Genomic DNA, 115,343 nt, shown 5'->3' on the forward strand with positions numbered 1-115,343 from the left:
CCGCATCCATGCGGCTTTCAAGAATCCGGGAACAGCTGAGAAAATATCTTAGGAAGGAGGGCTATGACATATGACGGGAAAAGATTTATATGAGGCTATCCATCAATGTGACGACGAATACATTGAAAAAACGGCAGAAAAGATAGAAAAAAATCTGGAGAAAAAGGATCTTTCTCCGAACGGATGGATCCCCCGCCTGTGGAGACACAGCGCCGCCTTCCGGACAGCGGCCGCTGTCCTGCTGTGTATTGTGATATTGGGAATGAGTGTATCGGTCCTGGCAACGGCGTCGGATGCCTTCCGGGAGTGGCTGTTTGATATGTTTTCCGGCCATGAGGTGACGGAGCTAAATATCGGCGGCGCAGGTGGTGCGGAAGAAGGCAGTGGCGAAACCAGTCAGCCGGATATCCCGGCGGATGAGAACCAGATGCTTACACTGGAGGAAGGAATGCAGATTTATGGCGTGAATGAAAGCTTTGTCTGCAAGGTGCATTATGAGAATGACGGGGAAGATGAAATCGTCGATAAAGTCTACGCCATTCAGGGTAATGGGCTGCGGGAACTGCCGGTATATTCATTCCGGGGAGAGTATGACGGCGTGCCTTACTCTTTTGAGTATGCTGTTATCGGAAACGAAGTGCTGGGATTTAATGGAACGGGGGATTTTTGCGGACTGTTTCATTACAAAAATGGAGATATCGTTTATGCGGATTTGCAGCATGTGGGAGAAGACACCATTGTGCAAAAAGAGTGCCTGGTGGAGATCAATCTTCGGACAGAGGAAGTGACAAAAATCTCCAACGATAAAATGATATGCAACTTCCTCATGTCACCGGATGGAAAGATCATTCTGTGCAATCACCGCTCTGCTGAATATTGGTCTGTGTTTGATATAGCGGCCCGGACGGAGAAAAGGATAGACAGCCTGCTGTGGTATCTTCATACAGATGAGATCAAGTTTCTGGATACCTACACAGTGCTGGCATATGGCGATTCCATTGAAACAAAATTGCCGGACGGTTCTTTCTGGATGGATTCGCAGACCTATAAGATCGATCTTCATACCGGAGAGATTCTGGAGAAATATCCGGGTGCCTCAGACCTTGATCTGGAATGGGATTATAAGACAGAAGGTAATACGCTGCGGTTTGATAATATTGTCACCGGAGAATCTTTTACCATAGATGGCGTCGATAAAAATGTGGGTATACTGAGCGGTACAGGCAGCTATTTTTTGTTCGGCTACGATGAAGATGACGGAGACCAGCCGGGAACGGCATATTGCCTTGTGAATCTGGATCAGCAGACTTTCATGAAAATACATATACCAAAAGAATTATATTTTGATGTAGAAATGTATCTGACAGTCAGTGAGAAGAAACTGCTGCTCACTAACGGCAAGGAAGCTTACATCGTAGATGTGAGCGAACTGGGGTGAGGTAAACGAGTTGCAAGTAAATGAAAAGATAAGTAAAATTCCAATAAAATCCAAATAAAATTCTGTGATTAGCCAAATCTACCCCTTGCATTGCCGGGCATCATTTACTATAGTAGGATATGTGTGAGAACATAACAGGAAAAATAAAAGGGGTGTACATATGAGAATATTAGTGGTAAATGATGACGGTATTCAGGCGCCGGGGATCTGGAAGCTGGCGGAGCTGGCCAGACAGTTTGGAGAGGTGACGGTGGCAGCGCCGAAGAGCCAGTGCAGCGGCATGTCCCATCGGATCACGGTAGATCTGGGTATGGAGATTGCGAAGGTAGATTTTCCGGTGGAAGATGTGGAAGCTTACAGTATTGACGGTACACCGGCGGACTGCGTGAAGCTTGCCATTGGAAATGTACTGAAAGAGAAGCCGGATGTGGTATTTTCCGGTATCAATAAAGGATATAATATCGGCTATGAGATTCTGTATTCGGGGACTGTGGGAGCCGCCATGGAGGCGCTGGTGCACGGTGTGCCGGCCATCGCCTACTCCCAGGATGATACTGCGGACTACGCCGTGGTGGAAAAATATTTCGGGGAGCTGACGGAGATTCTCCTGAAACAGAAGATCGGAGAGGGGCAGATCTGGAATGTGAATTTTCCTAACTGCGCGGCGGAAGAAGTGAAGGGAACTCTTTACGACCGGATTCCGGCGAAGCTGGAGTTCTACCATGACCGCTTTGAACTGGAAAAGATGGATGAGAATATCTATATGGCAAATTCCATTCACAAAAAGAAAAAGAGTGCGCCGGAGGGTACCGATGCGGAGGCGCTGCTTGGCAATTACATTTCTGTGAGTAAACTGAATAGTATTGTCTGAGGAAATGTAAAGCCGCGTGTGACGGATATGTATTTGGTTTCTGTTTCCTGACGGATACCGTGCGTTCCTGTTTCCTGTATTCTTTTGCGGTAATATATTACACAAAAAGGATGGATTATTCCCTTTCCTGTGATTTTGTAAATATGTTATGCTATAGGCAAGAAAGTTCTGTCTGTCCGGATGGCGGGACAGCGGATGGCTGGAGAACAGTATGGACAGAATACGGGAGGAGAATTGCGATGAATTTTAAGGAATTATATCAGCCGGTACACACGATTATCGGTGAAGGCTGTATTAACGAGATACCGAGGCATGTGGATCATTTTGGCGGAAAGAAGGCACTGATCGTGACTGATGAAGGTCTGGTGCAGATTGGAACGGTCAAGATGGTGACTGATGTGCTGGACAAGGCAGGAAGGCCTTATGCCATTTTTTCCGATGTAAAACCAAATCCGACGGTATCCATTGTCAATCAGGCGAAGGCGGCTTATGACAGGGAGAATTGTGATTATATCATCGGAATCGGCGGCGGCTCGCCTATCGACGTGGCGAAAGCGGTCAGCATTCTTGCCACCAACGGCGGAAAGATCGAAGATTATAACGGACTGGAGTTGTCGGAGAAAAAGGGACAGCCGCTGATTGCAGTCAATACCACGGCGGGTACCGGTTCGGAGGTGACCAGAGCTTTTGTGGTGACCGACGAGGTGAGAAAGAGTAAGATGCTCATGGTGGACAGCAATTCCCTGGCATACCTGGCTGTCAATGACCCGACTATGATGGTGGGGATGCCTCCGGCGCTGACGGCGGCCACCGGTATGGATGCTCTGACCCACGCCATTGAAGCTTATGTGGCGAACTCACGCTGCCCGTTTACCGATGGTATTGCTCTGGAAGCCATCCGGCTGATCGGCCAATATCTGGAGAGAGCGGTGAAGGACGGAACAGATATGGAAGCCCGTACCAACATGTGCTGGGCACAGTACATGGGTGGCCTGGCATTTTCCAACGCCGGTCTTGGCATGGTACATGCCATGGCGCACCAGCTGGGCGGATTTTATGATACGCTTCACGGTGTGGCCAATGCGATCCTGCTTCCGTATGTGATGAAGTATAATCTGCCATCCTGTCCGGAGCGCTATGCGGATGTGGCACAGACATTTGGATTTGATGTGAGCAAACTGACGAAGACGCAGGCAGCTTATGCGGCTATTCTCTATATCGAAGAATTGGAGAAAACCATCGGGATTCCGAAGCTGTCTGATACGGCGTTTAAACCGGCAGACGTAGAGGAATTATCGAAAAATGCCATGAAAGATACTGGCATGCCGGAGAATCCACGGAAGGCAACGGTGGAGGATGTGGAGAAAGTATTCCTCAACGCATATTTTGCGTGAGAGCTGTATACCACAAAACAGGAGGAATGAAATATTCCCGTTAAAAGAAGCGGCTGTCGGGAAAACGGCAGTGCGAATAATATAAATAATATAATTGAAGATCGAAAAAGGCATCTGTACTGGAGAGAGGAAGCTTTCAGGGGCCGGAAGGGCCGGGAAAAGAGTTTCTTTGTGACAATCTATGGACGGATGCCTTTTTATTATTTCACAGGGAACTATGTTTTGCAGAAAAGTACGTTTTTGTTATTTCGTAAAGGACAGTATTTTTGTGAAATCATAAGTGTTCTGCGGTAATCTCCCGTGGGGTATGCATAAAATGTGCGGAAATATAAACAACTAGTAATATAAAAATATAAAGCAGGTATGGAAGATAGGATGTGAGGAGGAAGCAGCATGTGTACAGCCATTACTTTTACAGCAAAAGATTTTTATTTCGGACGGACACTGGATGATACGATTTCCCGGGGCGAGGAAGTCATCATCACACCGAGAAATTATCCTTTTGTGTTCCGACATATGGAGACTATGCACAACCATTATGCTGTCATCGGCATGGCCTGTGCGGGAGAGTCACTTTCGGTTCGTCGGGCGTATCCCCTTTACTATGACGCGGTCAATGAGAAGGGGCTTGCCATGGCAGGGCTTAATTTTGTGGGAAATGCGTATTATCCGAAATTTGTGAGAGCGGTATCCGGGAGAGACCATGTGGCGCAGTTTGAGATGATCCCGTGGATTCTGGGACAGTGCGCCAGCGTAGAAGAAGCGAAGAAACGACTGGAGCGGTTGACGGTGACTGACGACGCCTTTGCTGAGAATCTGCCTCCGGCGCCGCTCCACTGGCTGCTGGCAGACAGGGAGAAGGCGGTGGTCGTGGAAGCGGTGAAGGAGGGTCTGCAAATCTATGATAATCCCACGGGAGTCCTTACCAATAATCCGCCTTTTTTGGAGCAGATGTTCCGTCTCAATGATTACATGCATATCTCCGCCAGGGAGCCGGAGAATCTGTTTTGTGACGGGCTGCCGCTCAAAAGTTACAGCCGGGGCATGGGCGCCCTGGGACTTCCGGGGGATCTGTCTTCCGGCTCCCGGTTTGTCCGGGCAGTGTTTACAAGAATGCATGCCGTACCCGGGGACAGCGAGGAGGACAATGTCGGCCAGTTTTTTCATATTCTGGGGACTGTGGGGCAGACAAAGGGCTGCTGTCAGGTGGGAGAACAGGAGTATGAGATGACCATTTACACGTCCTGCTGTAATACCCGAATGGGAATCTATTATTACACCACATACGGCAATCATCAGATTACAGCGGTGGATATGCACCGGGAGGATCTGGACGGCATTCGTCTGATACGGTATCCGCTGGTCAGCGAAGAGTGTATACACAGGCAGAATTAAAGGATGATCCACACCTGGAAAATGGTAGCTGCATGGAAGAGTAGTCAGCGGGAGTGTGTTCAAAGTATTTTCAAAAAAAGAAGATATAATCTGAAAATAAGACGAGAAAGGGAGGAATGGAGCATGCGGCTTCTGGTTGTGGAGGATGAAAAATCGCTGTCCAGGGCTCTGGCCGCCATACTGGCAAAGAATGGGTATTCGGTGGATACGGTTTATGACGGTGTGGAGGCGCTGGAGTATTTAAAAGGCGGAAATTATGACGGGATGATACTGGACGTGATGATGCCCCGGATGGACGGTTTCGAAGTATTAAAAAAAGTTCGGGAGGGCGGCAGCGCCATCCCCATTCTCATGCTGACGGCAAGAGGAGAGGTGGATGACAAAGTGGCCGGACTGGACGGCGGCGCCAACGATTATCTGACTAAACCCTTTGCCATGAGAGAATTGCTGGCGAGAATCCGCGCCATGACCAGAGACAGCACGGCGGGACAAGACTCCGTCCTGCGAGTGGGAAATGTACAGCTGAACCGGGCGACCAACGAACTGTCCTCGCCAACGGGTAGTTTTCATCTGACCAATAAAGAATTCCAGATGATGGAATATCTCATGAGCCATCCGACCCATTTGATCTCTACAGAACGTTTCATGGAGAAAATCTGGGGATACGACAGCAAGGCGGAGATCAACGTGGTGTGGGTGTACATTTCTTATTTGAGGAAAAAACTGTCGGCCCTTGACGCCGACGTGCAGATCAAGGCGGCGAGAAACGCCGGCTATTCCCTGGAGGTTCTCTCATGATCCGGCGGCTGCGGGTGACCTTTATCGTGGTATCTCTCGCTTCCATGGCGGCAGTGCTGCTGGTGATCCTTGGCGTGGTCAACTGGATGAATTACCGACAGGTGGTGAATGATGCAGACCGGGTCCTGGATATCCTGGCGGAAAATAACGGTACATTTCCGGAGCGGGGAGATCCCGGTGAATCTGTGGGACGGAAAAGGCGGATGGCGCCGCCCGGCATGTCCCCGGAGACGCCCTATGAGAGTCGGTATTTTACCGTATGTTTTGGGGAAGACGGAACGGTTCTGCGGACGGATATGGGAAGGATAGCCGCCGTGGACGAGACGGAAGCGGAAGAGTATGCCCGGAGGATCCGGCAGATGGATGCGGCCAGGGGCTTTCTGAATCAATACCGTTATGTGAAGCAGGATACGGATGACGGGCAGCTGATCATTTTCCTGGACTGCGGCCGGAGTCTTGCCCATGTCCGGAGCTTTCTGGGGGTCAGTGCGGCGGTGGCGGTGACAGGGATGGCAGCGGTATTGCTGCTGCTGGTCCTTCTGTCTAAAAAGGCGGTAAAGCCCTATGTGGAAAGTTATGAGAAACAGAAGCGGTTTATCACCGACGCCGGCCATGAGATCAGGACGCCGCTGACTATCATTGACGCCGACGCGGAGCTGATCGCTCTGGAAACCGGGGAAAATGAATGGGTGGAGGATATCAAAAAACAGATTTTCCGTCTGAGAGATCTGACGGAAGACCTGATTTTTCTGTCCAAGATGGAAGAAAACAACAGGAAGGCCGAGAGAATGGAATTTCCCATCTCCGAGGTGGCGGCAGAGACCGCCCAATCCTTTCAGGCGCTGGCGAAGCTCCAGGGCAAAACCTTTGAGAGCAGTATTGAACCGCTGTTATCCTACACCGGAGAGATGAAATCCATCCAGCGGCTGTTTTCTATTTTGCTGGACAATGCCCTGAAATACTCGCCGGAAGGAGGAAAGATTACCTTCCGTCTGGAGAAGCGGGGAAGGAATCTGTGGGTGACGGTCTCCAACACGGCGGAGCCCATGAGCAAAGAACAGATTTCCCATCTTTTTGACCGTTTTTACCGGGTGGATGCCTCCAGGAATTCCGGAACCGGCGGCCATGGCATCGGTCTGTCCATCGCCAGGGCCATTGTAAACGCTCACAAGGGGAAAATTTCTGCCCTCTCGCCCGACGGAAAATCTCTGACTATCCAGGTGATTTTGTAAATATTTCGAAGCTTTTGCTGAATCTCTACGGAGTTTCTGTGGCAGGGTCACAAAAATTTCACAGAAGCAAAGGACTTTTTTAAAGTAAAATTTAACTGGCATTTCTATACTAAATGTACGGACGCTTTCATTGCAGTATGAACGTGTCCGTACATTCATGTGTTAACGGATTTCCTGTTTGGATGGAGACCATTATACAGGTAAAACAGTAGGATCAGAAAGGATGAAATGCCATGGACCTGGTGAAAGATTTTGTACAGAGGATAGTAGGATTTCTGCAGGACAAAATGAGCCGCCTGCGGAAGATGAAGAGAAAGAATAAATGGAAGCTGGCAGGGATTGTTCTGGCGGTGGCGCTGGTGGTCGTTGTGGTGGGACGGCTGGCAGCGGGACGAAGAGGATCCCGCAGTGCGTCGGCGGAGACGACAGTGCAGTCAGCCACGGCTGAGACGGGAAGCATCAGCACAACCGTGGAGGGAACCGGAACTTTGCAGCAGGGAACGGCAGAAAATGTAACGGTACCGGTGGGTATAAAAATTGAAGAAGTTCTGGTGGAAGCCGGCGATGCGGTGACGGCAGGGCAGCAGCTTGCCACGGTGAATACAGCCTCCGTGGCAGCGCAGCTTCTGGAGGTGGAGGAAAACCTTGATGATGTAAAAGATGAGATCGCAGATTTATCTGATGACGCCGACGAGGAAGGAACCACCGAATATCTGGAAGCTCTGGTGTTAAAGGGACAGAGAAAGGAGCTGCGGCAGGCGAAAAAAGCGCTGAAAGCGCTGTTGGATACAGGCGCCATTGAGGCGGACAGCGACGGGATCATCGGAGAAGTCTATGTATCGGAGAATACAGAGGTATCCAGTTCTTCCGGCAGCTCGGGCACATCTTCCGCTTCCGGCACGTCCGGTATATCCACAGTGACGGCGGCTAACACGGCCGTGACGGCGGCCAATACGGTCATGACAGCCAATGCGGCAAATGTGCAGGCGGCCAGTGCGGCGGCAATGACGCTGTCTTCTGCGGGAACCATAAAGGCGACATTTCTTTCCAGCAGCGGAACCGCCAAGAGTAACAGTGACACGGAAACCACGATCATCCCATCCTGCAATCTGTCGGTGACGGCGCCGGTGACAGGGGCTGTTCCGCAAAACAGTATTACAACAACCGATAAATATACGGGACAGATTTCCTGGAGTTGTAACGAATCTGTATTTCAGGCGGGAACCGCCTATACGGCAACCATTGTGTTGACGGCAAAGTCCGGATATAGTTTCTCATCGGATACAACAAAGGTCAGTATACCAGCTGCTTCCTCTTTCAAGCAGGAAGTGAGCGGCGACGGGAAAACAATGACAATCTCCGCGGTCTTTGCAGCCACGGCGGCAGATGCCACGGGCAGCAGTACCCAGTCCGGTTCCAGTACGGAAACGACCGCCGGTACAGGGAATTCTTCCGGTGCCACCGGCAGCAGCTCCGGCGGAACGACCGCTTCTTCCGGAAACAGCGGTTCCTCTGATACCGGGGGAACCTCCGGAAGTGACAGCAGTTCTGCAGAAAGTACTACGGAAAGTAAAAATTCCGGAGCCAGCGGCAGTACGGACGCGTCCAACAGTACAAACGGTACGGGAGCTGCGGGAGGAAACGGCGCCGGCGGGCAGAGCGGCAGTGGATTTTCCAGAAGCTCCGCGGGCGGATCGGCAGGAAGCGGCAGCGCCGCGGCAGGAACCAGCACAGCTTCCGTCAGCGCTGACTCCACCGGCAGCAGTTCCTCATCCGGGGATGAATACAGTCTTTATGAGGCAGCTGCATTTTCCATTGTCAATGAGGATGAGGCGGTGGTATCCATCCAGGTGGATGAGCTGGATATTTTGTCCGTGAAAGAGGGGCAGACAGCGGCCATTACCATGGATGCCGTGGAAGACCAGGAATTTGAAGGAACGATCACCAAGGTATCCGCAACAGCTTCCGGCGACAGCAGCAGTGCCAAATACCCGGTGGAGATCACGCTGGAAAAGACCGATGATATGCTTTACGGTATGAGCGCTTCCGCCACCATTCAGGTGGACGAGGCGGAAAATGCCGTGCTGATTCCGGTCAACGCTCTGCAGGAAGAGGGAAACAGTACGTTTGTGTATACAGAAAATGACGGGGACGGCAATCTTTCCGGAAAGGTGGAGGTCACTACGGGACTTTCCGACGGCAGTCAGGTGGAGATCACCAGCGGACTGGAGGAAGGCGATACGGTTTACTATCTGCGGACAGGAACGGATTCCGGCGGCAGTGAAGGCACATTTCCATCCATGGGCGGCGGAAAAAACGGTGAGATGCCGTCCGGTGGACGGGGCGGTTCTGAAGGCGGCGGACGGGAAGCCGGCGGCGGTTCCGGCGGGCCGGGAGGCAATCCTGGCGGCTTTGCGCAGTAACGGGAGGTGTGCAGATGATTGTATTTGAAGATGTGTCGAAAATTTATCATATCGGTGATGCGGAAGTACACGCCCTCGACCACGCCAGCATCAATATCGAAGATGGGGAGTTTGTCAGCATTGTGGGACCTTCCGGCAGCGGCAAATCTACCATGATGAATATCATCGGCTGTCTGGATGTGGCGGACAGCGGCCGATATTTGCTGGATGGTATGCCCATCGAAGATTATTCAGAGTCGGAGCTGGCAAAAATCCGAAGCAAAAAAATCGGTTTCATTTTTCAGAATTTTAATCTCATCGGCAATCTGACAGCGGAAGAAAATGTGGAGCTGCCTATGATTTATCAGAAGGTACCCAGAGAAGAGCGGAAAAAAAGAGTGGAAGAAGCCCTGGAAAGGGTGCAGCTTGGTGCCAGGAAAAAACATAAACCCAACGAACTTTCCGGCGGACAGCAGCAGCGGGTGGCCATCGCCCGGGCCATTGCCTCCCGCCCGTCGCTGTTTCTGGCCGATGAGCCGACGGGAAATCTGGACTCCGCCACAGGAAAAGAAATCATGAAGCTCTTTCATGAGCTTCATGAACAGGGAAACACCATTGTCCTCATTACCCACGACGAATCGGTGGCAGAGCAGGCAAGCCGGAGCATCCACATTCTGGACGGAAAAGTATTGGATGATGCCGGCACATTTGCAGGAAGAAAGAAGGTGCGCTTATGATGCAGCAATCGGTAAAAATGGCCTGGAAGTCCATTTCTTCCAACAAAATGCGCTCCTTTCTGACTATGCTCGGCATCATCATCGGTGTGCTGGCCCTTGTGGTGCTTGTATCTCTGGTCAGCGGGGCGACCAGTTCTGTCAACGATCAGATTTCCAGCATGGGCGCCAATCTGATTCAGGTGTCCGTCATGGACGATAAAGATAAGCCTGTCAAACTGTCAGACCTGGAAGATCTGGCGGAAGAAGAGGAGATCAGGGAAACAGCTCCGGTGGCGCAGATCAACAGTACCGCTTCCACTACTTACGCTGAGGAGACGGCGGTAGTTTACGGCACTACCGGAGCTTACTCAGATATCATGCAGCAGGAATTGTATTCCGGCCGGTTCTTAAAAAACACCGATGTGGATAACCACACCAATGTGGCGGTCATCAACGCGGGGCTGGCCACGGAAGTGCTGGGGAGAATGGATGTGGTGGGAGAAACCATCAAGCTGGATGGCGTTTCCTACATGGTGGTCGGCGTGCTTCAGGCCGATGACAGCGATACGTCTACCACCCAGACTTACGAAGCGTATATTCCTTATACCTCACTGGTCCGCCTGACGGACAGTGTTTCCATGGAAATCACTTCTTTTTACGTGTCGGCTGTCAGTGAGGAGAGTCTGGACCCGGCGGAGGAAGTGGTGACGGAAATGCTCATGGAGCGGTTTGATCAGGACGAAGACGCATTTACGGTTATCAACCAGTCCACCATCATGGAAGCCATGGAGAGCGTCAACTCGATTTTAAGCCTGCTTCTGGGCGGTATTGCCGGCATCTCCCTGCTGGTGGGAGGTATCGGCATCATGAATATCATGCTGGTGTCGGTGACGGAACGGACCAGAGAAATCGGTATCCGGAAAGCCATCGGGGCCGGCCGGGGCGTGATCATGCTGCAATTTCTCATCGAGGCGCTGATGATCAGTCTCATGGGATGCGCCATCGGTATTTTGTTATCCTGGATAACGCTGCAGGTGATTTCAGTGATCGGCAAAGACAGCATGACTTTTGCCCTCTCGCCGGGGGTAGTCTGGATCGCCGTGGCGTTTTCCATCCTGATCGGCGTGGTGTTCGGCATCTACCCGGCCAATAAGGCAGCGAAGAAAAAGCCCATCGACGCGCTGCGGTATAATGGGTGACCTGGCGGTAAAATTCATGTGACTTGTAAAGTCTTAAACGGCAGATTCATACAAATTCATGTATGTCTGCCGTTTTTTGTGTTAAAATAACAAAATATCAAAACAACAAAACCAGGTATACGGTGACAGATTGCGTATGGCGGAAAGATATATTTGTCGGTTCTATACCGCGGTAAGCCGTATATTGGAGAAAGGACAGGAAAATGCAGGCGGACCGGGAGGCGGCGGAACATTTGGTGCAAAATATTCTGGATATGGGAGAAATGCTGTTATCTTCCGGGGCGGAAGTAAAACGGGTGGAAGATACCTTGAGCCGTATGGGCGCAGCCTGCGGTGCGGAAAAGGTAAATATTTTTGTGATCACTGCCAGCATCATGGCGACCATGGAGTTTTCCGGAGGGGTGCGGGTGACCCAGATTCGCCGGATTTCCCGCTCGCCCAAATATGATTTTCGCAGACTGGAGGCACTGAACCGCCTCAGCCGGGAGTGCTGTACCGGCGGCCTTTTGAGGAAAAGTCTGCACAAAGGTGGTGCAGGAGGAACCGTTCTGGAGAAAAAGCTTCGCGTATGGAAGCAGGGAGAAAATATCCGGGAGCGGTATCTGGGAAGCCTGTTGGTCACCGGCAGTTTTGCCGTTTATTTTGGCGGTAATCTCTCAGACGGACTGGCAGCGGCGGCATTTGCTCCGCTGATCTGTTTTCTGCAGAACCGCTTTGAGCCGTTCTGTCCCAATAAAGTGACTTTCTACAGTATCTGCTCCTTTGTCGCAGGAATCCTGATCTGCGTTTTCTCCCGGTGGACAGGGATGTTCCGGTATGACAGGGTGATCATGGGAGATATGATGCTCCTGCTTCCGGGCCTTGCTCTGATGAATTCTGTCCGGGATGTGCTGGCGGGCAACACTATCTCCGGTATTATGCGGCTGACGGAAAGTCTCATCTGGACCGGCGCGCTGGTGGTAGGTTTCATGGGTGCGATCTGGGTGGTCATATGATAAGAGGTGACAAACAAAATGGAAATAGAAAGTATGGAACTGGCAGCGGCATTTTTCGGTCCTCTGGGTCTGGGAATCCTCTTCCATCTGCGCAGGGGACTGTTATTTCCGGCGGCCCTGGGAGGATTGCTGAACCGGCTCATATTTCTGCTGGTGTCGGAGAACGTGGGCGGAAAAATGTTTCCCTGTCTGGTGTGTTCCATGGTGACTGCGGTTTATGCGGAATGTCTGGCGAGAATATTAAAAGTTCCGGCGACCATCCTGCTGCTGCCGGCCATTGCCACGGCGGCGCCGGGCAGACTGCTGTTTTTTACCATGAGCAGTCTCGTATGGGGATACAGGGCGCAGGCGTGGGAGTATGGAATCACCACCGTACAGTATGCCCTGGCAGTAGCCATGGGAATCAGCCTGGTCTGGGCGTTTTTTATGATTGCAGGAAAAATGAGGGAGGAGTTATGGTTGAAAAAGAAATAAGGCACTTCAGCCTGGAGCAGATCTGCCGCTCCGGGCAGTGCTTTCGCATGGAGAATATAGAAGAACATGAAAGTACAGATAGCTGTGAGAATACAGGGGAACATGGGAATGCAGGTGGACATGTATACAGGATTCTGGCAGGAGATAAATATCTGAAAGTCTGGCAGAACGGCAGTCTCTGTCGTTTTTATTGCAGCGAAGAAGCGTTTGAACAGTTCTGGAAAGACTATTTTGATCTGGAAAATGACTACGGCGCCTACATAGAGAAGGCCAATCCCAATGACGCCTATTTAAACCGTGCCATCGCCTTTGGCTCCGGAATGCGGATTCTCAGACAGGATCTCTGGGAGATGATCGTTTCATTTCTGATCTCCCAGCAGAATAACATCGTGCGGATCCGCCGCTGCATCTCGAATATCTGCGGGAAATACGGAGAGAAAAGAGAGGCGGAAGATGGTGTGATTTATTACACTTTCCCACAGCCGGAGGCGCTTGCCGGCCTTCCGGAAGATGCGCTGAAAGAATGTAATCTTGGTTATCGGAGTAAATATGTGGTGCGGGCGGCTCGCAGCGTGGTGACCGGAGAGTTTGATCTGGAGGCAGTCGGCAGCATGTCCTACCGGAAAGCAAAAGAAGAACTGCTGAAACTCTTTGGAGTGGGAGAAAAGGTGGCGGACTGTATCTGCCTGTTCGGTCTTCACCATCTGCAGGCGTTTCCCATGGACACACACATCAAGCAGGCCATGGCGGAGCATTATAAAAGGGGATTTCCCAATCGGAGATACCGGGGATTCCAGGGTGTGATGCAGCAGTACATTTTCTATTACGAGCTGTGCGGGAAGAAGGAATACATATGAAAGAAATCGGCAGAAAAATATGCATAGTGGAAGACGACAGGGAGATCGTAAAGAATCTGGAAATCCTTCTGACAGAGGAAGGATTCGACGTCCGGGCGGCCGGAAGCAGGAAGGAAGCGCTGCGCCTTTTAAGGGAAGAACATTTTGATCTGATCTTGCTGGATCTGATGCTTCCCGACGGCAGCGGGTATTCCCTCTGCGGCGCCATACGAAAAGAACAGGAGATTCCCATCATCATGCTCACAGCCATGGATGACGAAGCCAGTGTGGTGACAGGATTTGATCTGGGAGCGGATGATTATGTGACAAAGCCTTTTCGGCCCATGGAGCTTTTGTCCCGCATCCGAAATGTACTGCGCCGCAGCGAAAGAAAGCAGACTGTCTGTACTGCTGCGAATCTCTCGTTAGATATGCAGCGGGCCTGTGTGGAAAAAAACGGAAAGGAAATCTTTCTTTCTGCTCTGGAGTACCGGCTGCTGCTGATTTTTTTTCAGCATCAGGGGGACATTCTCAGCCGCAGCCGATTGCTGGAAGAAATCTGGGACATTGCCGGAGATTTTGTCAATGACAATACTCTGACCGTCTATATCAAACGGCTCCGGGAAAAGATTGAGGACGATCCGGCACATCCGGTCATCATTAAAACGGTGCGCGGCCTTGGATACCGGATGGAACCATAAAAATGTTTGGAAGGGGAGAAAATTTCATGTGGCTGTGGAGAAATCCGGAAATAAAAAAACATAGTGCTGTCTGGGGGATTCTGACTGCAGCAGCTGTTGTCGGTGCTGTATGTTTTTGCGGACGGGCAGCGGCCGTCTATGTATTTGCAGTCTGTGCCGCAGCGGGACTTTTGTTCTGGAAATGGACAGAAAAACGATATGAGGACCTTTCGGAACTGTCCGCGCAGCTCAATCAGCTGCTTCACAGCCCGCATCCCCTGCGGTTTGTACCAGATGAGGAGGGAGAACTGGCGCTTTTATCCAGCGAAATCCAAAAGCTCACTCTGCGGCTGGTGGAACAGACGGAGGAACTGAAAAGAGAGAAGAAATATCTGAAGGATTCTCTGGCCGATGTGTCTCATCAGATTCGCACGCCTTTGACATCCATCCGGATGATCGTGCCGCGGCTTAGCCGGCCGGATCTTCCCGATGCCCAAAGAATGGAGTATGCCAGGGAAATCAGTCGGCTTTTAAATCGTATGGAATGGCAGGTGTCTGTCCTTTTGAAAATCGCCCGGCTGGAATCCGGCACAGTACAGATGGAAAGAAAGAGGGTAAACGTCCGGCAGGCAGCGGAGAAGGCGTGGGAGCCGCTGGCGATTCCGGCAGAACTAAAAAGTATTGCCATAAAAATAGATGCAGAAGGAAATCCCTGTTTTCAGGGTGATCTGGCCTGGACCGTGGAAGCCCTTGGAAATATATTGAAAAACTGTGTGGAACATCTGTCGGCGGGCGGACGGATAGAAATAACTGCCGGTCAGAATCCCATCTATACGGAACTTTGCATCGCTGACAACGGGCCGGGAATTCCGCAGAAGGAGCTGCCTCATCTGTTTGAGCGCTTTTACCGGGGCGCCGGAGCGGAGGCCGTCTCTGGAGAGGATTTGTCTGGCGCCGATACGGGATCGGAAGCACGGGTGGATGAACATGCCGGTATCGGTCTGGCCCTGGCGCAGATGATCATCCGCGAGCAAAATGGCATCATTCAGGCAGAAAATCGCCGGGAAGGCGGCACGGAGTTTCAGATCCGATTTTATCAGAAAGCAAAGTGACAGATTTGTCACCGGGAAGTCACGGAGCTGTCACCGGAGAGATGGTATGCTGTCAGAAGACGGGATGACCAATGGAACGAAGGAGGCAGGATATGGAAATCTTGAGAGTGGAACATGTTTCGAGAATCTATGGAAAAGGGGAGACCGAGGTCCGGGCTTTGGATGACGTATCTTTTACAGTGGAAAAAGGAGAGATGACGGCGGTAGTGGGCCGGTCGGGCTCAGGAAAATCCACGCTGCTGCATCTGATCGGCGGAGTGGACCGTCCGGACGGCGGAAAAATTTTTGTGGAAGGGCAGGAAGTGTATCACCGTTCCCAGAAAGAAATGGCCATCTTTCGACGGAGAAAGGTGGGGCTTATCTATCAGTTTTATAATCTTATACCGGTGTTGAATGTGGTGGAAAATATCACGCTTCCTCTGCGGCTGGACGGACAGAAGATCAATCAGGATTATCTGGAACGTCTTCTTGATATTCTGGGACTTTCCGACCGGAAGAAGCATCTGCCAAAGCAGCTTTCCGGCGGACAGCAGCAGCGGGTTTCCATCGGACGGGCCCTCATTCATGCGCCAGCGCTGTTATTGGCCGATGAGCCCACGGGGAATCTTGACAAAAAGAACAGTCAGGAAATCATGGAACTTTTGAAATATACCAACCGGGAGTGGAAACAGACCACTCTCATTGTCACCCATGATGAGAGTATCGCCCTGCAGGCGGACAGGATCATCCGGCTGGAAGACGGACATATCGTATCCGATGAAAAGAACCGGTGAGAGGAGGAGAAAAGATGTGGAAAGCTTTTTCTGTCCGGTATATCCGGGAAAATCGTGTAGCGAGCGCTCTTCTGGCAGGAGCCGCTTTTTTGTCATCCCTGCTGTTGTCTCTGCTGTACAGCATTGCCTACAACCTGTGGGCGGACGATTTGAAACAGCAGCAGGCGGCGGCGGAAGCGGCAGCAAGTCCGCCGGGCGCGCTTATGATACTGTATGCGATGGTGCTGTTCCTGGTCTGCGCGGCGCTGATTGCGCTGTTGCATAACGCCTTTGCCGTTTCCATGGGAAGCCGGATGCATCAGCTGGGGATTTTAAAAAGTGTGGGCGCCACCCCGGGTCAGATCCGGAGTTTTCTCTTGCAGGAAGTCCTGGTGCTGTGCGTGTTTCCTGTTCTGGCGGGAACCGGGACAGGCGTCGGACTCTGTGCGGTGTTTGTCCGGCGAATCATCGCCATGGGCAGGGAAATGGAGCTGAATATACAGTATGATGTCGCTTTCGAATATCATATATTGGTTTTTCTGATTTCTCTGGGGACAGCTTTTCTCACGGTGTTGTTTTCCGCCTGGATTCCGGCACGAAAACTGGGACGGATGTCCCCTATGGAAGCTATTTTTTATGAAGAGGAGCCGGAAATAAAAAAGATCCGTGCGTTCCGTCTCACATCGAAATGTTTTGGTGTGTACGGGGAGCTGGCAGGGAAATCATTGTTTTCCAGGAGAAAATCCATGAGAACGGCGGGGGCTGCATTATTTCTTTCCTTTCTGGGTTTCTTTCTCTATTTAAGCGGAGAAACCATCTCCGGGCTCAGCACGCAGCACACCTATTTTTCCCGTTTTCGTGATACCTGGGATTATATGCTCAACGTGAACAGATCGTCGGGAGAGGATGTGAACAGGTCATCGGGAGAAGATGAAAATGCAGGTACAGAAGATACGATGCTGACCGAACTGCGGGCGCTGCCGGGCATGGAATCCTGCATCGCCTACGGTCTTGTGGATACGACGGTATCCGTACCGGAGCAGATGCTCAGCGATCCATTGCGGGAAGCCGGCCCGGAAACTCTGCTTGGCGACGCACGGCAGGAGGAAATCTCCGGACAGACAGCCTGGCAGCTGAAGGCACTTTTTTATATTCTGGATGACCGGAGTTTTCAGGAATATTGTGAGTCTCGGGACATTTCTTCCGATACAGGAACGGTGCTGGTAAATCTTCTCTGGGATGACCGGAACAGCAGTTACATGGACCGCGCCTATCTTCCATTTCTCCGGGAAAAAGCCGGGACACTGCTGATCAAAGAAATCCCTCTGCGGTATGATGCCTTTGCGGATACCATCCCTGATATCCGCGAGGAACTGGAACAGAAAGCGTTAAATCTCGTGATGTCCGAGACGGCATTTTCCCGTATCGGAAGCCTGTTTTCAGTCAATGAAACGCATTATGATATGCGGACGGAGAAAAGCTTATCCGGAGAGGAAAGCGACGCGATGGAAGCTTCCATTGAAAATGTGGTATCCGAAAATATAGGATCAGGCATGACAGGAAGCAGTTATACGCTGGAAAATCGCCTGGAAGATGAGCGGGCGGATGCGTCAGCCAGAAAAGGACTGCGTATCGTTATGGGGGTGCTGGCAGGTATCCTCGCCTGCGTGGGTATTGCGGGTATCCTGTCCTCCACTCTGGGGCAGATGTATCAGCGGAAAAAAGAATTTGCCCGGTACTTATCGGTGGGCGTTTCTCTGGATGCGATGAAGAAAATGCTGTTTCTGGAGGCGCTGTTCATTGTGGGAAGGCCGTTTCTGCTGGCCCTGATCATCGATATACCAGTGACAGTTCTGCTTCTTAACGCCGCGCCGGTGACGGCCGGAGAATTCCTGGGGCATCTGCCCTGGGTGCCGATGCTGCTTCTTCTTGCCGTGACGGCAGCCATTGTGGCAGTTTTTTATGCGGCGGCGGCCGGAAAAATCTGCAGGCAGAACATTGTGGAAATTTTAAAAGACGATGCGCTGGTATAAAGGAAACAGAAATTTTTTCTGGAACATTTCCTGAAAATCCTTTATAATATGTCTGACAACAGCAGATTGCTGCCGGATTTGTCCGACAGCATAGAACAGACAAAATAGTACCGACATCCGCCCGTATGAGGGAAAGATGTGGTGCGCAGGGAGGATTGACAATGAGTGATTTAATTCAGGAAATGATTTCAAGAAGAAGTGTGCGTAAATATAAACCGGACATGGTTCCGAAGGAGACGATTGATAAGATTATCGAGGCCGGACTTTATGCTCCGAGCGGCATGGGACGGCAGCCGGTGATCATTCTGGCTATCACCAATAAGGAAGTCAGAGACCGCTTCTCGAAGCTTAACGCGGGCATCATGGGAGCGGACGGAACAGATCCGTTTTACGGTGCGCCGGTAGTGCTGGTAGTCCTGGCCGATAAAAAGGTACCGACTTATCTGTATGACGGCAGCCTTGTCATGGCCAATCTGATGCTGGCTGCCCATGATCTGGGAATCGGCAGCTGCTGGATCCACAGAGCCAAAGAGGAATTTGAGCAGAAGGAAGGAAAAGAACTCCTGAAAAGCCTTGGCATCGAAGGAGATTATGAAGGAATCGGTCACTGCATTTTGGGATATGCCGATGAACCTGCCAAAGAGGCTGCGCCTAGAAAAGAAAACCGTGTCTATTATGTAGAGTAGTAGGGAAGGTTCCTCTTCTTGCAGAATACATTTTCTGTGAGAAGAGGATTTTTTCATTTCATAGGAAATTGCATTCCTATGAAATAAAAAACGCTCCGCAAGGATCGCACTGCGGCGGATAGGAAGATGCCGCTTTCGCGACCCGCCGCAGGCGGAGAATCCTGCTTTGCAGGATTCTTTCTTATGCTGCAGTGCTTTCATCGGATACAATACGGGAAATAGACAGTTTGTGAGGATATCATATTGCTGAAATAATTGCAGTGTAAGATAAACGATATCAAAACAGACTTGCAGTTAAATTCGCTATGGCATATTTCCTGTGAATCCGGTATAATGGGGCTGTATTCGGTTATTTTTCAGAAAAAAGGAGTTTAAGGAGGATAAAATGAAAAACAACAAGGATAAATTCAAAGTATATTCCAATGACAGCATGCCAAAGAAGAATCAGCAGGAAGAAGAAATGTCTGTGGAACTGGAAGTGCCGCACGAAGATCTGGTCACAGGACTGTTTGTCACCAGCCCGTATTTTATGGAGATGATGACAGCCCAGGATTTCTTCTATTATCCGGTGGATGTGGAAGCAGAAGAGTCTCTCATGGCTCCGATGCTCAGCCCGGAAGTCCTTCGTGATTTCTTCAGCAACACGGAAATGTTCCGGAAAAGAGAGGGCGTTCCGGCAGCTCTGTTCCTTCATATCCCGGTGGAAGATGAGGAAGAAGAGCAGGAACTGGTATCTATTTTTGACGGCGTCATTCAGACAGAGTTTACGAAGTTCTTCCACACAGTGGTAGCGGTCATGAACCCGGAATCCGCACTGGATGAAACCTTCGAAGATGTATTTGAAAGTCTCATGGATGAGATGGCAGAAAATGGTTATCTGGATAATGTGATCAATAATATTGCTGATTACCTCAGTGATCCGGAAGTAATGGAAGCTGTACTTTTTCCGGAGGAAGATGACGACGACGAGGAATAAAGGGGGCAGATATCTATGAGCCGGGGACTGAACCGGGATGAGATCAAGCTCATTGCTATGGGGACTATGCTGCTCAACCATGTGGCAACGGTGTTTATGGAGCCGGGAACCTTTTTCTATGAGCTGTTTCTGGATATCGGGTATTTTACGGCCATCACCATGTGCTATTTTCTGGTGGAAGGCTGGCATTATACGCATTCCAGAAAGCAATATGCGCTCCGTCTGTTTGTGTTCGCGCTGCTTTCCCAGATTCCATTCAGTCTTGCCTTTGCGGAAGGCGGAAAGCTGCAGAATTCTAACCTGAACATGATGTTCACGTTGTTTTTCTGTTTTCTGATCATCTGCGCTTTGAAGCAGATTCCTAACCCGATGCTTGGAAAATGCATCGCCCTCTTTCTGACCTTCGGCACTATTTTCTGTGACTGGGCAGTGTTTGCCGCGGTGTTTACATGGCTCTTTGTCTGGGCGGAAGGCTCAGAAGAGAAAAAACGTTCCGCCTATCTCTGGGCGGTGGGAATCTTCGGTGTCTTCACTCTGCTCTCGGGCATTGGCCGTTTCACACCGGTCGGACTTCTTTTTTATGCGCTGGGAGCGACAGCGGGAGTGGCTCTTTCGGCTTACTGCATTCTGTATTGGTATAATGGAAAACGGATGAAAAAAGGGAAAAAGTTCCTGCAGTGGTTTTTCTATCTGTTTTATCCGGTACATTTGTTAATTCTGGGACTGCTGCGTTTTGCTTTACAGTAACGCGCACGAAGAAGCCTGGCGACAAAAAATATGGAGAAAAATACGACGAGGAGGAAGACAATGAAAAAACGTGTTACAGCTGTACTGCTGGCTCTTCTCATGGTCTGCGGCATGCTGGCTCCGGTGAAAACGGAAGCCGCAGCCTCAGCAGATGATTACAGGGCGGTATGGTTTTCTTATTATGATTATGAAAGTTATTTAAAATCTGCGGGCAGCAACAATGCCTCCGCTTTCACAAGCTTTTTCCGTAAAGTGGTGAGCAAATGCAAGACCCGGGGAATGAACAGAATCATCGTTCAGGTACGCCCGACCGGCGATGCCATCTATGATTCCGATATTTTCCCGACTTCCGCATACATTTCCGGCAAACAGGGCAGGGATGTTTCTTACGATCCGCTTTCCATCATGGTGGAAGAAGCCCACAGACAGGGACTTGCCATTGAAGCATGGGTCAATCCGTACCGGGTATCTTTTAACACAAGCTACTCCCAGCTTTCCAAAGACAATCCGGCAAGAAAGTGGCATGAATCCGGCAACGCTTCCGAACGGAGAAATGTATTGTCCTACAACGGACAACTGTATTACAATCCGTCCAAACCGGAGGTCCGTCAGCTGATCATCGATGGCGTGGAAGAAATTGTGCGTAACTACGATGTGGATGGCATACATATGGATGATTACTTTTATCCGAGCTTTTCATCCAGCAATTACAATAAAACCTTTGATGCCCAGGAATACAATGCCTCCGCTGAGAAGAAGAACGGTATGTCCATCAAAAAATACAGACGTAAACAGGTCAACAAACTGGTGAAAGGCATCAAGAGCGCCATTGACGCCATTGATTCAGATGTGGTATTCGGTGTCAGTCCTGCCGGCAACATCGACAGCCTGAACAGCAAATATTCCTATTACGTCAACATTAAAAAATGGACAAATTCTACAAAATTTGTCGATTACATCGCTCCGCAGATCTACTGGGGCTTCTCTCACAAGACTGCGAAGTTTGATAAAATGGTCGACCGCTGGTCTTCTATGGTGGACCAGAGCAAAGTGAAGCTCTACATCGGAATTCCGGCCTACAAAATGGCTCAGCCGTCCAACGGCACCACAAAAGCCGAGAAAAAAGAGTTGAAAGGCAAAACCCTTCTGCGGAAAATGGCCAAATACGTCAACAAAAAGAACGCAAACGGCATTATTGTCTTCGACTATGCTGACCTGGACAAGGCAGCCTGCAAGAAATTGGCTAAATATTTAAAGAAAACATATTAAAAAGCAGAATATTTAATTAATTTTCAGAGTTTAAAAATTGGTGTTTTGAATTTTAATTCAAAACACCAATTTTTATGTAAAAAATGAGATAAACATAAAAAACAAAATTTAATAAAGAAAAAACATCATTACCTTCCGCTTTTTCTGTTAATTTTTACTTTTTTTTTACGAAATCACGGTAGAATCCTTTACTCTGCATTTCTAAAATAAAGATAACATGCATGTGAAGAAAATCTACAAAAATAAAACAGAAAGGGCGAAAGGTAATTTCAGTTATGAGAAAGAATCAATTTAGAGCGTTTGCAGGGATCGCGACATTATCTTTATGTCTTGGCCTTGGAGCAGCGGTAATGCCAGCGAATGTGAAGGCAGCGGCAATTGAGATGACAGATAAAGGGGTTAGTCAGGTTACTTTGGCTCCAGGTGCTAATGAGACAGAATTAAATTTTTCTTGGTACAGTACAGGAACGGATGATGCCAGAGTACGTTTTGGTACAACTGCAAATCTGACAGATGAAAATATAGTTGTCGGCGGTTATACGGAGTATGGAAAAAATGCAGATGCTGACGTATTCTATGCCGGTAAAGGTGAAGATATTGAAAACACTAAAAATGACACTATTAACAGCGATTATTATTCCAATAAAGTGACTGTAACAGGCTTAAAAGAAGATACCACATATTATTATCAGGTGATGAAAGACGGAGAATGGTCAGATATATATACTTATCAGACAAAATCTTTTTCTGATTTTTCTTTCCTGTATGTAGGAGACCCTCAGATTGGTGCCAGCAGTGATGCTCAAAGTGATGCCACAAGTTGGAATAATGTTCTGAATCAGGCAACTTCCCAGCATGATGTTAGTTTCATGGTTTCCGCTGGTGACCAGATTAACAATACGAATGGTGATAGTGAAGGAGAATATTGTGGATATTTAGGTGCTACAGCACTTCGTTCTCTGCCGGTAGCTACCACGATTGGAAATCATGATTCTAAGAATCCGAATTATTCTTATCACTTTAATTATCCGAATAGTCAGTTTGGTGCACCGAGAGGTTATAATCAGGGAGTAACAGCTGCTGGAACAGATTATTATTATTCTTACGGTAATGTACTGTTTATCGTGCTGGATACAAATAATTATAATTGCGCAACTCATGAAAATGTGATTAGAAAAGCGATTAAATCTAATCCGGATGCTAAATGGCGTGTGGTAACATTCCATCAGGATATTTATGGAGCAGCTAAAGATCACTCTGATTCTGATGGTATGATTCTTCGTACACAATTGACTCCTCTTATGGATAAATACAATATTGATGTTGTTCTTCAGGGACATGACCATACATATTCCAGAACGTATCAGTTAACGGGAGATGGAGAAGAACACGTTAAATATAGTAGCGATGGTACTCTTGAGGGTACTGTAGCAGCAGATGAAGATAATACTACATATCAGAAAGAAAATGGCAGCGCTTATGAAATAAAAAGCGATGTAGTTGGAGGAACAGTTGAAAATCCGGAAGGAACAGTTTACTTTGAGGCAAACTCTGCAACTGGTTCCAAATATTATGAACTTTTCAATCCTGTACAGGATTACATTGCAGAAAAGAGTCAGCAGTATCATCCAACTTATTCCGTGGTCAGCGTAACTGATGATACTTTCTCTGTAACAACTTATGATGCAGATACTAATAAACAGTTAGTTGGTTCTTCTACTTACACAATCAAGAAGACTGAGAAACAGGAAGAACTTCCACCGGCAGATGATGAGCAGAATATTACAAATGTTACAAATAATAACTATAATATTACTGTAAATAAGAATGAAGACAAAACAGAACAGACAGCAACATCAGCAGCTACACTTAAGAAAGTAAAAGGTGTTAAGGTGACAAAGAAAGCTGGAAATAAAGTTTCTGTAAAATGGAATACTGTAAAAGGTGCCGATGGATACCAGATTCAGTACACTTACAAGAAAGGCTTTAAGAAAGCAGTGAAAACTGTCAACGTCAACAAAGCATCCAAATCTTCTAAAGTACTCAAGAAGATGAAAATAGGTAAGAAAGTTTACGTAAAGGTACGTGCTTTCCAGAATGCAAATGGACAGAAAGTCTATGGTAACTTCAGTAAAGTGAAGAAGCTTACCGTTCGCTAGGAAAGATTTCCTGTAACATGAAAGTAGCCGGGATGTCCAGGAAGGATATCCCGGTTATCTGTTTAAAAATAAAAAAATGTGATGAAAGAATGTATGTATTGTTTGAAATTATAGAAAGTGAAATAACGTAATGAATAAGATAAAATTAAACTGGAAAAAAATCACGGCAGTAATTGTGATGGTGGTTATTTATATTGCTGTGTTAATTGCTTGCAATAATATAGATAAAACAGAAATGGTTTCGACAGATGGACGAACCTTTGAAAAAGCAGTTGTAACGGAAATCACAAAAGACAATTTGCTGGAAGATGGTTCGCGTGCCGGGGAACAGGAAGTTATTTTAAGGATTAACAGTGGAGAATTAAAAGGACAGGAGGTGGAGGCCACCAGCCCGGATGGTATGCTTTTTGGAGCCACCTGTGAAGTGGGGATGAAAGTCATTGCCATTGTCAGTATTTCAGATGGTAACAATCTGGTTACCGTATATAGTCAGGACAGAAGCATGGCAATTTATGGATTCGTGGCATTTTTTGTTTTATGTGTCTGTCTTGTGGGCGGATGGAAAGGATTCAAGTCGATTCTTAGTCTTGCCTTTACCGGAGTAACAATTCTGTTTATTTTATTCCCATTAATGTACCGGGGATATTCTCCGATCCTCATGTCGGTCATCATATGTACCATTGCTACGATATTCTCTATGGCAATGATAGGAGGGCTGTCAACCAAGACAGTGGCTGCAACTATTGGTACGGTCATTGGTGTAGTTGCTTCGGCAGTGGCCGCCATGGTCTTTGGACATTTTGCAGGTATAGGCGGTTATAATGTATCTGATGTTGAAAACCTTATCTATGTTCAACAGATTACTTCAATTAAAGTAGGAGAACTCTTATTTGCAGGTATTATTATTTCTGCCCTGGGTGCGGTCACAGACGTGGGTGTCTCTGTTGCTTCCACTGTACAGGAAATTCACAATACTGATCCACATCTGGGAAAGAGAAAACTTTTTATGTCAGGTATCCATGTGGGAAGAGATATGATGGGAACCATGGTAGATACTTTGATTCTCGCTTATGTGGGAACTGCTCTTTCCACGTTGGTGACTAATTATGCTTATGATTTAAGTTATAACCAGCTTATCAATTCCAATAACATTGGCATCGAGATCATGCAGAGTCTTGCCGGCAGCTTAGGTATTGTCCTCGCTGTTCCGATCACAGCCTTTGTGGCTGTAGAGCTGATTTACCGGAAGCCGAAGACGGAAAAAGCAGTGGCTGACCATTCGGCGCAGGAAGAAAAAGGACCGGAAGGAATCCCGGTATCAGAACATTAAAATAAATAATCCTTCAATAATTTCACATCACAAAAGCTCCCGGAAGCGGTTATGCCGTATGTCAGACAGAATGACAGGAAAATAATATTATTTCTGGTTATTCTGAGAAACAGTGCATTAACATTGCTCCCGGGAGTTTTGTTGCTATGATTTAACCATTGGATAAAAAGGGCGTATTTTGATTATTTATTCAGCAGTTTCCTGAGTTCGCCTTCTTCCATAGGAATCCGCTTTGCTGCATCGGCTATATTTAATATCCCATCTCTAATCAATTCCAGATAGGTTTCAGTCCTTCCTTCGGTACGTCCTTCTGCCAGTCCAGAACGATGTCCTTCCGCCAGTCCCGAATTATGCCCTTCTGCCAGTCCGGACTTTCTGCCCAGAATCCATCCCTGCTGTTTGCCCTCGTTAAGAATCGTCTTCGCCTCATATTCCAATATTTTACCGCCCATAATGTCTAAAACCTCCTTTTTTACAGTGCCATAGTTGGCGCATAAGTTTTCAGCCACTTTTCTGCCCAGGTCAAGAATGGTTCGGTAGATGTATTCGGTAATCGTGCCTTTCCGTGCCATTTGTTCCAGCCGAAAACGTATGTCGGCACAGATGTTTTTTAGATGTTCTCGTTTTTTGGCGTCCCGCTCCATTTCCGGAAATGTATGTTCATAGCAGAAGAGATGGAAAGGAAAGAATGAGGATATCCTCTACTTTCTCGCTGTCTTCCAGGGCAATCTGTGAATCGTATTCAAAAAAGCGCCGGTCCATGGTGGAATCGCTGGTGCTTTGACATTCCAGGTGGTATCGGATGAGATGAATGCCGGATACCGTGAAACTGCTGTCGGTGATCCGTCTGTCACTTTCACCGTTCTGCCGTTCCAGGAAATGCTCGTTGGAGCCAAAGTGGATGGCTTCCTGACCGGAATACCTTTCTCCGAAGATTTCATTGAGGAGCGGATGTATCAGAGACCGGCAGTCATTGAGTATTGTTCGAAAAACATCATCATAAGGTGAGCCTCTTGCAGCCATTATATGCCTCCTTACTGTCAAACGGGTCTCTCCAGGCAGCAAGAAACAAAAAGTTATTTATTTATCGGTCCGTTTCATTTAACAGTTCCTGCAGTTTATTTTCATCCATAGGAATCCGTTTTGCTGCATCAGTAATATTCAATAGTCCGTCTCTGACCAGTTCCAGATAGGTTTCAGTCCTTCCGGACTCTCTGCCAAGAACCCAGCCCTGCTGTTTCCCTTCGTTGAGAATCGTCTTTGCCTCATATTCTAATATTTTACCGCCCATGATATCCAGCACCTCCTTTTTCAGAGTATCATAGTTTGCGCATAAATTCTCAGCTACTTTTCTGCTCAGATCAAGAATGGTCTGGCAGATGTATTCGGTTATTGTGCCTCTCCATGCCATCCGTTCCAGCCGAAAACGTATGTCGGCACAGATGTTTTTTAGATGTTCTCGTTTTTTGGCGTCCCGCTCCATTTCCAGAAATGCATGTTCATAGCAGAAGAGATGGAAAGGAAGAAGGAGCAGAAGATTTTTGTCAAAAAGTTCTTCTAAAGTATAGTCAATGATGTAGATAATCGGTATCTCCCAAGTGACAGTTTTTTCGGGATGAACAATCTTTAACCGGATCTGCAGCTGCCGTGGTGCCGAGGCAGTCTTTCTTAAAAAGAGAACTGCTGATTTTGGAAAGGAAAGAGTGAGGATATCCTCTACTTTCTCGCTGTCTTCCAAGGCAATCTGTGAATCGTATTCAAAAAAGCGCCGGTCCATGGTGGAATCCACGGTACTCTGACACTCCAGATGGTATCGGATGAGAAGGATGCCGGATACTGTGAAGCTGCTGTCGGTGATCCGTTTGTCGCTTTCGCCGTTCTGCCGTTCCAGAAAATGCTCGTTGGAACCAAAGTGGATGGGTTCCTGGCCGGAATATCTTTCTCCGAAGATTTCATTGAGAAGAGGGTGGATCAGAGACCGGCAGTCATTGAGTATTGTCCGAAAAACATCATCATAAGGTGAGCCTCTTGCAGCCATTATATGCCTCCTTATTGCTGAGCAGGTCTCTCCAGGCAGCAAGAAACAAAAGTATACGCTTCCTTATTGCTGAGCGGGTTTCTTTCCGGACAGCAGGAAACAAAATGATAAGTCCTTTTATTGTTAAGCAGCTCTCTCCGGACTGCGGGAAAATAGTAATTTAAGATGCTTTTATTATAGCACTCTTCCGGGAAAAAACAATATAAAAAATATAAAAATAATTTTAATAATATGATCCAGTTCTTTCACCTTTTTGTTGTTCTGAACAGGAAAATGTATTAAAATGATTTTATCAATCTGCCAGTGTGCGGAAGATAAAACGTAAAGAAAGGATTCTGTTATTTATGGAAACAAATGCAAAAAGAGATTCTCAGGAAGCTCCTTATACCCTGGAGGTCTGTGCGGACTGCACGGAGTCGGCTCTGGAGGCGGCAGAAAATGGGGCGACAAGGCTGGAGCTGTGCGCCAATCTGGTCATTGGGGGAACGACACCGAGTCTGGAGCTGTTCCGGGAGATCCGGGCAGAGTCGGACATTGATATCAATGTACTGATCCGTCCGCGGTTTGGAGATTTTCATTATACGGACCATGAACTGGCTATTATGTGCCGGGAAATCGAAACATTTGCCAGAGAAGGAGCCCATGGAATCGTAATTGGCAGCCTGCATTCTGATGGCAGTCTGCATGTGCCGCAGATGAAGGAGATGATTGCAGCGGCTGGAAACTGTCATATTACATTGCATCGGGCCTTTGATGTGTGCCGGGATCCTTTTGAAGTGATGGAGCAGGCAGCCGGACTGGGAGTGGATACAATCCTGACATCGGGCCAGGAAGCCAGCTGTCTGGCAGGCAGAGACATGCTGAAGCAACTGATAGAAAAGGCGCCGGAAGGGATGGATATTCTTATCGGCGCCGGTGTGACGCCGGAAGTGATTCGTCAGATTCTTTCTCAGATGCCGGCAAAACATTTCCATATGTCCGGAAAAAAGGTACTGGACAGTGCGATGACATGGCGGAATCCTAAAGTGAATATGGGACTTCCGGGTATCAGCGAGTTTGAAATTTACCGGACGGATGGCGCGGTGATACGGGAGGCGAAAGAAATCCTGGAAAGTAAATGGAGTTAAATTTTAAGAAAGGAGTATTGGGATGAGTCGATTAAAAGAATTGAGAGCATATGTGGATGCTGAACTGCTTAAGATGGAGAATAAAGAGAAAATGATCAGTGCAGTCGCCCATCTTTATGGGGTATCGCTGGCAGCTGCCATGATTGCAAAGAAACGCGGCGAAGATCCGGAACTGGCTTCTATGGCAGCTATGCTGCATGATATGCATGCCTACAAAACAGGTTCCTATGAAGATCATGCCCATAAAGGGGCAGAGCTTGCCAGGACAATTCTGGGAGAACTGGGACTGACCAGTCAGGAGGAGACAGAGGTGATCTGTTCAGCCATTTATCATCATGATGACAAGCTGGTGGTGGATGGGCCGATGGATGAAGTATTAAAAGACGCCGATGTGATTCACCATTGCATGAATGATCTTTCCAAGGCAGTCAAGGAAAAAGAACAGAAGAGATTCGAAGCTCTCTGTGAAGAATTTGGCTTGACTCCGGAAAGTAATGAAAAGTAAATGTTTCAATCAATCTGAGAGGACTTTGAGAAAATGTTATGGTGGTCATGACAGATTGCTGCGGCACACACAAAGATAAAAGAAAAATCCCCGGCGGTTCAACCGGGGATTCCTTATGTGTAAATTGCTTGTATGCGCGGCATACGCGCAAACATAATTGAATGGATGGGGTTTAATCTACAACCTGAACCTTCATCATGTTGGTGGTTCCGGAACGTCCGATCGGCACACCGGAAGTAATGACAGTGACATCGCCGTCTTTCAGATAACCTTTCTTCTTTGCTGCGGAAATCGCACGGTCAAAGAGAACGAATACTTCCCACTCTTCTTTCAGAAGGATTGGGCGAACGCCCCAGGAAAGATTTAACTGACGACAGACTTTTTCTTCGATGGCACAGCCAATGATATCACAGGCCGGACGATATCTGGAAATCATCCTTGCGGAGAAACCGGATTTGGTAACTGTGATAATAGCCGTTGCATTCAGGTCATAAGCGGTGCTGCAGGTAGCGTGGCAGATAGCGTCGGTCACGCCAGGATTCTCGCTTAAAGTAAGAGCGTTAAAACGTTTCTGATAGTTGATAGCTTTCTCTGCGCGCATGGCAATCTTTGTCATGGTCTTTAAAGCCTCTACAGGGTAGGCGCCGGCTGCAGTCTCACCGGAAAGCATGATAGCGCTGGTACCATCAAAAATTGCATTGGCAACGTCTGTGGTCTCTGCTCTGGTAGGACGAGGATTCTTGATCATGGAATCCAGCATCTGTGTTGCAGTGATAACGATCTTACCTGCGGCACAGACTTTGTGAATGATCATCTTCTGGAGGATCGGTACTTCTTCTTCCGGAATCTCCACACCCATGTCGCCGCGGGCTACCATAACGCCATCGGAAACTTCGATGATCTCATCAATATTTTCGATACCTTCTGCGTTCTCAACTTTTGCGATGATGCGGATGTCTTCGCCGCCGTTCTCTTTTAAGAGTTTACGGATCTGACGGATATCCCCTGCATTTCGTGTGAAAGAAGCAGCGATAAAATCTACATCTTCCTGGATACCAAACAGAATATCGGCTTTGTCTTTGTCGCTTAAGTATGGCATGGAAATCTTCACGCCTGGCAGGTTCACACCCTTGCGGTTGGAAATGGTTCCGCCGTTGATGACCTGACAGTGTGCGTCCTCTCCATCAATGGATAAAACTTTAAGTTCAATAAGACCGTCATCGATCAGGATGCTGGAGCCTACGGAAATGTCTTTGATGAAGTCTTCGTAGGTTACGCTTACGATCTCTTCGGTTCCTTCCACATCTCTGGTGGTCAGACAGAATTCCTGTCCTCTTTCCAGATGGATGCTGCCGTTTTTGAAGGTCTTGATACGAATTTCAGGCCCCTTGGTGTCCAGAAGACAAGCAACAGGACGATGATGTTTGGCTCTCAGAGCCTTTACCTTGTCCATACGTTCTTTTTGTTCTTCACAGGAATTGTGAGAAAAGTTAAATCTTGCCACATCCATCCCTTCGATGATCAACTGCTCAAGAACGTCGTCTTTGTCTGTGGCAGGGCCAAGTGTACAAATAATTTTTGTTTTTCTCATCTTGCAGTACTCCTTGTTAAATGGTTAGTTTTTGCTTGCACTTTCATTGTAAAACAATTCATAAAATTGTCAATGAAAAAAGTTGTAAATTTTCAGCAAATTGTAATTTATATGGTATACTGAGAAAAAGTAAGGTAATGAAAACGTAATTTATTTGTTAAAAATGGAGAGAAATCAATATTGAAAAAAAGAATGGAGGAAGACAAATTGAATAAAATAAGAAAAGATCATTTTAACATGAAAGGAAGAAGAACCATTTTTTTTCTGGGAATGTTATGCGTGGGAGCAGGAGTATTTATGGGAAGGATATCGGCACATGCATGGAAGGTCCCGGACGGATATTCGGTGCCGGAAAAGGTCTCGCAGCTGGCGGTGGTCCGCTATAAGGGAGGAAGCAGGGGACGATTTCAGTTTTACATAAAAAATAAACAGGGAATATGGAAGAAAAAATTTGCCTGTACAGCATGGCTGGGACGCCGGGGAATCGGAAAGAAGAGAGAGGGAGATCAGAAAACTCCCACCGGGCTGTATTCCCTGGATCAGGCCTTCGGTATCCTGCGAAGTCCCGGGACAAAGATGCCTTATGTGAAGGTGAACCGCCAGCATTACTGGTGCGGAGATTCCGGCAGCGGATATTATAATCGGCTGATCCGGAAAAATGAGACCGGACACAACTGTGGTGGAGAGCATTTGATTGATTATAAAGGTGTGTATGATTATGCGGTTTCCATTGGATATAATAAAAAAGGGAAACCAGGAAAGGGCAGCGCGATTTTTCTTCATTGCTCCAGAGGCAGAGCAACGGCGGGATGTGTGGCAATTCCCAAAAAGTATATGAAAAAAGTGCTGAAAAAACTGGATCCGGCGTCCAGCCCTCAAATTTTAATCTATGAGTGAAGTCGTACTGTGATATTGACAAACGGTACTGATAATATTAAAATATAGAAACAAAAACTACATTATATAGAATACAAAACAAGAATACGGGCGCAGCCCGGAGAGCAGAATGAGTGGATCATTTTGCGGATAAAATATATTGTAGAGTAAAAGAGGAGAACACTATGGATTATAAAATTATCAGTGACGGATGCTGTGATCTGGGAAAAGATGTGATCGAAAAATATCAGCTGCATGTTATACCGTTTTACATTTCTTTCGATGATGAAACGTATTATAAAGAAATAGAGGAAATTGGAATCCGGGAAGTTTATAAGAGAATGGTGGATAATCCTGATGTGTATCCCAAAACGTCGCTGCCGTCGGTGCAGAATTATATCGATGCGTTTATGCCGTATGTCAAAGAGAATATGCCGGTCATATGTATTTGTTTCACTCCTTCGCTGAGCGGTTCTTACAACAGTGCCTGCAACGCCAGAGACATCGTTTGTGAAGAACATCCGGAGGCGAAGATTACGGTGGTCAATTCAGAGGCGGCAACGGTGTCTCAGGGACTGATGGTTATTGAGGCGGGACGGATGCGCATGGATGGTGTCCCATATGAGACCTGTGTCCGGATTCTGGAGGAGATGAAAAAGACTAACCGTATTTTCTTCACCGTGGGAAGCGTGGATTATCTAAAACACGGAGGAAGAATCGGCAAACTGGCGGGACTAGCCACCAGCGCCCTGTCATTAAAACCTCTTATCACCCTGGTGAATGGAGATATTGAAGCTTCGGGGATTGGGCGGAGCCGGAAAAAGACTGTGTTGAAGACTATCAGTCTGATGAAAGGATATTTTAAAGATAACGGAGAATCCATGGAGGATTACAGTTTCGCTGTCGGATACGGATATGACATGGAAGAAGGCAGGGAATTTTATGACAAAGTATGTCAGGATGTCCGGTCCGCCGTCAATGGAAAGGATGTCAGCTTTATTCAGATTGGCGCCACCATCGCCGTTCACACCGGACCGCATGCCATCGGTATTGGAATTATAAAACAATATGAACACTATCTATAATATAGAAGATTTGGATTGTCCATTTTCTCATAGCGCTGCGCTGCAGGAGTTACAAGATTTCTGTGGCGCAGTTTTTCTTTACGGAAAATACCACGAAGCCTCTGGGATATAACAAGTTTTTACGAAAAACTGTACTGTTCGGCAGGCCGATTTACGAAAAAACCGGTCACTTTGAGAAAAAATGTACAATGCTTCCCGGAGGGGATTCTTGTCACTCCAATCATCCTGTGATATGATTAGCCTAAAAAACAGAAAAAGGATTGAAATATTATGTGGATAGCAAATAATTGGAAAGAATACGAAGTCATTGATTGCAGTGCAGGAGAAAAACTGGAACGCTGGGGAAAATATATCTTGCTGCGTCCCGATCCGCAGGTTATTTGGGATACAGAGAAACAAGACAGACGCTGGCGTCATCTCAACGCCCATTATCACAGAAGTAAAAAGGGCGGCGGTCAGTGGGAGTTTTTTGATCTGCCGGAACAGTGGGATCTTCATTATAAAAATCTTACCTTCCATCTGAAACCGTTTAGTTTCAAACATACAGGACTGTTTCCGGAGCAGGCGGTAAACTGGGACTGGTTTTCGGAAAAAATCCGCCGGGCAGGACGGCCGGTGAAAGTGTTAAATCTCTTTGCCTATACAGGCGGAGCGACTCTGGCGGCGGCGGCAGCCGGCGCTGCGGTCACCCACGTGGATGCATCCAAAGGAATGGTTACCTGGGCGAAAGAAAATGCGGCGGCCAGCGGTTTATCAGAGGCGCCGGTCCGCTGGCTGGTGGATGACTGCGTGAAGTTCGTGGAACGGGAGATCCGCCGGGGCAATCACTATGATGGTATCATTATGGATCCACCGTCCTATGGCAGGGGGCCAAAGGGGGAAGTGTGGAAGATAGAAGAAAAAATATATCCTCTGGTTCGTCTTTGTGAGAAACTTCTGTCGGAAGATCCGCTCTTTTTCCTGATCAACTCTTATACCACCGGCCTGCAGCCGGCAGTGCTGTCCTATATGCTTGGCAGTGCTGTGGCCAAAAAGCACGGCGGTGTGGTGGAAGCGGAAGAGATCGGTCTGCCGGTCAGCGCCAGCGGACTGGTACTCCCGTGCGGCGCCTCCGGAAGATGGGAGAGCAGATAGAGAAACAACGCAGATGCAGCGTGAAAAGGTGATTTCATGAAAAAAGGCAAAAGAACGGCATTTTATGGGATGTTTCTGGCTCTGGCTCTGGTAGCGGGTTATGTGGAACAGCTGCTGCCCATTAACCTGGGAGTGCCGGGGGTTAAGCTGGGACTCGCCAATATTGTGACCATGGTGCTTCTTTATACCGTGGGAATCCGTGCAGCGGCAGGCATCACTGCCATTCGGATTCTGCTGGCAGGAATTTTGTTCGGCACAGGATTTTCCATTGTATACAGTGCGGCAGGAGCGGTACTGAGCATTCTGGTCATGACGGCTTTAAAAAGTACAAAACAGTTTTCCTGCATCAGCGTCAGCGTGGCAGGCGGCGTTTTTCACAACGTGGGACAGATTCTGGTGGCGATTCTGATTCTGGAGACCGGCGCGCTGGTCTATTACCTTCCGGTTCTGATTTTGTCCGGTCTGATCGCCGGGATTGTCATTGGAATCCTGAGCGGCCTGCTCATGAGGCGGCTGGCACCGGTGATCCGGGCGTCGGATTTGTAAAGGTGGCAACAGTTTTTCGATTAAACAGACAATGACGCAAGGGCACATACGGATTCGCCCGGCTCGGCCCTCAGTCGGACTGACCAGGGGTATTCATTGTAAAATGATTATATCAGTCCTCCCTCACAGCTCGCGGTCGAAAGCCGTATGTGTCCAAAACGTCATCTGCCTGTTGAAAAGCCTATGTGCCACCTTAAAAAAATCCTGTGCTACGCTGACAAAACAGCAGGTTATGGCTACAGATGAATCAGTGGATACCAAAATTTACGGTCGCGTCTGTCGGGCATGAACCAGCAGAGCAAGCTGCACAGGCAGCGCTTCTGTCGGTTTGAATCAGGTATTTTTATTATCATCGATAGACCACAGTCAAAAACTGCCACAATCTGTTGTTTCGCCAGGGTAGCCAGGATTCTTTGTAAATCTCTATACACGCAGACTGCATTGGGAGAAGACGAGGTATTGATATGGTTTGACGACGACTGTGAGCGCAGGCGTCTGATTTATATTGACGAAATGCAGCCAAGTACCAGTCTGCCGAAGTGGAGGAGGAGAACTTTTATCAATGCCTTGTCTTCGGTAAAGCAGCCTTCTGTGGGCTGCAAAGAGATTTACAAATCCCAATTTATAAAGAAAGGAATTGTTTTATGAGAATCATACAACATGGCGAACCAAACATTTTCCATAAGAGTCGCCGCGTGCGGCGCGCCGTGCTGCGGGGAAGAGGAATCCGGATAACAGCGCTGGCGCTGGCGGCAGTTTTAGTTCTGTCCTTATCCGGCTGCGCGATGAGAGGCGGCAGTGACGGGAATTCGCCGGATGGACAGGAAAAGACGGAAGCAGAGACATTTACTGCCACAAATTTTGTGATGGACACAGTGCTGCAGGAGACGATTTATGGCAGCGAGGATGTCACAAAGGAGATTGCTGACCGGTTGTCGGAGATTGAAATCGGACAGCTTTCCTGGAGAGAGGAAAACAGTGAGGTAGCTCAGATCAATACTCGATGCGGGGAGGGAGAGAGTGTTGTCATGAGCGATGATTTTTATCACTGGACAGAAGTCTCTCTGGATTTGGCGAAAAAAAGCGGAGGGGCCTTTGATCCCACCATCGGTAATCTGACCCGGCTTTGGAACATAGAGGGAGAGAATCCATCGGTGCCGGCGCAGGCGGATATCGATGAGGCGTTAAAACATGTTGGATATGGATATATTAATATAGAAGAAACAGATAAGACTATTTCCATGGCGCAGGGATGTACGCTGGATCTTGGGGCCGTGGGAAAGGGGATTGCCTGTGATGTGACGAGAGATTATCTGGAGGGACAGGATGGGGTTTCCGGAGCGGTCGTTGCCGTGGGAGGCAGCATCCTCGCCTATGGCAGTAAACCGGATGGAAGCGACTGGAAGGTGGCCATTCAGGATCCGGAGAAAGAGGAAGGCGAGTACATGGGAGTTCTGAGTCTCCCGGGAACAGTCTGCGTTTCCACCTCCGGCGATTATGAGAAGTATTTTATCCAGGACGGAAAGCGGTATCATCACATTCTTGATCCGGCTACGGGATATCCGTCAGAGAGCGGTCTTTCCTCTGTCACGGTGATCTGCCCGGATGAGGGAGAGTGGAAAGACGATGCCGGTCTGCTGTCCGACGGCCTGTGTACCGCCTGTTTTGTGCTGGGCAGGGAAAAAGGCATGAAGCTTCTGGAGCAGTACGGCATGGAAGGCGTTTTTATTGACAAGGATAAAAATGTGAGCGTAACTGACGGCATCGCCGACAGCTTTGAGATTCTCAACGAAGAGTATCAGATACAGTGACCTTGCGACGCCTCTTTTCCCCCCTTTCTGTCGCATGGCTAAACGAGAAGATGAAAAAGTTCAGCCATGACATCTCGGAAACGCGCTGCCAGGGCAGCTTACCCGGTGCTGGCGCACCTGTTTCCTCGATTATGGCAGAACGCCATATGCCTGCCAGTGAAAAAAAGTTTGTGCAAATAAATTTGCGACGCATCTTTTTTCACATGCCAGACGCATGGCTGAACTTTTTTTAAAAAACGCTTGATTTCCTGTAAAATATGTGTATAATAGAACATGTTGTGTGACATGATAGCGATGAAGCGTGAGGTTGCTGCGCATGGCGCAGGTTTTCCGTGGAGCGAATGTCAAGTCAAGATACTGGCGACAAGTCACTGTACAATAGATACAATCTACAGATGCGTAGAGACGCAGTGTGGTATCAAGTATGATACACACGGAGGAGTGTACAGTCACCGCTTGTCGTACTGAATGAAAAGTGCGAAAAGGAGGCGACTTTTTTTATGGCAAGTCAAATTATGAGAATCACGTTAAAAGCGTACGATCATCAATTAATCGATGCATCTGCAAAAAGCATTATCGAAACTGTCAAGAAAACAGGATCCAAGGTGAGCGGACCGGTTCCGATGCCGACTAAGAAAGAGGTAGTTACCATTCTTAGAGCCGTTCACAAATACAAAGATTCCAGAGAACAGTTCGAGCAGAGAACTCACAAGAGATTGATTGATATCATCACACCTACGCAGAAAACGGTTGATGCTTTATCAAGACTTGAGATGCCAGCAGGTGTCTACATCGACATCAAGATGAAAAACAAATAATTTATGTCCTATGGCTAGTATGATTGCCCCGGGTTGATATTGGGTAATCCGCTGTAGACTAGTATGATTGCGGCAGCTGCTGCAATCCGCTGTAGAAATTAGGAGGAAGACAGAATGAAAAAGGCTATTTTAGCAACAAAAATCGGCATGACTCAGATCTTCGCAGAAGATGGAGAATTAATTCCGGTTACAGTGTTACAGGCTGGACCATGTGTGGTAACACAGGTTAAAACAGTTGAGAACGACGGTTACAGCGCTGTACAGGTTGGTTTCCAGGATATGAGAGAAAAATTATCCACCAAACCAATGAAAGGTCACTTTGAAAAAGCAGGCACATCCGTAAAGAGATTTGTAAGAGAGTTTAAACTGGATGACGCAGAGAACTATACACTGGGTCAGGAGATCACAGTCGACGTATTCGAGGCTGGCGACAAAGTAGATGCAACTGCTATTTCAAAAGGTAAAGGTTTTCAGGGTGCTATCAAGAAACACGGACAGCATACCGGTCCTAAGACTCATGGTTCCAAATACCATCGTCACGCAGGTTCCAACGGTATGGCATCTGATCCGTCCAAGGTTATGAAAGGCAAAAAGATGCCTGGTCAGATGGGACACGTAAAAGTTACTGTTCAGAATCTTGAAGTAGTTAAAATAGATGCAGAGAATAATGTTATTTTGGTAAAGGGTTCTGTTCCTGGACCGAAGAAAGCTTTAGTAACATTAAAAACATCAGTAAAAGCCTAGGCGCTTAAGGAAGGAGGAACTTACAAATGGCATCAGTATCTGTTTATAATATGGAAGGTGCTCAGGTTGGTACAATCGAGTTAAGCGATTCTATCTTTGCAGTGCCGGTTAATGAACATTTAATTCATCAGGCTGTTGTAGCACAGCTTGCTAATAAACGTCAGGGTACACAGAGCGCAAAAACACGTTCCGAAGTACGCGGCGGCGGAAGAAAACCATGGAGACAGAAAGGAACAGGTCACGCAAGACAGGGTTCCATTCGTGCACCACAGTGGACTGGCGGCGGAATGGTATTCGCACCGAAGCCAAGAGATTATTCCGTAAAAATGAACAAAAAAGAGAAACAGCTCGCTATGAAGTCTGTTTTATCTGAGAAAGTAAATGAGAATAAATTCATCGTTTTAGAAGAGCTCACATTACCGGAGATCAAGACAAAACGAATCAAAGCAGTTTTAGATAATCTGAAAGTTGAGAAGGCTTTAATCGTGACAAAAGAGAAAGACGATGTTGTGGTTAAGTCCGCTAACAACTTACCAACAGTAAAAACTGCAGCTCTTAATAACATCAATGTATACGATATCCTGAAATACGATACAATTGTTGTTACCAAAGAAGCAGTTGCAACGATTGAGGAGGTATACGCATAATGGCAGATTTAAAATATTATGACGTCATTTTAAAACCAGTCGTTACAGAAAAAAGTATGACTGCTATGGCAGAGAAAAAATATACATTCTATGTAAATCCGGACGCTAACAAGAGCCAGATCAAAGAGGCTGTTGAGAAAATGTTCGAAGGCGCAAAGGTTGCTAAGGTCAACACCATGAACCTGGACGGAAAGAAAAAACGCCGCGGTATGGTTTACGGAAAGACTGCAAAAAGAAAGAAAGCAATCGTTCAGCTTACTGAGGACAGCGCAGATATTCAGATTTTTGAAGGTCTGTAAAAACGACGAGACATTATACGCAATAGAAGCGTGAGACTAAATATTCGGAAACGAAAGGAGAGACAGTAATGGGAATCAAAACATATAACCCATATACACCTTCCAGAAGACATATGACCGGTTCTGATTTCTCTGAGATCACAAAGACTACTCCGGAGAAATCCCTGACTTATTCCTTAAAGAAAAACTCCGGTCGTAACAATCAGGGTAAGATTACAGTAAGACATCGCGGAGGCGGAGTCAGAAGAAAATACAGAATGATCGATTTCAAGAGAAACAAAGACGGTATTCCGGCTAAGGTTGTTGCTATCGAATACGATCCGAACAGAACAGCTAATATCGCACTGATCTGCTACGCAGACGGCGTAAAATCCTATATTATCGCACCTTATAAACTGGAAGTCGGCACAACCATCATGAATGGTCCTGACGCAGAAATCCACATCGGAAACTGCCTGCCATTAGCAAACATCCCGGTTGGTACTGAGGTACACAACGTAGAGCTTCATCCGGGAAGAGGCGCTCAGATGGTTCGTTCCGCCGGTAACTCCGCACAGCTTATGGCGAAGGAAGGCAAATATGCCACATTAAGACTTCCATCCGGTGAAATGAGAATGGTATCCTTAAACTGCCGTGCAACCATCGGACAGGTTGGAAACATTGATCATGACCTGATCAACATTGGTAAGGCAGGACGTAAGCGTCACATGGGTATCCGTCCTACAGTTCGTGGTTCCGTTATGAACCCTAATGACCATCCACACGGTGGTGGTGAAGGTAAAGCAGGTATCGGACGTCCAGGTCCATGTACTCCATGGGGTAAACCGGCTCTCGGCCTGAAGACCAGAAAGAAAAACAAACAGTCCAATAAGATGATTGTAAGAACAAGAGACGGAAAGAACGTTAAATAAATAAGGAGGTAACACATGGCTCGTTCACTGAAAAAAGGACCATTTGCTGATAAAAGTTTATTAAAAAAAGTAGATGAGATGAATAAGTCCGGCGACAAGAGTGTAATTAAAACATGGTCCCGCCGTTCTACGATTTTCCCGACATTTGTAGGTCATACATTTGCCGTACATGACGGAAGAAGACATGTGCCTGTATATGTAACAGAGGATATGGTTGGACATAAATTAGGAGAATTTGTTTCCACCAGAACTTACAGAGGACATGGTAAAGACGAGAAGAAGAGTAAAGTTAGATAGTTGACAGCCTGAAAGGAGGGTTCATCCATGGCAAAAGGACATAGATCCCAGATTAAGAGAGAAAGAAATGCAAATAAAGATACAAGACCATCTGCAAAGCTTTCTTATGCAAGATGTTCTGTGACAAAAGCATGTTTCGTACTGGATGCCATCAGAGGCAAAGACGTGGAAACAGCTTTGGGTATTTTAGAATATAATCCAAGATACGCATCTGAAATCATTGGCAAGTTATTAAAATCTGCCATTGCCAACGCAGAGAACAATAACGGAATGAACAAAGAGAACCTTTACATCGCAGAGTGTTATGCGAACAAAGGACCGACAATGAAGAGAATCAGAGCCAGAGCACAGGGCAGAGCGTACAGAATCGAGAAGAGACAGTGCCACATCACCATCGTTCTGGATGAAAGATAAGGAGGTTTACAGATGGGACAGAAGGTTAATCCTCATGGTTTAAGAGTCGGAATCATCAAGGATTGGGATTCAAGATGGTATGCAGAGAAAGATTTCGCAGACAATCTTGTTGAAGACGATAAAATCAGAAAATATATTAAAAAGAGATTATACAGCGCTGGAATTTCCAGAACGGAAATTGAGAGAGCGTCTGATCGCTTAAAACTCATCATTCACACCGCTAAACCGGGTATCGTAATCGGCCGCGGCGGTTCCGCAATCGAGGAATTAAAGAAAGAGCTTCAGAAACTCACATCCAAAAAGCTCATGATCGAGATCAAAGAGGTTAAGAGATACGATGTGGATAAAGATGCTCAGCTGGTTGCAGAAAACATCGCACAGCAGCTGGAAAACCGTATTTCCTTCCGTCGTGCAATGAAATCCTGCATGCAGAGAACAATGAGAAACGGCGCTTTAGGTATTAAAGCATCCTGTTCCGGACGTCTGGGCGGTGCTGATATGGCGCGTACAGAGTTCTACAGCGAGGGAACAATTCCTCTGCAGACACTGAGAGCTGATATTGATTATGGTTTTGCCGAAGCTGATACCACTTACGGAAAAGTAGGTGTAAAGGTTTGGATTTACCATGGTGAAGTACTTCCTACAAAGGAAACTAAGGAAGGGAGCGATAAATAATGTTAATGCCAAAAAGAGTGAAACGCCGTAAACAGTTCCGTGGTTCCATGACTGGAAAGGCTACAAGAGGAAATAAAATTACTTACGGTGAATTTGGTCTGGTCGCACAGGAGCCTGCATGGATCAAATCCAACCAGATTGAAGCAGCCCGTATTGCCATGACTCGTTACATGAAGCGTGGCGGTAAAGTATGGATCAAAATCTTCCCGGATAAACCGGTTACAGCGAAACCTGCTGAAACCCGTATGGGTTCCGGTAAAGGTTCACTGGAATATTGGGTAGCAGTAGTTAAACCAGGTCGTGTAATGTTTGAAGTTGCTGGAGTACCTGAAGAGACAGCGAGAGAAGCTTTACGTCTTGCAATGCACAAATTGCCTGTAAAATGTAAAATCGTTTCTCGTGCAGATTTAGAAGGCGGTGATAACAGTGAAAACAACTAAGTATGTAGAAGATTTAAGAACAAAATCCATCGCAGAACTTAATGAGGAATTAGTAGCTGCTAAAAAGGAATTATTTAATTTAAGATTCCAGAACGCAACAAATCAGTTAGATAACACCAGCAGAATCAAAGAAGTCAGAAGAAACATTGCCAGAATCCAGGGAATCATCGCTGAAAAGAATGCTGAGTAATCGGGAAGGAGGAATTTGTTGTGGAAAGAAACCTGAGAAAGACTCGTGTAGGTCTCGTAACAAGCGACAAGATGGATAAGACAATCGTTGTCAGCGTTACTGATAATGTAAAACATCCTTTATACGGTAAGATCGTAAAAAGAACCTATAAATTAAAAGCACATGACGAAGAGAATCAGTGCAGAATCGGTGACAGAGTAAGAGTAATGGAGACAAGACCTTTATCCAAGGATAAGAGATGGAGACTTGTCGAGATTGTTGAAAGAGCTAAATAGTTAGCACGGAAGGAGGAAACAGCATGATTCAGCAGGAATCAAGACTCAGAGTTGCTGACAATACAGGAGCAAAAGAACTTCTTTGTATCCGTGTTATGGGCGGCTCAACAAGAAGATATGCTAATATCGGTGATATCATCGTTGCCACGGTTAAAGACGCAACACCAGGCGGTGTTGTAAAGAAAGGTGACGTAGTGAAAGCCGTTGTTGTTCGTACGAAAAAAGGTGCTCGCCGTAAAGACGGTTCCTATATCAAGTTTGACGAAAATGCTGCAGTAATTATCAGAGATGATATGAACCCAAGAGGAACCCGTATTTTTGGACCGGTTGCCAGAGAGCTTCGTGAAAAGAAATTTATGAAGATCGTTTCCTTAGCACCGGAAGTATTATAAGGAGGTATTTTCGTGGCTCAGAAGATTAAAAAAGACGATATGGTAAGAGTGATTGCCGGTAAAGATATCGACAAAGAAGGAAAGGTCATCGCAGTTGACAGAAAAAACCACAGAGTCATCGTGGAAGGTGTCAACATGCTTACAAAACATACAAAACCAAGTATGCAGAATCAGGCTGGCGGAATCATTCATCAGGAAGGACCGATTGATGTGTCCAACGTAATGCTTCTTCATAAAGGTCAGCCGACAAGAGTTGGTTTCAAATTTGTTGACGGTAAAAAAGTTCGTTTCGCAAAATCCACCGGCGAAGTTATTGACTAATTTAAGAGAGGAGGCTGACAAAGTTGAGTAGACTGAAAGAAATGTATGACAGCGAGATCAAAGCTGCCATGATGAAAAAGTTTGGCTATAAAAATGAAATGCAGATTCCAAAGCTCGTAAAAATTGTTGTCAATATGGGTGTTGGTGATGCGAAAGATAATCATAAATTACTGGATGCGGCTGTAAATGATATGCAGATCATCACAGGTCAGAAAGCCGTTATCTGTAAAGCAAAGAAATCAGTTGCGAACTTCAAGTTAAGAGAAGGAATGCCGATTGGCTGTAAAGTAACATTAAGAGGCGATAGAATGTATGATTTTGTTGACCGTCTTGTTAATCTTGCTTTACCACGTGTACGTGACTTCAGAGGTGTTAATCCTAACGCTTTCGACGGAAGAGGTAATTACGCACTGGGAATTAAGGAACAGCTTATCTTCCCTGAAATCGAGTACGATAAGGTAGAAAAAGTCAGAGGTATGGATGTAATCTTCGTTACAACCGCTCACACTGATGAAGAAGCCCGCGAATTACTTACTTTATTCGGAATGCCGTACGCAAAATAGTTAGGAGGATTTCTAATGGCTAAAAAAGCAATGAAAATTAAACAGCAGCGTAAACAGAAATTTTCTACAAGAGAATATTCCCGCTGTAGAATCTGTGGCCGTCCACATGCTTATTTAAGAAAATACGGAATCTGCAGAATCTGCTTCCGTGAATTAGCATACAAAGGTCAGATACCTGGAGTTAAGAAAGCAAGCTGGTAAAACAAGCGAATCAGGAAGGAGGCAAAACCAACATGACAATGAGTGATCCTATTGCAGATATGCTTACAAGAATCCGTAATGCGAACACTGCAAAACACGATACAGTAGATGTACCTGCATCTAAAATGAAACTTGCCATCGCAGATATCCTTTTAAAAGAAGGATACATCAAAAGCTACGATGTAATCGAAGATGGAATTTTTAAGACAATCCGTATCACATTAAAATACGGTGCAGATAAAAATGAAAAGATTATTTCCGGTCTGAAGAGAATTTCCAAACCGGGACTTCGAGTATACGCTGACGTTGAGAACCTTCCACGGGTACTTAACGGTTTAGGTGTGGCTATCATTTCCACAAACAAAGGCGTTCTCACAGACAAAGAAGCTCGTTCCATGAACGTTGGCGGAGAAGTTCTTGCCTTCGTATGGTAAAAATATTATTATAAACTGCTGAAAACAGAAGAGACGAAAACGTCTCTTCCGACAATCTAAGGAGGTGCACTATGTCACGAATTGGTAGATTACCTGTTGAAATCCCTGCTGGTGTTGAAGTTACCGTAGCAGAGAACAACGTAGTGACTGTGAAAGGTCCAAAAGGAACACTGACAGAAAGTCTTCCTGTGGAAATGGACATCAAAATTGAAGATAATCATGTTGTTGTAACAAGACCGAACGACTTAAAGAAAATGAAATCTTTACACGGTCTTACAAGAACACTGATCGCAAATATGGTAACAGGTGTTACAAAAGGATACGAAAAAGTTCTGGAGATCAACGGTGTTGGTTACAGAGCACAGAAACAGGGTAAGAAACTTATCCTCTCCCTCGGATATTCTCATCCGGTAGAAATGGAAGACCCGGAAGGTCTGGAATCTGTACTGGACGGACAGAATAAGATCACGATCAAAGGTATTGACAAACAGAAAGTTGGTCAGTACGCAGCTGAGATCAGAGATAAGAGAAGACCGGAACCTTACAAAGGTAAAGGTATCAAATACGCTGATGAGGTTATCAGACGTAAAGTTGGTAAGACAGGTAAGAAATAATTAGGAGGACGTAAGAATGATTAGTAAAAAATCAAGAAGTGAAGTACGTGTTAAAAAACATAGAAGACTTCGTAACCGCATCAGCGGAACCGCTTCTACTCCGCGTTTAGCCGTATTTAGAAGTAACAATCATATGTACGCTCAGATTATTGACGACGTCGCTCAGCATACTCTCGTTTCAGCTTCTACAGTACAGAAGGACGTAAAGGCAGAACTCGAAAAAACCAACGATGTTGCTGCGGCAAAATACCTGGGAACAGTAATCGCAAAGAGAGCACTGGAAAAAGGTATTACATCAGTTGTCTTTGACAGAGGCGGATACATTTATCAGGGCAAAGTTCAGGCTCTGGCAGAAGCAGCCCGTGAAGCTGGTCTGAATTTCTAACAAGGAGGAAATAACATGAAGCGTGAATTAATTGATGCTAGTCAATTAGAATTACAGGAAACAGTAGTATCAATCAAACGTGTTACCAAAGTAGTAAAGGGTGGACGTAACATGCGTTTTGCTGCTCTGGTAGTCGTTGGTGATAAAAACGGTCATGTTGGAGCTGGTTTAGGAAAAGCAATCGAGATCCCTGAAGCAATCCGCAAGGGAAAAGAAGCTGCTATGAAAAAACTGGTTGAGGTACCTGTAAATGAAGTAGGTTCCATTCCACATGATTTCATCGGCAAATTCGGCAGCGCTTCCGTACTGCTGAAGACATCCCCAGAAGGTACCGGTATCATCGCCGGAGGTCCTTCCCGTGCCGTACTGGAGCTGGCCGGATACAAAAATATCCGTTCCAAAGCACTGGGCTCCAACAATAAACAGAACGTTGTACTTGCTACAATCGAAGGTCTGAAAGCTATGAAGACACCGGAAGAAGTTGCGAGACTTCGCGGCAAATCCGTTGATGAGCTCTAAAAGGAGGGAACGAAGATGGCAGATAAATTAAGAATCACATTAGTTAAGTCTCCTATCGGTGCTATCCCAAAACAGAGAGCAACTGTAGCAGCCCTGGGACTTAAAAAATTACACAAAACAGTTGAAATGCCTGACAATGATGCCATCCGCGGCATGATTTGGCATGTGAGACATCTCGTAAAAGTTGAAGAGATTTAGTTGCAGATAAGGAGGTATCCGTAAATGAATTTATCCAATTTACATCCTGCTGCAGGTTCTAAACACAGCGATGCATTTCGTGTAGGCCGTGGACATGGTTCAGGAAATGGCAAAACAGCAGGCAGAGGACAGAAAGGACAGAAATCCCGTTCCGGCGGAAATGTCCGTGTAGGTTTTGAAGGCGGTCAGATGCCTTTATACAGACGAATCCCTAAGAGAGGATTCACCTGCATCAACTCCAAAAAGATCATCGGAATCAATGTTTCCGAGCTTGAAAGATTTGACGCAGACAGCGTAGTGACAATTGAAACATTAAAAGAGGCAGGAATGGTTAAGAACTCTTTTGATGGTGTAAAAATTCTTGGAAATGGAGATTTAAGCAAGAAGCTTACAGTTCAGGTTAACGCGTTCTCCAAGAGCGCAATTGCCAAGATTGAAGCTGCTGGCGGAAAAGCCGAGGTGATCTAATGTTTGAAACTCTCAGAAATGCTCTGAAAGTAAAGGACATCAGAAGAAAGCTTCTCTTTACGCTTTTTATCTTAATTATAACGAGGCTGGGCAGTCAGTTGCCGATTCCGGGAATTGACAGTGCCCGCATCAGCGAATATCTGAATTCGCTGATGGGAGACTCTTTTAACCTGCTGAATTCCTTTACTGGCGGATCGTTTGAGTCAATGTCCGTTTTTGCGCTGAACGTAACACCATATATCACATCTTCCATCATTATACAGCTTCTTACCATTGCCATTCCGGCACTGGAGGAAATGCATCGTGATGGAGAAGACGGACGTAAAAAGATAAACACTATCACGAGATTTGTGACACTGGGACTGGCTGTTCTTGAGAGTGCCGGTCTGGCCATCGGATTCGGACGTCAGGGCCTGTTATCTGACTTCAGTCCGCTGATTGTGATCGAAATGATCGTGTGCCTGACAGCCGGTGCCGTATTTGTTATGTGGCTGGGTGAGCAGATTACCGATAAGGGCGTGGGCAATGGTATTTCCATTATCCTTCTTATCAACATCGTATCCCGTATGCCAGGTGACTTCTATAACCTGTATCAGAAATTTGTGCAGGGTAAACAGATTGGCGGCATTGTTATTGCGGTAGTGGTTATTTTGGCTATTATCATCGGAACTTTTGTTCTGACGATACTTTTAAATGATGCAGAAAGACGCATCCCTGTACAGTATTCAAAGAAACTGCAGGGAAGAAAACAGATTGGTGGACAGGGCTCCGTGCTGCCTGTAAAGGTGAACACAGCCAGTGTTATCCCAATCATCTTTTCCTCTTCATTGTTGCAGTTTCCTCTGGTTATTGAGCAGCTGGTGGGCGCAAATCCGGATGGAATTCCGGGATTTATCTTTGCCTGCCTGAATCAGTCCAACTGGTGTGACCCGGAACATCCGGCACGTTCCATTGGTCTGGTTGTATATCTGCTTCTTACCGTATTGTTTGCGTATTTCTATACGTCGATTACTTTTAATCCGCTAGAGATCGCCAACAATATGAAGAAACAGGGTGGCTTCATCCCGGGCATCCGTCCAGGTAAGCCGACAGTGGATTATCTGAATTCGATTCTGAACTACGTAATCTTCATCGGAGCGATCGGTCTGTGTATCATCGCAGTAATCCCGATTTTCTTCAATGGATATTTCGGAGCAAATGTTTCCTTCGGCGGAACTTCCCTGATCATTATTGCCGGAGTTGTACTGGAGACAATCAAACAGATTGAATCACAGATGCTGGTAAGACATTACACAGGATTTTTAAGTGATTAAATTTGAATAAATAATATACGTTTAGGCAGTCGTTTGGATGACGCCTTCGATCAAGACAACAGAAGCAGGATAGTGCCTGCATCTCAGTTTGTCCTGATCTGAAGGAAGAATCAGACGGCTGTTTTTTTAGATTTTCTTTCATTTTGTGTATGGAATCGGATTTTCTTTAGCTTTTCTTTCATATGGGAGTCTTCTGTTGAAATGAGCAAAATACAGAGTATAATATATAATATTATTGTAACTTAGGACAATATAAAATCATTGATTTTTCTGGGGGGGGTATAATAAACTATACCCTTTTTATATTGTCTGAAAACAGGAGGAAAAATATGAAACAGGAACTTTTATCAATTATCGTGCCGGCTTACAATGAAGAATCAACAGTGAAAATTTTCCTGGAAGAAACAGAAAAATATACGGCGGAGATGCCAGTTGATGTGGAATATCTCTTTGTGGATGATGGTTCCACGGATAATACCATGGAGAAGCTTAGGGATCTGAGCGAAAAAAACGAGAAAGTACATTATCTCTCCTTCTCCAGAAATTTTGGGAAGGAAGCAGCCATATATGCGGGGATGCAGTATTCCCGCGGGGATTATGTGGTCATCATGGATGCAGATCTGCAGGACCCGCCGTCTTTGCTCCCGGAAATGTACAGGCTCATCACAGAGGAACAATACGACTGTGTGGGGAGCCGAAGGGTGGACAGAAAAGGAGAACCGCCGATTCGCTCTTTTTTTGCCCGGATGTTTTACAGAATGATCAACCGCATGTCAAAAACAGATGTGGTGGATGGAGCCAGAGATTTTCAGATGATGCGGCGGAAAGTGGTGGATGCCATTTTGTCCATGCCGGAGAAGAACCGTTTTTCCAAAGGTATTTTCGGCTGGGTCGGTTTTAAAAAGAAGTGGCTGGAATACGAAAATATAGAACGGGTGGCAGGAGAGACCAAATGGTCTTTCTGGAAACTTTTAGTTTACGCGCTGGACGGAATCGTCGCCTTCACCACGGTTCCCCTGGTTTTTTCTTCATTGCTGGGGATCTTGTTCTGTCTTGCTGCACTGATTATGATCGTATTTATTATTGTCAAAACTGTTGTATTCGGAGATCCCACCACAGGCTGGCCGTCTCTGGCTTGTATCGTTATCTTTGTATCGGGTGTACAGCTTTTTTGTATCGGTATACTGGGACAGTATCTGGCCAAGACCTACATTGAAACTAAAAACCGGCCGATTTTTCTGGTGGAAGAGACAAATATAAAAGAAAAACCGGAAATAAATCAGAGATGATCAACAAGAAAGAGAGAAAGACAAATGAAGTTTAGCAAAAGAAGAAAGGAAATATTGTCGTATATTGGTATTTACACAGTTGTATTTATTTTAATGTGCCTGCTGGTGTTTCAGCAATTCTGGTCAGAGGGAAGATCGTTTGTGTGGCAGATAGACGGATGGAATCAGCATTATAAGGCGCTGCAGTTTTATTCAGACTGGCTGCAGGGAATCGTGAGAAATCTTGTGGAGAATCATCAGCTGGCCATTCCGCTCTGGAGTCAGTGCATTGGATTTGGCAGCGATATCGTTACTACTTTACACTACTATGTCATAGGAGATCCCTTATGTCTGTTATCCGTATTTGTCCCGGACAGGTACATGGTGAATTTTTATGATGGAATGATTCTTCTGCGTCTGTATCTGGCAGGGCTGGCGTTTGGCGCCTTCTGCTGCTGCAGGAGAAACCGGAATGTCAGAGAAGGGCATATGAATTTCTCTGCGGAAGATAACAGAAAGGACAGGCTGATAGCCATAACGGGAATGCTGGCGGCATCCATGATCTACCTTTTTTCCGCTTATGCCTTGGTCATGGGGCTTCATCACCCGTATTTTTTAAATCCAATGATCTATCTGCCGCTGATGCTCATAGGAGTGGAAAAAATACTGGAGAAGAAATCACCGGCGCTTTTCATCGCCATGGTCTGTCTCAGCGCCGTCAACAATTTCTATTTCTTTTATATCATCGGATGTAACGTGATCGTCTATGTGCTGATTCGTCTGTTCACCCGATACGGCCTTCGCCGGTGGAAAAAGCTGGTGGGAAATCTGATGAAGATTGCCGGATATGCAGTGACAGGTGCCTGTCTTGCCGGTGTGATGCTGATTCCGGTGCTGAATCTTCTGTCACGGACTGCCCGGATTTCCAGAAAGTCGGGAATAGAACTTTTTTATGAAGGAGATTTTTATAAGAATCTGCCGGTCTTATTTTTTACATCGACACCGACGCTGCCCCATCATACAGCCATGGTATTTTCTTTCGTGGCATTTTTCTGCCTGCTGCTGTTGTTCATGGACCGGAAGAAACATCTGGAGCTTAAAGCAGCTTTTCTTACATTGACTGCAGTCGCGTGTCTGCCGCTGATGGGAAAGATTTTTCATGGCTTTGCCTATTCCTCCAACCGATGGATGTTTGGCTATGTTCTGCTCGTGGCATGTATTGTGTCAGTGGAATGGAGAACACTGTTCTCTTTAAGTACAAAGAAGCTGGCGGTGCTGGCTGTCTCGGCGGCGGCGGCCGGCGGTTATCTTTTATGGCGCAGAGAGATAGCGGTCACCGAAGAGATTCTTTTTATCCTGGCATTTATGGCGGTGGGAATCTGTGTGCTTGCCTTGTCCCATATGGAATGGAGGCACCTTAAGGCTGGCTTGTCTTCTGTCATTATGCTGGTTCTGGTCGCAGCGTCTGTGGGAACCAATGCCTTTTATAATTTTTCAGAGAGAGGGAATAACAGAGCTTCTGAATACAGATACAAGGAGGTTGTGAGAACGGATCTCAATGCTCCGGTGGACACTGCAGTGAAAAAGATAGCGGGGGATGATGTGAAAGAGGCACGTTATTCCGCTGCCTTTGATCTCATTGAGAGAAATTCCACTTTAAAGAGCGGCCTGATGTCCACCCATTTTTACTGGAGTCTGACAGATAAACTGCCAGAGCAATTTTTCAAAGAGATGGGAGTCAATAATAAAACAGATTATAATTACCGGGGACTGGATGGCAGAACGGTACTGAATACTCTGGCGGGAGTGAAATATTATGTGGTGCAGACCGGGGATACAGACAGCCTGCCTTATGGATACGTGAAGAAGGGAAGCTGTCAGATCAGGACAAACCGGGGGCAGAAGAGTTACAGTGTATATGAGAATCAATTTGCCCTTCCCCTGGGATACACTTATGACAGCTATATGGACAGAGAAACCTATGAAAAAATGAACGAACAGGACAAAGAGAAGGGAATGTTACAAAGTGTCCTTCTGGAAAAAGATCTGCCGGGTTATAAGAAGGAATCGCCGGAGCCTACTTCCCGTGTGTTGTCCTGGGAAATAGAGAAAGCGGACGGTGTTTCCGTGGAAGGAAGAAACGACGGAGATGGAAACAGTGAAGACGCTTCACAAAACGGAATCCGTTTTCGGGTGAAAAAGGCCAATGCCAGCATTACCCTGAAACTCATGGACAAAATTCCTGATGCAGAAACAGCAGTGATGGTGAAGGGACTGGAATATAAAGGACAGAAACGGGATATCAGACAGATCAATCTCCGTATAGACGGAAAATCCGGAAGAAAACACGGAGTGCAAAAACGTCTGACATATCTGACGCCGCGCCACGTGAGATACAGCGGAAGGAAAGATTATCTTATTCATCTGGGATGGAGCGAAAAAGGCCGGGATGAGATTACCATATATTTTCCTCGAAGAGGCCGCTACAGCACGGACAAATTCCAGGTGCTCGGACAGACCATGAAAGGGTATGCGGAGGAAACCGCTGCCAGGAAGGAGAACGTACTGGAAAACATGGAGATAGGAACCAACCGGATCAGCGGACAGATTCACCTGTCAGAAAATAAAATCCTATGTCTTGCCTTTCCGTATTCCACCGGGTGGACCGCCTGGGTGGACGGAGAAAAGACGGAAATCCTCCAGGCCAACACCATGTTCATGGCAATTCCTCTGGAAAAGGGCAGTCACGACATTGTATTGACTTACCGGACTCCGGGGCTGACAATGGGAATTGGTTTTTCGGCGCTTGGAGCAGCCCTCTGTGTCATAATTGCTGTGAAAAGAAGATATAACAGAATAAAAATGTTATAGAATTAACAAAATAAAAATTTTGTATTTGTTATATCTGCGTGAAAATGTACAAAAATTAAAATTTAGTACAAAAATAATTAAAATTTTAGATACTTTTTTAGCGATAAATTTAATAAAAAAAGAGAAAATGTACATTTTTGCACAAGACTCAAGGGTTACATTAGGCATTTTGTAAAAAATGTATAATTTACAATTTGGGAAAAATGCGGTAATATATATGCATAGAAACGAGTGATAAAAAGCGGTCTTATTTGTATATTTTATGAAAAATGTGTGTGATTTTTTCATACACATTTGTGCAATTGGTAGACCTGATGGCTGATTTATGTACAAATACTATATCTAACTTGCTGTCTGTGATGCCCAACGCAGGCGGTGGCTGGAATTTTTTTGGCCGGGAAATCTGCATGAAATTTATATACAAAATAAAAGCAGTCTGGTAATTTTGTAACAAATTTCTGCGGAGAAAGCATGGCTGGCCGTTTTCTTATCATGCGGGCAAAGCAAATGGAGGTAAAAAGACATGTATGACATTATTGTAATTGGTGCCGGCGTTGTCGGTACTTGTATTGCCAGAGAGCTTTCTAAATATCAGGCAAACGTTTGCGTGATTGACAAAGGTGACGATGTGGCATCTGGAACTTCAAAAGCAAACAGCGGTATTGTTCATGCCGGTTATGACTGTAAGCCTGGCACTCTGATGGCTAAGCTGAATGTACGTGGTAATGAGCTGTTATATCAGCTGGCAGAGGAACTGGATTTCCCGATCAAGAAAAACGGTTCTCTGATTGTCTGTACAGTAGAATCTGAGAGAGGAAAACTGGACGAGCTGCTGGCACAGGCCAATGCCAACGGTGTTCCGGATGCAAGAATTGTGGAGAGAGACGAGCTTCTTCAGATGGAGCCGAACCTGTCCCCGAATTCTGTTGCAGCCCTTTACGTTCCGACCGGCGGAATCATCTGTCCGTTCAATCTTGCCATTGCCATGGGCGAGAACGCTGCAGTCAATGGCGTTGAATTTAAATTTGAGACAAAGGTAGAGAATATTGTAAAGAAAGACGGCTACTATGAGCTGGATACCAACAAAGGTGTCATGGAGACAAAAGCTGTTGTCAACGCTGCCGGTGTTTATGCAGATGTAATGCATAACATGGTAAGCGAGAAGAAGATGAAGATCGTTGCCCGTAAAGGTGAATATCTGCTGATGGATAAGGAACTTGGCAATTACTTCACAGCGACAATCTTCCCGCTGCCGGGCCCGATGGGCAAGGGTGTTCTTACAGCTCCTACCATTCACGGCAATATGTTCGTAGGTCCTTCCGCAACAGATATCGAGGATAAAGAAGGCGTAAATACCACACAGGAAATCATCAATGATCTGGTAGATAAGGCTTCCAACAGTTATCTGACAAAGGATCGTCTTCCAATGAATAAAGTCATTACTTCTTTTGCCGGCCTTCGTGCCCACGAAGAACATCATGAATTTATCGTAGAAGAGGTTGCTGATGCACCGGGCTTCTTCGATGCAGCAGGTATTGAATCTCCTGGTCTTACCAGCTCCCCTGCCATTGCAGAGATGATGGTTGGCCTGATCCAGGATAAATATCATTTCCCGAAGAATGAGAACTTCATTGCAAAGAGAAAAGGCATCGTTCACATGGAAGATCTCTCCATGGAAGAGAAGAACGAGATGATCAAGAAGAATCCTCAGTACGGCAACATCGTATGCCGTTGTGAGATGGTAACAGAGGGTGAGATCGTAGATGCCATCAATCGTCCGCTGGGCGCAAGATCCCTGGACGGCATCAAACGTCGTACCCGTCAGGGTATGGGCCGCTGCCAGGCTGGCTTCTGTACTCCAAGAACAATGGAAATTCTTTCAAGAGAACTTGGTATTCCTATGACAGAAATCACCAAGAAGGGTGAAGGTTCCAATATGTTAGTAGGAAAGATCAAAGAAGACTAAGATTGAAAGAAAGTGAGGAATAATGCTATGAAATCATATGATGTCATAATTGTCGGCGGAGGCCCGGCAGGTCTTGCTGCTGCCATCTCTGCAAAAAAAGAAGGAATCGACAGTATTTTAATTATCGAAAGAGATAACCAGCTCGGCGGTATCTTAAATCAGTGTATCCATAACGGATTCGGTCTTCATACATTTAAAGAGGAGCTGACCGGACCAGAGTACGCAGACCGTTTCATCCAGCAGGCTGCAGAGTTAAATATCGAATATAAATTACATACCATGGTATGCGACATCTCCCATGATAAAGTTGTGACCGTGATGAACCGGGAAGACGGTATGGTAATGTACCAGGCAAAGGCCGTTGTCCTGGCCATGGGATGCCGTGAGAGACCGCGTGGAGCCCTGAACATTCCTGGTTACCGTCCGGCAGGTATCTATTCTGCAGGTACTGCTCAGAGACTGGTAAACATCGAAGGATTTATGCCGGGTAAAAAAGTTGTCATCCTTGGTTCCGGTGATATCGGACTGATCATGGCAAGACGTATGACTTTTGAGGGCGCGAAGGTACAGTGTGTGGCAGAGGTTATGCCTTACTCCGGAGGTCTGAAGAGAAATATCGTACAGTGTCTGGATGACTATGATATCCCGCTGTACTTAAGCCATACTGTTATTGATATCGAGGGAAGAGACCGTCTGACCGGCGTTGTCATCGCAGAGGTCGGACCGGACAGAAAACCGATCCCTGGCACAGAGATGCACTACGATTGTGATACTCTTCTTCTTTCTGTCGGACTGATCCCGGAGAACGAACTGTCCAAGAAAGCAGAAGTTGAGATGAGCCCGATCACCAACGGACCGATCGTTGATGAGAGCCTGGAGACCAACGTGGAAGGTATCTTTGCCTGCGGTAATGTTCTGCATGTACATGACCTGGTAGACTATGTTTCCGAGGAAGCCGCTCTGGCCGGAAAGAATGCCGCTCAGTATGTAAAAGAACGTTACGGAAAAGATGTGAAGAAGTCTGACAATGTCATCGATATCAAGGCAACAGACGGCGCACGTTACACGGTTCCTACTTCCATCCATCTGGACAACATGGCAGATCTGCTGACAGTACGTTTCCGTGTGGGCAGTGTATTTAAAGACAGCTATATCAGCGTGTACTTCAATGATGAGAGAGTACAGCACAGAAAGAAACAGGTTATGGCACCTGGCGAGATGGAACAGATCATCCTGAAGAAAAAAGCTCTTGAGGATTATGACGGATTAAAGACCATCACTGTAAAGATTGAGGAGGAGTAGGATATCATGGAAAAAAGACAATTGACATGTATAGGATGTCCTCTGGGATGTCAGATTACAGTAACAATGGAAAATGGCGAAGTAAAAGATGTGGCAGGTTACACCTGTGCCCGTGGTGAGAAATACGCGAGAGAAGAAGTGACCAACCCGACCCGTACCGTTACGACCATCGTCAGAGTGGATGGCGGTAACCTGGCAGCTGTATCCGTAAAGACAAAGGATGTAATTCCGAAGGCAAAGATCTTCGATATCTTAGAGGAGATCAAACCTGTCATCGTAAAAGCTCCGGTTAAGATCGGTGATGTGATCGTTCCTAACGTAGCAGGTACCGGTGTGGACGTAGTTGCCACAAAGAACATTGAGGCAGTGTAAATCTTCGAATCTGGAGGTTAATGATATGAAAATTATTATGTTGGGCGCGCCTGGAGCAGGAAAAGGAACCCAGGCGAAGATGCTGGCAGAGAAATACGGAATTCCGCACATTTCCACCGGTGATATCTTCAGAATGAATATCAAAAATAATACAGAGCTCGGAAAGAAAGCGAAAGGATATATGGATGCCGGCGAGCTGGTTCCGGACGAGCTGACTGTAGATTTGGTTATCGACAGAATCAAAGAGAAAGACTGTATGAACGGTTTTATTCTGGATGGATTTCCACGGAATATTCCACAGGCTGAGGCTCTTGATTACGCGTTGAATAATCAGAACGAAAAGATTGATTACGCTATCAATGTGGATGTGCCGGATGCCAATATCATCGAGAGAATGTCCGGAAGAAGAGCCTGCTTAAACTGCGGCGCCACCTATCACATTGTAAATCTTCCAAGTAAAAAGGAAGGTATCTGCGATGTCTGTGGAGAAAAACTGGTTCTTCGTGATGATGACAAGCCGGAGACCGTCAAGAAAAGACTGCAGGTATATCATGAGCAGACCCAGCCGCTGATCGACTATTATAATAAGAAGGAAGTCCTTCTCACAGTGGATGGCACAAAGGATATTCAGGTGGTATTTGACGAGATCACAGCAGTGCTTGGATAAAATCAAAAATGTTCTGACAGCAATTCAGAAGAAATGGAGCAGGACCGCGTACAGCGGCCCTGCTTTTCGTCATGTCGGGGAGTAGTTACATTTGACAGAATGACCGATTCAGATTATTATAGAAAAATAAATAAAAAACATATTGGAATGAAATAAAGGGAGAACGTATGTCAATTACAATAAAAAGCGAACATGAGATTGAATTAATGCGGACGGCCGGTCAGATTCTGGCAAAGGTCCACTACGAGCTGGGAAAAGAACTGAAAGAGGGAATGACCACAAAGGACATTGACCGTCTGGGAGAAGAGATGATCCGGAGCTACGGCTGTATTCCGAATTTTTTGAATTATAACGGTTATCCGGCGTCCATCTGCGTATCGGTCAACAACGAGGTGGTACATGGTATTCCTTCTGATAAGAGGTATATCAAAAACGGAGATATCGTCAGCCTGGATGCCGGTCTCATTTACAAAGGATATCATTCAGATGCCGCAAGGACCCACGGAGTGGGGGAGATCAGCGATGAAGCCAGGAAACTGATCGATGTGACAAAACAGTCCTTTTTTGAAGGAATAAAAAATGCGAAACCAGGCAACCATTTAGTTGATATTGCCAGGGGAATCCAGACTTACGCCGAGAAGAACCGTTTTTCTGTTGTGCGGGATCTGGTAGGCCATGGCATCGGCACTTCTCTGCATGAAGAACCGGAGATCCCGAACTTTGTGCGCAGACGCCGGGGAGCGAGACTTCAGAAGGGGATGACTCTTGCCGTCGAACCGATGATCAATGCGGGAACTTACGATGTGTGGTGGATGGATGACGACTGGACAGTAGTCACCAGGGACGGAAGGCTTTCCGCTCATTATGAGAATACCATTGCCATCACCGATGACGGATGTGAGATTCTCACCATGCTGCCGGAGGAGAAATAACAGATTTTCTGCCGGATATGGGCAGTTTTCATAAAACAAAACGGATAAAATAAATTTACTTTTTAAAATTTTTTGCTTGTAACGGAGAAAATATATGATAGAATATAAAGCAGGTTATTTTGCCACGTCTTTATGCGGTCATGACAAAGGAAGACTTTATATGATCGTCAGTGAGGCTGGTGAGATGGTGGGGCTGTGTGACGGTGTACACAGATGCCTTGCCAACCCCAAAATGAAAAAAAAGAAACATGTTCAGATGATGCGCTCTGAGAAAATGGCAGAAGCTTTCCCGTCTCTGATTCAGTCGGCCGACGCGGATATGCAGATTAAAAAAGCGGTACTGGCAGCGGGAGAGCGCAAGTAAAGAAAGCAGGAGGATTATATAGTATGTCAAAATCAGATGTTATTGAAGTAGAAGGAAAGGTAGTAGAGAAGCTTCCTAACGCTATGTTCAAGGTGGAGCTGGAGAATGGCCATCAGGTGCTGGGTCACATCAGCGGCAAATTACGCATGAACTTTATCAAGATTTTACCTGGAGATAAAGTGACCATTGAACTTTCCCCATACGATTTAACAAAAGGCAGAATTATCTGGAGAGATAAATAGACAGAAAGGTTTTGTACGATTTAGCCTTGAAAGACGGTATATTTATGCCGACTTTTGGCATTTTCGTGCTTGCTTTTTGTATAGATGAATGATATAATAATCGCTGAACGTTTTGGAAAGGAGAGTTTATCGTGAAGGTTAGAGCATCAGTAAAGCCTATCTGTGAAAAATGTAAAGTTATCAAACGGAAAGGCGCAATCAGAATCATTTGCGAAAATCCAAAACATAAACAGAGACAGGGATAAGAATTAGTTCGGCACCGCCCAGGCGGTCAGGGATTAAGGACGATACTTGATTTTTGTTGTGTCATTGGTTACAGTATCCCATCAGGGTATTGTACGACATTGCTACCGTCATGGCAATTATATTTTTAAATAAGCGGCTGCGGTAAACGGAAGTTTACCGATTTTATTTTAAGAGAATTATTTTGAATTTGAAAAGAGCATTCGATGAGAGACACGTTAGTCATTTCACCGTACTGCGGTAACGATGGATTGATTCGAATAAGATTTTTAGTGGAGGTGCACACATGGCTCGTATTTCGGGTGTCGATTTACCTAGAGAAAAACGTGTAGAAATTGGTCTGACTTATATTTATGGAATTGGAAGAACAAGCGCTGACAAGATTCTTGCAGCAGCAAACGTGAATCCTGATACACGTGTACGTGATTTAACAGATGAAGAAGTTCGCCGCATCAGCGAAATCATCAATGCTGATTACACAGTAGAGGGTGACCTGCGTCGTGAGATCGCTATGAACATCAAACGTCTGCAGGAGATCGGATGCTACAGAGGCATTCGTCACAGAAAAGGTCTTCCGGTTCGTGGACAGAAAACAAAAACAAATGCCAGAACACGTAAAGGTCCTAGAAAAACAGTTGCAAATAAGAAGAAATAAGTGTGAGCTTACGCTTCACGCTATTTGTATGTCCGCATGAGGACGATTTTAAAGAAGAGATAAGTATTATTTATAGATTCAATAACCTACAGGAGGGTTTCGTCAATGGCAAAAAAAGTCGCAAAAAAGGTGACGAAAAAACGTGTAAAGAAAAATATCCAGCATGGACAGGCACACATTCAGTCATCCTTTAATAATACAATTGTAACATTAACTGACTCTGAAGGTAACGCTATTTCCTGGGCAAGCGCAGGAGAGATGGGCTTCAGAGGCTCCAAAAAGTCCACACCATACGCAGCACAGATGGCAGCAGAAGCAGCTACAAAGGCAGCGGTTATCCACGGTTTAAAGACTGTGGAAGTTATGGTAAAAGGACCTGGTTCAGGCAGAGAGGCAGCAATCCGTGCTCTGCAGGCATGCGGTCTTGAAGTAACAAGCATCAAAGACGTTACTCCGGTACCACATAACGGATGCCGTCCACCAAAGAGAAGAAGAGTCTAGTCTGATAGGAGGTAAGTTAGAATGGCAATTGATAGAACTCCAGTCCTGAAAAGATGCAGGTCTTTAGATATGGACCCTGTATACCTGGGCGTAAATAAAAAATCCAACAGAAAGTTAGTTCGTTCCAGCAGAAAGATCAGCGAGTATGGTCTTCAGCTTCGCGAAAAACAGAAAGCAAAATTCATCTACGGCGTATTAGAAAAACCTTTCAGAAATTACTATGCTAAGGCTGAGAGAATGCAGGGCCTTGCAGGTACAAACCTGATGGTTCTTCTTGAGACAAGACTTGACAACATCGTGTTCCGTATGGGCTTTGCAAGAACAAGAAGAGAAGCAAGACAGATTGTCGGACACAAACACATCCTTGTGAATGGAAAATGTGTCAACATTCCTTCCTACAGAGTAAGCGTTGGCGATGTGATCGAAGTCAAAGAAAATAAAAAGACAATGCAGAGATACAAAGACATCGCTGAGGCTACAGATGGTGTTTTAGTACCGGCTTGGTTAGACGCTGACCTGGAGAACTTCAAAGGAAGCGTAAAAGAGCTTCCTTCCAGAGATATGATTGATGTTCCTGTAAATGAGACATTAATCGTCGAGTTATATTCCAAATAATTAATGATTCTTCCAATTGGATGCCTGATTTTCAGGCATTCAATTGTGGTATGTATTGAAGTTTGTCCAAAAGGAGGGTCCCATTCGTGTTTGATTTCGAAAAACCAAGAATTGAAATAGCAGAAATTTCAGAAGACAATAAATATGGTCGTTTTGTGGTGGAACCGCTGGAAAGAGGTTACGGCACAACTTTAGGTAACTCCTTAAGAAGAATCATGTTATCCTCATTACCGGGGGCGGCTGTCAGTGCAGTGAAGATTAAAGGTGTCCTGCATGAGTTCAGTTCTATTCCTGGAGTCAAAGAGGATGTCACTGAAATCATTATGAATATCAAAGAGCTGGCTATCAAGAATAACAGCTCATCCAATGAGCCGAAGCGCGCTTTTATTGAATACAGCGGTGAGGGCGTTGTCACAGCTGCTGACATTCAGGTTGACAGTGACATCGAGATTATCAATCCGGATTTAGTCATCGCAACGTTAAGCGGCGGTGCAGACAGTCATTTTGAAGCGGAGCTGACGATCACAAAAGGCCGCGGTTATGTTGGAGCAGACAAAAACAAAACAGAAGACCAGTCCATTGATGTAATTGCAGTGGATTCTATTTATACACCGGTCGAGAGAGTAAACTTAACAGTAGAGAATACTCGTGTCGGACAGATTACAGACTTTGATAAGCTGACGCTGGATGTTTTCACTAACGGAACACTGGCACCGGATGAGGCAGTGAGTCTTGCAGCTAAAGTATTGAGCGAGCATCTGAATCTTTTCATTGATTTATCTGAAAACGCAAAAGTTGCTGAGGTCATGGTTGAGACCGCTCAGGATCCGGTTGACAAAGTGCTGGAAATGAATATTGACGAGCTGGAATTATCTGTTCGTTCTTACAACTGTCTGAAGAGAGCAGGTATTAATACCGTAGAAGAGTTGACCAACAAGACTCCGGAAGATATGATGAAGGTTCGTAACCTTGGACGGAAGTCTTTGGAAGAGGTTCTGGCTAAGTTAAAAGAGCTGGGGCTTTCCCTCAACTCAAGTGAAGAGTAGATAATCGGCTTTTGCCGATAGATTTCCTGTGCCGGAGCAGCGGCGCAGGGCATACAATAGACCCGCCTAGGCTGAAGGTAAAGTAAGCATGGCGAAAAATAAACAGGAGGTCCATTACAATGGCAAAATACAGAAAATTAGGCAGAACATCCAATCAGAGAAAAGCATTATTACGTAATCAGGTAACACAGTTACTGTATCATGGAAAGATTCGTACAACAGAGGCAAAGGCAAAAGAGATTCGTAAAATTGCAGAAGGCCTGATCGCACTGGGTGTGAAAGAAAAAGATAACTACGAAGTTGTTAAGGTTCAGGCAAAAGTTGCCAAAAAAGATAAAGATGGCAAGAGAGTGAAAGAAGTTGTAGACGGCAAGAAAGTTACCGTATATGACACAGTAGAGAAAGAAATCAAAAAAGATCTGCCTTCCAGACTTCACGCAAGACGTCAGATGTTAAAGGTATTATATCCTGTAACAGAGGTTCCTGCTGAAGCTAAGGGAAGAAAAGCAAATACAAAGAAAATCGATTTAGCACAGAAGATTTTTGACGAGTACGGTCCAAAATATGCCGGACGTAACGGTGGTTACACCAGAATCGTCAAAATTGGACAGCGTAAAGGTGACGCTGCTCTGGAAGTTATCATCGAGTTAGTATAATGAATAAATGATCGGAGGAGACTGTTACGGCGGTCTCCTTTTTTGTCGTTGCGGCGGGAAGTGTCCACGTCGGAAGAAGAAAACATATGAATGAATCGAAGCGGCAATAAAGATGAATGAGTCTGATGATATTCAATGACGATCAACGATCAATGAGATGAATGATAGATAATAAGACAGCTATGAAAATAATAGAGACATTAAACCTGATTTTTAAATATAGAACTTACACAGAGGACCAGGAGATCCCAGAGGAGAAGACCGTCCTGGACGATGTGTCCATCTCCATAAAAAAGGGGAATTTTGTCGGTATCCTCGGTCATAACGGTTCCGGCAAATCCACCCTGGCCAGACAGCTGACGGCATTGCTGCAGCCTACGGACGGAGCTGTATTCATTAAAAACATGGATTCCTCTCTTCCGGAAAACATTATTCCAATCCGAAAGACAGCGGGCATGGTATTCCAGAATCCTGATAATCAGATCATCGGCAATCTGGTGGAGGAAGATGTGGCCTTTGGCCCCGAAAACCTGGGCGTTCCCACAGAGCAGATCTGGGGCAGGATAGCCGAAGCCCTGGAGGCAACGGGAATGACTGCCTATCGGGAACAGTCACCGGGGAGCCTCTCCGGCGGTCAGAAACAGAAGGTGGCTATTGCCGGAATCCTTGCCATGGAGCCAGAGTGTATCGTTTTCGATGAACCTACCGCCATGCTGGACCCAAGGGGAAGAAAGGAAGTGCTAGATGCCATCTGGCACCTCAATAAAGACAAAGGCATCACAGTCATCTACATCACCCATCATATTGAGGAAGTGGAGAATGCCGACTATATCTATGTGATGAACAAAGGACAGGTGGCCATGGAGGGACGTCCGGAGGAACTTTGGCCGCAGACAGAGACTCTGAAAAGCCTTGGTATTTCTCTGCCTTTTGACAAGGAACTGCTTTTGCTGCTGCGGCAGGGAGGTATGGAGATTCCGGCGAGGATCCAGACAGGAGAAGCGCTGGCAGAATATCTGACGGCATTTGGCGCCGGGAAGTATTGAGAACGATCATAAATAAAAGACAGATAGAAGATTATACAATACTGTTTGATACATTTGACAGGAAATTATTATGGGAATTGTTTTGAAAAATATTAGTTACCAATATAAAGATCAGTGGCAGAAAGAGAAACAATATGCCATCCGGGATATTAGTTTTTCTCTGGAAAAGGGAGAATATGCGGCGTTGATCGGCCACAGCGGTTCAGGAAAATCCACTCTTCTTCAACATTTAAACGGCCTGCTCCGCCCGGTTTCCGGCGAGTATTTGTTCGACGGAGAAAATGTTTTCGGAGGAAAGTTTCCTCTGCAAAAGCTCCGGCAAAAGGTAGCACTCTGTTTCCAGTACCCGGAATATCAGCTTTTTGAGGAAACTGTGCTGAAAGATATCTCCTTCGGACCAAAAAATCTGGGTTTTGACCAGCACACCTGCGAGGAAAAAGCAAGGAAGGCCATGGAACTTGTGGGAATCGCTCCCGACCTGGAAGATGCTTCGCCCTTTGCGCTCTCCGGAGGACAGAAAAGAAGAGTAGCACTGGCAGGCATTCTGGCCATGGAACCGGAATATCTCATTCTCGATGAACCGGTGGCAGGACTGGATGGTAAGGGAAAAGATAATCTGTTCTCCCTGCTTCGTTATCTCAATGAAGAAAAGAAGATCACTATTCTGCTGGTCTCTCATGACATGGACGATGTGGCAGCCAATGCCCGCCGGGTTCTTGTGATGAACCATGGCGAGCTGATCATGGACGACACTACAGAGAAGGTCTTTTCAAGAGAAAAAGAACTGAAAACCATAGGACTTGCCATACCTCAGGCACTGCAGTTCTACAACAGTCTGAAATCAGGAGGATATTTTAAAAACGTATCCGAAACCTGGAATAAAAAGAAAACGGTGGAGACAGCGCAGGCAGAAAGAAACGGAAAGACAGCGCAGGCAGAAAGAAATGGAAAGACACCGCTGACTGTAGAAGAACTGGCCATACGTATTTTGGAGGAAAACCGATGCTTCGAGAAATGACATTAGGACAATATTATAAGGCGGATTCTCCCCTTCACCGGCTGGATCCGCGGGTCAAACTGGCGGGAACGCTTCTGTTTGTGATCACTCTGTTTTTCCCGAAATCTGTGTTGGGCCTTGTGACGGCGACCCTGTTTCTGGGGATTATCATTGCCTTGTCCCGGGTGCCGTTTTCCATGGTGATCCGCGGCGTAAAACCGCTCTTTATCATCATTTGCTTTTCGGCTATTGTCAACCTTCTCTGCACACCGGGAACAGTACTTCTTGAGGCGGGACCTGTACGAATCACCCGGGAAGGTATCTGGATATCGTTTTATCTGGTGGTGCGTCTGGTGTATCTGGTCATGGGATCATCCATCATGACATTTACCACGACACCGAATCAGCTTACAGACGGACTGGAGAAATCTCTGGGATTCCTGCAGCACCTTCGGATACCGATTCATGAACTTTCTATGATGATTTCCATTGCCCTTCGTTTTATTCCGATCCTCACGGAGGAGCTGGATAAGATCATGAAAGCGCAGATGTCCAGAGGAGCGGATCTGGAATCCGGAAATATTCTTCAGAGAGCCAGAAAAATGCTGCCGGTATTGGTGCCGCTGTTTATTTCCGCCATCCGTCGTGCTTCTGACCTGGCCCTGGCCATGGACGCCCGGTGCTATAACGGCGGAGAGGGAAGAACGAAACTGAAACCACTTATATATAGAAGAAATGATTTTATCGCTTACGGGATTCTGTTCTTGTATGTGGCGGTGATGGTATTGTGGGGGTTTTGCTTCAGGTGGGATTTATAAAGGTGGTAACAGTTACCCAATCAAACAGACAATGACGTATGGCACATACGGATTCGCCCGACTCGACCCTCAGTCGGACTGACCGGGGGCAGGGGTATCATTGTAAAATGACTATATCAGTCCTCCTTCACAGCTCGCGGTCGAAAGCCGTATGTGTCCAAAACGTCATTTGCCTGTTGAAAAGCCTTTGTTTCACCTTTACAAACATCCTGTGCTACATTGACAAATCCGCAGGCTATAGCTACAGACGAATAGCTGATACCCAAATTTATGGTCGTATCTGTCTGGCATGAATCAGCAGAGCAAGCTGCACGGGCAGCACTTCTGTCGGTTTGGATCAGGTATTTTTGTTATCATCGATGGACCTTTTAACAGTCAAAAACTGCCACAATCTGTTGTCTTGCCAGGGTAGCCAGGATTCTTTGTAAATCTCTATATACGCAGACTGCATTTGGAGAAGACGAGGTATTGATATGGTTTGACGACGACTGTGAGCGCAGGCGTCTGATTTATATTGACGAAATACAGCCAGGTACCAGTCTGCCGAAGTGGAGGAGGAAAACTTTTATCAATGCCTTGTCTTCGGTAAAGCAGCCTTCTGTGGGCTGCAAAGAGATTTACAAATCCAAATTTAAAATAATAACAGGAGATTTTCATGAAACGATTTAAACTCACCGTTGCTTATGACGGAACCAACTACTGCGGCTGGCAGATTCAGCCTGGTGCTCCGACGGTGGAAGGCGAATTGAATAAAGCATTAAAACAGCTTACCGGCGAAGAGATTCAGGTAATTGGCGCCAGCCGGACGGATGCCGGCGTTCATGCCTATGGAAATGTGGCAGTTTTTGATTCCGGTACACCTATACCGGGGGAAAAGCTGCTTTTTGCTCTAAATCCTCGTCTGCCGGAGGATATCCGGATTGTGGATTCCTGCCAGGTGGAGGATGATTTTCATCCAAGGCACTGCGACACAAGAAAAACTTACGAATATCATATTCATACCGGTCGTACTCCGCTGCCAACCTGCCGGCTTTACAGCCACTGGATTCCACGTATGCTGGATGCGGATGCCATGAATGAAGCAGCTCGGTATCTGGTGGGAACCCATGATTTTAAAAGTTTCTGTGCTGCTCAGACTCAGGTAAAAACTACGGTGCGGACGGTCCTTGGGATCACGGTGGAGCAGCAGGAAAGTGATTTATGTGTGACGAAGACAGATATGGGGCAGAAACCGGAAAGATCTGATACTACATTTTCTCAGGATATCGTTATCCGCGTGGAGGGCGAAGGATTTCTCTATAACATGGTGCGCATCATCAGTGGTACACTGATCAAAGTCGGTCTTCATGGCTGGCCGCCGGAATATGTGAAAGAAATCCTCGAAAGCCGGGACAGAACCCGGGCGGGAGAAACCGCCCCGGCCAAAGGCCTGTTCCTGAAAAAAATTGAATATCTGTAAAAGGAGAAGTATGGTGCCGAAATATCATTGTCCTGTGTATTGTCTGAGAAAAGAGTCTATGATAAAATAAAAAAAGAACAACGCAGACTGATCAAAACAAAAATACGGGAGGATGAGTGTATGAAGAAAATGTATATGTTTGGCAGTATGCTGGCGCTGGCGTTGTTATTTTGTCTGATGCCATCCCGAACGGCGCAGGCGGCAAACCCGCAGCAAGCAGACCTGACAGGAAGCTATTATACCAATTATGATATCACCGGAGATGGGGTGAACGATACCATCCGGATCAGAAAAAGGCAGGTAGCATCCGGCGTTTATGATGGGTTTTATATGTCTGTAAACGGTCAGGAGGTTATTCATTTATTACATAATTATTATTTTTATGAGGACCATGTCAAACTGTATACGCTTCAGGATGGAACGGTCATTGTCTATATTTACCTGCAGGGAGATAATCTGGATGGCCCGTGTGGATTGTATGTCTATGGCAATGGAAGACTGAATCAGGTGTTGAATTTTCAGACATTTTTTAAATATGGAATGCATAATACCGGAGAAGTTCTTAAAGTATCCGGAAACCGCCTGAAAGTGAAGTTCTTTTCCATGTCCCAGGCATTTGCAGGGATTGATATGAAATATACTTATCAATATAAAAATGGGCGACTGATTCCTGTGACGAAGTACGGAAAAGTAAAAGTTTATAAAAAGAAACCAAAAAAACCGGCAACAGCGAGAAAGTCTTTCTGGCTGTACAAATCTGCCACTTCTTCCAGGAAAAAAATCCGGGTGAACAAAGGGCAGAAATTCCGGGTGGAGAAATGTTATGTGAACGGTTCCCAGGTACGTTTTAAAGTAAAGCTCACTAACGGCAGGAACGGATGGGTGAAGTCGCCGAAGCGTTTTCTCACAAAAGGTCCGTTGATAAAAGAAACTATGTATGCCGGATAAAAATATAAATATAGTATCCGCAGCCATATACGGCACAAGATTTTGTACTGTGTGTGGCTGCGGTTTTTCAGTGAAAAAAGATAAAATATCTTAAAAAATTCGTTGACACGCCCGGCCGGATATTATATAATATCTAACTGTGATATGCGAATAAATGCGTCTCAAAGCCCCGGGATGCATTTTTTTCATAGACCTGCACAGGCAGGATTGAATGTGATGGAGGGTCCGGACAGCCAGGAAGTCACATTCCGTACAAGATTGATTCAGATTTTAACAGGAGGAGACAGACTCATGAAAAGTTTTATGGCTAGCCCATCTACCATCACAAGAGACTGGTATGTAGTTGATGCTACAGGACATACATTAGGACGTTTAGCATCTGAAGTTGCTAAAGTTTTAAGAGGAAAAAACAAACCGATTTTCACACCACACATGGACTGCGGTGATTATGTAATTATCGTAAACGCTGACAAGATCAAAGTAACTGGTAAGAAATTAGACCAGAAGATCTACTACCATCACAGCGATTACGTTGGTGGAATGAAAGAAACCACTTTAAAAGAGAAACTGGCTAAGAAACCAGAACAAGTTCTTGAACTTGCCGTAAAAGGTATGCTTCCTAAAGGACCTCTTGGAAGACAGATGTACAGAAAGCTTTATGTATATGCTGGTCCAGATCACAAACATGCTGCACAGCAGCCAAAAGAGTTAGAAATCAAGTATTAATTTAAGGAGGAAAAGTAAGTGGCTACTACAAGATATTACGGAACTGGTAGAAGAAAAAGCAGTGTGGCAAGAGTTTACCTTATGCCAGGAACAGGAAAAGTAACAATCAATAAAAAAGATATGGATGATTACTTTGGATTTGACACATTAAAAGTTATCGCTCGTCAGCCATTGGAGTTAACATCCACAGCAGATAAATTTGACGTATTAGTAAACGTACACGGCGGCGGCTACACAGGACAGGCTGGTGCAATCCGTCACGGAATCGCAAGAGCTCTTCTGGAAGCAGATCCAGAGTTCCGTCCGGTATTAAAGAAAGCCGGATTCCTTACCCGTGACCCACGTATGAAAGAAAGAAAGAAATACGGTCTCAAAAAAGCTCGTAGAGCACCACAGTTCTCCAAACGTTAATTTCTGTTCATTTCGATATTGGTCGGAAGATTTTCTTCGATGTCGGAAAAGAACAGCAAAGAAGCTGTGTATAAATACAAAAGATTTTATATCCCGGAAGTTTTGGCTTCCGGGATTTTTTCATAGAGTTAAATGAATTTAAAGAAAATAGATTTAAACTATTATAATTTTCTGAAAAATTATTTTTTTAAATACAACGTAAAGTTTATTAAAAATTTATCTTTTCCCCCGGCCATCAGCCGGGGGTATTTTTCTGTCACACTTTCTAAAAATTTTTCTATTTTTTTACGATTTTTTTACCTATTCTACATATTGACACTTAAAATGTTTATATGATATCGTTGAAGAGATTTGCGGGTAAAGGAGGAAAGGCAATGAGAGAGAATTGCAGGGCATCGGCGGCATCTATAGAAGCTGCGTCGGGAGCTGTTTTCGGCATGTCGGTCAGAACAGCCATAAAGGCTGTATCAGCAGTGCTTCTGGCTGCGATGTTTGGCATTTTTCTGATCGTTGCTTTTCCGGCTGCGGAGAGCGGAAGCTCTGGTATGGATGCAGAGACAGTGTCTGTGCAGACGCTGCAGCGGCATGGCAGGAAGGCATATGCCAATGGGGATGTGCCATTGATTTCCAACGTAAGTGATTTACCTGTGATCAGCGATATCTATGATGAATATGATTTGAAAGTTGTACATAATCTTTCTGCAGGGCAGATGAAAAGTATGCAGGGAGTAGTATGGAAGATAGGGTGGATAGCGGCGGCCTTGTTTGCACTTTATGTTTATAAAGTATTTTTTCAGAAGGTGCGGCCTTATACATTTCGGCGGTCCTGCTTTTCCTGTGAGCTTATGATTCTGCTGAAAAAAGACGGGAAGAAGCGATGATGTGTATTACTGGAGAGAGAAGAATAGTCAGATAGGTATAGTCTGTCGGCAGAAGGTACGGGTTACATTTTAAGTAGAAATGATTTTAATAAGTAGAAATGTACGGACATAAAATGTACTGACTGTCGGGAAAAATTTATTACAGCGATTGAAAGGAGCTTTTATGGACACATCGTTTCTTTATTTTTGGGAAGGAATCTTTCAAAATCCGATGTTGTTAATTTCGGCTTTGTTTACACTGGGAGTTATTTTTGTTAATGGCTGGACGGATGCGCCGAACGCCATTGCAACTTGTGTGACGACCCGGTGTCTGAGACCGCGGCAGGCCATTATGATGAGTGCCGTGTTTAATTTCCTGGGTGTATTTGTGATGACACAGATCAACAGTTCTGTGGCATCTACTATTAGTAATATGGTAGATTTCGGGGATAATACTCAGAGCGCGTTGATCGCCTTATGTGCAGCGTTATTTTCCATTGTGGTTTACAGCGTGGCGGCATCATTTTTCGGAATACCGACCAGCGAGAGCCACAGCCTGATTGCAGGTCTTACAGGCGCTGCTATCGCTATTCAGGGAGGCGTGGACGGCGTCAATGGTGCAGAATGGGTTAAGGTTCTGTATGGCCTTGTGCTGAGCCTTGTGCTTGGTTTTGTGACAGGATGGGTCGTATGTAAGATCATCACGATCCTTTTCCAGAATATGGAGCGCAGAAAGGCCAATACTTTTTTCCGTTATGCGCAGATTGCCGGTGCGGCAGCCATGAGTTTTATGCATGGAGCGCAGGATGGACAGAAGTTTATCGGTGTTCTGTTTTTAGGTATCGCTTTTGCGGGTGGACAGAATTCCGTGGCAGGTATGGTGATTCCGGTCTGGCTGATGCTTCTGTGCAGTATCGTTATGGGACTTGGAACCAGCGTTGGCGGTGAGAAGATCATCAAGTCCGTGGGTATGGATATGGTAAAACTAGAGAGATATCAGGGCTTCTCTGCTGACGTGGCAGGTGCAATCTGTCTGCTTTATTCCAGTCTGTTTGGTATTCCGGTATCGACAACCCATACGAAGACCAGCGCTATCATGGGCGTGGGAGCAGTAAAAAGATTATCCGCCATTAATTTTGGTGTGGTTAAAGACATGATGCTGACCTGGATCTTCACATTCCCGGGATGCGGACTGATCAGTTTTGTAATTGCAAAATTATTTATGTTTATTTTCGGATAAATATCATTACTATATACGGAGGAAAAAGAAATGTCAAAAAAGCAAGATTCTTTTTATTATAATAATTTTATCAGCTGTGCGGAATATTCCTGTAAGGCAGTACATTTACTGAAAAATATACTGACAGATTTTAACCCGGATGAGATTTCATCAAAAATGGATGAGATTCATGACATTGAACATAAGGCCGATGATACAAAACATGAGATGACGGATAAGCTGGCCAAAGCATTTATCACACCGATTGAGAGAGAAGATATCATTGAGCTCAGTCATCATATTGATGATGTGACAGATAAGGTGGAAGAGGTTCTCATCCGTGTGTACATCAATAATGTGAAGGCGATTCCACAGGAAGCGCTGCAGCTTCTGGATATCGTCTGCAGATGTTGTGAGGAAGTGGAGGATCTTTTGAGAGAGTTTGCGGATTTCAAACATTCCAAGCGCCTGCGAGACAAGATTATTGCCATTAATACACTGGAAGAAGAGGCAGATGCTTTATATATTTCCAGTATGAGAAAACTTCACACAGAAGATAATGATGTACTGCATATCATCGCATGGTCTGAAATATACAGCTACATGGAGAAATGTGCAGACGCCTGTGAACATGTGGCAGATACAGTTGGCAGCGTGGTGATGAAGAATTCCTAAAATTGGGATTTGTCGCTTTGAACCTATAGGGTTTGAAATGATCCCGATGAAGAAGAACAGACGAGATTAGCGGCTTTATATGTATCATAGAAAAACGCAGTCAGGGAAGTCTCCTCCTCCACTTCGGCAGGCTGGCAGGTTCTTCTCTTTCTATGACTGTCATCGACGCCTGCGCTCACAGTCGTCGTCGATCTTCCCTGATCCGTTTTTCTATCATGATCACATATGCCGCAAATCCCTGTCTCCTGCATCACCCGGATGATAGCAAAAATACCTGATTCAAACCGACAGGAAAGCTACCTGTGTGGCTTGCTCTGCAGGTTCATGCCAGACAGACGCGACCATAAATTTGGGTATCCGCTGATTCGTCTGTAGTCATAGCCTGCTGTTTCGCCAACGTAGCGCAGGATTTGTAAAGATGGAACAGGGGCTTTTCAACGGACAGATGACGTTTTGGACACATGCGGCTTTCGACCGCGAGCTGTGAAGGAGGATGAACGGAATCGTCTGATAAAGGTATTTTTGACAGTCCGACTGAGGGTCGAGCCGGGCGAATCCGTATGTGCCTTACGTCATTGTCTGTTTGATCGGGTAACTGTTACCACCTTTACAAATCCAAATTTTTTTTACGCATCAGATACTTTCTGGTGCTTTTTTTGAGCCGTTAACAAAAGAGTATTTGCAAAAAAGAAAGTCACTGTCGTCATATTGGCTTTACATCCGTAAGATGATATAATAAGACAACAGGAGAATGGGAGGTAAAAGGAGGGATTTTATGTTTACGATGTTTAATTCGGAAAGCTTATGGATTGGAACAGATTTGAACTTGTTTAACAGGATTCGGGATGCTCTGCAGGATGCGGAGATTCCATACAAATATAAAACGAAAAATCATCTGTCCGATTGGGGTGGTCATGGAACCGTGCGGGGGAGAACGGGAAGTATCGGCAATCCGACAGGGCAAATGTATCAGTATGAGATTTTTGTGCGCAATGAAGATTACGAGCGGGCAAAGCGATTGATATGACAAATAGGATCAGCAGGCGGTCACAGCGGTATTTTCTGTGGCTGTGAAATACGGATTCTGTTATATATTGCATTGGCAAAAGAAGTCTGTGTCATTAAAATTGGGAGAGAAGGATATGGGATTCTGGATATTTATGCTGTTTTGTGATCTGTTGATTCCTGCTGTCATGATTGGATTTGGAAAGAGATGGCAGAAGAAACCGCCGAAGGAGATCAACAGTATATATGGGTATCGAACAACCATGTCAATGAAGAATAGGGATACCTGGATATTTGCTCATCAGTACTGCGGAAAGATTTGGTACATTTGTGGGTGGATTCTTCTTGTGCTGTCCGTGGCGCTTATGTTTTTGAGCGTGGGAAAAGACGAGGATACCGTGGGAGTTTTGGGGCTGGTCATCTGCCTGATTCAGATTGTTCCGCTTTGTGTCTCCATTATTATGACAGAACGGGGACTTCGCAGGTATTTTGATAAAAAAGGGAGAAGGTTGTTTTCAGGAACACCGGAAGGTGGTTATGATCAAAAAACGGAGGATGATCATGTTACCAAGAATCAGTTTTCTGAAAAAGAAGAAAATGCACTGGCGCTTTGCATGTCTCTGGGAATGTGTTTTGGCATAGGGGCAGGAGTGATTGTCGGAGTTTGGACGGGACAGCTGCCTGTATGCATGATTTTTGGCGTCAGCATCGGTCTGGGAGCCGGGACGGTGATTGGACTGCTGCTTAGAAAGGAGAATCATGATTAAACCGGACGGAAAACATCGGGTATCAAAAATAGATACTTATTTAAATGTGGCGGAGGCATTTGCCTATCGCAGTACCTGTATTAAAAGAAAGTACGGAGCTGTCATTGTAAAAAATGATGTGGTGGTGTCGACGGGTTATAATGGTTCGCCAAGAGGATATGATAATTGTTGTGATATCGGGATTTGTCCGCGGATGGAGAGAAATATGCATCAGGGAGAGGGGTATGATATCTGCCGCGCCATTCATGCGGAGCAGAATGCTCTGCTGAATTGTTCCAGAGAGCAGACCATAGGAGCGGATTTATATCTGACAGGTATCAATCCTTCTGATAATTCCATCCACCGGGCGCGGCCCTGTCCGCTCTGTGCCAGACTGATCATCCAGGCAGGAATACGAAATGTGATCATGCGTACAGGAGGGGATGCGGATGCGTATGTGATCGTGCCAGCGGAAAAGCTGATGTGGCATCATTAGATTGGGATTTGTAAATCTCTTTGCAGCCCACAGAAGGCTGTTTTACCGAAGACAAGGCATTGATAAAAGTTCTCCTCCTCCACTTCGGCAGACTGGTATTTGGCTGTATTTCGTCAATATAAATCAGACGCCTGCGCTCACAGTCGTCGTCAAACCATATCAATACCTCGTCTTCTCTAAATGCAGTCTGCGTGCATAGAGATTTACAAAGAATCCTGGCTACCCTGGCGAAACAACAGATTGTGGCAGTTTTGATTATTAAACGGTCCCATCGATGATAACAAAAATACCTGATTCAAACCGACAGAAGCGCTACCTGTGCAGATCGCTCTGCTGGTTCATGTCAGACAGACGCGACCGTAAATTTTGGTATCCGCTGATTCATCTGTAGCCATAACCTGCTGTTTTGTCAGCGTAGCACAGGATTTTTGTAAAGGTGGAACAAAGGTTTCTCAACAGGCAGATGGCGTTTTGGACACATACGGCTTTCGGCCGCGAGCTGTGAAGGAGGACTGGGGAAGACATCTCATAAAGATATCCCTGGACCGTCCGACTGAGGGCCGAGACGGGCGAATCCGTATGTGTCCTTGCGACATTGTCTGTCTGAGCAGATAGCTGTTACCACCTTTACAAATCCAAATTTTCAGGGAGGTAATGTACATGGGAAAATTAACATTTAAAAGACAAATCATTTTCGGAATTGTACTGATCTTAGCTGGAAATATGCTTGCGTTTGTTTCTCATAACGGTATATTTTCGAATATTGTGTGGGTCATATATGGTCTTTTATTTATTATAAATCCTGTTTTTCCTGAAAGATATAGATATAATGAGAAAAAGGCTAAAATGGGGGTGAGGATTGCGGGGACAGCTTGTATTATAGTTGGTCTGATCAGTCGGTTTATTGTATAAATTCTGAGTGATGCAATTAATCAATCCGGAAAAGGAGGAAGTATGCGTGAAGTAAATCCGATGGATACGAACAGGGCTGTGAGCTGGCAGATGTATATTGACGCGCCGATGCCCATGGTGACAATATTTAAAACCTTAGATATCACCAGATTGATGCGGCTTAAGGAAAGCGGATATAAGCTGAACATGCTGTTGTGTTTCTGTATCCTGCAGGCAGCGGCCGGGACCGGAGAATTCCGGCTTCTTCCGGTGGGAAAAAAGATGATGGAGTATGACAAGATTGGTATCAATGTCATTGTTGCCAATGAAAACGGCGGCATTAATTCCTGTGATATCCCGTTTGAGAGCAGTCTGGAAACGTTCAATGCCAGATATCTGGAACTGACAGAACAGGTGCGGCGGACCTGTGTTGATCATGAAATACAGGATCACATGATCGTGGGGACGTCCAGTCTGGTAAAGTATGATATTGACGGAGCGGTGAATATGTACAGCGGCATTTTTAATAATCCTTTTCTGATCTGGGGCAAATACAGAACAGAGTCAGAGAGGGTGAAACTGCCGTTGTCCTTTCAGTTTCACCATGTGCAGATGGATGGCATGGAGGCCTGTGAATTTCTGGAAAATGTGCAGAGAAAGGTGGATATTTTGGCGGAAGAAATTGCAGAAAACAGGGCGATTTAAAATAATTGGGCAAAAAAGGCAGTATATAATCAATAACACAGGGGAGATTACAAATATTTGGAGGAGATAGTATATAATGATTATGAATTTTCATCCGTGGAAAATTGACGTTGACGTCGATGCCACCAGACAATTTTATGAGGAGAATGACTGTGCGGAGGACAGGGATATCAACCAAAAGTTTTATGACAAAATGTCTCAGGCTCAGAAAGATTTTTTTGCATCCATCGGGGTGGACATTCAAAAGATAAAAGCGAAAGAAAGGATACATGAGATTCCCGGCGAGGAGGATCTGCCGGGTGGAAAAGTGTACATAAGAACACTGGATTTTCTGTTCTGCGGCAGGTTTTTATCTATTCCGGATTACCAGCAGCACATTTACAGTGATGAGGAAATCACCGGGCTGGAACTTCCGGATACCCTTCGGGTCGTTACGATGCCGGAAGGAGAAAAACTGCCGGTATATGATATTGACGGCTGGGCCTGCGTGTTTAAACACCCGTTTTTCCGCATGGAAGAGTGCCAGTATAAAAAATGGGACTGCGGCTATGTGATGGGCTCCATCCTGCTGATGAAAGATTTATAAAAACAGACATAGGGAGAGAAGAGCAGCAACATGATCAGAAAATTTGTACCGGAAGATTTGCAGGAGGTTATGTCCATCTGGCTGGAAACCAATCAGAAAGCTCATGATTTTATTGCTTCTGATTACTGGAGCAGCCACTATGAGATGGTGAAAGAAATGCTGCCCCGGGTAGAAGTGTATGTGTTTGAAACAGATGAAAAAAATGTCCGGGCAGCCGGGAAGATATACGAAGAGGCGGCCGCGGATATCAGAGAACATACTGTCCGCAGATTGGCCGGATTCATCGGTATCACCGGCGGCTATATTGCCGGAATCTTTGTGAAAGAAGGAGAACAGTCCCGGGGAGTGGGAAAGCAGCTGCTTGACCATGCAAAGAAGGGCAGAAGGAGACTCACATTGCAGGTCTATGAAAAAAATGACCGTGCCATACATTTTTATCAGCGGGAGGGATTTCATGTGAGATACTCCGATGTGGATGAGAATACGGGAGAGGCGGAGTTTTTGATGGAGTGGAAAGAGCAAGATATCAATAGAAAAAACAAATAGTATCTTTGATAAGAGAGCATACAGCAGCGGAGATAGATAGCAAGAACAAAAAGTGCCCGAAACCATATCTTTGTCATTCGTTCAAGACAAGGAAAGTGGTATTCGGGCATCTTTCTTTAATAGAAATTCTTATGTAATGAAAAGGCCTCTGCCTTTACAGGATCGTAATACCTCTGTAATGAAAAAGTCTCTGTCTTTACAGGATCGTAATGCCTCTTGCAGCCGCCTCATCATAAATCTCGTCCGGCCATACGGAAACCTGAATCTCGCCGATGTGAGCCTTCCGCAGGAAGAACATGCAGATGCGGGACTGGCCGATGCCGCCGCCGATAGTCTGCGGAAGCTTGCCTTCCAGTAAAGCTTTCTGGAATGGCAGTTTGGCTCTTTCTTCGCAGCCGGCTTTTTTCAGCTGCTCGGCAAGGCTTTCCGCGTTGACACGGATACCCATGGAAGAGAGCTCCAGGGCGATGTCCAGAACCGGATAGTAAACAAGGATGTCGCCGTTTAATTTCCAGTCATCGTAGTCCGGCGCGCGGCCGTCATGTTTTTCGCCGTTGGAGAGAATGTCGCCAATCTGCATTAAGAAAACGGCGCCGTATTTTTTGACGATCTCGTATTCCCGCTCTTTGGCGCTCATGCCCGGATACAGATCCACCAGTTCCTGGGTGGTGATGAAAGTGATCTCTTCCGGGAGGAAACATTCCACATAGTCGTATTTGTTGGCCACATATTTTTCTGTGACACGCAGAGCCTCATATACGGCCTTGACCGTATCCCGGAGAGTCTGTTCATTTCTTTCGTCTTCCGGAATGATTTTTTCCCAGTCCCACTGATCCACGAAGATCGAGTGGATGTTGTCGGTATCCTCATCCCGGCGGATGGCGTTCATATCTGTGTATAAACCTTCTCCCACGTTGAAATTATAACGTTTTAACGCGAGACGTTTCCACTTGGCGAGAGAGTGGACGATCTCAAAAGGTTTGTCGTCCTGCTCTTTGACGCCAAAGCTTACCGGGCGTTCCACGCCGTTTAAGTTATCATTGAGGCCGGATTCCGGGGAAACGAAAAGCGGAGCGGACACTCGTTTCAGGTTCAGCTCTGCGGCCAGTTCCCGCTGGAAAAAGTCTTTGACCTGCTTGATGGCAATCTGTGTTTCTTTTAAATTCAGGAGAGGTTTGTACCCCTCCGGAATAACGATTTGACTCATAAAAATCCCCTTCCTATAATTCGCAGTTGTTAACGGTCCTTGGGAATGGAATGACGTCACGGATGTTGCTCATGCCTGTCAGATACATGACGCAGCGCTCAAAACCGAGGCCAAAACCGGAATGCCTTGCGGAACCATATTTACGAAGATCCAGATAAAATTCATAATCTTCTCTGTTCAGTCCCAGTTCATCCATTCTTGCCACCAGTTTGTCGTAATCATCTTCACGCTGGCTTCCGCCGATGATTTCTCCGATTCCTGGAACCAGGCAGTCCATGGCGGCTACCGTCTTATTATCTTCGTTCATCTTCATATAGAAGGCCTTGATTTCTTTCGGGTAGTCAGTGACGAATACCGGACGTTTAAATTCTTTCTCTGTCAGATAACGCTCGTGTTCTGTCTGTAAATCACAGCCCCAGCTTACCTTGTATTCAAATTCATCATTGTGTTTTTCCAGGATGGCAATGGCGTCGGTGTAGGTCACATGGGCAAAATCAGATTCTGCCACATGGCGGAGACGCTCGATGAGTCCTTTATCCACAAATTTGTTGAAGAACTCCATTTCTTCCGGCGCATTTTCCAGGACATAGTTGATCACGTATTTTAACATGCTCTCTGCAAGAATCATATTATCCTGCAGGTCGGCAAATGCCATCTCCGGCTCGATCATCCAGAATTCGGCCGCATGTCTGGTGGTATTGGAGTTCTCCGCCCGGAACGTCGGTCCGAACGTATAAATGTTTTTAAATGCCATGGCGTAGGTTTCTCCGTTCAACTGGCCGCTGACAGTCAGGTTGGTCGGTTTGCCAAAAAAATCTTTTGTGAAGTCCACAGTGCCGTCAGCAGTTTTCGGGATATTCTGAAGATCCAGTGTGGTCACCTGGAACATTTCTCCGGCACCCTCGCAGTCGCTTCCTGTGATCAGCGGGGTGTGCACGTAGACGAAATCTCTCTCCTGGAAAAACTTGTGAATCGCGTAGGCGATCAAAGAGCGCACACGGAATACCGCCTGGAAGGTATTGGTCCGGGGACGGAGATGGGAAATCGTCCGGAGATATTCGAAACTGTGGCGTTTTTTCTGCAGCGGATAATCCGGAGCAGATGCACCCTCAATCTGCACTTCGCTGGCCTGCACCTCAAACGGCTGTTTTGCCTGCGGGGTCGGCACAAGGGTGCCTTTTACGATTAACGCAGCGCCCACATTCAGCTTGGTGATGTCGGCAAAATTGCTGAGGGTATCTGAATAAACCACCTGCAGCGGTTCAAAAAAAGTACCGTCGTTGACTACCAGGAATCCAAAAGTTTTGGAATCTCGTTTGCTTCTCAGCCAGCCGCCGATGGTGATTTCCTGATTGAGATACTGCTCCCGATTCCTGTACAAATCTTTAATTGATGTCAGTTCCATTCTCAAAGCTCCTTTGCTTTTTATTTAGTTTTTGTTTTTCTGTGCTTCTGCGTCAGTTTTGCAGAAAACACGGCGCATACTCGAGTTATAGTCTACTATATTCTAAAAAATAGTGCAAGAATGAGGTGGATTTTTTCCGGACAGAACGATAGAAAATATGTCAGGGGCGGACATGAAACAAAACAGGAACAAGCGAAAAATAAAAAAGGAGAAGAAAAATCCTTCTCCTCTCTGTTCATACACTGTTATGAGATTACTTTTTTAAAGTCAATGGCTCCGTGCTTACACAGCGGGCAGATGAAATCAGCCGGAAGTTCTTCTCCCTCATACACATAACCGCAGATCTGACAGACCCAGGTCACCTTTCCGGTTTTTGGAGCTGCCGGAGCCGGTTTGATATTTTTCTGATAATAGGTGTAAGTGGTGGACGGATCATCGGAAAGCTTTTCTCCGGCGACGACGTCGGCGATGAACATAGTATGAGTGCCAAGATCAATGCTCTGCACTACCTTTGCGGAAATATAAGCATTGGTTCCCTCGGTGATATAGCAGATGCCGTTGTCTGCTCTCTTAGCGGCGGTATAACCGTCAAACTTGTCCACATCCCGTCCGCTCTGGAAGCCAAAATGTTTGAAGGTGTCAAAACTTGCCTTCTCTGACAGGATGGATACATTAAATTCACCGGTACGCTCGATCATACCATGAGTATAATTGGCTTTGTTGACTGTCAGGGAGATTCGAAGCGGTGTATCGGTAACCTGCGCAGCGGTATTGGTGATACATCCGTTATCTTTATCGCCTTCTTTGGCGGTCACAACAAATAATCCGTAAGTCAGTGAAAACATTACGCTGTTATCCATAAGTAAACTCCTTTCTCTGGTCTCTGAAGATGAAAGCCGCGCGGAAAATACAGACGGCCAAAGCAGAAACGTCTGTAAGGATATCTGTTGGTGGAATCCATCTGCAAAGCTGTTCATTGTTATTTTTAGATAATTATAACAGACATGCGAGTAATGTTCAACAATAAAAATAGTAATTATTATTAATTTATAAAGCGCTTTGGCCATGTGACCGGTCAGCTGTGTCAGCAGAGTGTTTCCGGGATATCATGACTGAACAGTTATAATATGTACAGAAAACAGAATAATTTTGCTTGTCTCATACAGAGGTTTATGATATCCTGTATACAAATGAAAATCAGCTCTGACGGCAAGGAATACCGAGCGGGAATAGTTGAGGAGAAATCGTTGAGACGATAGAGAAAACAGAAGATTCAAAAGCAGGATGCGGCAGGACCACAGAAAATGTACGGAACAGATGCCGGGATATCTGGCATGAAGCCGAAAACAGATAGAAGGGCAGAGTCTGTTCTTTTGAGGTGGTATCTGCATGTTTTGCAAAGTCCCTGGAGGAATTCCGGCAGGACGATGTTATATTATTGACGATGGTAATTCATATCCTGAAATATTTCTTTTGCGATCAGAACTCCTTTATTTCCATTGCCGGAAGGGCAGTGAAAATAAAAGGAGTTTTTTTATGTTAAAAATCGCGATATACGGAAAAGGCGGCATTGGCAAATCCACCATCACCAGCAATCTGGCAGCGGCTTTCGCCACCCTTGGCAAAAAGGTAATCCAGATTGGCTGTGATCCGAAGGCAGATTCCACCATTAATTTACTGGGCGGCACCACGCCGATGCCGGTGATGAATTACATGAGAGAATATGATGAGGATCCGGAAACCATCGAAGATATTTCCAAAGAGGGCTTCGGCGGCGTCCTCTGCATTGAGACCGGCGGCCCGACGCCGGGCCTTGGCTGCGCCGGAAGAGGCATCATCGCCACATTCCAGCTGCTGGAGGATCTGGAACTTTTTGAGAAACGGCAGCCGGATGTTGTGCTTTATGACGTGTTAGGCGATGTGGTCTGCGGAGGTTTCGCCGCTCCGATCCGGGAAGGCTACGCCAGCAATGTGCTCATTGTGACCTCTGGTGAGAAAATGGCGCTCTACGCCGCCAACAACATCAACACGGCCGTCAAAAACTTCGAGGACAGAAGCTACGCGAAGGTCTACGGCATCGTACTCAACCACCGCAATGTGGAAAATGAAAAAGAAAAAGTGCAGGCCTTTGCCGACGCCGCAGGTCTGCCGATCGTCGGAGAAATCGCCCGCAGCCCGGAAATCACCTACTACGAAGACCGCGGGAAGACGGTGGTGGAAGGAGACCCGGATTGTGAAGTGAGCCGGTCATTTTTGAAATTGGCGGAGGAACTGCTGGCAGCAGAGTAGTTGTCGGTTTGAAGCTACATTTATATGAAGAAGGATAGAGGGAGGAAGTGAAGAATGAACAAAACGACAGTGGAGACAGACAATAAAGTCCCAGGTACGAAGAATGCACCGGGGGCCTGTGAATCTTGTTCTGTGGGAGAAGAGAAGGAAGGACGCCGGGCGTTCTGCCTGACTGCCAGGGAGTTGGTAGAGGCGGGGAAGGATGCTCTGGCCGATGAGATGATCATTAACAGGCATCTGATCTACAGTTCGCCGGCCACGCTGGCCTTTAACTCACCGGGAGCTCAGGGGTTCGGTGTAAAGCGGGCAGGACTCGCGATTCCGGGTTCGGTGATGCTTCTGGTGGCGCCGGGGTGCTGTGGAAGAAATACGACAATTTTAAGTGAACTGGGCGGTTACAGCGACCGGTTTTATTATCTGATGATGGACGAGACCGATATTGTCACCGGAAGACATTTGAAGAAAATCCCGCAGGCAGTGCAGGAGATTTATGACGGCAGGGAAGAAAAGCCGACGGTGGTGATGATCTGTATCACCTGTGTGGATGCGCTGCTGGGCACCGATATGGAGCGGGTCTGTAAAAAGGCACAGGAGACTGTGGGTATTCCGGTGCTTCCTTGTTATATGTACGCATTGACAAGAGAGGGACGGAAACCGCCGATGGTTCATGTGCGCCAGTCCATTTATTCTCTGCTGGAGCCGCGGAAGAAAAAAAGCACTTCGGTGAACCTGCTGGGACATTTTGCGCCGCTCATGGACGACTGCGAGCTTTATGAACTGCTGCGGCAGGCGGGGGTGAAAACCATCCGGGAAATTTCCCGCTGTGAAAGCTATGAGGAATATCTGTCCATGGCGGAGGCGAATTTTAATCTGGTGCTGGACCCGGAGGCCAGATATGCGGCGGAAGATATCCGCAAACGGCTGAACATTCCGTGGATTGAGTTGACCAGACTTTATCAGATGGATAAAATCGCCCGGCAGTACGAGCTGTTCGCCGCGGCCATCGGGGTGAAGATGGATGACAGCACATACCGCGCGCAGGCGGAAACGGCCGTGAAAGATTTCAAAGAAAAATATCCGAAACTGACGTTTTCAGTGGGCGAAGGCTGCAACGGAAATGCTTTCGAGCTTTCCCTGGCGCTGATCCGCTATGGCTTCTCTGTGGCGGAAATCTTTGCCAGCATCGGAGAAAATGATTTCCTCTACCTGGAAAAGATTGCGCAGTTAAGCCCGGAAACCCGCGTCTATTCCAACCTGGAACCGACTATGATCTACTACGACTGCGCGGAAGCGCCGGCAGATATTACCATCGGAAAAGACGCCGCTTACTACCATCCGGAAGCAGCGCATCTGGAATGGAGCGACGATATCCAGCCGTTTGGATACGCGGGTGTGCGGCATTTCTTTGCGGCATGTGAGGAGGTATTGAAATGTAGGGATTTGTAAAGGTGGTAACAGCTATCTGCTCAGACAGACAATGACGTAAGGTCACATACGGATTCGCCCGTCTCGGCCCTCAGTCGGACTGACCAGAGGTATCATTGTAAAATGACTACTTCAGTCCTCCTTCACAGCTCGCGGTCGAAAACCGTATGTGACCAAAACGTCATTTGCCTGTTGAGAAACCTTTGTTCCACCTTTACAAAAATCCTGTGCTACGTTGACAAAGCAGCAGATATTCATTAATGATGAATATATCAGGTTATTCGTGGCTGGCTCGCAGGATGATCGACTTTTCTCCTGGCTGTTTCACTTTGTGAATTAACCGTTTTATCAGGCTTCAGATACTGCTGGAAATTGAATTTTCGACGATGAAACCATTCAACGGTCAACGACTGCCACAACCTGTTGTTTCGCCAGGGTAGCCAGGATTCTTGTAAATCTCTATGCACACAGACTGCATTTGGAGAAGACAAGCCATTGATAGGGTTTGACGACGACTGTGAGTGCAGGCGTCTGATGATTTTGATATACAGCTATAGACAAGTACCAGCCTGCCGAAGTGGAGGAGGAGAACTTTTATCAATGACTTGTCTTCGGTAAAGCAGCCTCCTGTATGCTGCACAGAGATTTACAAATCCCAATTTTAGAAAGCAAAAGGAGACAATATGAAAGGACTTAGAAAATATATCGCCCCGTTTGCCCCGGATCAGTCCGGCGCCACCGCTGTGTTCTGTGAACTGGGCGGTCTGGTGATTATACTGGATGCCGGCGGCTGTGCGGGAAATGTCTGCGGTTTTGACGAACCGCGATGGTTTGACAGCAAGAGCGCCATATTCAGCGCGGGACTGCGGGATATGGACGCTATTCTCGGAAGAGATGACAAGCTGGTGGAAAAAATCAGCAAAGCCTGCGAAAAAATAGATGGTAACTTTGTGGCGGTGATCGGAACACCGGTTCCGGCGGTGATCGGGACAGACTATTCTGCTTTAAAGCGGATGATCGAGAAGAAAACGGGTTTTCCGACGGTGACAGTAGATACGGGCGGCATGGAATTATACGATGACGGCGTGAAAAAAGCTTCTCTGGAACTGTTCCGTACCTTTACAGGAAAGGGGATCTTTTCCGGGAAGGGTACAGTGGCGGAAGGAAGCGGAGATATCCTTCCGGGCACCCTTGGAATCATCGGAGCCACACCGATGGATGTGGTGGAGACAAAAGAACCGGATGCTCTGAAACAGTATTATCAAAGGAAAGGCTGGCAGCAGGTATTTTCTTACGGCATGGGTGCGGGCCTTGACACTGTGGAACAGGCGGGACGGGTGGAGAAAAATCTGGTCATCGCTCCGGCAGGGCTGGCGGCGGCCAGATATCTGGAAAAGAAATACGGCACCCCGTATGAAGCAGAGTATCCGCTTCCGATTCTCCCGGGATTTGAGACGCTGATGGAAGAGATAGTCAGGAAAGAACGAAAGAAAGTCCTCATTGTTCATCAGCAGGTGCTGGCCAATTCTCTGAGAGAGGCTGTCCGGGAGCACAGCGATGCAGAGATTACAGTCGCCTCCTGGTTTATGCTGGAAAAAGAATTAAAAGAAGCAGGAGATATTCATCTGAAAGAGGAAGACCAGTGGATTTCTCTGGTACAGGACGGCGGTTACGACCTGATCATCGGAGAGAATCTGTTTATGCGGGCGGTGCCGGAGTACGCCGGGGACTTCCTGCCGCTTGCGCATTTTGCGGTTTCCGGAAAGAGGCATGTATAAACGGATGGAGAAAGAAAAGATCATCAAAAAAGAAAATCAGACAGAAAGGGCAAAGCCCGAAGTGACATCGGTAAAGGATGGCCGGCAGACAATCTGCATCCGTGTTTTCGGCATTGTGCAGGGCGTTGGTTTCCGGCCCACGGTAAGCCGGCACGCGGAGAAAAACCATATCCGTGGCAGTGTGTGCAACATGGGACCCTATGTGGAAATATGGGCGCAGGGTCAGAAAGAGAATCTGGAGAATTTCTGCCGGGATATTAAAGAGCGGCCGCCGGAGCGGGCGGTGATCCTGAAGATGGATGTGGAAGAACAGGAAAAGGCTCCGGTCTTTGATACATTTTCCATCATAGAGAGCGGGAAGATCCAGGGAGATATTTTTGTGTCCCCGGACATTGCCATCTGTGAAAAATGTAAGGAAGAAATGTACGATAAAAATAACCGGAGATATCTGCACCCTTTCATCAACTGTACCTGCTGCGGGCCGAGGCTGACGATCTTAGACGCCATGCCCTATGACAGGGAGCGGACCAGCATGGCGGAGTTTCCCATGTGCGAAACCTGTGAGTGGGAATACACGCATCCGGAGACCAGGCGGTATGACGCCCAGCCGGTCTGCTGCAATGACTGCGGGCCGCAGGTGTATCTGCTGGATGAAAATGCCGGTTGTGCAAAAGGTGCAGGGATCGTCCGGGGCGCCGACGCCATCCGCCGGGTGCGGAAGGTGATCAGTGAGGGCGGCATTGCCGCCATCAAGGGAATTGGAGGTTTTCATTTGTGTTGTGACGCTTCTAATGAGGAAGCGGTGGCTCTGCTGCGCCGCAGGAAGAAGCGGCCGATGAAGCCCTTTGCCGTCATGATGAAAGATATGGAGACGGTAAAAAGAGAATGCGGGGTGGATGCAGCCCGGGAGGAGATTCTGGACGGTCATCAAAAGCCCATTGTTTTGCTGCCCCGGAAACCGGGCGGGAAACTCTGTCCGTCGGTGGCACCGGGCAATCCGAAAGTGGGAGTGATGCTTCCTTATGCACCCATTCAGCTGCTTCTTTTTGATTATAATGATGACACGGAGGTGTCCGACTGTCTGGTGATGACCAGCGCCAATACGTCCGGGGCTCCCATCTGCCGGGATGACGAAGATGCCCGCCGGGAGCTTTTGGGTCTCTGTGATATCATTTTATCCCACGACCGTCTGATCCGGATCCGGGCCGATGATACAGTGATGGATTTCTTCCGGGGAGAACCGTATATGATCCGACGTTCCAGGGGCTATGCACCGCTGCCGGTCATGATGAGTGCGGACTGGCAGGGAGAGGTGCTGGCGGTGGGCGGCGAGCTGAAAAATACCTTCTGTGTGGGGAAAAATGCGCTGCTGTATCCGTCGCCGTATATCGGAGACATGGGTGATGTGCGGACCGTGCGGGCACTGACAGAATCCATGGAGCGCATGTGCCGGCTGCTGGAGGCGAAGCCTGTGCTGGCGGCCTGTGACATGCATCCCGGTTACAATACCACGGCGACCGCCGAAGAACTGGGACTGCCGCTTCTCAAGGTACAGCATCACTATGCTCACATTTTATCCTGTATGGCGGAAAACGACTGGAGAGAACCGGTCATCGGCGTTTCCTTTGACGGTACCGGTTACGGCACGGACGGCAGCATCTGGGGCGGCGAGATCCTGGCCGCCGATTATGGGGGATTTACCCGCATGGCGTCGGTGGAGCCTTTCCTTCAGGTGGGCGGCGACCTGTCTGCAAAGGAAGGCTGGCGCATTGCCGTTTCCCTGCTAAAAGATATTTACGGGGAGGAGGAAGCCTGCCGGAAGGCACAGGAGTGGAAACTGTGCACCGGCCAGGAGGCGGCGATTCTTTGCAAAATGGCAGAGAGGGGTATCAACACCGTGACATCCACCAGTGCCGGACGTCTTTTTGATGCGGTCAGTGCGCTGCTGGGCATCTGCCGGAGCTCCACCTTTGAGGGGGAGGCATCCACTTCCCTGCAGTTTGCCGCGGAAGCCTATCTGAAGAAATGTGGGGAGGAGACGGGAGTAGAACCCGTAATCCCTCAGGATGAACAAAAATATCTGTTGACGATGCCCGTTGAGGATGCCGTCAGGAAAGCGGACGGTGGTGGACAGGGGGATGAACGGCAGTTTCTGCTGAAAACCGGCAGTCTGATCCGGATGGTGGCGGAGGGCAGGCAGGCGGGGGAAGAACCTGGCTATCTGGCCTGGCTGTTTCATCGGGAACTGGCGGAGATGATCGCAGCGGCCTGCATGGAGATCCGCCGGCAGACCGGAAGAAATACCGTGGCTTTAAGCGGAGGAGTGTATCAGAATCTTCTGCTGCTCCGGTACAGTGTGGAACGACTGGAAGAAGAGAAATTCCATGTGCTGACCCATCACCTGATTCCGCCCAATGACGGCGGTATCTGTCTCGGACAAGCAGTGGCGGCCATGGCGTATCTGCAGCGCAAAGAACGGCAGTAGTGATACGATATTTAAGGTGATGTAACATTTGATATGATATAACGTTTAAAAAGATATAATATTTGTAGCAGTAATTGAAGAAAAAGGAGGAACAGCCATGTGTGTAGGCTTACCAGCAAAGATCGTAACCATGAAAGACGGAATGGCAGTGGTGGACGCGTCCGGCGCCAGGAGAGAGATTTCCACGGAGCTGCTTGAAAATGTGGAGCCGGGCGACTATGTGATGGTTCACGCAGGGATCGCTATCGCGAAGATTCAGGAGGACGAAGAAGAAGAAGCCGATGAGATCCTGGAGGAGCTGCTGTAAGTTTTTTAAAGAAATGCCATAAAGAATTTGAAGAGATTTTGGAGGAGCTGTTATGAAAGATACATTAAAGACAGCCAGAGAGATAATTGAGAACTATGACGGGCCGCCGGTGCGGATCATGGAGGTCTGCGGCACCCATACCCACGAGATTTTCCGGCTGGGCATCCGGAAATTGCTGCCGGAGCAGGTAAACCTGATTTCCGGTCCGGGCTGCCCGGTCTGTGTGACGCCGGCGGATTTCATTGATGAGGCGGTGTGGCTGGCACTGGAAAAACAGGTGACCATCTGTACCTTCGGGGATCTGGTCCGGGTGCCGGGCAGCGAAAAAAGTCTGGCGGCGGCGAGAGCGGAGGGCGGAAAGATCCAGGTGGTATATTCACCGACGGATGCATTCCAGTATGCAAAAGAACACCAGGACGAGCAGGTGGTCTTTTTGTCTGTGGGCTTTGAGACCACCACGCCGGCTTCCTGCCTGTCCGTGAAGATGGCGTCAGAGGCGGGACTTGATAATTATTCCCTGCTGACTGCCAACAAAACTATGCCGCAGGCGTACAAGGCTTTAAAAGGCAGCGCCGATGTATTTCTTTATCCGGGCCACGTCAACGCCATCATGGGAACGAAGCTCTGTGAGGATTTGGCCGGGGAAGGCATCAGCGGCGTAGTGGCTGGCTTCGGGGCCAAAGAGATTCTGGCAGCCTTTGCCGTGATTCTGAAAAAATTCCCGGAGGGGAAGCCGTTTTTTGCCAATGCATATAAGAGAGTGGTGACAGCCCAGGGTAGCCTGCCGGCCAGGAAACTCATGGACGAGTGGATGGAAGCCTGCGATTCCGAGTGGAGAGGGCTTGGCATGATTCCGCAGTCCGGTCTGAAACTGAGGGAGAAATATCAGAACTTTGACGCCAGGATAAAATACAGCGTTCCGAAGATGGAAGGACGGAGTAATCCGGCCTGCCGCTGCGGGGAAGTGCTGCAGGGGAAATGTACACCGACCCAGTGTCCGCTGTTTGGAAAAGGCTGTACGCCGCTGCATCCGGTGGGCGCCTGCATGGTATCCGGCGAGGGAGCCTGCTCTGCTTTTTATCAGTACGGAGAGAATCAGGATTTGTAAAGATGGTAACAGCTATCTGCTCAGACAGACAATGACGTAAGGGCACATACGGATTCGCCCGTCTCGGCCCTCCGTCGGACTGACCAGGGGTATCCTTGCGAGATATCTTTCCCAGTCCTCCCTCACAGCTCGCGGTCGAAAGCCGTATGTGTCCAAAACGTCATCTGCCTGTTGAAAAGCCTTTGTTCCATCTTTACAAACATCCTGTGCTACGTTGGCGAAACAGCAGGCTATGGCTACAGACGAATAGCGGATACCAAAATTTACAGTCGTGTCTGTCTGGCATGAACCAGCAGAGGAAGCCGCATAGGCAGCTCTTGTATCAGTTTGAACCAGGTATTTTTGTTATCATCGATGAACCGTTTAACAGTCAAAAACTGTCACAATCTGTTGTTTCGCCAAGGTAGCCAGGATTCTTGTAAATCTCTATGCACACAGACTGCATTTGGAGAAGACAAGCCATTGATAAGGTTTGACGACGACTGTGAGCGCAGGCGTCCGATGATTTTGATATACAGCTATAGACAAGTACCAGCCTGCCGAAGTGGAGGAGGAGAACTTTTATCAATGCCTTGTCTTCGGTAAAGCAGCCTCCTGTATGCTGCACAGAGATTTACAAATCCCAAAATATAAATAAGGAGAAAGATTATGAATGAAACAGTAACTCTGGCTCACGGAGCCGGCGGCAGGCAGACCGCCGAGCTGATTGATAAAGTATTTAAAGAACATTTTGCCAATCCGGATCTGACCAGCGATGATGCGGCAGTACTTTCGGTGGAAGCAGGAAAACTTGCCTTTACCACCGACGGGTTTATCGTATCGCCGTCGGAATTTCCGGGAGGCAACATCGGAAAACTCAGCATCTGCGGCACGGTCAACGACCTGGCCTGCATGGGAGCGAAACCACTTTATCTTTCCTGTGCTTTTGTCATTGAGGAAGGATTCCCTATGGAAAAACTGGAAAAAATCGCCGCTGCCATGGAAACGACGGCCAAAGAAGCCGGCGTGAAGATCGTGGCAGGAGATACGAAGGTAGCCGGGCGGGGACAGGTGGATGGCGTCTTTATCACAACCACTGGTATCGGACAGGTGCAGGACGGCGTGGAGACTTCCGGCAAGAAGGCGGAGCCGGGCGACGCGGTGATCGTCAGCGGAGACATCGGCCGCCATGGCTGTACGATTTTGCTGGAGAGAGAAGAGTTCGGCATTGCCGCCGATGTGACCAGCGACTGCGCGCCGCTTTGGGGAGCTGTGGAGGATATGCTTTCTGTGACAAAAGATATCCACGTGATCCGGGACGCCACCCGGGGCGGCGTCGGCACGGTGCTGTATGAGATCGCGGGACAGAGTCAGGTGGGTATCCGCCTGAACGCGAAAAAGATCCCGGTGCAGCCTGGCGTAAAGGGAGTCTGCGGCATGCTCGGTCTGGAGCCGCTCTATCTGGCCTGTGAGGGCCGGCTGGTGATCTTTGCGCCAAAAGAGCAGGCGGAAGCCATCGTGGAGAAGCTTCGCCAGGGAAAATACACCAAAGATGCCGCCATTATCGGAGAGGTGACCGAAGAAATGCCGGGCCGGGTGGTTATGACCACGGAAATCGGAGCCGAGACGCTGCTGCCGCAGCCGAGAGGCGAGCTGCTTCCAAGAATCTGTTAAGAAAGGATGTGACCGGTCATGGAGGCGGAAACACGAATTGCCGTTTTGTCCATCATCGTGGAAAATACAGATACAACGGCAGAACTCAATGACATCATACATGAATATGCCGAATATATGGTGGGCCGTATGGGAATTCCCTACCGGGCCAGGGGTATTAATATCATAAGTCTTGTGGTGGACGCTCCGCAGAATGTGATCAGTACCCTGTCCGGCCGCATCGGACGGCTTTCCGGAGTAACCTCCAAGGTGGCTTACGCGAAAGTGTGAGAAATCTGAAAAACGGTCAGTGCGCTGAATGGTGAAGCTGTCGGCGTGCTGCTTTATAAAATGAGAAATGTTGCGAGGAGAAATGCGATGATTAAGATAGCAGTATACGGAAAGGGCGGCATTGGCAAATCGACCACCATCTCCAATGTGGCGGTGGCCATGGCGGAGCAGGGACTGACGGTGATGCAGATCGGATGTGATCCGAAGGCGGATTCCACGGTGCTTTTGCGGCACGGCGCGCCCATGGAGACTGTCCTTGATCTGGTAAGAGACAGGAAAAATGATTTTACATTAGAAGATATGGTCATGGAAGGATACCGGGGTGTCCTCTGCGTGGAGGCCGGAGGGCCGGCGCCGGGCATGGGATGCGCCGGCCGGGGCATCATCGCGGCCCTGGAGAAGCTGAAAGAAAAAGGGGCCTATGAGACCTACCAGCCGGATGTGGTGATCTACGATGTGCTGGGTGATGTGGTCTGCGGCGGATTTTCCATGCCCATGCGGGGCGGCTACGCCGACCAGGTCTTCGTGCTGACTTCCGGAGAAAATATGGCCATCCACGCGGCAGCCAATATTGCCATGGCGGTGGAGAACTTTAAAAACCGCGGTTACGCGAAGCTGGGCGGCCTGATCTTAAACCGAAGAAATGTAAAGCATGAGGAAGAGAAGGTACAGGAACTCTGCGGGGATATCCACAGCCGGGTGATCGGGACGCTGAACCGCAGCGAGACCGTCACAGATGCCGAGGAGCAGGCTATGACGGTGCTGGAGGCACAGCCGGACAGTGAGATGGCGCAGGAATACCGCCGGCTGGCAGAGCAGATCCTTGCAGTCTGCCGGGAAGCGGATGAACAGAAATAGATTTCAGGGAGAAGAAAAATGCTTAATATGATACATGGAAACCGGGAGGCCCTGGAGCGCCGGGAAGCATGGGAATGTCCGGAGCCTTCCGTCACAGAAAAGGAAATTGTCTCCATGAAAGACGCCGCCTGGCCGTCTCCGTTCCTGCCGGGACTGGAATATAACAGCCCGGCCCACGGCACATGGAATATCGTGCATACGGGAATGCTCATCCCGGGCTCCCATCAGATTTATGTCTGCGCGGCCAACTGCAACCGGGGTGTGGTTCTCACGGCAGCGGAAATGGGAGCGGTGGATCGTTTTTCCACCATTGCCCTCTGTGAGGAAGATCTCACCGACGGCAGAATGGAAGAGCTGGTCATCGACGGGGTATCGGAGATTTTGCATAAATTAAAACGGAAACCGACGGTGGTTCTGCTGTTTACCGTCTGTCTGCATCATTTTATGGGCTGCGATATCCCGTATATTTACCGGGCGCTCAGAGAGCGGTTCCCAGAACAGCGGTTTCTGGAATGTTACATGGATCCGATCATGCAGAAAGGCGGCATGACGCCGGACCAGAAACTGCGGATGGCCATGTATGACTGCCTGGAAGAGAGGGAGAAAAATCCACGCCAGATCAACATTGTGGGAAATGATCTGGCGCTGCAGCCGGACTGTGAGATGTTTGCGCTGCTTAAGGCCGGTGGATATACGGTAAAAGATATCACGGCCTGTGAGACTTTTGAAGAATATCTCTCCATGGCGGAGAGCTTTTTAAATATCGTCACGTACCCGGCGGCCAGGGCAGGAGGGGAGAAGCTCTCGGAACGTCTGGGGATGAAGTTCCTTTATTTACCACAGACCTTTGATTACCGGGAGATAGACCGGGAGCTGGCTCTGCTGGCTGAGACTCTGGGTCTTGCCGCGTCGGACACGACGTCCCTGAGGGAAAAATGCGAGGCGAAGCTGGAGGAGACGAGAGCACTCCTTGACGGTATGCCGGTGGCGGTGGACGCGGCGGCAGCGCCGAGGGTATTGGGTCTTGCCCGGCTCCTTTTGTCCCACGGTTTTTCGGTGATCCGCATTTATGCGGACAGTTTTTCCCCGGAGGAAAAAGACGACTGGCAGTGGCTGAAAGACCATGCGCCGGAGGTGGAGGTATGTGCGACCATCCACGCCGGCATGCGGGTCCTGCCCCGGCGTCCGGAGCGGGTGCTTGCCATTGGACAGAAAGCGGCCTACTTCCATCAGACCGGGCACTTTGTCAACATGGTGGAAGGTGGCGGGCTGTACGGCTACGCCGGCATTCTGGAGCTCTGTGAGCGCATCCGGGATGCGTTTTATCATACCAGGGACACAAAAGACCTGATAGTACGAAAAGGATTGGGGTGTATGAGCTGCATATGAAACAGGTATCAGTAATCCTATCAACTTACACGGCGGACGTCTCCGGCGTCTGCTCAGCCCTCTATGAGCTGGGCGGCATGGTGGTCATTCATGATCCTTCCGGATGCAATTCCACCTACAATACCCATGATGAACCCCGCTGGTATGACCAGGACAGTCTGGTCTTTATCTCCGGCCTGTCGGAAATCGACGCCATCATGGGAAACGATGAGAAATTTATGGATGATATCGTCCGGGCGGCGAAAGAATTATCGCCGCGGTTTATCGCCCTGGTCCGCACGCCGGTTCCCATGATGATCGGGACGGACTTTGAGGCGATACGGGATATCATTGCCCGGGAGACCGGGCTTCCGGTATTTTACTTTGCCACCAACGGCATGCACTCCTATGTGCAGGGCGCGGGAATGGCCATGAAGACAATCGCGGAAGAAATGGTGGCGGAGCCGCCGGAGAAGATGCCGGCCGGCAAAATAGCAGCGCCGCCGGCTTCGATGAAGATCAATCTGCTGGGCGTGACGCCGCTGGACTTTTCTGTCAACAGCACCCTCTCGTCCATGCAGGCGTTTTTTGAACACCGCGGCTGCAGGATCATCAGCACCTTCGCCATGGGAAGCAGCCCGGAGGCAGTCAGCCGCGCGGGAGAAGCAGATGTCAATGTGGTAGTTTCTTCGGTAGGCCTTCCTGCGGCAAAGGTGCTTTATGAGCGCTTTGGCACGCCTTATGTGGCCGGAATGCCGGTGGAACCGTTTGCCGATGAGCTGCTTTCTTCCATGAAAGCGGCGAGGCGGGACGGCCGGTGCCGGGTGGCTTACCGGGCGTCCCGGGACGAAGCGGATGCGGCCGGTGGCGATCCGGAGAGTGTCGCTGCTGCCGGCACATCTGCAGTCCGGCAGCCGGCAGAAATAAAAAGTCCGGAAGAAGCTGCGGTTTACCTGATCGGAGAAGCCGTTATCACGCAGTCTCTGGCCCGGGCGGTCAGCGAGAGCAGCGGTTGTAAGACACGGGTGATCTGCCCCCTGGAAACAGAAGAGGAGCTGATGGATCCGGAGAGCTGCCTTCGGCTGGAAAGTGAGGAGGAGATCGCCGTGGCCCTTCGCGGGGCGGCGGGGATCATCGCCGATCCCATGTACCGGCCCATCTGCCCGGAAGGGGTGCCTTTTTATCCTCTGCCGCATGAGGCATTTTCGGGAAGAATTTACCGGAAAGACATTCCGGATCTTTGCAGCGTACGGTTTCTCACCGGCTGGATGGAGGAAAACGGTTTGACGGAAGGCCGGTTTTCCAGGACAGAGATGCTGTTGGGAAGCGAGGCCATGGACAAGTTGAAAAAAGCCCGGGTGGCGGTCTTTGGCGTCGGCGGCGTCGGCGGATACGTGGTGGAAGCGCTGGCAAGAAGCGGCGTGGGAGCCTTTGTTCTTATTGACAAAGACAGGGTCAGCCGTTCTAATTTAAACAGACAGATCATTGCCACGGAAGATACCATCGGGCGGCTGAAAGTGGATGTGATGCGGGAAAGGATCCGGTCTATTAATCCGGACGCTGAAGTGGAGGTACACCCTTGTTTCTATCTGCCGGAAAAGGCTGAAGATTTTGATTTTGCCTCCTACTCCTACGTGGTGGACGCCATAGATACGGTGACGGCCAAGATTGATATTGCTGTGCAGGCCCGGAAAGCGGGAGTGCCGGTCATCAGCTGTATGGGCGCCGGTAATAAGCTGGATCCGACCCGGTTTGAGGTGGCGGATATTTACAAAACCTCTGTCTGTCCACTGGCCAGGGTCATGCGCCGGGAACTGAAGAAACGGAACGTGAAAAAGCTGAAAGTGGTTTATTCCCGGGAAGAGGCCATCAAGACCGGCTCCCGTATGCCGGGAAGCGTCGCTTTTGTGCCGTCTGCGGCGGGACTTGTCGCCGCCGGGGAGGTCATCCGGGATCTCATTGACGGCAAACAGGACATTCAGGAGAAATGAGGATGATCATATGGATATTGTCAGCCGGTTTTTAAAAGAGAGGACCTTATCAGAAGAAGAATTTGTTCTGCTGCTGCAGCAGTCCGGAGATGCTGCCGTGCGGGAAACACTGCGCCGGGAGGCTCTCGCTCTCTGCCGGAACTATTATGGCAATCAGGTTTACATCCGGGGCCTTATCGAGTTCACCAATTATTGTAAGAATAACTGTTATTACTGTGGCATCCGCCGGGATAATCCTCATGTGCGCAGATACCGTCTGAGCACGGAAGAGATCCTTTCCTGCTGCAGGGAGGGATATGGCCTTGGATACAGGACCTTTGTGCTGCAGGGCGGGGAAGATCCGTATTTTACCGATGAAAGGATGACGGAGCTGATCCGGCAGATCAGGGAAGAGTATCCGGATTGTGCCATTACTCTGTCCATCGGGGAACGGGAAAAGGACAGCTACCGGAAATTCCGGGAAGCCGGAGCAGACAGGTATCTGCTCCGCCATGAGACGGCCGATGCGGCTCATTACCGCAGTCTGCATCCGGAGGGGATGAATTTTTCCCACCGGATTCAGTGCCTGTATGATCTGAAAGAGCTGGGCTATCAGGTGGGTGCGGGATTTATGGTCGGATCCCCGGGACAGAAACTGGAACACATGGCGAAAGACCTGCTGTTTTTGCAAAAACTGCAGCCGGAGATGGTGGGGATCGGTCCCTTTATTCCACACCATGATACCCGCTATGCCAAAGAACAGGCGGGCAGCGTGGAGATGACACTGTTTCTTCTCTCCGTCATCCGGATTCTTCTTCCCAAAGTGCTGCTGCCGGCAACCACAGCTTTGGGTACGATGGATCCTGTCGGACGGGAAAAAGGACTGCTGGCCGGGGCAAATGTCATCATGCCAAATCTGTCTCCGGAGAAAAACCGGAAGGATTACAGTCTTTACGATAATAAGATCTGCACGGGTGAGGAGGCGGCTCAAAGTATTGCCTCCCTCAGAAAAAGAGTGGAGTCTGTGGGATGTCAGGTGGTGACAGACCGGGGAGACGCCGTAAGATAAACAAAAAAGAATGCCAGATACACGAAAAAACAGCTGCTGCGGATATGAGAGGTCAGTCTGAGATCCGGGGAAACAGTTGTGGAGTGTGTCTGGCCTTTTTTGTGGGAAAATTCATTGAGATTTTTCTCTTTCGCAGAAAACCCCGCGGAATTTTTTTATGGCAGCTGTTGTTTGCAGAATCATTACGTATTGCGTTGACACTACTCTTTTACAGGTTGTATAATTTATAAAAAATAATGTTTTTGGGGAGAGAGCATGAGAGAGTTTACAAATAGTCTGGCGGCCCGTGCTGATTTCCTGCTGGCGTTTTTCATTCTGCTGGCGGCGGTGGTGGCGGCGGCCGGACTGATCAGATATATTTTGCGAAAAAATACAGAGAGACGCGGACACGTCACAGAAGCACATCAGTTATATTCTTTTTTGTCTGACAATCCATTTCAGGTGTATGTTCTGGTGCGGGGAAAAGATGCCTTCCCGCTGTTTGTTTCCGATAATGTGGAGCGGATTCTCGGTTTGGATAAAAGCGATATCCTTACGGACGTCTTTGCCATTGCCCGGTGCATGGAGGCGGAGGAATCCGGCAAACTGGAGAAGCTTTACAGGGGATGGGACAGAAAAGAACCTCTGGAAGTGGATTTCCCCTATGTAAACAGAAAAAATCAAAAAAAAGGAGACGCCTTTCTGCGGGTGGATTATTCGGCCGGCACAGATGTTTTTACCATAGTCATAGAAGATATTACCAGGCGGAAGGCGGAAGAAAATAGTCTTAGGGAGAAACTTTCCCATGCGGAGGCAGAGAATGATGCCAAGACAGAGTTCCTCTCGGAGATGTCCCATGAGATCCGCACGCCGATGAATGGGATTTTGGGGCTTTTGGAACTGGCGAAGATGGATCTGTCCAATACGGAGGCATTGAGGGAGTATCTGGATAAGACGCAGAATCTGTCCCGGTTTCTTCTGAATCTGATCAACGACATTCTGGATCTGACACGGATTGAGAGTGGAAAGATTCAGCTGGAACAGGAGAGCTTTGATCTGATCGCCATGGCGCAGAAGCTTCGTGCCATGTTCCAGAAGACCATCCGGGAAAAGAACCTGCATTTTGAACTGCGGGTGGAAGGATTTGATATCCGGTGGGTCACCGGAGATGAGATGCGTCTGAGCCAGGTGATCATCAATTTTCTGTCCAACGCCGTGAAATTTACGGAACCGGGAGGAAGCGTGATCCTCACTTTTCGTCAGATGGAGAAGATTGAGAATCATCTGCGCCTGATGATTCAGGTGAGAGATACCGGAAAGGGCATTGAGCCGGAGTTTCTGACGCACATTTTCCGGCCTTTTGAGCAGGAGAGCAGCATGATCGCCAAAAAATACGGCGGGAGTGGTCTGGGCATGTCCATTGCGGATAATATCATCCGTCTGATGGGCGGGCAGATTGTCATTGACAGCGAGGTGGGCAAAGGCAGTGATTTTACGGTGTTTTTATCGCTGCCGGTGGCAGAGCCGGAGGAGAGCGGCGCGCGGGAAAAAGAGGTCCGAAGCGGCAGAGTGCCGGAGCAGGAAGAAGAATTCTGGTACCTGAAAGGCGCCCATGTGCTGCTGGCGGAAGATAATGATATCAATGCCAGGATCACCATGGCGATTCTGGATAAGGCCGGCGTGCACACTGACCGGGTTCTCACAGGACTGCAGGCGGTGGAAACTTTCACAGCCAGCGAGGAAGGTTTTTACGATGTGATCCTCATGGATATCCAGATGCCGGAGATGGACGGATGGGAAGCGACAAAACAGATACGGAAGCTGCCCCGGAAGGATGCCCGGTTTATTCCGATTTATGCGCTTTCCGCCAATTCCTATGTGGAGGATAAGAGACATTCCATGGCGGTGGGGATGAATGATCATATCGCCAAACCGATAGATTTTAATGAGCTGAAGAAAAAGATGGGGGCGGCCGTCCGTGACAGCCGCAATGCGTGGAATGCCAGCCGGAAGGTGGGCGTTGAGCACAAAGGATAGTCTGCATGTGGAGTTTTCCACGGCCGCGGGCAGAGGGAGTATGGAGAATGAATAAGATCAAAGAATATTTACAAAAGAAAAAAGGGTTCTGGCCGGCGCTGCTTCTGGTACTTCTGGTGCTACTCCTGTGCCTGGTGGTCGCACTGCGGGCGGGAAAGCTTCAGAATATGTTCAATCCCGACTCCTTTGCACAGCGGGAAGAACAGGATGAGGAATTTGATCCGGAAGGATATGGACTGCAGGAAGATGGCAGGGACCAGGGGGAAGATGACAGCACCGAGGAGAATTCTTTTGAGCAGGGAGAGAATCAGGAAAAAAAGATTCAGAACCTTGATCTGAACGAGCAGTCCGGGGAACAGCAGACGGACAGAAAAGAGGAGGGAAACGAGCAGAGAATCCTCTATGTGGATCAGAAGGTCGGAGAAGGTATGGAACGGCAGACAAAAACCGGGGACAACGAAAATGCCGGCACTCCGGAGAAAACCGGTGAGGACAGCCGGAAAGAAACGCCGGGCGGACAGCAGGAAGAGTCAGATCAGCCGGACCATGCCGCTCCTCAGCCGGGCGGACAGGAACCGGGAAACACGCCGGGGGATTCCGGTGAGGAAGGCGGCAGCGACAGCAGCAGCGACGGAGATGGAGAAAATAACGGTTCTTCCCACCCGGATGGTGGAGAAGAAGGAGGCGCCTGGGTGGCGGAAGAGCTCACAGTTACCTATTACCGCAATCAGGATGCCGTTTCCCTTTATAAGGAGCAGGTGCCATCGGAGTCTTATGTCAGAGGAAATATCACGGTGACATCCCATTGGGTGGAAAAAGGGAATCCATCCAACAAAAAGACAGAGGAGGAGACGGACTTTACTCTGGAGGCCATTCCGGAGGAGTATGCCCACAGACTCACAGATGCCGATGTGAATAAGAGCTTTTCTCTGACTGTCACCTGCCAGGGACTGACCGGCACGGTGACCTGTGTGATCAAAAATGATTATATCCGTTATACAGGGATGCATGTGTCTTACAATTCCTCCCCGATGTATGTGACGGGGGAGACGTTGTTTCAGGGACAGGAGATCAACGATGCGTCCATCAGAAATGCTATCACTCTTGATGTTTACGGAAGAACAGTGCAGGGTGGTCAGGAGGTATATCTTCCCGACGAAAAGAACTATCAGATTGAATTCCCGGAAGAGACCGGCGGCGTGGCAGCTAAAAAAGAAGATGGAAGCCAGTGGACGGCGGATATTTTATACTGCGGTCCCGGCGAGGGATCTTCGGTGGTGCTCCGCGGAACAGACGCCGTCCGATACAGCGTCAGGGATTACAGACTGACTGTCATGTATGATGAGAATACTGTTCTGGATACCATTTATACGGATGACAAAACAGTGGTGTTAAACGGAACTTATGACGGCAGATGTCCGTATAATGAGATGGTGGAGAGATTACAGAAAAACGGAAAATATATGACCAATGCGGACGGATACCTGACAGATCTGTTCTATGGCTGGTCTTCCCGTTATCCGGCAGTGGTGGACAACCGGGAGATTTCTTATACGTTCCGGGAAGGGCAGCATACACAGATCATGTATGCAATTCCCCTGGCTCCGCTTTTATCGGAAGGGTATCTGGTAAAGACAGAAGGGGATGACCAGGTGCTGACCGGCTATGTACCTGACAAAAAAACAGAGCGCCTGGATGTGCCTTACGGAATCACCCGTGTGGATCTTGGAGAAGATTTTCAGATTTCCGAGGAGGCCGGAGGGGTGAAGGTGCTGGCGTTGTCAGCTACGGTAAACAGTGTTAACCTGTCTGCTGCTGGAAAGAAGTTTCCGATGCTGAAAGAATATTCTCTGTTTCCGCTGGGACAAAGCAGTGTGGACAATTCGGAGAAAAATCACATTTTCAGTACAGAAGACGGTCTTCTGTACTCCCGGGATCAATCCATTCTCTGGAAAGTCCCGGCGGATTGTCAGAGCTTTGATATAGAAGAAACGGTAGAGACCATTGCGGAGGGCGCTCTGTCCGATGCGGCGGAAGGAACAAAAGATAATGAGACTCTCGAGATCACCATGCACGGGCAGAATCCTCCGGAGCTTGTCAGATCAGAAACGGCACCGGTATTTGGCGGCAGCGGCTGTCAGGTGCAGGTGGAAGTGCCGGAGACGGAAACCGGCGTGGTGAAAGATCTGATTTATAAAAGATATCTGTCTTCCTGGGGAGCGGTTTTTGACGAGGAACTGGGAGCGGCCGGTGCGGCGTCGGCGTGTATTTCCACGAAAGATCACGCGTCAGACCGGTATGAGAATAACGGCGGAGATGTGTATGCTGTTTCCGGCGGTTCCCGGAGCCTTGCCTTCATTACCAGAGACAGCGGAAACATTTATAATGTGCCGGAAGATGTGGAGGGTATAGAACCCTACGCCTTCGCTGAGCCGGGAGAGGTTCAGTTTGTCAATGTGGGAGAGAATATCGGGCGGCTGGAAAGCTGTAGTTTTGCCACTCTGGAGGGGGAATCCCTGCAGGGCGTTCAGATCAGCGGGGATGAGCCCATAGAGATTGACCGGTATGTGGCCGGAGAACAGGCGCCCCGGGGCATCAGGTTTTATATTTCTCTGGCCCAGAACCAGACGTCCGGATGGGTGAGACGGTTCACCGAGGATTATGGAGCCGAGATGGCGGAGAGTATGCTCACTCTGGCGGAAGGCTCCCTGTTTATTGACGGACAGGGCTGCGCTTATCTGGAACAGGATGACCATGCGCTGACACTCTGCAGTGTGCCGGAAGATCTGGAAGAATATGAAATTCCGTCAGGATATACCCTGAACAATGTGGCGGACGGCGCCTTTGCCTGGTGTCAGAATCTGATTTATCTGGAGCTGCCGGATGTGACCCGGGTGGGAAAACATGCGTTTGACAACTGTACCGGACTGGAGATTCTTGTTTTGAGTCATCCGGATCTGGAAGAAATTCCTGAGGCTTTTGCCGGCTGTGATGCGCTGGAGACGGTTGTTTTGGGAAATGAGGACCTGACGCCGGAACTGCCCCGGCAGACAGAACTGTTGGCGGGCAGCCGGTATTTTGCCCGGGACAGAATGGTATGTGAAACGAAAGACGACGGCGGATGCGCGGTGCGAAATGTACCGACGGACACGGCGGGCAGTGTTTCTCTGCCGGAAAATGTCACGGAGATTGGCCGGAAAGCTTTTGCCGGCTGCAAAACGATAACGGGCATCGCAGCGGCGCAGATGAATCAGATCAGGAAAATAGGAGCGTACGCCTTTTCCGGATGTACAGGACTTGAGGAAGTGCTGATTGGAAAGGCGTGTACTTCTCTTGGAGAAAAAGCCTTTTTTGGCTGCGACGCGCTGAAAACAGTGACATGGCTGGGCGATACCTCCGTGGTGGGGGATGGCGTTTTCGCTGAGAACAGCAGATTGGAAGCGGTTTATTTTGGAGACAACAGCGGTCAGAGCATTGCGACCATCGGCGCTTATACGTTTGAAAATTGCCGGTCGCTCCAGATGGTATATTTCCAGGCAGGAGTCCGGAAAATCGGCGATTCCTGTTTCCGGGGATGTTCCGGTATGCGGACCAGCATTACCCGTGAATATGCCGCCTTCTGTGAATCCATCGGAGCCTATGCCTTTGCAGATTGTTCCCGTTATTCTCAGACGCTTTCTTTTTTCAGCGGATTGCAGGAGATCGGAAGAGGCGCGTTTATGAACTGTACCTATCTGAGTTCCATGTGGATCCCGTCTCAGCTGCGGGAGATTCCGGAAGATTGTTTTGCCGGCTGCCGTTCCATGCGCAGCGTTGTATTCATGGCGGGCGCAGACCTGCGGTCTGTGGGAAGTCATGCCTTTTCCGGCTGTGTTTCTCTGGAGACGCTGACGAATTTGGAATTACTGACGGAACTTACTTCTCTGGGAGAGGGTGTCTTCTCCTCGGAAGAAATGGACGGTCAGACCTATGCCGCCTGCACGGCTCTTACGTGTGCAGATCTCCCATCATCCATACAGCAGATTGGAAGACGGGCGTTTGCGGGATGTACGGCGCTGGAAGAACTGGAAGTGGGCCGTGCGGAAGCGCTGACATCGCTGGGCAGCGGAGCGTTTACGGGTTGTACGTCTCTGAAAAGTGCGGTGCTTTCCGGCACCGGAATCCAGGTTCTGCCGGAAAATGCGTTTGACGGCTGCAGATCTCTGGAGGCATTGCTGCTGCCGGAGAGCCTTGTCTCCATAGAAGCGCGTGCCGTGGCGGATTGCGACAGTCTGTCGGATATGAGTATCTGCCGCCGGGATAAGGTGGTATCGGTGGATGCCAGCGCCCTGGCGGGAACCAAGAACAACGGCCGGCTGGCCATTTATGTACCATATACGGAGAATCACGGACTGCGTAACGCCTACCGGCTGTCTTTGGGCTGGTGGACGGCGCTTCTGAATATTTTTACAGGAGAATCCCCGATCACGATCATTCAGGACCGGGAAATGGGAGAGGAGACGTTTGTGGAAAACGGCGGCCTGTACGCGCGCAAAGCGGATGGCAGTTTCCGGCTGCTGCAGGTGATCACCATGACGGACCGCAGTTTTGCCGTGAAAGAAAATACCACGGAAATCGACGAGGATGCCCTGCGCACCTGTGAGGATCTTGCTATTTTGGAACTGCCGGCTTCTCTGCGGGAATTCCCGGAGGGGACGCTGGAAAACTGCTCCGGTCTGGAAGTGCTCCTGATCCCGGGAAATCTCCGGATGGAGCTGCCGGCTTCTCTGTTTGGAGAGGGAAGAAGAATTTCCTCCTTTGCGCTCTGGGTATCCGAGGGGGACAAAGCCTACTATGAAGAGCAGGGAAATTTCCCTGTACGCTCCTACGGACAGATGGGAGAAGTACAGGGAGGCGTTCTGTACGGCGTTCATGTGTCAGACGGGACAGAGCGGATCCTGCTTGATTATGTGCCGAAGTCCTTTGCAGGAGAGCTGAACATTTTCCTCGGAACGTCGGAAGTGGCGGACGGAGCCGCCGAGGGCTGTGAAAGCCTTACAGTGGTCAACAGTGCCTACACAGTGGAGCGGATCGGCGCGCATGCTTTTGCGGACTGTACCTCGCTGAAAACCGTGGACCTTACCAGCTTTTCCACCACAGCTCTGACAGAAATCGGCGATTACGCCTTTGCCGGCTGCCGTTCTCTGGTGGGAGAGAATACCGGAGAGGGAAAATCCGATCAGATGTTGATTCCGTCCACGGTACAAAGCTATGGAACGGGTATGCTTAAAGACTGCACCTCGCTGACCTCCCTGTCACTGCAGGGGCGGGCGGCGGAGCTGCCGGATGAGTTCTGCAGCGGCTGCCGGAATCTGGAATCGGTATCCCTGGCAAGAACGTTGCTGAATTCCGTGACACGGATTGGCAAAAAAGCGTTTTATCAATGTGAAAAGATCACATCCATAAGCTGGTCCAATATGCCGAATCTGGAGACGGTGGACGACAGCGCTTATGAGGGATGTTCTTCTCTGGTACAGGCTACTTTTGCGGGAAAGATCAAAGCTTTTGGAAGGGCTGTGTTCAGAGACACTGCGCTGGAAATGCTGTCCTTTAACGGAGTCAATCCGCCGAAACTGGGAGAAAATATTTTAAGTCAGGAAGAACAGAACCGGGTGAATGTGTATATCCCGGCCGGCGACGACGGAGAGATTTATCTGCGCTATTATGAAGCGTGGAAGGATACATATCCGACTCTTGTTTCCCGGATGATTTCTCAGGACGGAAATGAGTACCGGGCAGTGAATAACATTTTATACCTGATCCATCCGGGACAGGAAAAAGAAATGACCGCCATTAAAGTGCCGACCAGCGTATCATCCGCGCAGATTTACAATTCCAGCACCCTTTACTGCACGGGTCTCGGGGACGGCAGTTTCAAAGATTGCAGGAATCTGGCCTCTCTGGTGATTCCGAACCGGGTGGAAACCATCGGCAGAGGAGTATTTGAAAACTGTACCCGTCTGGCGAGTATATTCATAGAGGGAGATGTGCTGCAGAGCATCGGCGAAGAGGCGTTTAAAAACTGTACGTCCCTGACGACGCTGGAACTGCCGCAGACCGTCCGCTCTCTGGGCAGCGGTATGCTGGAAGGCTGCAGTTCCTTTGAGACACTGACGGTGCATGGATATTCTCCGTTTGCTCTGGGTGAAACTATTTTTGGAAAAACGGTGGATGATGGCGTGAGAATCCGCGTGCCTTTGGCTTCCTATCAGGATTATCTGGGACAATGGGGCGCGCAGCTGGATGAGGAATACGGCGAGGGTGCCGGAAAGCGCATCCTCATGGCAGTCAGCGAGGACGGCACAGAAAAAATAGAAAACGGTATTCGCTATCTCCGGGTGAATGGACATTGGGAAGAAGCGGAAAATATAACCGCGGATGATAAGCAAAAAGACGGGGAGAACGGGACCGATTGTATGGAAGAAGATATCCCGGAAGAAAACGTTCCGGATCCGGAAGAGACAAAGAAAGATACCGCAGAAGAAAATACTCCGGGCGAAGAAGCGCCGGCGGAAGACGGAAGCGGGGAAGATACGGCAAAAGAGAGTATTCCGGACGAGGAAACGCCGGCGGAAGATGAAGCCGGGGAAGATACGGCAGAAGAAAATACTCCGGAAGGGGAAACGCCGGCAGAAGAGAGTACTCCGGAAGGAGAAGCCCCGGCAGAAGACGAGACGGAGGGAGATACCGCCAAAGAGAGCACGCCGGAAGGGAAAACCCCGGCATCGGACAATGCCGGAAACGGAAGGACAGAAACAAGCCATACCGGAGAGAGTACCGGAAAAATATATAATCAGGACAGGGAAGGGCAGAGACAATGATAGTTGAAAAATCAGGACAGATCATCAGGGAGATAGGAAAGGTGCTGGTCGGCAAGGACGATGTGGTGGAAAAGGTGCTGATGACCATTTATGCGGGCGGACATATCCTGCTGGAAGACGCGCCGGGAGTCGGAAAGACAACCATGGCGCTGGCGTTCTCAAAGGCGCTGGGCCTTGAGTATAAAAGGGTGCAGTTTACGCCGGATACGCTTCCGTCAGATATCATCGGATTCAGTACCTATGACCGGAATACGGGAAAGCTGATCTATCGTTCCGGTGCGGTGATGTGTCATCTGTTTCTGGGAGATGAGATCAACCGTACTTCAGCCAAAACACAGTCGGCACTGCTGGAGGCCATGGAAGAGAGAAATGTGACTGTGGACGGCGTTACCCACCGGCTGCCGCATCCGTTTATCTGTATTGCCACGCAGAATCCACTGGGATTTGCCGGCACGCAGCGGCTGCCGGAATCTCAGCTGGACAGGTTTATGGTCCGGCTGAGTATCGGATATCCGAATACGGAGGAGCAGATTCAGATTTTGCAGCGGAAAATGTACCAGGATCCGCTGGAGGATATGAAAAAGATCATAGACCGTGATGATCTGCTGGAAATCCAGAACTATCTGACATCCATCACGGTAACCGAGGAGATTCTCCGCTACATGACGGTGCTCTGTGAGGCGACCAGAAAACACGAAGGGATTGAATTGGGCGTCAGTCCCCGGGGAGTGATCGCACTTTTGAAAATGTCGAGAGCCTGCGCGATTTTGAGAAGAAGAGATTTTGTGATCCCAGAGGATGTGCAGGAAATCTTTATCGATGTCTGCGCGCACCGTATCGTTTTGAAACCGCAGGCGAAAATTGAGGGGCAGAAGGCGGAAATGATTCTCAAAGATATTTTGCGGGAGGTGGAACCGCCGTCTCTGGGATGGGGAAGGTAGGCGTATGGGAAAGTACAGAATATATTATGGCATCGTTTTGCTGGCGACGATTCTGCTTTTCCTGTGGACCAACACGGCGCAGGTTCTGCTGGCGCTCTGCCTGCTCGTCTTCTTTCCCTTACTCTCCGGTTTTCTGACAGCCGTCTGGGTACATACACTCTGTCTGGAACTGGCACTGCCGGTGTCCTGCTCCACGGGACAGGAAGCGGCCGTACATTTTAAGGTCACAAAAAAAGCAGGGTGGATTGCCAGACAGCTGGTGATACCAGTGACCGTATATAACCGCATGTTTGACCGGCGGGAGAAGAAATGGATGTCTGTTTATCCGGGAACCAGAAGGCAGGAAACGTTCATGATGCCGCTGCCGACTGAGCTTTGCGGAGAAATGAAGATTCGTCTGGAGGAGATTTACTGCTACGACAGTTTTCGTCTGTTTCGCGTAAAGAAGTCTTTTCATCAGGAGCAGGTCATGATGATTTATCCGGCGCTGGTTCCGGTGAATCTCATGCTCCGGCAAAGACCGAAATCCAAAGAGACGGGGGATATCTATGACGAGGATATCCGCGGTCATGACGCCACGGAAATCTTTGATCTGAGAAACTACCAGGAAGGAGACAGTATCCGTGCTGTCCACTGGAAACTGTCCACGAAACTGGAAAAGCTTCTGGTCCGGGAATTCAGCCGCCCGGCCAGTTTTGACACGATCCTGTTATTTTCGCTGGCCGGCAGAAACCGGGTGCCGGACCGGAGGATCACGCAGGTGGCTGTCCTCGCTCTGTCGGTGAGCGAAGCTTTGCTGCGGCTGGATATGGAGCATCAGGTGGGATGCATGACAGATGGGAAACTGCTGGAGATGCCAGTCTGCTCAAGAACGGACAGCATGAAGGTCAGGGACAGTATGATGGGCATGCGTTCCTCTGAGGAGCCGTCTGCGGTTATCCGGAGTTTTATGAAAATGGGACGGCAGTTTCAATATACCAAAGTTATTTTTGTGACGGCGGAGATTGACGACGCTCTTTTGAAGACCCTGGGAAGCCAGGTGAATCTCACAGTGATTCTTCCTGTGGAAAAAAAGGAAGATTATACTGACAGCAGCGGCGGGTATGAAATGCTGGCCCTCTCTGAGAGCGACCCGGATCACAGCCGGTATATTTATATTTAGAAATCATCGATCAGGAGCAGTCATATGGAAAAAGAAACAGCCGCCATGACGGCGGAGAAAGAACAGAATAAGGACAGGACAGGATGTTATGCTGCGGCAATATCCATTTTATGCAGTGGACTGCTGCTGTCCGGCGCGGCGGGCCTTCTGGGAGAACTGATCCCCTTCGGGGGAAATCTCCTCTTTCTGGCCGTGAGCGCGGGGGCGGCAGTGCTGGTGATTCTTTCCCAGCGGAAAAAGGCACTGGAAGTGATATTGCCGCTTTTTTTGCTGACAGCGGCATTTGTGCTGCTGTTTTTTCGCATGGAAGCGGTCATCCAGGGAATGCTGAGCATTGCCAATACGGTGCTGAAAAAATGGAATATGATTTTTGATACCTATCTGCCTCTCTATGGCCTCTCTTCGGACAAGCAGGAAGACCTGGCTCCAGCAGTGTGCATTCTCGGAATCCTGGTGGGCATATTTACAGGATATGGTGTATGGAGGCAGTGGCTGGGGCTTCTGACCGGTGAAGTCTTTGTGATTCTTGCGGCCGGATGTCTGCTGCAGGGCAATCCATCTTTTTATCCGGTGATTCTTCTGCTGGCAGGATGGCTGGGCGTGTGGACCGGAAGCCGGGCGGGAAACCGGCGTAATCAGAAAATTCCCCTCTGTATCTGTGTGCTGACGCTGCTGTTCGGATGGGGCGGCGGGCTCCTTTTGTCCGGTTATCAGCCAGGCCATTGGGTGGACCGGACCCGGGAACAGATAGAGACAGCGATCCATGATTTTCGTTTCGGAAAAGACTCTCTGCCAAAAGGAGATCTCCGGAGAGCCGGAAGTCTTACGGGAAAGACAGCCCGGGAAGAAGAAAAGGAAACCCTGGAACTTTCCTTTGATCAGGCACAGGAAATGCATCTGCGGGGATTTGTGGGTGCGGAATACGACGGACAGTCCTGGCGGCAGCTTCCGGGTGATGATTATACGGGACGTCAGGAAGGAATGCTTGACTGGCTGGAGAGCCGTCAGTTCCTTCCGGCTTTCGCCTGGGCGGCCTGCCAGTCGGCGGGAGGCGGCAGTGGGAATATCCCGGGGGATGGGCAGAAAGATTCTCCGGAAGATGAGGATGTTTCGGAAACGTTGGATGCCCAGACGGTGCATGTGATCAACCGGGGCGCGGACCGGCGTTATCTCTATGTGCCGGAGACCGTTGAGGCAGTGACCCGTGCGGATTATAAATGCAATCAGGACTGGCAGCTGCTTTCCCGCGGATTTTTCGGGGAAAGGGAATATCAATTTGTGAATCTTCCCGCCCGGACAGCACAGGAACTGCCCCAGGCTCCTGACTGGCTGGAAAAAGGAGAGACACCGGCGGAAGAGCAGTATATTCAGGCGGAAGGGGTATATCGTTCTTTTGTCTACCAGTATTATCTGGATGTGGATGAGACAATAAAAGAAAAAATCAATCGGTTGTTTTTCTCCGGAGAAAGCTGGAAACAGGAGGAGACCGTGAACCTCTATGACGCTACTGCGAGAATCCGCGTGATGCTGTCGGCGCTGGTAGAGTATGAGCCCCGGACGGAAGAAGTGCCGGAGGGAAAAGATTTTGTCACCTGGCTTCTGGAAGAGCACAGAGAGGGAAACGCAGTACATTTCGCCACGGCAGCCGTGCTTGCTTACCGGACGCTGGGAATTCCGGTCCGCTATGCGGAAGGATATTATGTCAGTGAAGACATGGCGGAACGCCTGCAGGCGGAAGGGGCGGATTCCTGCCAGCTGACACAGAAAAACGGCCATGCCTGGGCAGAAATTTATATTGACGGAGTGGGCTGGACTCCGGTGGAAGTAACTCCGGGTTTTTACCAGGAAGTTTACGCTCCGGAATATTATATTGATATTCGGGAAGAAGAAATCGAAAAATCAGACACCGGCGCCGCCGTGGAGGCCGACGAGATTTTGTCCGGGGCAGAAGAAAAACAGGAGAAAGGACCGCTGGCGGAGGTGCCGTGGAATGTTCTCGGAATTGTTCTGCTGATCATTTTGTCCGGCCTGGGAATTTTCCTTCTTCTGGAACTACAGAGGCTTGTGAGAATTGGAATCCGGACCGGAAAAGAGAAAAAATATCCGGAGAAACTGGCGTCGTTTACTTACGAATCCATGTGTGCCATGCTTCGCTGTGCCGGTATCCGGGAGAATTTCCGGTATCCGTATATGCTGACTGAGCAAATCTGCGGACAGTTTTCTGCCATCAAAGAAGAAGAATATATTCGTGTTATTCAGATCATCCAGAAAAATATTTTCGGAAAGAAAGAATTGTTCCCCAATGAAAGCAGAATTCTTCTGAAGTTTACGAAAAAAATGAAGACGGAATTATATGCGCAGGCTTCCTGGAAGAAAAAACTGTTGTATCGCTATATGTACTGTCATTGACTTTTGGAAAGTGAAATGCTATTCTGAAACTGAAAAAATCTGACAGACAAATAATGAGGTGAATTGATGAAGAAGAGAGTTATTACGATTGGAAGAGAGTTTGGCAGCGGCGGAAGGACCATCGGAAGACAGGTGGCGGAGAAGCTGGGCATTGCGTTTTACGACAAAGACATTATCAAAAATATTGTCAAAGAAACCGGACTGAAGGAAAAGTACGTGGAACACTATGGAGAGTTCGCGCCTTCTTCGGACCATCGTTTTGCTTATTCTTTCGTGGACCTGGAAGATGAAGAGTCCTCTCCGCTCAAGAGAATGTGGCATGCCAGGACCAGGATTATCCGCAAGTTTGCGGAAGAGACGCCATGCGTCATCGTCGGAAGCTGTGCGGATTACATTTTAAAGGACCGGGAAGACTGCCTCCGGGTGTTCCTCTATGCCGATGAGGAGACGAAAGAGGAACGCATCCGGGAGATGTACGGCGAGGTTCTCCTGAAAGAGAAGAACCGTGTGCATGACATGGATGTGAGAAGAGGACTGAATTATCAGTACTTTACCGGCCAGGAGTGGGGCAAGGCCCAGAACTATGATCTTGCGCTGAACCGGGGAAGCCTGGGCATTGAAAAATGTGTGGAGCTTATCGTGGAAGCGGCCAACTGAAATCAGAGAAACTAACAGCAGTAGAATTCAAAAAGGAGAAACATCATGAAAATTTTAGTAACCGGTGGAGCTGGATATATCGGAAGTCATACCTGTGTGGAACTGTTAAATAATGATTATGAAGTTGTGGTTGTGGATAATCTCTACAATTCCTGTGAAGAGGCTCTGCGCCGCGTGGAAAAGATTACGGGAAAGACCCTGACTTTCTACGAGGGAGATCTTTTGGACCAGGATATGCTGGAGACGGTTTTTGAAAAAGAAAGACCGGAAGCGGTGATTCATTTTGCCGGTTACAAAGCAGTGGGAGAATCCGTGGAGAAACCGATTGAATACTATCACAATAACCTTACAGGCACTCTGCTGCTCTGTGATACGATGCGTAAGTTTGACTGCAAGAAGATGGTATTCAGTTCTTCCGCAACTGTTTACGGTGATCCGGCTTTCGTGCCGATCACAGAGGATTGTCCAAAGGGCGTGATCACTAACCCATACGGACAGACGAAGTCTATGATCGAACAGATCCTCACAGATATTCAGGTGAGTGATCCGGAGTGGAATGTGACACTGCTCCGTTACTTTAACCCGATCGGTGCGCACAGCTCAGGTCTTATTGGAGAAGATCCGAAAGGTATTCCGAACAATCTGGTGCCGTATATCGCCAGAGTGGCAGTAGGCAAGCTGGAGAAGCTGGGCGTCTTCGGAGATGATTATGATACGCCGGACGGAACCGGTGTCAGAGATTACATCCATGTGGTGGATCTGGCGGCAGGACATGTACAGGCGCTGCGCCATATGAAACCGGGTGTGAGCATCTACAATCTGGGTACCGGCCACGGCTACAGCGTCCTTGATGTGGTGAAGGCTTACAGCAAGGCCTGCGGCAAGGAGATCCCTTATGAGATCAAACCGAGAAGGGCAGGAGATATCGCCACCTGTTACTCCGATCCTTCCAAGGCAAAACGGGAGCTTGGATGGGAAGCAAAATACGGTATTGAAGAAATGTGCCGGGATTCCTATCACTGGCAGTCCATGAATCCGGACGGATATCAGACCAGTCAGGAGCAGAAATAATGCGGGAGGAGCTTGTCCGTCTGCGCAGACGGATGCAGGAAGAACAGGTGGATGCCTGTCTGATCATGACCGATGATTTCCATGGTTCTGAATACGTGGGAGATTATTTTAAAAGCCGGGAATATATTTCCGGCTTTACCGGCTCTGCCGGAACCCTGCTGGTCATGAAAGATACGGCGGGACTCTGGACCGACGGACGGTATTTTCTGCAGGCGGAAGCCCAGCTTTCGGGCAGCGGCATCACCCTGTATCGTTCCGGTCAGCCGGGAGTGCCGTCGGTAAAAGAGTTTCTCAGAAAAGAAATGCAGCCGGGAGAGACTTTATGTTTTGACGGCCGCTGTGTCATGGCAAGTGCTGCCCGGGAATTGAGAGAGATTCTGGAACCGGGCGGGGTGAGCGTCCGCAGTGATCTGGATCTTGCCGGGGATATCTGGACGGACCGCCCGGCCATTTCCCGGGAGCCGGTTTGGATACTGGAGGAACAGTACGCCGGAGCCGGCGTCGGTGAAAAGATACAGGAAGTACGACGGCTTCTCAGGGCAGAGAAGGCAGACTGGTTTTTGCTGGCTGCTCTGGAAGATATCTGCTGGCTTTTGAATATAAGAGGAAATGATGTGGCATGTACGCCGGTGGTGCTTTCTTATCTGATGATGAGTCAGAAGGAAGTGCGCTGGTATGTGCAGAAAGAAGCGCTGACGGATGCCGTCAGAGAATATCTTGAGAAATCAGACGTGCAGGTGCGGGAGTACGATGCAATCTATGAGGATGTCAGTCTTCTCCCGGCAGGCGCACGTCTTCTTTATGATGAAAATCATGTAAATGATGCTCTGGTTCGCCGGATTTCTCCGGAGGTGGAGGCTTTTGACGGAGAGAATCCCACGCTGCTTCTGAAGGCAGTCAAGAATCCAGTGGAAGTGGAGAATGAGCGGGCTGCGCACGTCAGGGACGGCGTCGCGGTGACCAGATTCATTTACTGGCTCAAAAAGCACGCAGGAAAAGAACCGGTCACGGAGCTGAGCGCCGCTGTCCGGCTGGAGGAACTGCGGGAAGAGCAGGAGGATTATATCGGGCCGAGTTTCTATCCTATCTTGGCTTACGGAGAGCATGGAGCCATTGTCCACTATTCCGCCGACGAGCAGTCGGATGTGCCTCTGCGCCCGGAAGGATTTCTTCTGGCGGACACCGGAGGACATTATAAAGAGGGAACTACGGACATTACGAGAACCATCGCGCTTGGACCGCTCTCGGATGAGCAGAAGGAAATGTACACCATGGTGTTAAAGGCACATATCTGTCTGGCGAACGCGGTATTTCTTCGCGGAGCCACGGGAATGAGTCTGGATGTGCTGGCCAGAACTCCGCTGTGGGAACGGGGCTTTGATTACAATCATGGCACCGGCCACGGCGTGGGGTATCTGCTGAGTGTCCATGAGGGGCCGAACAGTTTCCGGTACCGCCCGGCCGCTTCCCGGGGTAATGACTGTGTCATGGAAGAGGGGATGATCACTTCCGACGAGCCGGGCATTTATCTGGAAGGAAAGTTCGGGATCCGGCTGGAAAATCTCCTGGTCTGTGCCAGAAAAAAGACCAACGCTTACGGCACGTTCATGGGATTTGAACCGTTGACCATGGTGCCGTTTGAGCGGGATGCGATTCTCTGGGAACAGTTATCAGAAAAGGAAATCAGCTGGCTGAACGCTTATCATAAAAAGGTCTGCGAGACCATCGCTCCGTATCTGGATGAAGAAGAGAGAAGCTGGCTGAAAGAAGTGACAAAGTCCCACGGAAAGCAATGACAGGAATATACTAAATCCAGCCGCCGTCAAAGCGGATGACCTGGCCGGTGAGATATTCCGGAGCTTCGGCGATCTGACAGCAGAAAGATGCCGCCTCTTCGGGGGAAGCAAAACGTCCGGCGGGAATCTCTTCGGCCAGAGCCTGTCGCTCTTCCGCATCAAAACATTGGTTCATGACCGTGTCGATGATGCCGAAACTGATGGCGTTGACGGAGATGTGAGAGGGCGCCAGTTCCTTGGCAAGGGCTTTGGTCAGTGCGTTGACGGCTCCTTTGGATGCGGAGTATGCCGCCTCGCAGGAAGCACCCACTTCTCCCCATACGGAGGAAATATTCAAGATTTTGCCCTGCTGGCGGCGGACCATATGCGGGATCGCTGCCCGGCAGGTGAAAAAGACGGAGTCCAGATTGGTCTGCATAACCTGATGCCACTGGGCGGCGCTCATATCAGACAGAAGGCCGATGTGGGATATACCAGCGTTATTGATCAGAAGGTCAATGTGACCAAAGGCGTCGATGGCACGGGCGATCATTCCTTCTCCGTGTTCTTCCCGGGAAATATCCCCGAAATAAGTTTCAACCCGGGTGAATTGTTCCAGTGTGCAGGCGGCTTCCTGCAGAGCGTCCCTGTTATGGCCGCTGTTGATGACGAGATGGTAGCCCTGTCCGGCCAGCCGGATGGCGGTGGCAAGGCCGATCCCCCTGGAAGCGCCGGTGATGACTGCTGTTTTCATGATCATGTCTCCTTTCCGGATGGAAGTTTATTTTTTTGATTCCCTTGATTATAATAGGATTCATAACAATTTTCCACTTCTATTTCAGGAATTTATGTCAAAACTTGAAATAGAAATGGAAGTTTGCTATACTTAACAGATAAAATCGAATAGGAGGGCTATGATGGAAAAGCCAAGCTTGATTGTAAGATTCTTCTCCATTCTTCTAAGAATACTGGTGGTACTGGTATTGATGGTTGTGATTGCCGTCGCTTCCTTTGAGGGCGTGACCTATTATCTGACCGGAAGCTTGTATGACCTCAGAGAGTTTGCAGGGGGCAGCAATACCATAACCAATACCGGCAGCGGGGAAGTTCAGGAGACGAAGATTGACGAAACTAATATGAGGAGCACCCTCTTTTTTGTTGACAGCGCGGACAGCGGAAAAGAGTATATGGCTCTCAATATGCTGAATACGAAGAATTACGTTCTTGATATTCTTCTGATTCCGACCAACGCCCAGGTAACAGTGGGACAGAGCATCCTCAAAGAGATTCAGAAGGAGATGCCGGAAGCAAAGAATACCGTGAACCTGAGCGATGTATCCCGTGCGTTTGGCGATGAGAAATACAAGATGATTTCTTCCATTGTGGAAAATGTGACGGGACTGACGCTCAGCGGCTATGATGTGATGACGCAGGAGAATTTCACCAGTTTCCTTGATATGGCGGATGAGGTTGCCTATAAAGTGGACGATGATTTTTCCTATCGGGATGAGAAGGGTGTGCTTCAGGTGATCAAAGGCGGACAGACAGAGGTTGACAGCGAGGAGGCTGCGGCGCTTCTCACATATCTGGATGGAACGGAGACACAGGAATCCTCCCGTCTGGAGCGGACCAATGTGTATCTTCAGTCATTCTTCAGCACTCTGTTTGAAGAGAACAGCGGCAGCGCTATCTACAGAAAATATACCAGTCTGGTACAATCCAGCGTTGACAGAGACCGTTCCAATGAGGAACAGATCTTTGAGCAGCTGGACCCGGATGATATTACGATCCGTATCCTTCAGGGTTCGGAATCAGATGGCGTGTTCACAGTGGATTCTCAGATCGTACAGCTGCAGATTTCCACCCTGGCACAGCAGGCGGAGAATACGACGACTTCTTCTGACAGCAAGTCGGAAAAGGACAGCAGCAGTGAGAGCGATACACGGACCAGTACAGCGTCCGGACAGGATTCCAAAGACTATTCTATTGAACTTTATAATGCTGCTTATGTGGCCGGTCTTGCCGCTCAGTGGGAGGCATATCTGGAAGAGGAAGGATATACGATCAGTCTGGTAGATTCTTATCAGGACGAGGGACCTCTGTCCACCACACGGATCGTGGTTACGGAAGAAGGTATGGGAGAGGATCTTCTTACTTACTTCCCGGATGCAACCATTGAAGTGGATGATATTGATACCGGTGGAGATATTCAGATTTATATTGGTACAGACAGCACCGATGTTGGCGGAGCTGACGGATCTTCTTACAGCAGTACCGAAGACGGCGATGACGGGGAAGACGTCACCGATGAAGATGAGTCTGACAGCTATGACGACGAGGAAGACACCGACAGCGGCGATGAGGAGGATACTTCTAAGGAAGACAGCGGCTATGGCGGTTCCTATAATTTTGATACGGATTCCGCGGAATAATCGGTGAGAACGGACGCCGGGCTGTGATAGCGTCCGGAGTGCGGGCGGCAGTGCGGATGTATGCACGGCGGCCAGGGTGCATCTTTGTTGCAGATCATCAACTGATGCCCGGTCACAGAGTGCGGATATATGCACGGCAGCCAGGGTGCATCAGCGCCGGGTTCCGGCAGTTTTGCCGCGGCCCGGCTTCTGTGGTGCATGAAGGCAATGGTGAGAGGGAGAGAAGAAAGAACGCCTGGAAAGGACCATAGGGATGAAAGAACATTCTTCTAGAAAAGTAAATGTGCTTGGCACAGATGTGTCGGTCATGCGTGCGGAAAAAGCAGTGAATCTGACCATGGACTATATGAGGAGAAAGGGACTGGAGGTCGTCTTTTTCCATTCGGCGGAAAGCTCTCTGTATTGTCAGAATCAGCCAGGGGCAGCGGAGATCATTGGAAACTGCCAGCTGGTGCTGCCCGGCGACAGTCATGTGGAGATGGCAGTCCGTCATCAGCGCAATGACAGCGAGGACCGGAAGGGAATCGGTGAGTTTGCCGACGAATATCTGAAAAGACTGTTTGCAAAGCTGAACAGAGAGAGCAGGGAAATTTATGCGGTCATGGAAAAACAGGAGCATCTGGATTCTCTGAAGGAATATATCGGGACGTCCTATCCGGATATTTTTCAGAACGGCATTGTTTTTGATACGGAGAGCGGAGAAGATCCGGGAAAGATTGTCAATGAGATCAATGCCAATATTCCCGACATTGTGTTCCTCTGTCTGCCGGTGGAGCAGCAGATAATGTTCATCAGGGACTATGCGGCCATGATGAACACCCGGCTTTGTATCTGCATTGAGTCAGTGCAGCCTTTGATCCGGAAAGAGACGGAAAACGCCCCCCCTCTGATTCAGGCGCTTCATCTGGACGATCTCTGGTTCCGCCTGAAACGGGAATCCATCATCCGGAAAACTGTAGTCGGTTCCATTTTCAAGCAGAAAGTGCTGGAAGATGCCGGAGGGGAAGTTTCACCGGAAGCTCCCGGCCGCAGTACCGCCGCGGATGAGAGCGCGGTTTCCGGCAGCATTTCCGCAGACGCGGATGATGGCATGGTTTCCGGCAGCATTTCCGCAGATACGGATGAGGAGACAGTTTCCGGCGGTGTTTCCGCAGACGCAGATACAGAAAATAATCAGGAAAAATAGGCCGGAAAAGCGGGAAATATATAAATTGTTATCAATTTGATACAAAAAAGAGAGAGGGATTGTACATTTTTATGTATTTCCCTCTTTTTTTTTTCGATAATTTGTATTAGAATAACAAATAAGTCTTACTTTTTTATACAAAAGCACTAGAACTGAGTTCGGAGAGGAAGGAACACTATGATTTCAAATCAGATTTTGCAGGATACGATTGATGGAATTAAAGCTATTACAAGAATTGATTTATGTGTGATGGATACAGAGGGTAAGCCCCTGGCGTCTACCCTGGATGCTGTGGAGGAGTATAAGGAAGCAGTTCTCGTCTTTGCCGAGTCTCTGGCGGAGAGTCAGATGCTGCAGGGATATCAGTTTTTTAAAGTATTTGATGAGAACCAGCTGGAATATATCATACTGGTGAAGGGCGAGACAGATGACGTCTATATGATTGGAAAGATGGCAGCATTCCAGATTCAGAATCTGCTGGTG

General features: G+C 48.0%; 116 protein-coding genes and 2 pseudogenes (1 of these 118 running past the window's edge). 110 read left to right on the forward strand and 8 right to left on the reverse strand.

The features are described from left to right. Positions 1–70 precede the first annotated feature (70 nt). The 22 genes from B5E53_RS09785 to B5E53_RS09890 all read left to right on the forward strand — a co-directional run bounded on the left by B5E53_RS09785 (position 71) and on the right by B5E53_RS09890 (position 25,494). Positions 71–1,438 carry a hypothetical protein gene (locus tag B5E53_RS09785; RefSeq protein WP_087314532.1) on the forward strand — a complete coding sequence of 456 codons (1,368 nt, stop codon included), beginning with the start codon at positions 71–73 and terminating at the stop codon, positions 1,436–1,438. A gap of 160 nt (positions 1,439–1,598) precedes the next feature. Further along, a complete protein-coding gene (gene surE, locus B5E53_RS09790) occupies positions 1,599–2,309 on the forward strand; it encodes a 5'/3'-nucleotidase SurE (RefSeq protein WP_087314534.1) in 711 nt (236 codons plus the stop codon). 239 nt (positions 2,310–2,548) lie between these two features. Continuing rightward, the gene (locus B5E53_RS09795; protein ID WP_087314537.1) at positions 2,549–3,703 is read left to right on the forward strand and encodes an iron-containing alcohol dehydrogenase; all 1,155 of its coding nucleotides are present in this window, start codon (positions 2,549–2,551) and stop codon (positions 3,701–3,703) included. 393 nt (positions 3,704–4,096) lie between these two features. Continuing rightward, positions 4,097–5,098 carry a choloylglycine hydrolase gene (gene bsh / locus B5E53_RS09800; protein WP_087314539.1) on the forward strand — a complete coding sequence of 334 codons (1,002 nt, stop codon included), beginning with the start codon at positions 4,097–4,099 and terminating at the stop codon, positions 5,096–5,098. Positions 5,099–5,221: 123 nt separating this feature from the next. Next, positions 5,222–5,896, forward strand: a complete 675-nt coding sequence (locus B5E53_RS09805) for a response regulator transcription factor (RefSeq protein WP_087314541.1) — start codon at positions 5,222–5,224, stop codon at positions 5,894–5,896. After that, complete coding sequence (locus B5E53_RS09810) at positions 5,893–7,128, forward strand: ATP-binding protein (RefSeq protein ID WP_087314543.1); 1,236 nt, start codon at positions 5,893–5,895, stop codon at positions 7,126–7,128. Before B5E53_RS09805 ends, B5E53_RS09810 begins: the two co-directional genes overlap by 4 nt. Before the next feature lie 233 nt (positions 7,129–7,361). Then, complete coding sequence (locus B5E53_RS09815; protein WP_087314545.1) at positions 7,362–9,551, forward strand: HlyD family efflux transporter periplasmic adaptor subunit; 2,190 nt, start codon at positions 7,362–7,364, stop codon at positions 9,549–9,551. A gap of 14 nt (positions 9,552–9,565) precedes the next feature. Continuing rightward, a complete protein-coding gene (locus B5E53_RS09820) occupies positions 9,566–10,267 on the forward strand; it encodes an ABC transporter ATP-binding protein (protein ID WP_087314547.1) in 702 nt (233 codons plus the stop codon). Beyond that, the gene (locus B5E53_RS09825) at positions 10,264–11,445 is read left to right on the forward strand and encodes an ABC transporter permease (protein ID WP_087314549.1); all 1,182 of its coding nucleotides are present in this window, start codon (positions 10,264–10,266) and stop codon (positions 11,443–11,445) included. The genes B5E53_RS09820 and B5E53_RS09825 overlap by 4 nt, the downstream gene beginning before the upstream one ends. Before the next feature lie 203 nt (positions 11,446–11,648). Then, positions 11,649–12,440, forward strand: coding sequence for a threonine/serine exporter family protein (locus B5E53_RS09830; protein ID WP_087314551.1), 792 nt, complete (start codon positions 11,649–11,651; stop codon positions 12,438–12,440). Positions 12,441–12,458: 18 nt separating this feature from the next. After that, positions 12,459–12,914 (forward strand): threonine/serine exporter family protein, encoded by a 456-nt coding sequence (locus B5E53_RS09835; protein WP_087314553.1) that lies wholly within the window; start codon positions 12,459–12,461, stop codon positions 12,912–12,914. Further along, positions 12,896–13,771 (forward strand): DNA glycosylase, encoded by an 876-nt coding sequence (locus tag B5E53_RS09840; RefSeq protein ID WP_087314555.1) that lies wholly within the window; start codon positions 12,896–12,898, stop codon positions 13,769–13,771. The genes B5E53_RS09835 and B5E53_RS09840 overlap by 19 nt, the downstream gene beginning before the upstream one ends. Continuing rightward, complete coding sequence (locus tag B5E53_RS09845) at positions 13,768–14,451, forward strand: response regulator transcription factor (protein ID WP_087314557.1); 684 nt, start codon at positions 13,768–13,770, stop codon at positions 14,449–14,451. The genes B5E53_RS09840 and B5E53_RS09845 overlap by 4 nt, the downstream gene beginning before the upstream one ends. Positions 14,452–14,477: 26 nt before the next feature. Further along, entirely contained in the window at positions 14,478–15,542 is a 1,065-nt protein-coding gene (locus B5E53_RS09850) for a HAMP domain-containing sensor histidine kinase (protein ID WP_087314559.1), read from the forward strand. Between the two features lie 92 nt (positions 15,543–15,634). Continuing rightward, on the forward strand, positions 15,635–16,315 hold the full coding sequence (locus tag B5E53_RS09855) for an ABC transporter ATP-binding protein (protein WP_087314561.1): 681 nt from the start codon (positions 15,635–15,637) through the stop codon (positions 16,313–16,315). Between the two features lie 14 nt (positions 16,316–16,329). Continuing rightward, positions 16,330–18,327 carry an ABC transporter permease gene (locus B5E53_RS09860; protein WP_087314563.1) on the forward strand — a complete coding sequence of 666 codons (1,998 nt, stop codon included), beginning with the start codon at positions 16,330–16,332 and terminating at the stop codon, positions 18,325–18,327. A gap of 161 nt (positions 18,328–18,488) precedes the next feature. After that, positions 18,489–19,013, forward strand: a complete 525-nt coding sequence (locus B5E53_RS09865; RefSeq protein ID WP_087314565.1) for a nitroreductase — start codon at positions 18,489–18,491, stop codon at positions 19,011–19,013. Positions 19,014–19,398: 385 nt separating this feature from the next. After that, positions 19,399–19,989: a hypothetical protein gene (locus tag B5E53_RS09870; RefSeq protein WP_087314568.1), complete on the forward strand. Its 591-nt coding sequence runs from the start codon at positions 19,399–19,401 to the stop codon at positions 19,987–19,989. Positions 19,990–20,004: 15 nt separating this feature from the next. After that, on the forward strand, positions 20,005–20,736 hold the full coding sequence (locus B5E53_RS09875) for a TraX family protein (protein ID WP_087314570.1): 732 nt from the start codon (positions 20,005–20,007) through the stop codon (positions 20,734–20,736). A gap of 60 nt (positions 20,737–20,796) precedes the next feature. Further along, on the forward strand, positions 20,797–22,005 hold the full coding sequence (locus B5E53_RS09880; protein WP_087314572.1) for a family 10 glycosylhydrolase: 1,209 nt from the start codon (positions 20,797–20,799) through the stop codon (positions 22,003–22,005). Positions 22,006–22,280: 275 nt separating this feature from the next. Further along, a complete protein-coding gene (locus tag B5E53_RS09885) occupies positions 22,281–24,164 on the forward strand; it encodes a metallophosphoesterase family protein (RefSeq protein ID WP_087314574.1) in 1,884 nt (627 codons plus the stop codon). Positions 24,165–24,294: 130 nt separating this feature from the next. Beyond that, positions 24,295–25,494, forward strand: coding sequence for a YibE/F family protein (locus tag B5E53_RS09890; RefSeq protein ID WP_087314576.1), 1,200 nt, complete (start codon positions 24,295–24,297; stop codon positions 25,492–25,494). 182 nt (positions 25,495–25,676) lie between these two features. Here the strand turns inward: B5E53_RS09890 and B5E53_RS09895 are convergent, their stop codons facing one another. From B5E53_RS09895 to B5E53_RS09905, 3 genes are all read right to left on the reverse strand, one after another. Then, positions 25,677–26,066, reverse strand: a complete 390-nt coding sequence (locus B5E53_RS09895; protein ID WP_140401477.1) for a hypothetical protein — start codon at positions 26,064–26,066, stop codon at positions 25,677–25,679. Positions 26,067–26,154: 88 nt separating this feature from the next. Continuing rightward, positions 26,155–26,517, reverse strand: a complete 363-nt coding sequence (locus B5E53_RS09900; RefSeq protein WP_087314579.1) for a hypothetical protein — start codon at positions 26,515–26,517, stop codon at positions 26,155–26,157. A 61-nt stretch (positions 26,518–26,578) separates the two neighbouring features. Next, positions 26,579–27,532, reverse strand: coding sequence for a hypothetical protein (locus tag B5E53_RS09905; protein WP_087314581.1), 954 nt, complete (start codon positions 27,530–27,532; stop codon positions 26,579–26,581). 344 nt (positions 27,533–27,876) lie between these two features. On the opposite strand from B5E53_RS09905, the gene B5E53_RS09910 reads away from it, so the two are divergent. Together B5E53_RS09910 and B5E53_RS09915 are read left to right on the forward strand one after the other, a co-directional pair. Next, positions 27,877–28,659 carry a copper homeostasis protein CutC gene (locus tag B5E53_RS09910; protein ID WP_087314731.1) on the forward strand — a complete coding sequence of 261 codons (783 nt, stop codon included), beginning with the start codon at positions 27,877–27,879 and terminating at the stop codon, positions 28,657–28,659. Between the two features lie 22 nt (positions 28,660–28,681). Continuing rightward, entirely contained in the window at positions 28,682–29,164 is a 483-nt protein-coding gene (locus tag B5E53_RS09915) for an HD domain-containing protein (protein ID WP_087314583.1), read from the forward strand. A 172-nt stretch (positions 29,165–29,336) separates the two neighbouring features. Here the strand turns inward: B5E53_RS09915 and pyk are convergent, their stop codons facing one another. Further along, positions 29,337–30,755: a pyruvate kinase gene (gene pyk, locus B5E53_RS09920; protein ID WP_087314585.1), complete on the reverse strand. Its 1,419-nt coding sequence runs from the start codon at positions 30,753–30,755 to the stop codon at positions 29,337–29,339. Positions 30,756–30,962: 207 nt separating this feature from the next. On the opposite strand from pyk, the gene B5E53_RS09925 reads away from it, so the two are divergent. From B5E53_RS09925 to B5E53_RS10225, 62 genes and pseudogenes are all read left to right on the forward strand, one after another. Further along, the gene (locus B5E53_RS09925) at positions 30,963–31,652 is read left to right on the forward strand and encodes a L,D-transpeptidase family protein (protein WP_162611884.1); all 690 of its coding nucleotides are present in this window, start codon (positions 30,963–30,965) and stop codon (positions 31,650–31,652) included. A gap of 164 nt (positions 31,653–31,816) precedes the next feature. After that, entirely contained in the window at positions 31,817–32,716 is a 900-nt protein-coding gene (locus B5E53_RS09930) for a DegV family protein (RefSeq protein WP_087314589.1), read from the forward strand. Positions 32,717–32,986: 270 nt separating this feature from the next. Continuing rightward, positions 32,987–33,850 carry a class I SAM-dependent methyltransferase gene (locus tag B5E53_RS09935; protein WP_087314591.1) on the forward strand — a complete coding sequence of 288 codons (864 nt, stop codon included), beginning with the start codon at positions 32,987–32,989 and terminating at the stop codon, positions 33,848–33,850. A gap of 36 nt (positions 33,851–33,886) precedes the next feature. Further along, the gene (locus B5E53_RS09940) at positions 33,887–34,396 is read left to right on the forward strand and encodes a Gx transporter family protein (protein WP_087314592.1); all 510 of its coding nucleotides are present in this window, start codon (positions 33,887–33,889) and stop codon (positions 34,394–34,396) included. A gap of 441 nt (positions 34,397–34,837) precedes the next feature. Then, positions 34,838–35,044 carry a hypothetical protein gene (locus tag B5E53_RS09945; protein ID WP_140401478.1) on the forward strand — a complete coding sequence of 69 codons (207 nt, stop codon included), beginning with the start codon at positions 34,838–34,840 and terminating at the stop codon, positions 35,042–35,044. Then, the gene (locus tag B5E53_RS09950; protein WP_087314596.1) at positions 35,041–36,207 is read left to right on the forward strand and encodes an FAD:protein FMN transferase; all 1,167 of its coding nucleotides are present in this window, start codon (positions 35,041–35,043) and stop codon (positions 36,205–36,207) included. Before B5E53_RS09945 ends, B5E53_RS09950 begins: the two co-directional genes overlap by 4 nt. 50 nt (positions 36,208–36,257) lie before the next feature. Then, a complete protein-coding gene (locus tag B5E53_RS19270; RefSeq protein ID WP_162611885.1) occupies positions 36,258–36,440 on the forward strand; it encodes a hypothetical protein in 183 nt (60 codons plus the stop codon). Between the two features lie 267 nt (positions 36,441–36,707). After that, positions 36,708–37,025 (forward strand): 30S ribosomal protein S10, encoded by a 318-nt coding sequence (gene rpsJ, locus B5E53_RS09955; protein ID WP_087281661.1) that lies wholly within the window; start codon positions 36,708–36,710, stop codon positions 37,023–37,025. A gap of 114 nt (positions 37,026–37,139) precedes the next feature. Then, complete coding sequence (rplC, locus tag B5E53_RS09960) at positions 37,140–37,769, forward strand: 50S ribosomal protein L3 (protein WP_087314598.1); 630 nt, start codon at positions 37,140–37,142, stop codon at positions 37,767–37,769. A gap of 26 nt (positions 37,770–37,795) precedes the next feature. Next, positions 37,796–38,416 carry a 50S ribosomal protein L4 gene (rplD, locus tag B5E53_RS09965; protein WP_087281665.1) on the forward strand — a complete coding sequence of 207 codons (621 nt, stop codon included), beginning with the start codon at positions 37,796–37,798 and terminating at the stop codon, positions 38,414–38,416. Next, positions 38,416–38,715 (forward strand): 50S ribosomal protein L23, encoded by a 300-nt coding sequence (rplW, locus tag B5E53_RS09970; protein ID WP_087281667.1) that lies wholly within the window; start codon positions 38,416–38,418, stop codon positions 38,713–38,715. The genes rplD and rplW overlap by 1 nt, the downstream gene beginning before the upstream one ends. 68 nt (positions 38,716–38,783) lie before the next feature. After that, a complete protein-coding gene (gene rplB, locus B5E53_RS09975) occupies positions 38,784–39,626 on the forward strand; it encodes a 50S ribosomal protein L2 (protein WP_087281669.1) in 843 nt (280 codons plus the stop codon). A 15-nt stretch (positions 39,627–39,641) separates the two neighbouring features. Then, positions 39,642–39,923: a 30S ribosomal protein S19 gene (gene rpsS, locus B5E53_RS09980; RefSeq protein WP_087281671.1), complete on the forward strand. Its 282-nt coding sequence runs from the start codon at positions 39,642–39,644 to the stop codon at positions 39,921–39,923. 27 nt (positions 39,924–39,950) lie between these two features. Further along, positions 39,951–40,337, forward strand: a complete 387-nt coding sequence (gene rplV / locus B5E53_RS09985; RefSeq protein ID WP_087281673.1) for a 50S ribosomal protein L22 — start codon at positions 39,951–39,953, stop codon at positions 40,335–40,337. 12 nt (positions 40,338–40,349) lie between these two features. Further along, on the forward strand, positions 40,350–41,012 hold the full coding sequence (gene rpsC / locus B5E53_RS09990; RefSeq protein ID WP_087314600.1) for a 30S ribosomal protein S3: 663 nt from the start codon (positions 40,350–40,352) through the stop codon (positions 41,010–41,012). Next, a complete protein-coding gene (rplP, locus tag B5E53_RS09995) occupies positions 41,012–41,452 on the forward strand; it encodes a 50S ribosomal protein L16 (protein WP_087314602.1) in 441 nt (146 codons plus the stop codon). The genes rpsC and rplP overlap by 1 nt, the downstream gene beginning before the upstream one ends. Further along, positions 41,439–41,642: a 50S ribosomal protein L29 gene (gene rpmC / locus B5E53_RS10000; protein WP_087281679.1), complete on the forward strand. Its 204-nt coding sequence runs from the start codon at positions 41,439–41,441 to the stop codon at positions 41,640–41,642. The genes rplP and rpmC overlap by 14 nt, the downstream gene beginning before the upstream one ends. Further along, positions 41,642–41,917 carry a 30S ribosomal protein S17 gene (gene rpsQ, locus B5E53_RS10005; RefSeq protein ID WP_343215633.1) on the forward strand — a complete coding sequence of 92 codons (276 nt, stop codon included), beginning with the start codon at positions 41,642–41,644 and terminating at the stop codon, positions 41,915–41,917. The genes rpmC and rpsQ overlap by 1 nt, the downstream gene beginning before the upstream one ends. Before the next feature lie 23 nt (positions 41,918–41,940). After that, a complete protein-coding gene (gene rplN, locus B5E53_RS10010; RefSeq protein ID WP_087281683.1) occupies positions 41,941–42,309 on the forward strand; it encodes a 50S ribosomal protein L14 in 369 nt (122 codons plus the stop codon). 12 nt (positions 42,310–42,321) lie between these two features. Further along, the gene (rplX, locus tag B5E53_RS10015) at positions 42,322–42,630 is read left to right on the forward strand and encodes a 50S ribosomal protein L24 (protein ID WP_087281684.1); all 309 of its coding nucleotides are present in this window, start codon (positions 42,322–42,324) and stop codon (positions 42,628–42,630) included. A 23-nt stretch (positions 42,631–42,653) separates the two neighbouring features. Further along, positions 42,654–43,193 carry a 50S ribosomal protein L5 gene (gene rplE / locus B5E53_RS10020; protein WP_087314606.1) on the forward strand — a complete coding sequence of 180 codons (540 nt, stop codon included), beginning with the start codon at positions 42,654–42,656 and terminating at the stop codon, positions 43,191–43,193. 15 nt (positions 43,194–43,208) lie between these two features. Continuing rightward, entirely contained in the window at positions 43,209–43,394 is a 186-nt protein-coding gene (locus B5E53_RS10025) for a type Z 30S ribosomal protein S14 (RefSeq protein ID WP_087281687.1), read from the forward strand. Positions 43,395–43,426: 32 nt separating this feature from the next. After that, positions 43,427–43,828, forward strand: a complete 402-nt coding sequence (rpsH, locus tag B5E53_RS10030) for a 30S ribosomal protein S8 (protein ID WP_087314608.1) — start codon at positions 43,427–43,429, stop codon at positions 43,826–43,828. Between the two features lie 71 nt (positions 43,829–43,899). After that, on the forward strand, positions 43,900–44,442 hold the full coding sequence (rplF, locus tag B5E53_RS10035) for a 50S ribosomal protein L6 (RefSeq protein ID WP_087314611.1): 543 nt from the start codon (positions 43,900–43,902) through the stop codon (positions 44,440–44,442). Positions 44,443–44,458: 16 nt separating this feature from the next. Continuing rightward, positions 44,459–44,827, forward strand: a complete 369-nt coding sequence (gene rplR / locus B5E53_RS10040) for a 50S ribosomal protein L18 (protein ID WP_087314614.1) — start codon at positions 44,459–44,461, stop codon at positions 44,825–44,827. A 15-nt stretch (positions 44,828–44,842) separates the two neighbouring features. Further along, positions 44,843–45,346, forward strand: coding sequence for a 30S ribosomal protein S5 (gene rpsE, locus B5E53_RS10045; protein WP_087314616.1), 504 nt, complete (start codon positions 44,843–44,845; stop codon positions 45,344–45,346). Between the two features lie 15 nt (positions 45,347–45,361). After that, positions 45,362–45,544, forward strand: a complete 183-nt coding sequence (gene rpmD, locus B5E53_RS10050) for a 50S ribosomal protein L30 (RefSeq protein ID WP_087314618.1) — start codon at positions 45,362–45,364, stop codon at positions 45,542–45,544. 24 nt (positions 45,545–45,568) lie between these two features. After that, positions 45,569–46,012 carry a 50S ribosomal protein L15 gene (gene rplO / locus B5E53_RS10055; RefSeq protein WP_087314620.1) on the forward strand — a complete coding sequence of 148 codons (444 nt, stop codon included), beginning with the start codon at positions 45,569–45,571 and terminating at the stop codon, positions 46,010–46,012. After that, positions 46,012–47,325, forward strand: coding sequence for a preprotein translocase subunit SecY (gene secY, locus B5E53_RS10060; protein ID WP_087314622.1), 1,314 nt, complete (start codon positions 46,012–46,014; stop codon positions 47,323–47,325). The genes rplO and secY overlap by 1 nt, the downstream gene beginning before the upstream one ends. A 329-nt stretch (positions 47,326–47,654) precedes the next feature. Continuing rightward, the gene (locus tag B5E53_RS10065; protein WP_087314624.1) at positions 47,655–48,614 is read left to right on the forward strand and encodes a glycosyltransferase family 2 protein; all 960 of its coding nucleotides are present in this window, start codon (positions 47,655–47,657) and stop codon (positions 48,612–48,614) included. Positions 48,615–48,638: 24 nt separating this feature from the next. Further along, positions 48,639–51,464, forward strand: coding sequence for a YfhO family protein (locus tag B5E53_RS10070; protein WP_087314626.1), 2,826 nt, complete (start codon positions 48,639–48,641; stop codon positions 51,462–51,464). A 523-nt stretch (positions 51,465–51,987) separates the two neighbouring features. Beyond that, positions 51,988–53,430, forward strand: a complete 1,443-nt coding sequence (locus tag B5E53_RS10075) for an NAD(P)/FAD-dependent oxidoreductase (RefSeq protein ID WP_087314628.1) — start codon at positions 51,988–51,990, stop codon at positions 53,428–53,430. Positions 53,431–53,457: 27 nt separating this feature from the next. After that, entirely contained in the window at positions 53,458–54,732 is a 1,275-nt protein-coding gene (locus B5E53_RS10080; RefSeq protein ID WP_087314630.1) for an NAD(P)/FAD-dependent oxidoreductase, read from the forward strand. A 6-nt stretch (positions 54,733–54,738) separates the two neighbouring features. Beyond that, entirely contained in the window at positions 54,739–55,104 is a 366-nt protein-coding gene (locus tag B5E53_RS10085) for a DUF1667 domain-containing protein (protein WP_087314632.1), read from the forward strand. Positions 55,105–55,129: 25 nt separating this feature from the next. After that, positions 55,130–55,771, forward strand: a complete 642-nt coding sequence (locus B5E53_RS10090; protein ID WP_087314635.1) for an adenylate kinase — start codon at positions 55,130–55,132, stop codon at positions 55,769–55,771. Positions 55,772–55,938: 167 nt separating this feature from the next. Beyond that, positions 55,939–56,703 (forward strand): type I methionyl aminopeptidase, encoded by a 765-nt coding sequence (gene map, locus B5E53_RS10095; RefSeq protein ID WP_087314637.1) that lies wholly within the window; start codon positions 55,939–55,941, stop codon positions 56,701–56,703. Between the two features lie 94 nt (positions 56,704–56,797). Beyond that, on the forward strand, positions 56,798–57,067 hold the full coding sequence (locus B5E53_RS10100) for a KOW domain-containing RNA-binding protein (RefSeq protein WP_087314639.1): 270 nt from the start codon (positions 56,798–56,800) through the stop codon (positions 57,065–57,067). 23 nt (positions 57,068–57,090) lie between these two features. Beyond that, a complete protein-coding gene (gene infA / locus B5E53_RS10105) occupies positions 57,091–57,309 on the forward strand; it encodes a translation initiation factor IF-1 (RefSeq protein WP_005344620.1) in 219 nt (72 codons plus the stop codon). Positions 57,310–57,440: 131 nt separating this feature from the next. Beyond that, on the forward strand, positions 57,441–57,554 hold the full coding sequence (gene rpmJ, locus B5E53_RS10110; RefSeq protein ID WP_081452247.1) for a 50S ribosomal protein L36: 114 nt from the start codon (positions 57,441–57,443) through the stop codon (positions 57,552–57,554). A gap of 284 nt (positions 57,555–57,838) precedes the next feature. Continuing rightward, positions 57,839–58,207, forward strand: a complete 369-nt coding sequence (gene rpsM / locus B5E53_RS10115; protein ID WP_087314641.1) for a 30S ribosomal protein S13 — start codon at positions 57,839–57,841, stop codon at positions 58,205–58,207. A gap of 105 nt (positions 58,208–58,312) precedes the next feature. Beyond that, a complete protein-coding gene (rpsK, locus tag B5E53_RS10120; RefSeq protein WP_087314643.1) occupies positions 58,313–58,708 on the forward strand; it encodes a 30S ribosomal protein S11 in 396 nt (131 codons plus the stop codon). A 21-nt stretch (positions 58,709–58,729) separates the two neighbouring features. Beyond that, positions 58,730–59,323, forward strand: a complete 594-nt coding sequence (gene rpsD / locus B5E53_RS10125; protein WP_087314645.1) for a 30S ribosomal protein S4 — start codon at positions 58,730–58,732, stop codon at positions 59,321–59,323. A gap of 86 nt (positions 59,324–59,409) precedes the next feature. Continuing rightward, positions 59,410–60,369 (forward strand): DNA-directed RNA polymerase subunit alpha, encoded by a 960-nt coding sequence (locus tag B5E53_RS10130; protein WP_087314647.1) that lies wholly within the window; start codon positions 59,410–59,412, stop codon positions 60,367–60,369. 119 nt (positions 60,370–60,488) lie between these two features. Continuing rightward, positions 60,489–61,025, forward strand: a complete 537-nt coding sequence (locus B5E53_RS10135; RefSeq protein WP_087281728.1) for a L17 family ribosomal protein — start codon at positions 60,489–60,491, stop codon at positions 61,023–61,025. Positions 61,026–61,207: 182 nt separating this feature from the next. After that, complete coding sequence (locus tag B5E53_RS10140) at positions 61,208–62,071, forward strand: energy-coupling factor transporter ATPase (protein WP_087314733.1); 864 nt, start codon at positions 61,208–61,210, stop codon at positions 62,069–62,071. Positions 62,072–62,141: 70 nt separating this feature from the next. Then, the gene (locus B5E53_RS10145) at positions 62,142–63,089 is read left to right on the forward strand and encodes an energy-coupling factor transporter ATPase (protein WP_087314649.1); all 948 of its coding nucleotides are present in this window, start codon (positions 62,142–62,144) and stop codon (positions 63,087–63,089) included. Then, on the forward strand, positions 63,074–63,886 hold the full coding sequence (locus B5E53_RS10150) for an energy-coupling factor transporter transmembrane component T (protein ID WP_087314651.1): 813 nt from the start codon (positions 63,074–63,076) through the stop codon (positions 63,884–63,886). Before B5E53_RS10145 ends, B5E53_RS10150 begins: the two co-directional genes overlap by 16 nt. Before the next feature lie 468 nt (positions 63,887–64,354). Then, positions 64,355–64,555 carry a hypothetical protein gene (locus B5E53_RS10155; RefSeq protein WP_087314652.1) on the forward strand — a complete coding sequence of 67 codons (201 nt, stop codon included), beginning with the start codon at positions 64,355–64,357 and terminating at the stop codon, positions 64,553–64,555. Continuing rightward, positions 64,542–65,345 (forward strand): tRNA pseudouridine(38-40) synthase TruA, encoded by an 804-nt coding sequence (gene truA / locus B5E53_RS10160; RefSeq protein WP_087314654.1) that lies wholly within the window; start codon positions 64,542–64,544, stop codon positions 65,343–65,345. Before B5E53_RS10155 ends, truA begins: the two co-directional genes overlap by 14 nt. Positions 65,346–65,465: 120 nt before the next feature. After that, positions 65,466–66,293, forward strand: coding sequence for a hypothetical protein (locus B5E53_RS10165; RefSeq protein WP_140401479.1), 828 nt, complete (start codon positions 65,466–65,468; stop codon positions 66,291–66,293). Between the two features lie 291 nt (positions 66,294–66,584). Continuing rightward, positions 66,585–67,019 carry a 50S ribosomal protein L13 gene (gene rplM, locus B5E53_RS10170; protein WP_087281738.1) on the forward strand — a complete coding sequence of 145 codons (435 nt, stop codon included), beginning with the start codon at positions 66,585–66,587 and terminating at the stop codon, positions 67,017–67,019. Between the two features lie 18 nt (positions 67,020–67,037). Then, positions 67,038–67,430: a 30S ribosomal protein S9 gene (gene rpsI / locus B5E53_RS10175; RefSeq protein ID WP_087314658.1), complete on the forward strand. Its 393-nt coding sequence runs from the start codon at positions 67,038–67,040 to the stop codon at positions 67,428–67,430. A gap of 374 nt (positions 67,431–67,804) precedes the next feature. After that, complete coding sequence (locus B5E53_RS10180) at positions 67,805–68,311, forward strand: hypothetical protein (protein WP_087314660.1); 507 nt, start codon at positions 67,805–67,807, stop codon at positions 68,309–68,311. 163 nt (positions 68,312–68,474) lie between these two features. Further along, entirely contained in the window at positions 68,475–69,530 is a 1,056-nt protein-coding gene (locus B5E53_RS10185; RefSeq protein WP_087314662.1) for an inorganic phosphate transporter, read from the forward strand. A gap of 30 nt (positions 69,531–69,560) precedes the next feature. Continuing rightward, the gene (locus B5E53_RS10190) at positions 69,561–70,184 is read left to right on the forward strand and encodes a DUF47 family protein (RefSeq protein ID WP_087314664.1); all 624 of its coding nucleotides are present in this window, start codon (positions 69,561–69,563) and stop codon (positions 70,182–70,184) included. A 775-nt stretch (positions 70,185–70,959) separates the two neighbouring features. Continuing rightward, on the forward strand, positions 70,960–71,211 hold the full coding sequence (locus B5E53_RS10195) for a hypothetical protein (protein ID WP_087314667.1): 252 nt from the start codon (positions 70,960–70,962) through the stop codon (positions 71,209–71,211). Between the two features lie 115 nt (positions 71,212–71,326). After that, positions 71,327–71,698, forward strand: a pseudogene (locus tag B5E53_RS19740) (SdpI family protein); the annotation flags it as partial. A gap of 250 nt (positions 71,699–71,948) precedes the next feature. Next, positions 71,949–72,431, forward strand: coding sequence for a dCMP deaminase family protein (locus B5E53_RS10205; protein ID WP_087314670.1), 483 nt, complete (start codon positions 71,949–71,951; stop codon positions 72,429–72,431). Positions 72,432–73,091: 660 nt separating this feature from the next. After that, entirely contained in the window at positions 73,092–73,343 is a 252-nt protein-coding gene (locus tag B5E53_RS10210) for an SID1 transmembrane family member (RefSeq protein WP_242963622.1), read from the forward strand. Positions 73,344–73,385: 42 nt separating this feature from the next. Then, positions 73,386–74,027, forward strand: coding sequence for a CatA-like O-acetyltransferase, family 2 (locus B5E53_RS10215; protein WP_087314674.1), 642 nt, complete (start codon positions 73,386–73,388; stop codon positions 74,025–74,027). A gap of 76 nt (positions 74,028–74,103) precedes the next feature. Continuing rightward, positions 74,104–74,613 carry a hypothetical protein gene (locus B5E53_RS10220; RefSeq protein WP_087314676.1) on the forward strand — a complete coding sequence of 170 codons (510 nt, stop codon included), beginning with the start codon at positions 74,104–74,106 and terminating at the stop codon, positions 74,611–74,613. A 30-nt stretch (positions 74,614–74,643) separates the two neighbouring features. Beyond that, positions 74,644–75,159: a GNAT family N-acetyltransferase gene (locus B5E53_RS10225; RefSeq protein ID WP_087314678.1), complete on the forward strand. Its 516-nt coding sequence runs from the start codon at positions 74,644–74,646 to the stop codon at positions 75,157–75,159. Positions 75,160–75,355: 196 nt separating this feature from the next. Here B5E53_RS10225 and asnA read toward each other — a convergent pair whose 3' ends face one another. The 3 genes from asnA to B5E53_RS10240 form a co-directional block, all read right to left on the reverse strand. Beyond that, a complete protein-coding gene (gene asnA / locus B5E53_RS10230; protein ID WP_087314680.1) occupies positions 75,356–76,366 on the reverse strand; it encodes an aspartate--ammonia ligase in 1,011 nt (336 codons plus the stop codon). Positions 76,367–76,379: 13 nt separating this feature from the next. Further along, positions 76,380–77,771, reverse strand: a complete 1,392-nt coding sequence (gene asnS, locus B5E53_RS10235) for an asparagine--tRNA ligase (protein ID WP_087314682.1) — start codon at positions 77,769–77,771, stop codon at positions 76,380–76,382. A gap of 245 nt (positions 77,772–78,016) precedes the next feature. Beyond that, positions 78,017–78,631 (reverse strand): flavin reductase, encoded by a 615-nt coding sequence (locus tag B5E53_RS10240; protein ID WP_087314684.1) that lies wholly within the window; start codon positions 78,629–78,631, stop codon positions 78,017–78,019. Positions 78,632–79,307: 676 nt separating this feature from the next. Here B5E53_RS10240 and B5E53_RS10245 point away from each other — a divergent pair. The 21 genes and pseudogenes from B5E53_RS10245 to B5E53_RS10345 all read left to right on the forward strand — a co-directional run bounded on the left by B5E53_RS10245 (position 79,308) and on the right by B5E53_RS10345 (position 111,263). Then, complete coding sequence (locus tag B5E53_RS10245; RefSeq protein WP_087314686.1) at positions 79,308–80,060, forward strand: nitrogenase iron protein NifH; 753 nt, start codon at positions 79,308–79,310, stop codon at positions 80,058–80,060. A gap of 54 nt (positions 80,061–80,114) precedes the next feature. Beyond that, positions 80,115–81,506, forward strand: a complete 1,392-nt coding sequence (locus B5E53_RS10250; RefSeq protein WP_087314688.1) for a nitrogenase component 1 — start codon at positions 80,115–80,117, stop codon at positions 81,504–81,506. 662 nt (positions 81,507–82,168) lie between these two features. Beyond that, positions 82,169–83,263: a nitrogenase component 1 gene (locus B5E53_RS10255; protein WP_087314690.1), complete on the forward strand. Its 1,095-nt coding sequence runs from the start codon at positions 82,169–82,171 to the stop codon at positions 83,261–83,263. Next, complete coding sequence (gene hypF, locus B5E53_RS10260) at positions 83,256–85,748, forward strand: carbamoyltransferase HypF (RefSeq protein ID WP_242963624.1); 2,493 nt, start codon at positions 83,256–83,258, stop codon at positions 85,746–85,748. The genes B5E53_RS10255 and hypF overlap by 8 nt, the downstream gene beginning before the upstream one ends. A 97-nt stretch (positions 85,749–85,845) precedes the next feature. Further along, positions 85,846–86,055 carry a HypC/HybG/HupF family hydrogenase formation chaperone gene (locus B5E53_RS10265; protein WP_087314692.1) on the forward strand — a complete coding sequence of 70 codons (210 nt, stop codon included), beginning with the start codon at positions 85,846–85,848 and terminating at the stop codon, positions 86,053–86,055. Between the two features lie 52 nt (positions 86,056–86,107). Next, positions 86,108–87,163 (forward strand): hydrogenase formation protein HypD, encoded by a 1,056-nt coding sequence (gene hypD, locus B5E53_RS10270; protein ID WP_087314694.1) that lies wholly within the window; start codon positions 86,108–86,110, stop codon positions 87,161–87,163. Between the two features lie 648 nt (positions 87,164–87,811). Continuing rightward, positions 87,812–88,816, forward strand: coding sequence for a hydrogenase expression/formation protein HypE (gene hypE / locus B5E53_RS10275; protein WP_087314696.1), 1,005 nt, complete (start codon positions 87,812–87,814; stop codon positions 88,814–88,816). Between the two features lie 18 nt (positions 88,817–88,834). Further along, entirely contained in the window at positions 88,835–89,086 is a 252-nt protein-coding gene (locus tag B5E53_RS10280; protein ID WP_087314698.1) for a TM1266 family iron-only hydrogenase system putative regulator, read from the forward strand. Positions 89,087–89,173: 87 nt separating this feature from the next. Next, positions 89,174–89,944: a nitrogenase iron protein NifH gene (locus B5E53_RS10285; RefSeq protein WP_087314700.1), complete on the forward strand. Its 771-nt coding sequence runs from the start codon at positions 89,174–89,176 to the stop codon at positions 89,942–89,944. An 18-nt stretch (positions 89,945–89,962) separates the two neighbouring features. Then, positions 89,963–91,333, forward strand: a complete 1,371-nt coding sequence (locus B5E53_RS10290) for a nitrogenase component 1 (protein WP_343215630.1) — start codon at positions 89,963–89,965, stop codon at positions 91,331–91,333. 77 nt (positions 91,334–91,410) lie between these two features. Further along, positions 91,411–92,070, forward strand: a pseudogene (locus B5E53_RS20130) (nitrogenase component 1); the annotation flags it as partial. Positions 92,071–92,580: 510 nt separating this feature from the next. Further along, positions 92,581–93,303: a tRNA threonylcarbamoyladenosine dehydratase gene (locus B5E53_RS10300; RefSeq protein ID WP_087314739.1), complete on the forward strand. Its 723-nt coding sequence runs from the start codon at positions 92,581–92,583 to the stop codon at positions 93,301–93,303. 10 nt (positions 93,304–93,313) lie between these two features. Then, the gene (hydE, locus tag B5E53_RS10305; protein ID WP_087314702.1) at positions 93,314–94,351 is read left to right on the forward strand and encodes a [FeFe] hydrogenase H-cluster radical SAM maturase HydE; all 1,038 of its coding nucleotides are present in this window, start codon (positions 93,314–93,316) and stop codon (positions 94,349–94,351) included. Between the two features lie 255 nt (positions 94,352–94,606). After that, the gene (locus B5E53_RS10310) at positions 94,607–96,367 is read left to right on the forward strand and encodes an ATP-binding protein (protein ID WP_087314704.1); all 1,761 of its coding nucleotides are present in this window, start codon (positions 94,607–94,609) and stop codon (positions 96,365–96,367) included. A 47-nt stretch (positions 96,368–96,414) separates the two neighbouring features. After that, the gene (locus B5E53_RS10315; RefSeq protein WP_162611886.1) at positions 96,415–103,227 is read left to right on the forward strand and encodes a leucine-rich repeat protein; all 6,813 of its coding nucleotides are present in this window, start codon (positions 96,415–96,417) and stop codon (positions 103,225–103,227) included. Beyond that, a complete protein-coding gene (locus B5E53_RS10320) occupies positions 103,224–104,168 on the forward strand; it encodes a MoxR family ATPase (RefSeq protein ID WP_087314708.1) in 945 nt (314 codons plus the stop codon). The genes B5E53_RS10315 and B5E53_RS10320 overlap by 4 nt, the downstream gene beginning before the upstream one ends. Before the next feature lie 4 nt (positions 104,169–104,172). Beyond that, positions 104,173–105,330 carry a DUF58 domain-containing protein gene (locus B5E53_RS10325; RefSeq protein WP_087314710.1) on the forward strand — a complete coding sequence of 386 codons (1,158 nt, stop codon included), beginning with the start codon at positions 104,173–104,175 and terminating at the stop codon, positions 105,328–105,330. 24 nt (positions 105,331–105,354) lie between these two features. Then, positions 105,355–107,739: a transglutaminase-like domain-containing protein gene (locus B5E53_RS10330; RefSeq protein ID WP_087314712.1), complete on the forward strand. Its 2,385-nt coding sequence runs from the start codon at positions 105,355–105,357 to the stop codon at positions 107,737–107,739. 66 nt (positions 107,740–107,805) lie between these two features. After that, a complete protein-coding gene (locus tag B5E53_RS10335; RefSeq protein WP_087314714.1) occupies positions 107,806–108,396 on the forward strand; it encodes a cytidylate kinase-like family protein in 591 nt (196 codons plus the stop codon). A gap of 45 nt (positions 108,397–108,441) precedes the next feature. Next, positions 108,442–109,467 carry a UDP-glucose 4-epimerase GalE gene (gene galE, locus B5E53_RS10340; RefSeq protein ID WP_087314741.1) on the forward strand — a complete coding sequence of 342 codons (1,026 nt, stop codon included), beginning with the start codon at positions 108,442–108,444 and terminating at the stop codon, positions 109,465–109,467. Then, entirely contained in the window at positions 109,467–111,263 is a 1,797-nt protein-coding gene (locus B5E53_RS10345) for an aminopeptidase P family protein (protein WP_204245516.1), read from the forward strand. Before galE ends, B5E53_RS10345 begins: the two co-directional genes overlap by 1 nt. 10 nt (positions 111,264–111,273) lie before the next feature. Here the strand turns inward: B5E53_RS10345 and B5E53_RS10350 are convergent, their stop codons facing one another. Beyond that, positions 111,274–112,002 (reverse strand): SDR family NAD(P)-dependent oxidoreductase, encoded by a 729-nt coding sequence (locus B5E53_RS10350; RefSeq protein ID WP_343215631.1) that lies wholly within the window; start codon positions 112,000–112,002, stop codon positions 111,274–111,276. Positions 112,003–112,159: 157 nt separating this feature from the next. Between B5E53_RS10350 and B5E53_RS10355 the strand changes: the two genes are divergently transcribed. From B5E53_RS10355 to B5E53_RS10370, 3 genes are all read left to right on the forward strand, one after another. Next, positions 112,160–113,674, forward strand: a complete 1,515-nt coding sequence (locus B5E53_RS10355) for a LytR C-terminal domain-containing protein (RefSeq protein WP_162611887.1) — start codon at positions 112,160–112,162, stop codon at positions 113,672–113,674. Between the two features lie 253 nt (positions 113,675–113,927). Continuing rightward, on the forward strand, positions 113,928–114,860 hold the full coding sequence (locus B5E53_RS10365) for a WecB/TagA/CpsF family glycosyltransferase (RefSeq protein WP_087314722.1): 933 nt from the start codon (positions 113,928–113,930) through the stop codon (positions 114,858–114,860). 177 nt (positions 114,861–115,037) lie between these two features. Next, on the forward strand, positions 115,038–115,343 hold the beginning of the coding sequence (locus B5E53_RS10370) for a helix-turn-helix domain-containing protein (protein WP_087314724.1). 783 nt of this gene lie beyond the right edge of the window; 306 of the gene's 1,089 nt are visible here — the first part of the coding sequence; the start codon lies at positions 115,038–115,040; its stop codon lies beyond the right edge, outside the window.

The organism is Eubacterium sp. An11 (assembly GCF_002161065.1).
Lineage (GTDB): Bacteria > Bacillota > Clostridia > Lachnospirales > Lachnospiraceae > Anaerobutyricum > Anaerobutyricum faecale.

Excerpts from the sequence above, each read along its gene's own strand:
- B5E53_RS09930 (WP_087314589.1), top strand. The coding sequence starts at position 31,817 with ATGGATTATAAAATTATCAGTGACGGATGCTGTGATCTGGGAAAAGAT.
- B5E53_RS19270 (WP_162611885.1), top strand. The coding sequence starts at position 36,258 with ATGAAAAAGTTCAGCCATGACATCTCGGAAACGCGCTGCCAGGGCAGC.
- B5E53_RS09900 (WP_087314579.1), bottom strand. The coding sequence starts at position 26,517 with ATGGCTGCAAGAGGCTCACCTTATGATGATGTTTTTCGAACAATACTC.
- B5E53_RS10190 (WP_087314664.1), top strand. The coding sequence starts at position 69,561 with ATGTCAAAAAAGCAAGATTCTTTTTATTATAATAATTTTATCAGCTGT.
- B5E53_RS10335 (WP_087314714.1), top strand. The coding sequence starts at position 107,806 with ATGAAGAAGAGAGTTATTACGATTGGAAGAGAGTTTGGCAGCGGCGGA.
- rplW (WP_087281667.1), top strand. The coding sequence starts at position 38,416 with ATGGCAGATTTAAAATATTATGACGTCATTTTAAAACCAGTCGTTACA.
- B5E53_RS10365 (WP_087314722.1), top strand. The coding sequence starts at position 113,928 with ATGAAAGAACATTCTTCTAGAAAAGTAAATGTGCTTGGCACAGATGTG.
- B5E53_RS09875 (WP_087314570.1), top strand. The coding sequence starts at position 20,005 with ATGAGCCGGGGACTGAACCGGGATGAGATCAAGCTCATTGCTATGGGG.
- truA (WP_087314654.1), top strand. The coding sequence starts at position 64,542 with ATGAAACGATTTAAACTCACCGTTGCTTATGACGGAACCAACTACTGC.
- rpsH (WP_087314608.1), top strand. The coding sequence starts at position 43,427 with ATGACAATGAGTGATCCTATTGCAGATATGCTTACAAGAATCCGTAAT.
- B5E53_RS09905 (WP_087314581.1), bottom strand. The coding sequence starts at position 27,532 with ATGGCTGCAAGAGGCTCACCTTATGATGATGTTTTTCGGACAATACTC.
- B5E53_RS09895 (WP_140401477.1), bottom strand. The coding sequence starts at position 26,066 with ATGGCACGGAAAGGCACGATTACCGAATACATCTACCGAACCATTCTT.
- B5E53_RS10345 (WP_204245516.1), top strand. The coding sequence starts at position 109,467 with ATGCGGGAGGAGCTTGTCCGTCTGCGCAGACGGATGCAGGAAGAACAG.
- rplR (WP_087314614.1), top strand. The coding sequence starts at position 44,459 with ATGATTAGTAAAAAATCAAGAAGTGAAGTACGTGTTAAAAAACATAGA.
- hypE (WP_087314696.1), top strand. The coding sequence starts at position 87,812 with ATGAATGAAACAGTAACTCTGGCTCACGGAGCCGGCGGCAGGCAGACC.
- B5E53_RS09860 (WP_087314563.1), top strand. The coding sequence starts at position 16,330 with ATGTGGAAAGCTTTTTCTGTCCGGTATATCCGGGAAAATCGTGTAGCG.
- B5E53_RS10245 (WP_087314686.1), top strand. The coding sequence starts at position 79,308 with ATGTTAAAAATCGCGATATACGGAAAAGGCGGCATTGGCAAATCCACC.
- rplN (WP_087281683.1), top strand. The coding sequence starts at position 41,941 with ATGATTCAGCAGGAATCAAGACTCAGAGTTGCTGACAATACAGGAGCA.
- B5E53_RS10255 (WP_087314690.1), top strand. The coding sequence starts at position 82,169 with ATGAAAGGACTTAGAAAATATATCGCCCCGTTTGCCCCGGATCAGTCC.
- B5E53_RS09890 (WP_087314576.1), top strand. The coding sequence starts at position 24,295 with ATGAATAAGATAAAATTAAACTGGAAAAAAATCACGGCAGTAATTGTG.
- B5E53_RS10070 (WP_087314626.1), top strand. The coding sequence starts at position 48,639 with ATGAAGTTTAGCAAAAGAAGAAAGGAAATATTGTCGTATATTGGTATT.
- B5E53_RS10210 (WP_242963622.1), top strand. The coding sequence starts at position 73,092 with ATGGGAAAATTAACATTTAAAAGACAAATCATTTTCGGAATTGTACTG.
- B5E53_RS10180 (WP_087314660.1), top strand. The coding sequence starts at position 67,805 with ATGAGAGAGAATTGCAGGGCATCGGCGGCATCTATAGAAGCTGCGTCG.
- B5E53_RS09835 (WP_087314553.1), top strand. The coding sequence starts at position 12,459 with ATGGAAATAGAAAGTATGGAACTGGCAGCGGCATTTTTCGGTCCTCTG.
- B5E53_RS10140 (WP_087314733.1), top strand. The coding sequence starts at position 61,208 with ATGAAAATAATAGAGACATTAAACCTGATTTTTAAATATAGAACTTAC.
- B5E53_RS09855 (WP_087314561.1), top strand. The coding sequence starts at position 15,635 with ATGGAAATCTTGAGAGTGGAACATGTTTCGAGAATCTATGGAAAAGGG.
- B5E53_RS09885 (WP_087314574.1), top strand. The coding sequence starts at position 22,281 with ATGAGAAAGAATCAATTTAGAGCGTTTGCAGGGATCGCGACATTATCT.
- B5E53_RS09830 (WP_087314551.1), top strand. The coding sequence starts at position 11,649 with ATGCAGGCGGACCGGGAGGCGGCGGAACATTTGGTGCAAAATATTCTG.
- B5E53_RS10065 (WP_087314624.1), top strand. The coding sequence starts at position 47,655 with ATGAAACAGGAACTTTTATCAATTATCGTGCCGGCTTACAATGAAGAA.
- B5E53_RS10135 (WP_087281728.1), top strand. The coding sequence starts at position 60,489 with ATGGCAAAATACAGAAAATTAGGCAGAACATCCAATCAGAGAAAAGCA.
- B5E53_RS09795 (WP_087314537.1), top strand. The coding sequence starts at position 2,549 with ATGAATTTTAAGGAATTATATCAGCCGGTACACACGATTATCGGTGAA.
- B5E53_RS10205 (WP_087314670.1), top strand. The coding sequence starts at position 71,949 with ATGATTAAACCGGACGGAAAACATCGGGTATCAAAAATAGATACTTAT.
- hydE (WP_087314702.1), top strand. The coding sequence starts at position 93,314 with ATGGATATTGTCAGCCGGTTTTTAAAAGAGAGGACCTTATCAGAAGAA.
- B5E53_RS09785 (WP_087314532.1), top strand. The coding sequence starts at position 71 with ATGACGGGAAAAGATTTATATGAGGCTATCCATCAATGTGACGACGAA.
- B5E53_RS10280 (WP_087314698.1), top strand. The coding sequence starts at position 88,835 with ATGGAGGCGGAAACACGAATTGCCGTTTTGTCCATCATCGTGGAAAAT.
- B5E53_RS09940 (WP_087314592.1), top strand. The coding sequence starts at position 33,887 with ATGAAAAAAGGCAAAAGAACGGCATTTTATGGGATGTTTCTGGCTCTG.
- B5E53_RS10350 (WP_343215631.1), bottom strand. The coding sequence starts at position 112,002 with ATGATCATGAAAACAGCAGTCATCACCGGCGCTTCCAGGGGGATCGGC.
- surE (WP_087314534.1), top strand. The coding sequence starts at position 1,599 with ATGAGAATATTAGTGGTAAATGATGACGGTATTCAGGCGCCGGGGATC.
- B5E53_RS10290 (WP_343215630.1), top strand. The coding sequence starts at position 89,963 with ATGCTTAATATGATACATGGAAACCGGGAGGCCCTGGAGCGCCGGGAA.
- B5E53_RS09950 (WP_087314596.1), top strand. The coding sequence starts at position 35,041 with ATGAGAATCATACAACATGGCGAACCAAACATTTTCCATAAGAGTCGC.
- rplB (WP_087281669.1), top strand. The coding sequence starts at position 38,784 with ATGGGAATCAAAACATATAACCCATATACACCTTCCAGAAGACATATG.
- B5E53_RS10145 (WP_087314649.1), top strand. The coding sequence starts at position 62,142 with ATGGGAATTGTTTTGAAAAATATTAGTTACCAATATAAAGATCAGTGG.
- rpsK (WP_087314643.1), top strand. The coding sequence starts at position 58,313 with ATGGCAAAAAAAGTCGCAAAAAAGGTGACGAAAAAACGTGTAAAGAAA.
- infA (WP_005344620.1), top strand. The coding sequence starts at position 57,091 with ATGTCAAAATCAGATGTTATTGAAGTAGAAGGAAAGGTAGTAGAGAAG.
- rpsC (WP_087314600.1), top strand. The coding sequence starts at position 40,350 with ATGGGACAGAAGGTTAATCCTCATGGTTTAAGAGTCGGAATCATCAAG.
- B5E53_RS10075 (WP_087314628.1), top strand. The coding sequence starts at position 51,988 with ATGTATGACATTATTGTAATTGGTGCCGGCGTTGTCGGTACTTGTATT.
- rplC (WP_087314598.1), top strand. The coding sequence starts at position 37,140 with ATGAAAAAGGCTATTTTAGCAACAAAAATCGGCATGACTCAGATCTTC.
- B5E53_RS10285 (WP_087314700.1), top strand. The coding sequence starts at position 89,174 with ATGATTAAGATAGCAGTATACGGAAAGGGCGGCATTGGCAAATCGACC.
- map (WP_087314637.1), top strand. The coding sequence starts at position 55,939 with ATGTCAATTACAATAAAAAGCGAACATGAGATTGAATTAATGCGGACG.
- rplO (WP_087314620.1), top strand. The coding sequence starts at position 45,569 with ATGAATTTATCCAATTTACATCCTGCTGCAGGTTCTAAACACAGCGAT.
- B5E53_RS10300 (WP_087314739.1), top strand. The coding sequence starts at position 92,581 with ATGGAGGAAAACGGTTTGACGGAAGGCCGGTTTTCCAGGACAGAGATG.
- B5E53_RS10165 (WP_140401479.1), top strand. The coding sequence starts at position 65,466 with ATGAAGAAAATGTATATGTTTGGCAGTATGCTGGCGCTGGCGTTGTTA.
- asnA (WP_087314680.1), bottom strand. The coding sequence starts at position 76,366 with ATGAGTCAAATCGTTATTCCGGAGGGGTACAAACCTCTCCTGAATTTA.
- rpsE (WP_087314616.1), top strand. The coding sequence starts at position 44,843 with ATGAAGCGTGAATTAATTGATGCTAGTCAATTAGAATTACAGGAAACA.
- B5E53_RS10150 (WP_087314651.1), top strand. The coding sequence starts at position 63,074 with ATGCTTCGAGAAATGACATTAGGACAATATTATAAGGCGGATTCTCCC.
- B5E53_RS10090 (WP_087314635.1), top strand. The coding sequence starts at position 55,130 with ATGAAAATTATTATGTTGGGCGCGCCTGGAGCAGGAAAAGGAACCCAG.
- B5E53_RS10315 (WP_162611886.1), top strand. The coding sequence starts at position 96,415 with ATGAATAAGATCAAAGAATATTTACAAAAGAAAAAAGGGTTCTGGCCG.
- B5E53_RS10195 (WP_087314667.1), top strand. The coding sequence starts at position 70,960 with ATGTTTACGATGTTTAATTCGGAAAGCTTATGGATTGGAACAGATTTG.
- B5E53_RS09870 (WP_087314568.1), top strand. The coding sequence starts at position 19,399 with ATGAAAAACAACAAGGATAAATTCAAAGTATATTCCAATGACAGCATG.
- B5E53_RS10355 (WP_162611887.1), top strand. The coding sequence starts at position 112,160 with ATGGAAAAGCCAAGCTTGATTGTAAGATTCTTCTCCATTCTTCTAAGA.
- B5E53_RS09880 (WP_087314572.1), top strand. The coding sequence starts at position 20,797 with ATGAAAAAACGTGTTACAGCTGTACTGCTGGCTCTTCTCATGGTCTGC.
- secY (WP_087314622.1), top strand. The coding sequence starts at position 46,012 with ATGTTTGAAACTCTCAGAAATGCTCTGAAAGTAAAGGACATCAGAAGA.
- rplF (WP_087314611.1), top strand. The coding sequence starts at position 43,900 with ATGTCACGAATTGGTAGATTACCTGTTGAAATCCCTGCTGGTGTTGAA.
- B5E53_RS09845 (WP_087314557.1), top strand. The coding sequence starts at position 13,768 with ATGAAAGAAATCGGCAGAAAAATATGCATAGTGGAAGACGACAGGGAG.
- B5E53_RS10080 (WP_087314630.1), top strand. The coding sequence starts at position 53,458 with ATGAAATCATATGATGTCATAATTGTCGGCGGAGGCCCGGCAGGTCTT.
- B5E53_RS10215 (WP_087314674.1), top strand. The coding sequence starts at position 73,386 with ATGCGTGAAGTAAATCCGATGGATACGAACAGGGCTGTGAGCTGGCAG.
- B5E53_RS10320 (WP_087314708.1), top strand. The coding sequence starts at position 103,224 with ATGATAGTTGAAAAATCAGGACAGATCATCAGGGAGATAGGAAAGGTG.
- B5E53_RS09865 (WP_087314565.1), top strand. The coding sequence starts at position 18,489 with ATGAGTGATTTAATTCAGGAAATGATTTCAAGAAGAAGTGTGCGTAAA.
- B5E53_RS09820 (WP_087314547.1), top strand. The coding sequence starts at position 9,566 with ATGATTGTATTTGAAGATGTGTCGAAAATTTATCATATCGGTGATGCG.
- B5E53_RS10325 (WP_087314710.1), top strand. The coding sequence starts at position 104,173 with ATGGGAAAGTACAGAATATATTATGGCATCGTTTTGCTGGCGACGATT.
- B5E53_RS10220 (WP_087314676.1), top strand. The coding sequence starts at position 74,104 with ATGATTATGAATTTTCATCCGTGGAAAATTGACGTTGACGTCGATGCC.
- rpsS (WP_087281671.1), top strand. The coding sequence starts at position 39,642 with ATGGCTCGTTCACTGAAAAAAGGACCATTTGCTGATAAAAGTTTATTA.
- B5E53_RS10185 (WP_087314662.1), top strand. The coding sequence starts at position 68,475 with ATGGACACATCGTTTCTTTATTTTTGGGAAGGAATCTTTCAAAATCCG.
- galE (WP_087314741.1), top strand. The coding sequence starts at position 108,442 with ATGAAAATTTTAGTAACCGGTGGAGCTGGATATATCGGAAGTCATACC.
- rplV (WP_087281673.1), top strand. The coding sequence starts at position 39,951 with ATGGCAAAAGGACATAGATCCCAGATTAAGAGAGAAAGAAATGCAAAT.
- B5E53_RS09850 (WP_087314559.1), top strand. The coding sequence starts at position 14,478 with ATGTGGCTGTGGAGAAATCCGGAAATAAAAAAACATAGTGCTGTCTGG.
- rplP (WP_087314602.1), top strand. The coding sequence starts at position 41,012 with ATGTTAATGCCAAAAAGAGTGAAACGCCGTAAACAGTTCCGTGGTTCC.
- B5E53_RS10250 (WP_087314688.1), top strand. The coding sequence starts at position 80,115 with ATGAACAAAACGACAGTGGAGACAGACAATAAAGTCCCAGGTACGAAG.
- B5E53_RS09910 (WP_087314731.1), top strand. The coding sequence starts at position 27,877 with ATGGAAACAAATGCAAAAAGAGATTCTCAGGAAGCTCCTTATACCCTG.
- B5E53_RS10225 (WP_087314678.1), top strand. The coding sequence starts at position 74,644 with ATGATCAGAAAATTTGTACCGGAAGATTTGCAGGAGGTTATGTCCATC.
- B5E53_RS09915 (WP_087314583.1), top strand. The coding sequence starts at position 28,682 with ATGAGTCGATTAAAAGAATTGAGAGCATATGTGGATGCTGAACTGCTT.
- B5E53_RS10240 (WP_087314684.1), bottom strand. The coding sequence starts at position 78,631 with ATGGATAACAGCGTAATGTTTTCACTGACTTACGGATTATTTGTTGTG.
- rpsM (WP_087314641.1), top strand. The coding sequence starts at position 57,839 with ATGGCTCGTATTTCGGGTGTCGATTTACCTAGAGAAAAACGTGTAGAA.
- rplM (WP_087281738.1), top strand. The coding sequence starts at position 66,585 with ATGAAAAGTTTTATGGCTAGCCCATCTACCATCACAAGAGACTGGTAT.
- B5E53_RS10025 (WP_087281687.1), top strand. The coding sequence starts at position 43,209 with ATGGCTAAAAAAGCAATGAAAATTAAACAGCAGCGTAAACAGAAATTT.
- pyk (WP_087314585.1), bottom strand. The coding sequence starts at position 30,755 with ATGAGAAAAACAAAAATTATTTGTACACTTGGCCCTGCCACAGACAAA.
- rpmD (WP_087314618.1), top strand. The coding sequence starts at position 45,362 with ATGGCAGATAAATTAAGAATCACATTAGTTAAGTCTCCTATCGGTGCT.
- rplD (WP_087281665.1), top strand. The coding sequence starts at position 37,796 with ATGGCATCAGTATCTGTTTATAATATGGAAGGTGCTCAGGTTGGTACA.
- B5E53_RS09815 (WP_087314545.1), top strand. The coding sequence starts at position 7,362 with ATGGACCTGGTGAAAGATTTTGTACAGAGGATAGTAGGATTTCTGCAG.
- B5E53_RS10310 (WP_087314704.1), top strand. The coding sequence starts at position 94,607 with ATGAGAGAGTTTACAAATAGTCTGGCGGCCCGTGCTGATTTCCTGCTG.
- hypD (WP_087314694.1), top strand. The coding sequence starts at position 86,108 with ATGAAAGATACATTAAAGACAGCCAGAGAGATAATTGAGAACTATGAC.
- B5E53_RS10265 (WP_087314692.1), top strand. The coding sequence starts at position 85,846 with ATGTGTGTAGGCTTACCAGCAAAGATCGTAACCATGAAAGACGGAATG.
- B5E53_RS10085 (WP_087314632.1), top strand. The coding sequence starts at position 54,739 with ATGGAAAAAAGACAATTGACATGTATAGGATGTCCTCTGGGATGTCAG.
- rpsJ (WP_087281661.1), top strand. The coding sequence starts at position 36,708 with ATGGCAAGTCAAATTATGAGAATCACGTTAAAAGCGTACGATCATCAA.
- B5E53_RS10330 (WP_087314712.1), top strand. The coding sequence starts at position 105,355 with ATGGAAAAAGAAACAGCCGCCATGACGGCGGAGAAAGAACAGAATAAG.
- B5E53_RS10100 (WP_087314639.1), top strand. The coding sequence starts at position 56,798 with ATGATAGAATATAAAGCAGGTTATTTTGCCACGTCTTTATGCGGTCAT.
- B5E53_RS09935 (WP_087314591.1), top strand. The coding sequence starts at position 32,987 with ATGTGGATAGCAAATAATTGGAAAGAATACGAAGTCATTGATTGCAGT.
- B5E53_RS09805 (WP_087314541.1), top strand. The coding sequence starts at position 5,222 with ATGCGGCTTCTGGTTGTGGAGGATGAAAAATCGCTGTCCAGGGCTCTG.
- bsh (WP_087314539.1), top strand. The coding sequence starts at position 4,097 with ATGTGTACAGCCATTACTTTTACAGCAAAAGATTTTTATTTCGGACGG.
- B5E53_RS09810 (WP_087314543.1), top strand. The coding sequence starts at position 5,893 with ATGATCCGGCGGCTGCGGGTGACCTTTATCGTGGTATCTCTCGCTTCC.
- hypF (WP_242963624.1), top strand. The coding sequence starts at position 83,256 with ATGTATAAACGGATGGAGAAAGAAAAGATCATCAAAAAAGAAAATCAG.
- rpsD (WP_087314645.1), top strand. The coding sequence starts at position 58,730 with ATGGCAATTGATAGAACTCCAGTCCTGAAAAGATGCAGGTCTTTAGAT.
- B5E53_RS09825 (WP_087314549.1), top strand. The coding sequence starts at position 10,264 with ATGATGCAGCAATCGGTAAAAATGGCCTGGAAGTCCATTTCTTCCAAC.
- B5E53_RS09840 (WP_087314555.1), top strand. The coding sequence starts at position 12,896 with ATGGTTGAAAAAGAAATAAGGCACTTCAGCCTGGAGCAGATCTGCCGC.
- asnS (WP_087314682.1), bottom strand. The coding sequence starts at position 77,771 with ATGGAACTGACATCAATTAAAGATTTGTACAGGAATCGGGAGCAGTAT.